61 protein-coding genes, 1 tRNA gene and 9 pseudogenes are annotated in these 81,502 nt (G+C 60.5%); 23 read left to right on the top strand and 48 right to left on the bottom strand.

Going from position 1 to position 81,502, the window contains the following annotated elements; all coding sequences use genetic code 11:
• From E4Q23_RS02930 to E4Q23_RS02895, 7 genes and pseudogenes are all read right to left on the bottom strand, one after another.
• Positions 1 to 1,057: Calx-beta domain-containing protein (locus tag E4Q23_RS02930; protein WP_272873625.1), on the bottom strand; the 1,057-nt coding region annotated here is incomplete at its 3' end.
• Between the two features lie 1,050 nt (positions 1,058 to 2,107).
• Positions 2,108 to 2,575: a putative transposase gene (locus E4Q23_RS25080; RefSeq protein WP_423753300.1), complete on the bottom strand. Its 468-nt coding sequence runs from the start codon at positions 2,573 to 2,575 to the stop codon at positions 2,108 to 2,110.
• A gap of 52 nt (positions 2,576 to 2,627) precedes the next feature.
• A pseudogene (locus E4Q23_RS02925) lies at positions 2,628 to 3,713 on the bottom strand (putative transposase); the annotation flags it as partial.
• A gap of 35 nt (positions 3,714 to 3,748) precedes the next feature.
• Positions 3,749 to 4,333: a helix-turn-helix domain-containing protein gene (locus tag E4Q23_RS02920; RefSeq protein ID WP_169065240.1), complete on the bottom strand. Its 585-nt coding sequence runs from the start codon at positions 4,331 to 4,333 to the stop codon at positions 3,749 to 3,751.
• Positions 4,334 to 4,533: 200 nt separating this feature from the next.
• Positions 4,534 to 4,950: pseudogene (locus E4Q23_RS23505) on the bottom strand (ISAzo13-like element transposase-related protein).
• A 354-nt stretch (positions 4,951 to 5,304) separates the two neighbouring features.
• Positions 5,305 to 5,697, bottom strand: coding sequence for a hypothetical protein (locus E4Q23_RS02905; RefSeq protein ID WP_211203613.1), 393 nt, complete (start codon positions 5,695 to 5,697; stop codon positions 5,305 to 5,307).
• 503 nt (positions 5,698 to 6,200) lie between these two features.
• Complete coding sequence (locus tag E4Q23_RS02895; RefSeq protein ID WP_169065237.1) at positions 6,201 to 6,401, bottom strand: CopG family transcriptional regulator; 201 nt, start codon at positions 6,399 to 6,401, stop codon at positions 6,201 to 6,203.
• Positions 6,402 to 6,724: 323 nt separating this feature from the next.
• On the opposite strand from E4Q23_RS02895, the gene hyfB reads away from it, so the two are divergent.
• From hyfB to E4Q23_RS02835, 12 genes are all read left to right on the top strand, one after another.
• The gene (gene hyfB / locus E4Q23_RS02890) at positions 6,725 to 8,758 is read left to right on the top strand and encodes a hydrogenase 4 subunit B (RefSeq protein ID WP_169065236.1); all 2,034 of its coding nucleotides are present in this window, start codon (positions 6,725 to 6,727) and stop codon (positions 8,756 to 8,758) included.
• Positions 8,755 to 9,702: a respiratory chain complex I subunit 1 family protein gene (locus E4Q23_RS02885; RefSeq protein WP_169065235.1), complete on the top strand. Its 948-nt coding sequence runs from the start codon at positions 8,755 to 8,757 to the stop codon at positions 9,700 to 9,702. The genes hyfB and E4Q23_RS02885 overlap by 4 nt, the downstream gene beginning before the upstream one ends.
• A 1-nt stretch (position 9,703) precedes the next feature.
• A complete protein-coding gene (locus tag E4Q23_RS02880) occupies positions 9,704 to 10,363 on the top strand; it encodes a formate hydrogenlyase (protein WP_169065234.1) in 660 nt (219 codons plus the stop codon).
• 1 nt (position 10,364) lies between these two features.
• On the top strand, positions 10,365 to 11,822 hold the full coding sequence (locus E4Q23_RS02875) for a hydrogenase 4 subunit F (RefSeq protein ID WP_169065233.1): 1,458 nt from the start codon (positions 10,365 to 10,367) through the stop codon (positions 11,820 to 11,822).
• 4 nt (positions 11,823 to 11,826) lie between these two features.
• Positions 11,827 to 13,389, top strand: coding sequence for an NADH-quinone oxidoreductase subunit C (locus tag E4Q23_RS02870; protein WP_169065232.1), 1,563 nt, complete (start codon positions 11,827 to 11,829; stop codon positions 13,387 to 13,389).
• Positions 13,389 to 13,913, top strand: a complete 525-nt coding sequence (locus tag E4Q23_RS02865) for an NADH-quinone oxidoreductase subunit B family protein (protein WP_169065231.1) — start codon at positions 13,389 to 13,391, stop codon at positions 13,911 to 13,913. Before E4Q23_RS02870 ends, E4Q23_RS02865 begins: the two co-directional genes overlap by 1 nt.
• A 238-nt stretch (positions 13,914 to 14,151) precedes the next feature.
• Positions 14,152 to 15,630 carry a complex I subunit 4 family protein gene (locus E4Q23_RS02860; protein WP_423753299.1) on the top strand — a complete coding sequence of 493 codons (1,479 nt, stop codon included), beginning with the start codon at positions 14,152 to 14,154 and terminating at the stop codon, positions 15,628 to 15,630.
• A gap of 11 nt (positions 15,631 to 15,641) precedes the next feature.
• Positions 15,642 to 18,983 carry a DUF2309 domain-containing protein gene (locus E4Q23_RS02855; RefSeq protein ID WP_169065230.1) on the top strand — a complete coding sequence of 1,114 codons (3,342 nt, stop codon included), beginning with the start codon at positions 15,642 to 15,644 and terminating at the stop codon, positions 18,981 to 18,983.
• The gene (locus E4Q23_RS02850) at positions 18,980 to 20,515 is read left to right on the top strand and encodes a proton-conducting transporter membrane subunit (RefSeq protein ID WP_169065229.1); all 1,536 of its coding nucleotides are present in this window, start codon (positions 18,980 to 18,982) and stop codon (positions 20,513 to 20,515) included. Before E4Q23_RS02855 ends, E4Q23_RS02850 begins: the two co-directional genes overlap by 4 nt.
• Positions 20,512 to 22,017 (top strand): complex I subunit 4 family protein, encoded by a 1,506-nt coding sequence (locus E4Q23_RS02845; RefSeq protein WP_169065228.1) that lies wholly within the window; start codon positions 20,512 to 20,514, stop codon positions 22,015 to 22,017. The genes E4Q23_RS02850 and E4Q23_RS02845 overlap by 4 nt, the downstream gene beginning before the upstream one ends.
• The gene (locus E4Q23_RS02840; protein ID WP_169065227.1) at positions 22,010 to 23,509 is read left to right on the top strand and encodes a complex I subunit 4 family protein; all 1,500 of its coding nucleotides are present in this window, start codon (positions 22,010 to 22,012) and stop codon (positions 23,507 to 23,509) included. The genes E4Q23_RS02845 and E4Q23_RS02840 overlap by 8 nt, the downstream gene beginning before the upstream one ends.
• Positions 23,510 to 23,620: 111 nt before the next feature.
• Positions 23,621 to 24,205 (top strand): FMN-binding negative transcriptional regulator, encoded by a 585-nt coding sequence (locus E4Q23_RS02835; RefSeq protein WP_169065226.1) that lies wholly within the window; start codon positions 23,621 to 23,623, stop codon positions 24,203 to 24,205.
• A gap of 4 nt (positions 24,206 to 24,209) precedes the next feature.
• On the opposite strand, the gene E4Q23_RS02830 is transcribed toward E4Q23_RS02835, so the two are convergent.
• From E4Q23_RS02830 to E4Q23_RS02690, 31 genes and pseudogenes are all read right to left on the bottom strand, one after another.
• On the bottom strand, positions 24,210 to 24,512 hold the full coding sequence (locus E4Q23_RS02830) for an AzlD family protein (protein ID WP_169065225.1): 303 nt from the start codon (positions 24,510 to 24,512) through the stop codon (positions 24,210 to 24,212).
• Positions 24,509 to 25,258 carry an AzlC family ABC transporter permease gene (locus E4Q23_RS02825; RefSeq protein ID WP_169065224.1) on the bottom strand — a complete coding sequence of 250 codons (750 nt, stop codon included), beginning with the start codon at positions 25,256 to 25,258 and terminating at the stop codon, positions 24,509 to 24,511. Before E4Q23_RS02825 ends, E4Q23_RS02830 begins: the two co-directional genes overlap by 4 nt.
• Positions 25,259 to 25,284: 26 nt before the next feature.
• Entirely contained in the window at positions 25,285 to 27,384 is a 2,100-nt protein-coding gene (locus E4Q23_RS02820) for an acyltransferase family protein (protein ID WP_169065223.1), read from the bottom strand.
• A gap of 96 nt (positions 27,385 to 27,480) precedes the next feature.
• Positions 27,481 to 27,741: a hypothetical protein gene (locus E4Q23_RS02815; protein ID WP_169065222.1), complete on the bottom strand. Its 261-nt coding sequence runs from the start codon at positions 27,739 to 27,741 to the stop codon at positions 27,481 to 27,483.
• 6 nt (positions 27,742 to 27,747) lie between these two features.
• Positions 27,748 to 29,853, bottom strand: a complete 2,106-nt coding sequence (gene metG, locus E4Q23_RS02810) for a methionine--tRNA ligase (protein WP_169065221.1) — start codon at positions 29,851 to 29,853, stop codon at positions 27,748 to 27,750.
• A gap of 245 nt (positions 29,854 to 30,098) precedes the next feature.
• Positions 30,099 to 32,018, bottom strand: a complete 1,920-nt coding sequence (locus E4Q23_RS02805; protein ID WP_248595204.1) for a polysaccharide biosynthesis protein — start codon at positions 32,016 to 32,018, stop codon at positions 30,099 to 30,101.
• 121 nt (positions 32,019 to 32,139) lie between these two features.
• Positions 32,140 to 32,994: an NAD-dependent epimerase/dehydratase family protein gene (locus E4Q23_RS02800; protein WP_169065220.1), complete on the bottom strand. Its 855-nt coding sequence runs from the start codon at positions 32,992 to 32,994 to the stop codon at positions 32,140 to 32,142.
• The gene (locus E4Q23_RS02795; RefSeq protein ID WP_169065219.1) at positions 32,987 to 33,880 is read right to left on the bottom strand and encodes a glycosyltransferase family 2 protein; all 894 of its coding nucleotides are present in this window, start codon (positions 33,878 to 33,880) and stop codon (positions 32,987 to 32,989) included. The genes E4Q23_RS02800 and E4Q23_RS02795 overlap by 8 nt, the downstream gene beginning before the upstream one ends.
• Positions 33,877 to 34,119: a hypothetical protein gene (locus E4Q23_RS24755; RefSeq protein WP_336511590.1), complete on the bottom strand. Its 243-nt coding sequence runs from the start codon at positions 34,117 to 34,119 to the stop codon at positions 33,877 to 33,879. The genes E4Q23_RS02795 and E4Q23_RS24755 overlap by 4 nt, the downstream gene beginning before the upstream one ends.
• 56 nt (positions 34,120 to 34,175) lie before the next feature.
• Positions 34,176 to 34,836: pseudogene (locus tag E4Q23_RS02790) on the bottom strand (glycosyltransferase family 2 protein).
• 27 nt (positions 34,837 to 34,863) lie between these two features.
• Positions 34,864 to 35,409 (bottom strand): annotated as a pseudogene (locus tag E4Q23_RS02785) (glycosyltransferase family 4 protein); the annotation flags it as partial.
• A 7-nt stretch (positions 35,410 to 35,416) separates the two neighbouring features.
• Positions 35,417 to 35,860 (bottom strand): glycosyltransferase, encoded by a 444-nt coding sequence (locus tag E4Q23_RS25075; RefSeq protein WP_169065217.1) that lies wholly within the window; start codon positions 35,858 to 35,860, stop codon positions 35,417 to 35,419.
• Between the two features lie 188 nt (positions 35,861 to 36,048).
• A pseudogene (locus E4Q23_RS02775) lies at positions 36,049 to 36,780 on the bottom strand (NAD-dependent epimerase/dehydratase family protein); the annotation flags it as partial.
• A gap of 132 nt (positions 36,781 to 36,912) precedes the next feature.
• Positions 36,913 to 37,623, bottom strand: a pseudogene (locus tag E4Q23_RS02770) (sugar phosphate nucleotidyltransferase).
• A gap of 9 nt (positions 37,624 to 37,632) precedes the next feature.
• Positions 37,633 to 38,634: pseudogene (locus tag E4Q23_RS02765) on the bottom strand (NAD-dependent 4,6-dehydratase LegB).
• A gap of 36 nt (positions 38,635 to 38,670) precedes the next feature.
• Complete coding sequence (locus E4Q23_RS02760) at positions 38,671 to 39,954, bottom strand: glycosyltransferase family 4 protein (protein ID WP_211203612.1); 1,284 nt, start codon at positions 39,952 to 39,954, stop codon at positions 38,671 to 38,673.
• Entirely contained in the window at positions 39,845 to 40,288 is a 444-nt protein-coding gene (locus tag E4Q23_RS02755) for a glycosyltransferase family 2 protein (RefSeq protein WP_169065215.1), read from the bottom strand. The genes E4Q23_RS02760 and E4Q23_RS02755 overlap by 110 nt, the downstream gene beginning before the upstream one ends.
• The gene (locus E4Q23_RS25070; RefSeq protein WP_423753297.1) at positions 40,269 to 40,685 is read right to left on the bottom strand and encodes a glycosyltransferase family 2 protein; all 417 of its coding nucleotides are present in this window, start codon (positions 40,683 to 40,685) and stop codon (positions 40,269 to 40,271) included. Before E4Q23_RS25070 ends, E4Q23_RS02755 begins: the two co-directional genes overlap by 20 nt.
• On the bottom strand, positions 40,636 to 41,253 hold the full coding sequence (locus E4Q23_RS02745; RefSeq protein ID WP_169065213.1) for a hypothetical protein: 618 nt from the start codon (positions 41,251 to 41,253) through the stop codon (positions 40,636 to 40,638). The genes E4Q23_RS25070 and E4Q23_RS02745 overlap by 50 nt, the downstream gene beginning before the upstream one ends.
• Positions 41,254 to 41,549: 296 nt before the next feature.
• Positions 41,550 to 41,846 (bottom strand): class I SAM-dependent methyltransferase, encoded by a 297-nt coding sequence (locus E4Q23_RS02740; protein ID WP_211203611.1) that lies wholly within the window; start codon positions 41,844 to 41,846, stop codon positions 41,550 to 41,552.
• Positions 41,843 to 42,124: a hypothetical protein gene (locus tag E4Q23_RS23235; protein ID WP_211203610.1), complete on the bottom strand. Its 282-nt coding sequence runs from the start codon at positions 42,122 to 42,124 to the stop codon at positions 41,843 to 41,845. The genes E4Q23_RS02740 and E4Q23_RS23235 overlap by 4 nt, the downstream gene beginning before the upstream one ends.
• Before the next feature lie 36 nt (positions 42,125 to 42,160).
• Positions 42,161 to 42,523, bottom strand: coding sequence for a Wzt carbohydrate-binding domain-containing protein (locus E4Q23_RS25065; protein ID WP_169065211.1), 363 nt, complete (start codon positions 42,521 to 42,523; stop codon positions 42,161 to 42,163).
• On the bottom strand, positions 42,501 to 43,487 hold the full coding sequence (locus tag E4Q23_RS02730) for an ABC transporter ATP-binding protein (RefSeq protein ID WP_169065210.1): 987 nt from the start codon (positions 43,485 to 43,487) through the stop codon (positions 42,501 to 42,503). The genes E4Q23_RS25065 and E4Q23_RS02730 overlap by 23 nt, the downstream gene beginning before the upstream one ends.
• Positions 43,477 to 44,328, bottom strand: coding sequence for an ABC transporter permease (locus E4Q23_RS02725; RefSeq protein ID WP_169065209.1), 852 nt, complete (start codon positions 44,326 to 44,328; stop codon positions 43,477 to 43,479). Before E4Q23_RS02725 ends, E4Q23_RS02730 begins: the two co-directional genes overlap by 11 nt.
• Positions 44,325 to 44,498 (bottom strand): dTDP-4-dehydrorhamnose 3,5-epimerase family protein, encoded by a 174-nt coding sequence (locus E4Q23_RS02720; RefSeq protein WP_169065208.1) that lies wholly within the window; start codon positions 44,496 to 44,498, stop codon positions 44,325 to 44,327. Before E4Q23_RS02720 ends, E4Q23_RS02725 begins: the two co-directional genes overlap by 4 nt.
• 237 nt (positions 44,499 to 44,735) lie before the next feature.
• A complete protein-coding gene (locus E4Q23_RS02715) occupies positions 44,736 to 45,395 on the bottom strand; it encodes a hypothetical protein (RefSeq protein WP_169065207.1) in 660 nt (219 codons plus the stop codon).
• Positions 45,396 to 45,681: 286 nt separating this feature from the next.
• Complete coding sequence (gene rfbC / locus E4Q23_RS02710; protein ID WP_169065206.1) at positions 45,682 to 46,227, bottom strand: dTDP-4-dehydrorhamnose 3,5-epimerase; 546 nt, start codon at positions 46,225 to 46,227, stop codon at positions 45,682 to 45,684.
• Entirely contained in the window at positions 46,224 to 47,111 is an 888-nt protein-coding gene (rfbA, locus tag E4Q23_RS02705) for a glucose-1-phosphate thymidylyltransferase RfbA (protein ID WP_169065205.1), read from the bottom strand. Before rfbA ends, rfbC begins: the two co-directional genes overlap by 4 nt.
• A gap of 408 nt (positions 47,112 to 47,519) precedes the next feature.
• Entirely contained in the window at positions 47,520 to 48,083 is a 564-nt protein-coding gene (locus E4Q23_RS02700) for a sugar transferase (RefSeq protein WP_169065204.1), read from the bottom strand.
• Between the two features lie 170 nt (positions 48,084 to 48,253).
• Positions 48,254 to 49,030 carry a DUF3750 domain-containing protein gene (locus E4Q23_RS02695; protein ID WP_169065245.1) on the bottom strand — a complete coding sequence of 259 codons (777 nt, stop codon included), beginning with the start codon at positions 49,028 to 49,030 and terminating at the stop codon, positions 48,254 to 48,256.
• 173 nt (positions 49,031 to 49,203) lie between these two features.
• Positions 49,204 to 52,674: an AsmA family protein gene (locus E4Q23_RS02690; RefSeq protein ID WP_211203609.1), complete on the bottom strand. Its 3,471-nt coding sequence runs from the start codon at positions 52,672 to 52,674 to the stop codon at positions 49,204 to 49,206.
• A gap of 405 nt (positions 52,675 to 53,079) precedes the next feature.
• Between E4Q23_RS02690 and E4Q23_RS02685 the strand changes: the two genes are divergently transcribed.
• Complete coding sequence (locus E4Q23_RS02685; protein WP_169065202.1) at positions 53,080 to 53,715, top strand: trimeric intracellular cation channel family protein; 636 nt, start codon at positions 53,080 to 53,082, stop codon at positions 53,713 to 53,715.
• Between the two features lie 40 nt (positions 53,716 to 53,755).
• On the opposite strand, the gene E4Q23_RS02680 is transcribed toward E4Q23_RS02685, so the two are convergent.
• From E4Q23_RS02680 to E4Q23_RS02655, 6 genes and pseudogenes are all read right to left on the bottom strand, one after another.
• A complete protein-coding gene (locus E4Q23_RS02680) occupies positions 53,756 to 54,232 on the bottom strand; it encodes a WbuC family cupin fold metalloprotein (RefSeq protein ID WP_169065201.1) in 477 nt (158 codons plus the stop codon).
• A gap of 8 nt (positions 54,233 to 54,240) precedes the next feature.
• Positions 54,241 to 57,718: pseudogene (gene dnaE, locus E4Q23_RS02675) on the bottom strand (DNA polymerase III subunit alpha).
• A 121-nt stretch (positions 57,719 to 57,839) separates the two neighbouring features.
• On the bottom strand, positions 57,840 to 58,466 hold the full coding sequence (locus E4Q23_RS02670; protein WP_169065200.1) for a ParA family protein: 627 nt from the start codon (positions 58,464 to 58,466) through the stop codon (positions 57,840 to 57,842).
• Positions 58,467 to 58,595: 129 nt separating this feature from the next.
• Entirely contained in the window at positions 58,596 to 59,570 is a 975-nt protein-coding gene (locus E4Q23_RS02665; RefSeq protein ID WP_169065199.1) for a quinone oxidoreductase family protein, read from the bottom strand.
• Between the two features lie 207 nt (positions 59,571 to 59,777).
• Positions 59,778 to 61,973 carry a UvrD-helicase domain-containing protein gene (locus tag E4Q23_RS02660; protein WP_169065198.1) on the bottom strand — a complete coding sequence of 732 codons (2,196 nt, stop codon included), beginning with the start codon at positions 61,971 to 61,973 and terminating at the stop codon, positions 59,778 to 59,780.
• A 101-nt stretch (positions 61,974 to 62,074) separates the two neighbouring features.
• Positions 62,075 to 62,887 (bottom strand): hypothetical protein, encoded by an 813-nt coding sequence (locus tag E4Q23_RS02655; protein ID WP_169065197.1) that lies wholly within the window; start codon positions 62,885 to 62,887, stop codon positions 62,075 to 62,077.
• A 229-nt stretch (positions 62,888 to 63,116) separates the two neighbouring features.
• Between E4Q23_RS02655 and E4Q23_RS02650 the strand changes: the two genes are divergently transcribed.
• From E4Q23_RS02650 to rarD, 4 genes are all read left to right on the top strand, one after another.
• Positions 63,117 to 63,929: a FecR family protein gene (locus tag E4Q23_RS02650; RefSeq protein WP_169065196.1), complete on the top strand. Its 813-nt coding sequence runs from the start codon at positions 63,117 to 63,119 to the stop codon at positions 63,927 to 63,929.
• 88 nt (positions 63,930 to 64,017) lie between these two features.
• Positions 64,018 to 65,796, top strand: coding sequence for a CHASE2 domain-containing protein (locus tag E4Q23_RS02645; protein WP_169065195.1), 1,779 nt, complete (start codon positions 64,018 to 64,020; stop codon positions 65,794 to 65,796).
• A 79-nt stretch (positions 65,797 to 65,875) separates the two neighbouring features.
• A complete protein-coding gene (locus tag E4Q23_RS02640) occupies positions 65,876 to 66,568 on the top strand; it encodes a DUF599 domain-containing protein (protein WP_169065194.1) in 693 nt (230 codons plus the stop codon).
• Positions 66,569 to 66,571: 3 nt separating this feature from the next.
• A complete protein-coding gene (rarD, locus tag E4Q23_RS02635; RefSeq protein WP_169065193.1) occupies positions 66,572 to 67,459 on the top strand; it encodes an EamA family transporter RarD in 888 nt (295 codons plus the stop codon).
• Positions 67,460 to 67,581: 122 nt separating this feature from the next.
• Here rarD and E4Q23_RS24750 read toward each other — a convergent pair whose 3' ends face one another.
• Positions 67,582 to 71,745, bottom strand: coding sequence for an autotransporter domain-containing protein (locus E4Q23_RS24750; protein ID WP_169065192.1), 4,164 nt, complete (start codon positions 71,743 to 71,745; stop codon positions 67,582 to 67,584).
• Positions 71,746 to 72,132: 387 nt separating this feature from the next.
• Here E4Q23_RS24750 and E4Q23_RS02625 point away from each other — a divergent pair, with 387 nt between their 5' ends.
• A complete protein-coding gene (locus E4Q23_RS02625; protein ID WP_248595203.1) occupies positions 72,133 to 72,981 on the top strand; it encodes an alpha/beta fold hydrolase in 849 nt (282 codons plus the stop codon).
• 192 nt (positions 72,982 to 73,173) lie between these two features.
• Here the strand turns inward: E4Q23_RS02625 and ssb are convergent, their stop codons facing one another.
• The gene (gene ssb, locus E4Q23_RS02620) at positions 73,174 to 73,659 is read right to left on the bottom strand and encodes a single-stranded DNA-binding protein (protein ID WP_169065191.1); all 486 of its coding nucleotides are present in this window, start codon (positions 73,657 to 73,659) and stop codon (positions 73,174 to 73,176) included.
• Positions 73,660 to 73,846: 187 nt separating this feature from the next.
• Positions 73,847 to 75,052, bottom strand: coding sequence for an MFS transporter (locus E4Q23_RS02615; protein WP_211203608.1), 1,206 nt, complete (start codon positions 75,050 to 75,052; stop codon positions 73,847 to 73,849).
• 80 nt (positions 75,053 to 75,132) lie between these two features.
• Here E4Q23_RS02615 and uvrA point away from each other — a divergent pair, with 80 nt between their 5' ends.
• The 5 genes and pseudogenes from uvrA to E4Q23_RS23495 all read left to right on the top strand — a co-directional run.
• Positions 75,133 to 78,171 (top strand): excinuclease ABC subunit UvrA, encoded by a 3,039-nt coding sequence (gene uvrA, locus E4Q23_RS02610; RefSeq protein ID WP_169065242.1) that lies wholly within the window; start codon positions 75,133 to 75,135, stop codon positions 78,169 to 78,171.
• Positions 78,172 to 78,221: 50 nt separating this feature from the next.
• Positions 78,222 to 78,506 carry an HU family DNA-binding protein gene (locus E4Q23_RS02605; RefSeq protein ID WP_169065190.1) on the top strand — a complete coding sequence of 95 codons (285 nt, stop codon included), beginning with the start codon at positions 78,222 to 78,224 and terminating at the stop codon, positions 78,504 to 78,506.
• Between the two features lie 158 nt (positions 78,507 to 78,664).
• Positions 78,665 to 79,303 carry a hypothetical protein gene (locus E4Q23_RS02600; RefSeq protein ID WP_169065189.1) on the top strand — a complete coding sequence of 213 codons (639 nt, stop codon included), beginning with the start codon at positions 78,665 to 78,667 and terminating at the stop codon, positions 79,301 to 79,303.
• 115 nt (positions 79,304 to 79,418) lie between these two features.
• A tRNA-Ala gene (locus E4Q23_RS02595) sits at positions 79,419 to 79,494 on the top strand.
• A 752-nt stretch (positions 79,495 to 80,246) separates the two neighbouring features.
• Positions 80,247 to 80,867 (top strand): annotated as a pseudogene (locus tag E4Q23_RS23495) (ATP-binding protein); the annotation flags it as partial.
• 122 nt (positions 80,868 to 80,989) lie between these two features.
• On the opposite strand, the gene E4Q23_RS02585 reads toward E4Q23_RS23495, so the two are convergent.
• Positions 80,990 to 81,502 (bottom strand): transposase (locus E4Q23_RS02585; protein ID WP_169065188.1); only part of this gene is annotated, 513 nt, incomplete at its 5' end.

Raw genomic sequence — 81,502 nt, 5'->3', positions numbered from 1 at the left:
CCACGAAGTCGTTGATCGTCACTACCGGCGTCCCCGGCGCCGCATCGTTGTCGATGATCGTCGCGGTCGCTACAGGACGAGCGAGGGTGGCGTTGCTGCTCGGGTTCGACAGCAACAGGACAAAATTCTCGGTTGGTTCCGGATTGCTGTCGTTGGTGATCGTTGCCCGTACCGTCTTGACCGTTTCGCCCGGGGCAAAGGTCAGATCGCCGGATTGGTTGTGGAAGTCGGTGCCGTAACCGGAAGCGCTTGCTCCCAATAGGGCGTAAGAGACCTTGACCGTGGCGGTGTTCGGCTGGTCGAGGCGGACCAGAAAGTCGGCGTAGGTCTGGCTCTCGCCGACCACGATGTCGTCCACCGAGATATTGGACGTGGCCACCGCCACCGCGTCGTTCTCGGCGATGATCGCCGTACCGACCGGGTCGAGCGTCGTCGCGCCGTTGAGCGCCGACAGCACGAGGTTGAACGCCTCCGACGACTCGGGCGTGCTGTCGTTGAGCAGGCTCACCTGGACCGTCCTGGCCGTCTCGCCCACGGCAAAGCTGAGGCTGCCGCTGGTCGCGACAAAGTCTGAACCGGCGATCGCCGTGCCGTCCTGGGTGGCGTAGTTCATCGAGACGACACCCGTCGACGGCCGGTCGAGGGTGATTACGAAGCTCGCTTCCTTGGCGGCTTCGTCGACCACGAAGTCGTTGATCGTCACTACCGGCGTCCCCGGCGCCGCATCGTTGTCGATGATCGTCACTACTGCGATCGAGTTGCCGATCTGTGCGTTGGCACTCGGGCTAAACAGATTGAGCCGAAAGGTCTCCAACAACTCCGGGGTTGCATTGTCGACGATCGGAATCGAAATGACCTGCTCGAGGACACCAGGATTGAAGGTGAGCACACCTGACACGTTGGTGAAGTCGTTCCCACTCACGGCCGAAAGCCCGGTAAGGTTCCAGTTCACTGTGACCGGATTCAGAAGATCGGCCTCGGAAAGACGAACGGTAAAAACAGCATGGGTATTGGCTTCGCTGACGACTATGTGATCGACCTTAATGACGATGGGCATGATCTTCTCCAAAGTTGCGGTTGATTCGGGCTATTACTGCTTTCTTTTTGAGGCGGCGTGGACGGAAATCAGGGCTTCGCGGGCTGTAGCGTTATTTGGTCGCAGCATCAAGGCTGTCCACAGCGCATAAACCACTACGCCGCAAGCTGCGGGATATTTGCTGCGCACTGCAATTCGTCTTGACGGCACGTCGAGTGCCGTGCGAAGGCTTGCGGATCGCGCCTGCTGCCGAGGCGTCGCAGCAGGTCCCCATTTGCCGGTATGTCCGCTGACCCATCGTCGCCGTGTGTGCAGGGCGGACGGTCTTCGCACCACACCCCAACCGAGGCACTGCCGAGCTTTTGCAACCCGTCCTTGGCAGCGCCTGGCAAGAGGTTTGGCGCTGAAGTCGTGAGTTCCGGCGGATTTCGAAAGGCGCGCTCAAGGGCAGCGGTAGCCGAAACCCGCGCTTGACGCCAGCGGTTGTGTGCTTCACAGCCCCCCCCCAGCAGCACTTCGTAGCGCCACCGACCACGCACCCCGCAGCTCGACCCGGGGCACCCCGGATGTTGCCGTTTACCCAGCGCTTGCGGGCAAAACCGTTGCGAGAAGCCTGAGTACGTGCTAGACGCGCCCATACCCACAAAATAATAGCGGATTTAATTTTTCTTGCCCAGATCTCTCCAAAAAAAATCTTGGAATGGCTTTGATGCTGGGCATTTTTTTCTATCCGCTATAGGTCGAAGGGCAGCCACTCGTAGGGAGATGCCATGGCCTGGCCCGGGCTGCGCCCATGCCGATGCTTCTCAGGGCCGATTCCGGACGTTCGCCCTCGTCGCGATCTGTAGCGCTGTTGATGTTGTGGGGGGGGGCAGCAGGCGGCGAGCATCGGGCCGCTATGTTTCTGGCCCGAACGGGCGCGGTGGCCATCGGCGAGATCGTTGCTCGGGAAGGCGATCCCACTGCTCTGCAAGGCGATCTCTACGAATATTCATACCATTCAAGAGGGTCGGATCAAGATGTCCCACTTGGGTAGGAGTGGGTTTCGTTCCAGACTCAGACAACCTGATCTCACGGATTTTGCGATGTCCCGATTTGCAGGATCAAGCGGAGCTTGGAGCGTGGGAAGAGAGTCGCGGTAGAGTTCAACTCGTCACAGAGTTTTCGGACGGCGCGGTCAGACACGCCATGGGCCATGTGGTGGAGGCGTACGGTCAAGGTGCCAGCCTCAACGTCGGGGAGCAAATCGGCTTCGGTCGTGTAGATCGCGCGTAGCAAGCTGCGAGCCTCGTCCGGGCGCGCGAGAAAGGGTGCCAGGATATTGGCCATGGCCGTTTCCGCGCGATAGGCAATCATCTTGAGCGTGTCGAGCAGTTGCTTGCTGTGGGTGCTCAGCCGGCGAAATTGGTTTTCTTCCGGCAAGTCCTTGATGTCGAGATGAGAGGGGGTCGCTTTGCGTTGTTCCTTCAGGGTCTTCAGTTCGTCCTGCAGATGTTCGATCTCGTCGTGGGCGGCGGCTTTTTTTTGCGACAAAGGCATCGACTTTCACGGGGTCAATCGTCTCGTTGAGGTTGAGCGCGCCGAATTCGGCGAGCCGGCGGCTGAGCTTGCTGGTCAGCGAGCGCACCTGGCCGTCGAGGGTTCTGCGAGCCGGGCTAACGACGCGTGCGGTATCAGGAATTTGTTCGGTCTGATAGTCGGCCAAGCGGTCCAGGGCAAAGTGTTCACGGGCATACTTGAAGAAATTTTCCTGAGACCACCGGGCGAACAGGGTGGCCGCCAAGAGCCCTATGCCGGATTGGTAATCCGTGCTGATCAGGGCGACCTGGCGACCGCTGTCACAGAGCTTGCGTATCTCGCGTACCCACAACACGCCACCGAGAAGCGTGCCCCGTTCGGCGAGTGGCATGCGTACCCGTTCACCGCTGCGCAGCTCGACCGTTCCGTCGACGAACTCCTCGGCGGACCAATCGTCACCGGGGTACTTGCGATAGGAGAGACAGGCAATGCGACGCACCTTCAGGCGTTTGAACAACTCCGGGCTATAGCCTTCGCGATCGAAGACCAGGGTGAAGCGATGGCGCAACGGTTCGGCTGCTAGCACTTCGGCGCTCGGCTGGCCCGGGATATCCCGTTCCAGACGGGGCAGAATCTCGCCCTCGAGGACCTTGATCAGGCCGGGATCGACGGCTTGCGTGACCCGAAAGAAGGGCTGTCCGTCGATCGCGTTGACCCAGTAATCGGCGGTCGCCCGCTGGCACAGCCGCTGCCGCGCGAGGTAGTGGCGCGGCAGCTTGGTCTGCTCGCCGTAATACACCCGCACATGCGCGTCGACGTAAAGGATGCCCGCTTCTGTCGGCGCCGCTTCCATCCAGCGCCGACACAAATCGGCACTCCATTTTTCGGCCTGATCCCCCTGACTCAGGAGCTGAATCTTCTCGCGCAGGGTGCGCACTTCCGGAATCCGATCCAGACCCAGCAGCTTGCCCCATTCGCCAGGCGCACAAGTGCGCAGGGACTCGACCGATTCCAGCCGCGCCAAGGCCATGAAAGCGATCAACATCAACAGACTGTCAATCCCATAGTAGCCCGGTGGCAGGGGAAGCCCCTCCGCTCCTTCGAGCAGTCCAACGGCCAGCAGGGCGGGCAGCGCAAACAGCACGCCGCCACGTGGCACGTCGACGGCCAACTGGAACTGGGGGAGCACCGCATTCAGCCCCCCCCACCGCTCGCCGCCACCCCGGGCTTCGCCCACGTTGGCTGGCCCCAACCCCCCATCGGAGCGGTGCTGTCGAGTGCGCTCCGCTCGCTTTTGGTGCTCGCGACGAGCGCGCAGGTCCCTTTCGCCGCCGCAACATGCAGCCGCCCGGCGCGCACCGCTTTCGACAGGGTGTCGCTTTTGATCCCCAGCTCTGCCGCCACGCTGGGCACCGTCTGTCCGTCGTCCAACAGGGCCTGCGCCTGCTTCAACACCTCGGCCGTCAGCACCGCCGGACCACGACGCCGCGGCGGAACATAGAAACCTTTCGGCCCCTCTTGCCGATAGCGCTTCAACGCCCGCTTGACACTCAACGCGGGCACCCCGAAGGCGCGTGACACGTCCACCACGCGCAAATGACCTTGCGCGATAAACTGCGCCGTAATCATCCGGAACGTCGCCAGATCGTCCTCGGCATGACTGAACACCGGCAGCACCCCGTGGAAATACACGACTTGTCCATCCTGCTTCCCGACAGACAGCAGTTCCTTGACCGGCGTGACAGCATCAGGAAAAATCGGCAACAGGAGTTGGGCCATCCGAATCTCCAGCAAGCTCAGCGTGGCGCCGAGCAAAAAGGCGTACTATCCTCCATTATTGGTATCTTCGCAATATCCGACACGTCGCCCCGCCATCAACCCGAACTGCTCCTCGTTTGGCAAGATAAGCTCATGAACTTCTAAGGATTTAGGATGACGATCGTGCGAACGTCATGGCGCCGAGATCAGGTTGTCTGAGACTAGACTCGACAGATTGCATGGCATGCTTGGCCACGGTGATTCGTTTTTTCATAGACCGTGCGGCTCAGTTCGACGACGGGATGAACGCCTTTCCAGGTCATGCTCTTGGCCCACTCCAACATCGTTTGGGCGTCGGTGAGCTTGGCGCCGTTCCAGTGCTGTTCCAAGATTCCCCAGCAACGCTCCACCGGATTGTATTTGCTGTGATACGGCGGATAGTACAAGAGGCGGATGGACTTGCCGATGTGATCGGCAAACTCGACGATTCACTTGAGAAATTGCGTACGCCGACCATTGCTCTCCGGTCCGTTATCCGCCTTGATTTGGATGTGTGTGACGCGAGCACACTCCCCGGACGCTTGACTCTCCCACCACGCGTAGAGGCTGTCGATGATGAAATCGCTGGTCTTCGCCAAGCTTCCGAAGAACAAATGGAGGGATCCACTGTCTTCGTTGACTGAGTGTGGTCACCCGATTTGATGGCGCGATTTTCACGCTTTTTGATGGTTGTTCGTGGCGTTCTTGCCACTCACCCTTCGGCATCGCACCGAGGCTACCCTCCACTCCGGCAGCATCAAGGCCAAGCCCTTCGGGTGCGTGCTTCGCCCGCAGCCTTGACCCTGCCTGCGTTTCGGGTGCTTTGTCGCCATGCCGAATGGCTCGTTGTGTGCCGCACGCGCACCATGCAACAAGCACAAGTCGTGCCTGGCGACGTATCGTAGCTCACTGATTTCAAGCACAAAAATTTGGTCAAGTTTGACGATGGCAAATCACCCCTTCACATCAACGTACGTGATCAAAAAACAGCCCGTTTGCCATCGAGAATGCTGACCCTGCTCAGGTATCCCCAAGGGGCGCAGTTTGCCGTTCGGCTTGGGAATCCAGACCCGCTTGACCGCTTCCGGTCGGTAGTCTTTCTTCTTCAGCCGTTCCGCCAGTTCCCCAAGCCAGCGTTCTTCTCCATACGCTTCGATGTCTTCAAAACGCACACCGTCCGCCCCGGCTGCTCCCTGGTTGGCTTTGCAGTTTCGGTAGGCATAGTCGAGTACGCCTGGTCGATGGACCTTGTCGTACAGGAGGTAGAACCGGTACCCGTATTCTTCCTTGGCATGCAACGCCATCTGCAGTTTCTGAACGTTTATTGGAGTTTGCAGGTTGCCCAATCTCCTGTCCCTTTCCGCTTCTTGCGTTAGTCTTGAACTGAGGCTCCTTTCCTCCATCGGCGTTACCCGACTTCAACGGTACTACGAGCCTCTCCGCCACCCCACCTCGCCCGGCCTGTCCCTCGCGGGCGTCCGGTTGGTCATGCGCTTGACCACGTGATGGAGCTTCCCGTGTTGCGTCTGCCTTCCTCTTCCACACATGCCGTCACCACTACCCCGGCGGAACCACAGACTGCGTTTCGCTCGCATTCGTCCGTGACAACGGCCTTTCCCGTGTCAGAGCCGGGTCGGCTTCCGCATCGCATTTTCCGAGGCCTGCTCAGTGTTCTATCAAATTACGGCCTGCAGGTTCGCCAAGTTCCTTAAAGAACCCTCTACACCAGAGGCTTCAGCCGCTTCGTTACCTCCACGACTGCTCCAGTTGCTACCGGCCGGAGCGAAAGTTGCCGGGCGGGATTCGCACCCGCTGGAAAACAGCGCCTTGGCACGGCGCACTCATCAGGCTAGACGCTTCCGTCGGACGATGACCGTCCCTTCAGCCACTCAGGAAGTTCCCGGTCGCCGGCGTTTTCAAGAATGTATTGACGGATCAGTTTCCTGACCACCTGGGAAGGCGTCAGATCATGAGCCGCGCAGATCTCTTCGAAGATTTGCTTCTTGAGAGGGTCGACGAGAATGGTCAGGCGTGCCGTACGATTTTCCATATCAGCGCTTTGTATGTGTGTTAAATTACAATTACAATTGTATCAGTAGCGAATATAATTGCTATGCAATTCGCACCGAAGAAACCTGGGCAATTGAAGCGTGCAGCGCCTACCGACGCCGCAAAAGTCTTCGAGCACCTCGTTGCGCGTTTTTCTCAAGCGTTTCCTGGAGAGCTGAACGCCATGTTGTTCGCCATCCGTAGTGGTCGCGATGTGCTGTGTCCCCTGGGATGCGAAGCCATTGCCGCTGGCCCTGGCGCGCACGCGACGACGTGTGCACACGCAAGCAGTGTCAGCGCGGCACGGGGGGGCGCCCATTGCCGATGATCAGCAGCGGCGTCTTCCTTTATCCAAGCACCTGGGTGCATCTGGACTGGGTCCTGCTGGTCGTTGCTGCCTGGCTGCTGATCGGTGCCGCAGGCTTGTTCGCCTTGCACCGCCTGGCCCTGGTGGCGAGAGTCCTGTTTCCTGTCGGCGGGGCATTCGGCCTGCTCTTGTTCGGCGTCGCTCTGAGCGCGATGCTCATCTCGCCGGAAGTCGCCGTGTTGCCGATCGGCCTGCCAGGTCTGCCCTTCCATCTTCGCCTCGACAGCCTGTCAGCATTCTTCCTGATGATCATCGGTGGCGTTTCGGCCGGTGTGTCGGCCTTCGCGGCGGGCTACTTCCGCAAGGGCGAAGGAACGCCGCCCGGCTTGCTGGCGCTCGAATACCACGTCTTTCTGGCGAGCATGGCGCTGGTTGTTCTCGCCGACGATGCCTACTCCTTCATGGTGATGTGGGAGACGATGGCCCTGTCGTCGTTCTTCCTGGTCACCGCCAACCACCGCATCGTCGAGATTCAGCGTGCCGGCTACCTCTACTTGCTAATCGCGCATGTCGGCGCTATCGGCATCCTGTTGTGCTTCGGCATCCTGCAGGCGAACACCGGCGACTACACCTTCGCCAACATGCGCTCGCAGGCCATCCTGCCCGACCGTGCGTCGCTCGCTTTCCTGCTGGCCTTGTTCGGTTTCGGCGCCAAGGCGGGTATCGTACCGCTGCATGTATGGCTTCCCGAGGCTCACCCGGCTGCGCCGTCGCCGGTCTCTGCGCTGATGAGCGGGGTCATGTTGAAGACCGCGATATACGGTTTGCTGCGTGTCATTTTTGACCTGCTGGGTACGCCGATATGGTGGTGGAGCCTGGTGCTGCTGGCGGTTGGTCTGGCGACCGCCCTGTTCGGTGTCGTCTTCGCCGCCGTGCAGATCGATATGAAACGCCTGCTGGCCTATTCGTCGATCGAGAACATTGGTTTGCTGTTCACCGGCATCGGCCTGGCCGTGTTGTTCGCGACCCAGAACATGCCGGTAATGGCGGCACTGGCGTTGACGGCGGTGCTCTACCATGTGGCCAGCCATGCCTTCTTCAAAGGGCTGCTCTTTATCGGCACCGGAGCAGTGCTGCACGCCACCCTTGAGCGCAACCTCGGCAAGCTCGGTGGTCTGATCCGCTATATGCCCTGGGTGGCCTGGGCAATGCTGATCGGTGTTCTGGCCAGCGCCGGCTTGCCGCCCTTTGGGGGCTTTGTCTCGGAGTGGCTGCTGCTACAGAGTTTCCTGTTCTCGCCGGACTTGCCGAGTTCATTCCTCAATATGCTGATTCCCGTGGTCGCCGCCTTGATCGCACTGGTGGCGGCGCTCGCCGGCTATACCATGGTCAAATTTTTCGGCGTCATTTTCCTCGGCCAGCCGCGCGAAGAGAAACTGGCGCAAGCGCACGACGCCGGGCGTTGGGAGCGCATCGGCATGGGTTGGCTGGTCGCCGGCTGCCTGGCGCTCGGGCTGTTTCCGGTCCAGTTCATCACCCTCATCGATCCGGTGACGCAGTTGTTGGTGGGCGCCGGTCTCGCCAGGACCGTCGGCGCCAACAGCTGGCTGCTGGCGCCGGTGGCGATCGAGCGCGCGAGTTACGGACCGGCAATTTTCCTGCTCGGCGTCGCTGCGAGCTTCGCGCTCGCCTTCCTGTTGGTGCGTCTCTTCTATCACGGCCGCCTGCGGCGCTCGCCGCCCTGGGACTGCGGATTCCCCTGGCAAAACGCGCGCATGCAGGATACCGCCGAAGGCTTCGGACAGCCGATTCGACAGATCTTCGAACCTTTCTTTCGCTGGGAGCGCGAGCTGCCGTCCGCTTTCGATGCCGCGCCGCGCTATCGCGTCAGCGTCACCGACCCCTTCTGGCACTGGATCTACCTGCCGCTGGCCGCCGCCGTCGAGCGTCTGGCACAGCTGATCGGTCTCTTGCAACAGGGGCGGATCGCGGTATATCTCCTCTACAGCTTCTTGACCCTGATCACCGTGCTGCTGGTGGTCACGTTATGACCTGGCTCGGCGTTTTCTCGCAATTTCTCGAGATCGTCATGGCGCTGCTGCTGGCACCCCTGCTCAGTGGCTGGGTCAATCAAAACCGCGCCTGGCTACAGAACAAGTCGGGGCCGGGCTTGCTGCAGCCGTACCACATGCTGCACAAGCTGTTCAACAAGGAATCGGTGCTTGCCGAACATGCGTCCCCACTTTTCCGCGGCGCTCCATATATCGTTTTCGGGTGCATGGCGCTGGCCTGTGCGATCGTCCCGACGCTGTCCACCGAACTACCGCTGTCGCCGGCGGCAGACACGATTGCCCTGGTCGGTCTGCTCGGCGTGGCGAGGGTCTTCATATCCCTCGCGGCAATGGATGTCGGTACGTCTTTTGGCACGCTCGGTGCGCGCCGTGAAATGCTGATCGGCTTTCTGGCCGAACCGGCGCTGCTGATGGTCCTCTTCTCGGCGTCGCTGATCTCCAAGTCGACCTCGCTGACCACCATCGTCGAGACACTCGCACATCGCGATCTGGCCATCTATCCGAGTCTGGCTTTCGCGGGCGTCGCCTTCGCCATGGTGTCCCTGGCCGAAAACGCCCGCGTGCCGGTCGACAACCCGGCAACGCACCTCGAACTGACGATGATTCACGAGGCCTTGATCCTGGAGTATTCGGGCCGCCATCTGGCGCTGCTCGAGTGGGCCGCGAGTCTGAAGCTTTTCGCCTATTCGTGCATTGGCCTGGCGCTGTTCTTCCCGTGGGGCGTCGCCGCGGCGCAGGCGCCGCTGGCACTGCTGCTGGCGATGCCGGCGTTGATCCTGAAGCTGGCGATCGGCGGCGTGCTGCTCGCGCTGCTCGAAACGCTCAGTGCCAAGATGCGCATTTTTCGCGTCCCGGAATTTCTCGCCACCGCTTTCCTGCTGGCAGTGATCGGCATGCTGGTGCACATCCTGGTGCGCGCGTGAGATGAGCGATTTCGTCGCCCAGCTGATCAATCTCCTGGCATCAACGCTGCTGATCCTGGCTTTCGCGATGATTTCGCAGCGGCGGATTCTGTCGCTGATCCACCTGTTCACCGCGCAAGGTGCAACATTGGTTGCGGCGACGCTGGTGGTCGGCTACGCGACGGACCAACCGCACCTCTACCTGTCGGCCGGCATCACTCTGGTAGTCAAGGTCATTCTGATTCCCTTGCTGCTGCATCGGGTCATCAATCGCCTCGATGTGCGCTGGGACGTCGAAACGCTGATCAACATACCGACGACGATGATCATCGGCATCGTGCTCGTCATTTTCGCTTTCGACCTGGCGCTGCCGATATCCAGGCTGTCGGCCACCATCGCCCACGGCACGCTCGGCATAGCGCTGGCCTGCGTGTTGCTCTCGTTCCTGATGATGATTACCCGTGCGAAGGCCGTACCGCAGGTGATCGGCTTCCTGTCGATGGAAAACGGCCTCTTCTTCGCCGCCACTTCGGCCACTTACGGCATGCCGATGGTCGTTGAACTCGGCATCGCTCTCGACGTCCTGGTCGGCATTCTGATTCTTGGCGTTTTCATGTTCCAGATTCGCGAGCAATTCGACAGTCTCGACATCAGCCACCTGGAAAAGCTCAAGGAGGACTGACTTGGAAACGCTGTTCTATGTTCTCGGAATCCCGCTGCTTGGCAGCCTGGTTCTGGCGTTTACCGGGCAGCGCGACATCGCGCGCGAAATCAACGTCGCGTTCAGCCTCGGGACTTTCATCGCCACCTGCCTGCTGACCGTCGAGGTCATCTCGGATGGGCCGCTGTTCGCCTGGCAGCACGAGTTCTTCGTTGACCCGCTGAACGTCTTTCTGGTCACCCTGACCAGCTTTGTCGGACTGACCACAGCCATCTTCTCGCGGCCTTACATGCGTATCGAGCACGACCACGGCAAGATGACAGCGCAGCGGCAGCGGCTCTATCACAGCATGTATCAGCTGTTCAGTTTCACGATGTTGCTGGCCCTGACCACCAACAACATGGGAATCCTCTGGGTGGCCATGGAAGCGGCGACGCTGACCACGGTGCTGCTGGTCAGCGTGTACCGGACCGCAGCCAGTCTCGAAGCGGCATGGAAATACTTCATCCTCTGCGGCGTCGGTATCGCCCAGGCCCTGTTCGGCACCGTCCTCCTCTACATGGCCGCTGAAAAGGTGATCGGCACCCAGGTTGGCGCGCTGCTGTGGACCAATCTCGACGCGGTCAAGACACAGCTCGATCCGACCATCATCACCCTCGCTTTCGCTTTCCTGTTCATCGGCTACGGCACCAAGGTCGGACTGGTACCCATGCATAACTGGCTACCCGATGCGCATGCGGAAGGGCCGACGCCGGTTTCCGCCGTGCTCTCGGGCCTGCTGCTGAACGTCGCGGTCTATGCCCTCCTGCGCTGCAAGGTGCTCACCGACGGGGCGCTGGGAAACGCCCTCGCCGGGCAGTTGATGATGGGCTTCGGTCTTCTGTCGGTGGTGGTGGCAGCGTTCTTCCTGTCACGACAAAAGGACGTCAAGCGCATGTTTGCCTACTCTTCGATCGAGCACATGGGACTGATCACCTTCGCCTTCGGCATGGGCGGCGCGATTGCCAACTACGCCGGCTTGCTGCACATGACGGTGCATTCACTGATCAAGTCGGCAATTTTCTTTGCCGTTGGCCATGCCACGCAGAAGGCCGGAACGCAGAACATGGCGGACATCCGCGGTCTCATCAAGGTTAGTCCGCGGCTTGCCTGGGGGATGATGCTCGGCTCGCTGGCCATTCTCGGCATGCCACCTTTCGGCGTTTTCGCCAGCGAGTTTCTGATCCTCACGACGGCCATGCGCGACCACGCGTGGGCGACACCGTTTCTGCTGCTGGCGCTCGGCGTGGCTTTCGCCGCCGTCTTCAGCCGCGTCCAGCCGATGGTCTTCGGCGAAACCTCCCTCAAGAAGACCCTGGGCCACGCGCCCGCGCTGCTGCCGGTTTTCGTGCACCTTGGCCTGGGGCTGATGCTGGGCTTGTACATCCCGCCGTACCTGCACGAATGGTATCGTCAGGCAGCCGCAATGATGGGCGGTTGAGGCGATGCGAATCGCCGGCTTCAACCTCGATTGCGAACGCCTGCCGGCACCTCTGCCGATGTGGCGCGCGACAGTGCGCGCCGAAACCTGGCAGGTAGTTGCGCGGGCAATTTCCGAGACCGGCGGTCGGCTAATTGCTCTCTGGGCGTCCGATCGCACGCAGGGGGCGTCGGGCGGCCTGGCGATCTCGTCGGCCTATGCGCTAAGGGAAGGTCTACTGTGGCTCGATCTGCCGCTCGCCGAGCGGGCTGGCACTTATCCCGACCTGGTGCCACTGTTTCCCTGCGCGGGCCGCATGCAGCGAGCAGCGGCCGATCTGCTCGGCGTCGTAGCCGAAGGCGCGAGCGATCGACGACCATGGCTGAACCACGGTGCCTGGCCAGAGGCTTACCTGCCGCTACGTCGGGAAGCTGCGCAGGAAGCTGCCGCCACGCCGAGAGCAGTGACCGACTATCCATTTGTTCGCGTTGAAGGCGACGGCGTGCATGAGATTCCTGTCGGACCGGTGCATGCGGGGATCATCGAGCCGGGGCACTTCCGTTTTTCGGTCGTTGGCGAGAAGGTAGAGCGCCTGGAGCAACGTCTGGGCTACAAACACAAAGGGGTCGAAAAGCGTTTTACCGAGCTTTCCCCGCTCCAGGCGCATCGACTGGCCGGTCGGATTTCTGGTGATTCGACGGTCGCTTACAGCTGGGCGTACTGCATGGCGCTGGAATCACTGGCCGGCTGCCAGCTTGCCGGGCGCGCCACCTGGCTGCGCGCGCTGCTGCTCGAACGCGAGCGGGTCGCCAACCACCTCGGCGACCTCGGTGCGCTCGGCAACGATGCGGCGTTCGCCTTCGGGCTGGCTCAGTTCTCCAGGCTCAGGGAAGACTGGCTTCGCCTCTCGAATGCGGTTTTTGGTCACCGTCTGATGATGGACTGTATCGTCCCGGGTGGGGTGGCGACAGATGTCGTTCCGGCGACTGCCGCCAGCCTGGTCGGCCAGTGCGACCTGATTGAGCGTGAAGTGCGGGATTTGCATCGAGTGTACGACGAGCATGCCGGCCTGCAGGACCGTTTCCTCACCACCGGTCAGGTGTCGCCGGAACTCGCCACTCGACTGGGGCTCACCGGCCTCGCGGGTCGCGCCAGCGGCCAGGCCGCCGACCTGCGCTGCGATCAGGCCTGGGCGCCGTACGAGCAGTTGCAAGTAAACATCGCGACGCAGCGCAATGGCGACGTAGCCGCTCGCGTCAGCGTGCGCTTCGACGAAGTTCTGGAATCACTGCGGCTGATTCGCGTGCTGCTTGCCCGACTTCCGGACGGCCCGACGCGCGGCGAACTGCGGCTGCCGAGCAAGCGGGCCTTCGGCGCCGGCTGGGTCGAAGGCTGGCGCGGCGAGATCTTCGTCGCTCTCGAATGGGATGGCGAGCAAGGCGCCAACTGCATCCGCCGCTGTCACGTCCACGATCCATCGTGGCAGAACTGGCCGGTGCTGGAACACGCGGTCATGGGGAACATCGTTCCCGATTTTCCGCTGATCAACAAATCCTTCAACCTCAGCTACTCGGGACACGACCTCTGATGTGGCGCATTGTCAAACAGATCGCGAAAAACGGCATCCGCAGTGAAGCGCCACCCGAGTTCAGCAATGACTTGCGCGTGGAAAGTGAGCATATTCAGCACGCACTCCTGGACATTCTCGGCCGGGCGCTGAGCATTCGCCAGGTCGATGCCGGTTCGTGCAACGGCTGTGAGCTGGAAATCAACGCCCTCAACAACCCCTACTACAACATCGAAGGACTCGGCATCAGGTTTGTCGCCAGCCCACGTCACGCCGACATGCTGTTGGTTACCGGACCGGTTTCACGGCACATGGAACTCGCCTTGCGCCGCACCTACGCTGCGACTCCTGCCCCCAAGCTGGTCGTTGCCGTCGGCGATTGTGGTTGTGACGGCGGTATTTTCGGCGACAGCTACGCGAGTTGCGGGCGTGTGGCCAATGTCATTCCGGTCGATCTCGCGGTGCCCGGCTGCCCGCCGCCGCCACTCGAGATCCTGCGCGGGATACTGACCGCGGTGCGACGTTGCCGGAGTTCGCCAGGATAGAGGCGCAGCAGCCCTGCATCGGCAAGCGTCAAGCATCGCGTCGCCGTGGCGGGGGTCTTCGAGCAGTGTTTGGCGTTGGCCACTGAGGCGAGGATTTCGGCTGATCGCCTCACGCGTGGTCGCTGGCGCAGCTTGAAGAACAACTCACACGGCGGAAACCCTCGTCGATGATGGCATAATCACTCCCCGCGAGAAAAACAATTCCGGGGGGAGCTGCCGCGCCACAAGGCGCCGCCACGTGTCCATGCTGAAAGTGCTGTTGCTGCTGCCACTCCTCGGGGCGGGTCTGTTGTTGCTGTTGCCGAGTCGCAGAGTCGACCTCCTGCGCCATGTCGCGAGCATCGTGGCCGCCGCGACGGTGCTTTGCGCCTGCCTGTTGCTGATCGACTTCGACCCGACAATCGGCGACATCCAGTTCTTCGAGACCCGTCCGTGGAACCCGCGCCTTGGCTCGAACCTGGCGCTCGGTGTGGACGGAATTTCGCTGCCGATGCTACTGCTGGCAACGGTCCTGTGTTTCGTCGCGATTTTCACGTCGACCGCCGTGCGCAACGGCGCCAAGCTGTACTTCTCGCTGATCCTGGGCCTCGAGACCTCGATGTTGATGGTCTTTGCCGCACGCGACTGGTCGCTGTTCTACGTCTTCTGGGAACTGACGCTGATCCCGCTGTTCTTCCTCATCGACCGTCTCGGGGGAGCCAATCGTCACCGCGCGGCACTGAACTTCGTGCTGTACACGCTCGGCGGCTCGGTGTTCATGCTGATCGCGCTGCTGCTGCTCTACGACGTCGCCCCCGGGCACAGTTTCGCGATGGACGACATGGCCGCCGGCAGCGCGCAATTGCCGCAGAAAACGCAAATCCTGGTCTTTCTCGGGCTCTTGCTCGGTTTCGGCGTCAAGATGCCGATCGTTCCGCTGCACGGCTGGTTGCCGCTGGCGCACGTCGAGGCACCGAGTCCGATCTCGGTGCTGCTCTCCGGAATCCTGCTCAAGATGGGTGCCTACGGCCTGATCCGCGCGGTATGGACGCTACCGGGAGCGGCGCAGGCGCTGCAGGACTGGCTGGCGCTATTGGCGCTGCTCAGCCTGATCTATGGTGCGGTTCTCGCCTGGCGGCAGACCGATCTGAAAGCGATGATTGCCTACTCCTCGATCTCGCACATGGGCGTCGTGCTGCTCGGTATCGCCGCCCTCAACGAGGCCGGGCTGAACGGTGCGCTGACGCAGATGGTGGCGCACGGACTGGCGGCGGGGCTGCTGTTCATGCTCATCGGCCTGCTTTACGAGCGCACCCATCAGCGCGAGCTCGCGGCCTACGGTTCGCTGAACCGGACCGCACCACGCTTTGCGGTGTTCATTACGCTGACCCTGCTGGCATCGGTCGGCCTGCCGGGCAGTGCCGGCTTCATCGCCGAGCTGCAGGTACTGATCGGCGCCTACGCTCGCTGGGGCGGCTGGCTGGCGGTGCTGTCGATGGGCGTATTGATCTCGGCAGCCTACGCCCTGCGCGCCATTCGCCGGCTGTCGACCGGCCCTGAGCGGCCTTTCGCGGGGGCAGCGGCCGGCGTCGCGACTTTCGCCGACCTCACCCGCAGCGAAACGGTGACCGCCAGCGTGTTAAGCGCGGCCATCGTCGTCATCGGGTTTTACCCGGCACCGCTGCTCGGCTTGATGTCCTCGTCGGTCGCCCGCTTGGCGCAGCAGTTCGGAGGCTGAGTGGGCAACTGATGAATACCCCTCCCATAGCGCCGGAAGCGGCCAGCGCAAACGTGACGTCGACCGACGCCCGGGCACGGATCAGGAGCTGTCTGAGCCACCTCGAACACGTCCTGCCGACACAGGCGCCCTTGCGTGATTTCGTCCATCACAACACCCTGCATGCTTTTCAACATCTGCCCTTTGCCGAAGCTTGCAACGAGGCCGGGCGACTGACCGGCGCCAAGACCTGGCTTGACGAAGACCGCTGTCGCGATCTCTACCGGCAGGGGCGAGTAACGGTGAGCGACCTCGACGCCGCTCTGCGGCAATTGCCGGCTGCGCGCAGCGACGAAAGACTGCTCGCCGTCGGGAGCCGCGAACTGTCCCGTGGGGAAATCCTGCAGGCGACGCTGCGCCATGCGCCGAGCAAGCTGTCAGCAGCGCAGATTCGCTGGCATGGCGAGGAACACGCGGCCTTCGCACGCTGGCAAATCGATCTCGACGCGGCGACGCGGCAAGTGCTGTGGGCAGCCGCCAAGGCTGAAGGATTCGACGAAGCGGCGGCGGTGAGCGATCTCTGGGCCGCCGCCTGTGCTCTGCAGCCAGGGCCCAGCGCAAGGCCACTGGCCAGCGAGGCCGTCGACGAGTGGCCGAAATGGCCGCAGTGGCCGCAGTGGCCGGAAGCGCCGAGTGGACAGCCCGCTCCGCAAGCCGCCAGCGCACTGTGGCAGGAACTGATCACAGGCCTCGGCGAGCACTGGACCCTGGCCACCCTGCTCGCCCACCTCAGCGGCGAAGATCTCCGCGACACGCTGCACGCCAGCCTGATTCGCCATCTCGGCGCACACCTCGACCAGGGCCTTGCCGCGTGGCGAAACGCGGCGCTGAGCCAGGGCTTCTATGCCGCGTGGCGGCAGAGTGCTGCCAGCGACTGGGCCTGGGAGCTTGAAGAATTCGTCGGCGCACGGCAAGAGATTGCGCAATTGCCGGACGACCCGCTGCTGACGATCATTGGCGAGCTACTGGAACTCGGTATTCAGGAAGCGAGCTGGGACGCCTATCTGCAACGGCTGGTGCTCGAGCTACCCGGCTGGGCCGGTATGTGCTGCTGGCGCGAAGCGCACCCGCGCGCCGGCGAGCCGCCGGTCTCGCTGGCCGATTTCCTGGCCGTTCGGTTGGTACTTGAACGGCTTTACGGCGAGCAATTGATTCGCCGCCTCTGGGACTTGCCGCTCAGCCTGGCGGCGCTGGGGGACTATTTCGCCGCCAACGCCGCCGAGTTGCAGGTACGACACGCGTTCGGCAAGCAAGAACTGAGCGAAGACCTGCTTGCGGCGGTGACCCCCTGCCTGGCGTCGCCGGCGAGCGACGCGCCAGCCAAGTGGCGGGAATTTGCGACCCGCCTTTCCTCACTCTCCTCACTCTCCTCACTCTCCTCACTTTCCTCGCTTTCCTCTGCCAGTCTTGCGGAGCCGCGAGACGGCCAGCTTTCCGAAGACGAGCAAACGGCGCTGGCGGCCTGGCCGCTTTTCGTGCTCGCGCAAGAGCTCGGTCTGGGCGGGCGGCAACTGCGCGAGATCGCTTCGGCCGGCGCGCAGGCCCTGCTCGACTGTGCCGCTTCACTGAGCCGCAAGCAGCGTGGGCAGGTCTGGCTGCTGGCCTACGAACACCATTATCGGCAGCAGATCTTCGCTGCGTTGGCTGCCAATCACGGCCGCGCCGCTGCGCTGGCCGGCAAAGCCGAAGCGCAATTCGTGTTCTGCATGGACGACCGCGAGGAAGGTTCGCGCCGCCACCTGGAAGAAGTCAATCCGGCGTTCGAGACTTTCGGTGCCGCCGGTTTCTTTGGCGTACCAATGCTCTGGCAAGGCCTCGACGATGAGGCGCCAAGCGCCTTGTGCCCGATCGTCGTACGACCGACGAACGCCATTCGCGAAGCAGTGCCGAGTGGCCGCGAGGCGGCACAGCAAGCGCATCAGCGGCGCCGCCAGTTGCGCCTTGCCTGGCGCGAGCGCCTGCATCAGGGCAGCCGGCGCGGCTGGCTGCAGGCAGCGCTGCTGACCGCCGCCGCTGCCCCCTTCGCTCTCCTGGCCCTGTTCGCCAGAACCCTCGCGCCGGCGCGCTTCGGCGCGGCGCTCGCGCGCCAGCGCGACAACTTCGACCAGCCTCTGGCGGCAATGCTGCGGCTGACCGCTGAAGACAGCGAAGCCCGTCGCGTCGCCACTGCCGACGAACCTCGCCTGGGCTTCAGCGAGGAAGAACAGCTCGCTCGCGTCGGTGGCTTCCTGCGCAGCATCGGGCTAACCAGAGACTTCGCACCACTGGTGTTGATCGTCGGCCACGGTTCGGACAGTCGTAACAACCCGCATCTGGCGGCCTACGATTGCGGCGCCTGCTCCGGCCGGCACGGCGGCCCGAATGCGCGCGTTTTTGCGGCCCTGGCCAACCGCCCGACGATTCGCGCCAGGCTTGCCGAACAGGGCCTGCAGATTCCGGAGACAACGCTCTTCGTCGCTGCCGAGCACAATACCTGCGACGAAAGCTACCTCTGGTATGACCTCGAAAATCTTCCGGCCAGTCACCAGGAGGCGTTCGCGGCCATACGCCGGGACTGTGCGCAAGCGACCAGTCTGCACGCCGTCGAACGCTGTCGCCGCTTGGCGTCGGCGCCGCGCGCGCCGTCGCCCGCTCAGGCGCGGCAGCATCTCGCCGAGCGCTGCCAGGATATCGCGCAGGCGCGACCCGAACTCGGCCATGCCACCGTTGCCACCGCCTTCATTGGTCGCCGGACGATGAGTCGGCGTGCTTTTTTCGATCGCCGCGTGTTCCTGATTTCCTACGATCCGCTGCCCGACCTCGAAGGCCGCATCCTCGAAGCGACCCTGCTTGCCGCCGGCCCGGTTGGCGCTGGCATCAGCCTCGAGTACTACTTCTCGAGCGTCGATAACGAAGGCTTCGGCTGCGGCAGCAAGGTGATGCACAACCTGGCGGGCTTGTTTGGCGTCATGCAGGGTGCCAGTTCGGACCTGCGCACCGGCCTGCCGCTGCAAATGATCGAGATCCACGAACCGATGCGCCTGCTGGTCGTCGTCGAGCAGACGACGGAACTGCTCAGCGCGATCTACCAGCGGCAGCCGCCGATGCAGGAACTGGTCGGCAACGGCTGGGTCGTGCTGGCCGCCAAGCACCCGGAAACGGGAGCGATTCACCTCTTCGATCCGGCCAGCGGCTGGCAGCCATGGCACGCCGATCCGGCTACGGAAGCGACGGCGAACATCACCGAAGTCGAACGTTCGCTCGACTGCTTCGCCGGTCGACACGAAGCGCTGCCGCCCGCCCTGCTGCGCCAGCCACGGGTAGCGGCAGCATGAGCACACTCACGGAAAGCATGCGCCTGGTGTGGCTGGTACCGCTATTGCCGCTCCTCGCTGCGGCGGCGATCGGGATGCGCATGCTCTTCTGCCGACAGCACGGCGACCGCCATGAGCCGCTGACCGCCGGACTGGCCAGCGGCGCGGCGCTCGGCGCCCTGCTCCTGCTGCTGCTTTTCGACCTGGCGGCACTGCTCAACGGCGTGCCGGAGACGCTGCGCAGCGGCGAATGGCTGGCGATCGGCCTGACGCAGGTTGGCCTGTCATTTGCCCTCGACGCCTACAGCCTGCCGATGGCCACGCTGGTGGCGCTGATCGCCTGGATTGCGCTGCGTTTCTCGGCCACCTATCTGCACCGCGAGCGTGCCTTCCCGCGCTTCTTTCTCGGCATGTGCCTGTTTCTCGCCGGCATGCTGCTGATCGTCCTGGCCGGCAACGCGGTGCTGGCTTTCGTCGGTTGGGAACTGGCGGGGATCAGCTCCTGGCTGCTCATCGCCTACGCCTGGGAGCGACCCGTGGCAAGCGCCAACGCGCTTTTCGTCTTCGTCGCCAACCGCGTCGGCGACGCCGCTTTCCTGCTCGGCATCGGCCTCGCGGTGTGGTCGGTGGGCAGCGTCGAATGGGCCGCGCTGAGCGGCGACGGAACGCTGAGCGTGGTCAGCGCACGCCTGCTGGCCGCCGGCTTCGTGCTCGCGGCGGTGGTCAAATCGGCGCAACTGCCGTTCACGCCGTGGATCGCGCGTGCGCTCGAAGGGCCGACCCCATCGTCGGCGGTGTTCTACGGCTCGCTGATGGTGCACGCCGGTGTTTTCCTGCTCTGTCGTCTGCAGGGACTGCTGCTGCAGGTGCCCGACATGATGCTGCTACTGGTCGTCGTCGGTCTGACCACAGCTTTGTACGGCGGGCTCTGCGCCCTGGTGCAGAGCGACGTCAAGTCGGCACTGATCTTCTCGACAGTGACCCAGGTCGGTCTGATGTTCCTGCTCTGCGGCTTCGGGCTGTTCTGGCTGGCCGCCTGCTACTCGGGCCTGCACGCCGCCTGGCGGGCCTACCAGTTTCTGCTCGCGCCGTCCTACATGCACCTGGTCCGCCGTCCGGCGCGCCCGGTGCCGAACTGGCTGGCCCGGCAGAGTTGGCTGTATAGCGCGGCGCTGCAGCGCTTCTGGATCGAGGCACTGGCGAACAGCCTGCTGACCCGCCCGACGCTGGCGCTGGGCAGGGACGTACGCGCCCTCGACGAACAGGTCATCGACCCCCTTCTGGGCACGCCACGCGCCGATCACGAAGTCGCCAAAAACCATGCCACGGCTACGGACGAACTGATCGGCGGCCACGGCTTCGCCGGTCGCGCCTTGTTCGCCTTTGCCGAATGGCTGCAGCGCATCGAGAACCGTCTGCTGCTGCGTGGCAACGATTCGATGATGAAACCACTGCGCCGTATCGGCCGCTACGCGGATGCCATCGAGTTGCTGCTTGAACAACCGCGCTACCTGATGCTGATGGTGATGGCGACGATGGTGGTAATTTTATGAATGAAGTGCACTGGGCGGCGCTGGCCGGCTACCCGCTGCTGGCGATGCTGCAGTTGCTGCCGCTGCTCGGTGCCCTGGCGCTGTTGATCCTGCGCAAGGCTCGCCTGGCGGTTGCCGTCGGCCGCCTGTTTGCAGTCGCTGAATTGTTCCTGGCGCTCGACCTCTATCGGCGCATCGACGTCTCGAGCAGCGTCATGCAATTTGCCGAACGGCTCGACCTGCTCGCCTATCATGCCGCCGCCGACGGCATCAGCGTGCTTTTCATCCTGCTCACGGCGCTGCTTGGCGTGCTGCTCGCCTTCTACGGCATGGCGCGCCAACAGGTCACCCCGATACACCTGCTCGGCGTGCTGCTGCTCATCGAGGCCTCGCTGATGAGCATGCTGACGACCATGAACCTGCTCTGGTTTGCCGCCGCGTCGGCGCTGCAGCTGGCGTTGATCGGCTATCTGCTCTGGCGCTGGGCTTCGGCCAGCGAAGAGAAGCTGGCACTGTCGCGCTTCCTGCAATATCAGTTCTTCGGCTGCTGCCTGTTCATCGCCGGTGCCGTGGTCCTCGTCTGGAGCCATGCCGACGCCAACCCCCTCGGCGAGCGCTGGAGCTTCGATCTCTTCGACCTGCTGGCAACGCCACAGATCAGCAAATACCAGTCGGCGGCCTTCTATCTGCTGTTTTACGGGCTGGCCATCCGCACACCGCTTTTTCCCCTGCACGGCTGGCTGCCCAATTCGGCCGGCTATGGACTGATCGCCGTCGGTCCGGTGCTCCTGCTCGGCGTCAAGGTCGGCATCTATGGCATGGCGCGCTTCCTGCTGCCCTTGACGGCCGAAGCGGTCGTCATCTGGCAGCCCTACGTCGTCGCCTTCGCCATGGTCGGCGTTTTCTATGCCGCAGTGCTCGCTTTCCGGCAGGCGAACCTGCGCCGACTGATGGCCTTCGCCGTCGTCAGCCACACCAGCCTGATCGTCATCGGTCTATTCACTTTGCATCCGGCCGGCGTACAGGGCGCCTTGCTGCTGGCGGTCAACTTCGGCCTGGCGATCACGGTCATGCTGTTGATGATCGGCTACGTCTACCGCCGCGCCGGGACCACCAATCTCGACCGCCTCGGCGGCCTCTTCGACCGCGTCCCCTTCATCGCCATCGCCTTCCTGATCGGCGGTCTGGCGCTGCTCGGCATGCCGGGAACACCGGGCTTTGATGCCGTGCACCTGGTCCTGGAAGCGTCGATCCAGGCTTTCGGCGCGCTGCCGACGGTCGCCACCGCACTCGGCAACGTCGCCGCCGCCGGTTTCCTGCTGTGGGCTTTTCAGCGCGCCTTTCTGGCGCCGCGGCCGAAAGACCTGCCGGCGCGCAGTATCGCCCGTACCAGCCCCATGGAGTACGCTGTCGGCGGCGCCGCGCTGCTGGTGCTGCTGCTCGCGGGTTTTTACCCGGAACCCTGGCTGCAACTGACCGACAGCGCAACCCAGGCGCTCGCCGCCTATTTCACCCATGATTGAGCTGGCTTCCTTCCCCCTCCTGAGCACCCTTCTGGCGCTGCCGATCGGCGGCGCACTGGCAACGGCGCTACTGCGGCGTGCGCCGTGGGCGCAGTGGATCGCGCTGGGCACGACGCTGCTGACCTTCTTGCTGTCACTGCTGATCGTCGCCGCCTTCGATAGCGCGCAGACGGGCTTCCAGTTGATCGATGCGGCGAACTGGATGGTCGGGCTGAACATCCGCTATGTGCTCGGCGTCGATGGCATTTCGCTGCTCTTCCTGCCGGCCACGGCCCTGCTTTTCTGCGGCGCAGTGATCGCCGGCTGGCGGATTCGCGCCGCGGCTGCGCCACTGTCGCCCGGCCTGTACTTCGCCTTGCTGCTTTTGCTGGAAGCAGCGACGCTCGCTGTCTTCTGCGCACTGGACACGATTCTGTTCTTCTTCTGCTGGGAGTTCACGCTGCTGCCGCTGTATTTCCTGGTCAGTCTGTGGGGCGTCGGCGCCGCCCGGCAAACGGCCGCCGTACGCTACTTCCTGGTCATGCTGGCCAGCGGCGTACCGCTGCTCTTCGGTCTGCTGGCGCTGGCCTTCGGCCACGCCGAGAGTGCCGGCGCGCCAGTTTTCGACCTGCCGACGCTGCTCGCGACGCCCTTGCCCGTCGGCACGCAATACGTGGTCTTCCTGCTGCTGCTCGTCGGCTTTGCCGCCAAAGTACCATTGGTGCCCCTGCACACCTGGCTGCCGTCGCTGGCCATGGGCGCGCCGGCAGCAATCACCGCGCTGATTGTCGGCCTCAAGCTCGGTGCCTACGGGCTGATCCGCCTGGCCATCCCGCTAGCGCCGATCGCCGCCCGCGACCTGCACTGGCTGCTCGCCGGCTGCGGCACTCTGGCCATACTCTACGGCGCCGTGGCGGCGATGGCACACAGCAATCTGCGCGGCATGCTGGCCTATACGAGCCTGTCGCACGTCGGCCTGGTAGTGCTCGCGCTGGCAAGCTTCTCGGCGTCGGCGCTGCAAGGCGCGCTGCTGCAACTGCTCAACTTCAGCGTCGCCGCCGGTGGCGGCTTTCTGGTGCTCGCCTTCCTGCAGCGCCGCAGCGGCTCGACCGACATCGCGCAGTTGGGCGGCGTAATGCGCAGCATGCCCTTGCTATCGGGCTTCTTCCTGCTCTTCGGCCTGGCCGGAATCGGCCTGCCGGGAACCAGCGGCTTCCCCGGAGAACTGTTGATTATCGTCGCCGCCCTGCACAGCCATACCGGCGCCGGACTGGCGGCGCTGTTCGGCACGGTACTCGCTGCCGCCGCCTTCCTGGCGCCTTTCCGGCGCGCCTTCCTCGGGCCGTTGCGCAACGCTGAGATAGCCGCCGGGGAAGACCTGCTGGCGCGTGAAAAGGCCGTCCTGCTGCTGCCCGCGCTGCTGATTCTGGCCGTCGGCGTGTATCCAATGCCGATACTGGAACTACTGCGGCCGACGGCCGAGGCCTGGGTAGCAGCGCTGGCGGGTTTGTGATTGACGAGCGCGGCGGCTACCATGGCCAGGCTGCGGTTTTCGACAAAAGGTCTTATCTGTAGCCGCCCTTGCGTCAGGCGTTCGGCGCGGTTCTTCACTCCAGGAAGAGGCATGTACATACCAAAGCACTTCGACGTCACTGACAGAGACGAAGTCTTGGCATTCATCGAAGCGAACGCTTTCGGGCAACTCGTTTCGTCTGTCGCGGGGCGACCGTTTTCCACGCATATGCCATTTCTCCTCAGTCAGGACATGACCACTTGCAGCGGACATCTGGCAAAGCAGAACCCGCAGCACCGCGAACTTGCCGGTCAACAGGTGCTGATCAGCTTGCAGGGGCCGCACGACTATATCTCGCCGTCCTGGTATGCCGCGCCCGGAGTTCCGACCTGGAATTACCAGGCGGTGCACATCTACGGCCAGTGCCGCGTGTTCAGCGACCACGAGAAGCTGAAAACAGTCGTCGATGCGCTGACGGCAAGATACGAGTCAGGCTTCGAGAAACCATGGTCTCCCGAATACAAGGCGTCGATGCTTGACGGAATCGTCGGTGTCGAAGTAGCGGTGAGCGAGATCCAGTGCAAGTACAAACTGAGCCAGAATCGCTCTCGACAAGACCGGCTGCAGGTGACCGAGCAGCTCGAAAAGCTCGGCTCGACTGACCTGGCTGCGGCAATGCGGCGCAATCAAGCGTAAATAATCAGAAGAAGGCTCTGAGCGCGACCACTGCGGCGACGCCAATGGCCACGACGGCGATCATCGGCAAACGCAGGAAGGCCGCGGCGGCGGTGATCACGGCGGCGATGGTTTCGGCCGGCCCGGTGGCGAGCACGGTTGGCGCAATGACGGCCATCAATACGGCCGGCGGCAGCGCGTCGAGAGCTGCCTTGAGCCGCCCTCTGACGCGGACACCGCGCATCAAATAGAGGCCGCCGATGCGCGTAAGATAAGTGACGGTCGCCATGGCGAAGATGGTCGCAACGGTGAGCAGATCATCGCTCATGCGCTGCCCACGTCTTCAGCCGCTCTGTCGCCAGCGTTTTGCCCGCCCTGAGCATCCTCTTCGTCGCTGTGCAGGATCGCTGCGACGATGACCCCTGCCACGCCACCGATGACGATGTACCAGGCACCCGGGATCGTCAGCTTGGCAATTGCCGCGGCGAGCGCACTCGTGGCGAGAACTGCGCCGGTGCGCGGGCCTTTCCAGAAACCGGCGAGAATGGCGATGAACAGCGCCGAAAAGGCGAAATCGAAGCCATAGACCGCCGGGTCACCGAGCGAACGCCCGGCGATGGCGCCGGCCAGCGAGGAGGAAGTCCATACCAGCCACATCGGCACGGCGACACCAAAGTAATAGGCCGGCCGCAGCGGCTCGACCAGCACCCTGCGCTCGGCGAAGGCCCAGCTTTCGTCTGTCATCAGGAACATCGCAACGAGGCCGCCGGGGCCGGAAAAATTGCCGAGGTGCCGCTGCAGCGAGGCACCCATCAGCAGATGCCGGACATTGACGATGAAAGTGGTGACCACGATCAGCAGCAGCGGCACCGGATCGCGCCACATATCAAGGGCGACAAACTGCGCGGCCCCGGCAAAAACGGTGGCACTGGTCAGCCAGGCCTCGAAGGGCGTGAAGCCTTTGCCAGCCGCCAGCGTTCCCCACAACAGGCCGATCGGCACTGCGGCGGCGAGGACGGGAAGGATGTCGAAGACGCCGCGACGAAAATCGGCGGCTCGCGAAGAGATGGGCATGCGTTCTCCAGAGAGGTCGGGGCGGATCAGTCGCCGCTTGCCGACGGCCCACTAAGAGTTTCACTGGGCGCTGGCGCGGTTGGCGCACCACGCACCCAAGCGAGATCGGCGGCTAGATAGCGTCCGAGATCCGTGGCTGCCGCTTTTGTAAGGTGGTCGGCATCATGGTAGAGGACTTTTCCATCGCGCGAGGCATAACAGGTCTGTGCGTCACAGAAGAAATCCATCAGTTGGATCAAGCGTACGTCACGATGCCGAGCCACGACCTCGGCCAATGCCATCCTCGTATCGTCCAACAGTTCGTCGTTGAGTGCACGCGGCGCATGGCAGTCCGCTTCTCCTCTTAAAGCCAGGCATTGCGGCGCGGAATAGACTAGCTGTGGAGTCGGCGCGATCACCAGGACGCGCAGGCCGATACTCTCAAGCGTACCGAGAGTCCTCTCCAGACTGGTCTGCATTTGGGCACGTAGCTGCGCAAGTCTTTCCGAATCGAGTTCCAGGGCGCCCCTCTGTTGATCGATGGTGGCGAAACTCCGATGACCAAAGTGGAGGGGCCATCGCGCAGAAATAACCACCCCTTCAAGCCCGATTTCCCGCAATGCCAGAATTTCCTGAAGAGCACGCTGATTGAACTCATTGCAGGACTTGAACGGGGTCAACTTCTCGGATTCAGGACCGAACAGCGGCACACACCTGGGCATCGTGAGTTCATACACGGCAACATCCGGAAACGCCGCGGTCAGCATCGGTAAGAAGTGATGCGCGTGCGAATCGCCCCACAAGAGGAGCTTCGGCTGCTGCTTATGCGGGCCGTAAGTGCACTCGTCCAGCGGCAGATCGGCTACTGGCGGACGCTCAGGCTGCGAACATGCTGCCACGAAAGAAGGACGATCAGCGCGCGCGGTCTTGATCCACTGATACGCGTCAGCGGACTGCTGATGATGACGCCACGCCCATAGTCCAGCGGATAGCGAGAGCGTCAGCAGACAAATTGCGCCGCCAGTAAACAAGGTCGCACGGATGCTGCGAAAAGGCCCTCTCCGATACATCCGGGCCGGACGCTCGATCCACACGTAGGTAAGCCAGGCGAGCACCAGGGCGGCTGTTATCGCCAACGCATTTGCGGCCAGACTCCTGGCACCCAGGCTGTAGATTCTATAAAAAGACAACAGTGGCCAGTGCCACAGATACCACGAGTACGACAACAGGCCAATGAACACCAATGGCCGGGAAGCCAACACGCGGCGTACGATGCCATGTTCATTCGCAGTCATGCCGATAATCAGCAAGGCCGTACCGCATACCGGAAAAATGGCCGCCGACCCCGGAAACGGCGTGCCGTCGTTGAACATCACGACGGAGTAGACAATCAGCACCAGGCCGAGCACTGCAAACCCTTCCCCCCACGACCTCAGGCGCGCACACAAGGCACTTCCCGCCAGTCCGACGACGCCACCGATGGCGAACTCCCAAACGCGGGCTGGCAGGAGGTAAAAGGAAAAGCTCTGCTGCTCCGGCGTCATCCCGATGGACACGGCAAGCGATATCAGAGACATCACGCCCAGAGCCCAAACGACACGTGCGCGCATCGTCGATTCTGTGGCCGTTCCTCGGAAAAAGCGGAAAACCAGCAGCATCAGAAGAGGCCAGATCAGGTAATACTGCTCCTCTACTGCCAGCGACCACGTATGCAGCAAGGGCATGGTGAACGACGGCGCGTCGAAATAGCCTCCCGTCGTGGTGAAGAAAAAGAAATTTGACGCGAAAAAAGCCACAGCCATCGCCGAACGAGCCAGGGAACGCTGCTCATCCGATGCTGGAGGCATCACGAAGGCGCCAAGCAACAAGCTCACCGCGACCACGATCAGAGCAGCGGGCAGCAAACGGCGGACGCGCCGCGCATAGAAGGCGCTCAAGCTGAGGCGGCCGGTAGCGGCGGCCTCGTTGAACAGCAGGGCAGTGATCAGAAAGCCTGAAATGACGAAAAAGACGTCAACGCCAACGAAGCCGCCGGGAAAGCCGGGGAAACCTGCGTGATAGAAAACCACGGCAATGATGGCGATGGCCCGTAAGCCATCGATGTCAGGGCGATATCTGCTGGGAGTTTTCTGACTTTGCGGAGTCATTCGAACTGCAATCTCATCGACGGGTAAGGTGACAATTCAAGGCCGAAGACCGCGACATCGCGATTCACTCAGGCCGCATGTTTGCCAGCCGAGACATCAAGACTTGTCAGCGCCGCTTCCCTCCGGCGGTTTGGCCAGCTCACCGAGCATTTGCGCGGTAGCCCAGAGCATCAGGGCGACGCCGGCGACGACGGTCAGCAGCGCGGCCGGCGTACTGGTTGGGAAGTCGGGGATGAACAGCGTCTGGCCTCTGGCCAGCCACATTGCGCCGCTCGCTAGAACGACAATCCCGGCGGCGTCGAGCAGCGCGAAGAAAAGCACGCGCAGGGTGACGCGCGGACGCTGACGACCGGACATCGTGGCCTACTTGACGCGCATGCCGGCTTGCGCACCGGCGTCGGGCGAAAGCAGGAAGATGCCAGGGGGCTGGCCATCCGCATCGGACGCGGCGAGGACCATACCTTCGGAGAGGCCGAACTTCATCTTGCGTGGCGCCAGATTGGCGACCATCACCGTCATACGCCCGACCAGCGCCGACGGCTCGTAAGCGGCCTTGATGCCGGCGAAAACCTGCCGCGTACCGAGCGCGCCGATATCGAGAACGAGGCGAACGAGTTTGTCGGCGCCTTCGACATGCGAGGCCTCGACGATGCGCGCAATACGCAGATCGACGTTGAGGAACTGGTCCATGCCTATGTGCGGTCCTGCTTCTGGCCCGACGGCCGCCTGGGCAACGGCCACAGCGGCGGCTTTCTCCTGCTGCTCGGCATGTTTTTGCGGCGCCGGCTGGGGCGCGGCGGCCAGCGAGTCGCGGTTGGCTTCGACCAGCGCATCGACCTGCTTCTTCTCGACTCGTGTCAGCAGGTGCTGATAGGGATTGATCGCGTGCCCGGCGGCAAGCACGCTGTCGCCGTCGTCCCAGACGAAAGGGGCGACGTTGAGAAAAGCTTCGACCTTGGCAGCAAGCGCGGGCAACACCGGCTTGAGCAGAATGGCGAGCAGACGGAAGAGGTTGAGGGCATTGCTGCACGCTGCCTGCAGTTCATTCTCGCGACCTTCCTGGCGGGCCAGCTCCCACGGCTTGACGCTGTCGACGTACTGATTGGCGGTGTCGGTGAGGGCCATGATTTCACGAATTGCCTTGCTGAATTCGCGCGCCTCGTAATGATCGGCAATCACACTACGGCGACTGCGGATGGCCTCGATGGCGGGCAGTGATTCATCGCACGGGCAGAGCTGACCAGCGAAACGCTTGACGATGAAGCCCGCCGCGCGGCTGGCGATGTTGACGAACTTGCCGACCAGGTCGGAGTTGACGCGCGCGATGAAGTCGTCGAGATTGAGGTCGATGTCTTCCATCGAGCTCGACAGCTTGGCGGCGTAGTAGTAGCGCAGCCACTCCGGGTTGAGGCCCTGCGCCAGATAGCTCTCGGCGGTGATGAAAGTGCCGCGCGACTTCGACATCTTGGCGCCATCGACGGTCAGGAAACCGTGCGCGAAAACCTTGGTCGGCGTCCGGTAGCCGGCATGCTGCAGCTCGGCCGGCCAGAACAAGGCATGGAAGTAGAGGATATCCTTGCCGATGAAGTGATAGAGCTCGGCGGTCGACTCGGGTCCCCAGTAGGCAGCAAAGTCGAGCCCCTCGCGAGCGCAGAGATTCTTGAAAGCGCCCATGTAGCCAATCGGTGCGTCGAGCCAGACGTAGAAATACTTGCCTGGCGCATCGGGAATCTCGAAACCGAAGTACGGCGCCTCGCGCGAGATGTCCCAATCGGTCAGCTTGTTCTCGCCGACCTCGCCCAGCCACTCCTGCAACTTGTTCGCCGCCTCGCTCTGCAAGCGCCCTTCGCCCTGCGTCCAGCGGCGCAGAAAACCCTGACAGCGAGGATCGGAAAGCTTGAAGAAATAGTGCTCCGACGGCCTGAGCTCGGGCTTGGCGCCAGAGACCGCCGAATAGGGGTTTTTCAGCTCGTTCGCCGTGTAGGCTGCCCCGCAGCTTTCGCAGTTGTCACCGTACTGGTCGGGCGCGCCGCACTTCGGGCATTCACCCTTGATGTAGCGATCGGGAAGGAACATCTGCTTGAGCGGATCGTAATACTGCTCGATGACTCGCGTTTCGATCAGATTGGCGGCGCGCAGCCGTGCGTACAGTTCGTTGGCGCAGGAACGCGTCTCTTCGGAATGGGTCGTGTAATAGTTGTCGAAAGCAACGTGGAAGCCCGCGAAGTCGCGCGTGTGCTCGCCATGCACGCGTTCGATCAGCGCCTCCGGCGTGATCCCCTCGCCCTCGGCGCGCAGCATGATCGGCGTGCCATGGGTGTCGTCGGCACAGACGTACCAGCACTCATGGCCGCGCATTTTCTGAAAGCGCACCCAGATGTCGGTCTGAATGTACTCGACCAGATGACCGAGGTGAATTGCGCCGTTGGCATACGGCAGGGCGGAAGTGACGAGGATCTGACGGCTCATTGGGCGGGGGCGCAGGCGGGGCAAAGCGGCATTCTATCAAACGCTCGGCGCTTATTTCGGGAGCGGTGAGATGAACGCTGCTTTATTGCCGCCATTGCCATCCTGGATGGCGTTACTGCGTTCGCCATGACGGCGCCAGCCCAAAGCCCGTCACGGCAAGGAGCGTCGCTGTGTGACAAGCCATCGGTCCGGCCATCTGCAAGGCTGATGGCGTTGGCGATCTGGTTTGGCCGGTGTGGCTAGGGCTAGACTTCGGCGATATTCGCACCACCTTCGCCGCTCTGCTGATCGCCGGCAATGTGCATCACGAGCGCCCGCACGGTAGCCTCGTTACGTGCCTTCAGCGCCGTTCTCAACTGCTCGACGAGGTCGTCCAGCGTTTCCTGGTCGAGCGATGGCTCGTCGGCCTTCATGATCTTGGGATGCGAGGTGCCAACCCCGTTGCTACTGGCAATAAGCAGTTCCTCGTAGAGCTTTTCGCCCGGGCGCAGGCCGGTGAGGATGATCTCGATATCCCCCTCGGGAGTGGCCTCGTCGCAAACCTTGTAGCCGGCGAGGCGGATCATGTTGCGGGCCAGGTCGAGGATGCGTACAGGCTCGCCCATGTCGAGCAGGAAGATCTCGCCGCCACTCGCCAGGCTACCGGTTTGGATCACCAGTTGCACTGCTTCGTGGATGGACATGAAGTAACGGGTAACTTCCGCGTCGGTCACCGTCACCGGACCGCCTTGTGCGATCTGCTCCTTGAACAGCGGGATGACCGACCCGGAGGAACCGAGGACGTTGCCAAAGCGTACGGCGCAGAATCGCTGGCCGGTGGCGCGCGCGGCGGCTTGCCGGGCAAGGCCCTGGACGACCAACTCTGCCCAGCGCTTGCTGGCGCCCATGATGTTGGTCGGGCGCACCGCCTTGTCGGTGGAAATCAGGACGAAGGTTTCGACTCCCGCGTCGAACGCGGCATTGGCCAGGGCCAGGGTGCCGAGAACGTTGTTGCGCGCCCCTTCCAGGACGTTGGCCTCGACCATTGGCACGTGTTTGTACGCCGCGGCGTGGTAGACGGTGGCGATCCTGTGCTTCACCAAAAGACGTGACACCAGAGCGGCGTCACCGACCGAGCCTAGGCAGGGCACCAACTCGCAGCCGAGGACCGATTGCAGAATGCGGTGGATCTGGTACAGCGCGTGCTCGCTGGCGTCGAGCAGGATAAGGCTGCCTGGCTGCAAGGCAGCGATCTGCCGACACAGCTCCGAGCCAATCGACCCCCCGGCACCGCTGACCAGTACCGCCTTGCCGGTAATGCAACGGCCGAGCAGGGTCGGGTCGGCGGCCACCGGGTCGCGACCCAGCAGGTCGCCAATGTCGACCTCGCGGACCATATTCACCAGATGTCGTCCATTGGCGATGTCGGTCAGCGCCGGCAGGATGCGCACACGTACCGCGTAGTGTTCCAGAGAGGCCACCACTTCACGCCGCCTGGCGCTAGAAGCTGACGGCAAGGTGACGATTACGTCATGGATATCGAAACGTTCGAGCAGAGTCGGCAGATGCTCGGGTGGATAGACGCGCAGTCCACCGACATCCTTGCCATGCAAACTCCGGTCGTCGTCGAGAAAGCCCGCGGGAAAAAGGTCGCGCCCTCGTCGCAGAGACTCGGCCAGTTGACGGCCAGCGTTGCCCGCGCCGTAGATCAAAACCTGCTTGCCGGAAAAACGGCTGCGGGTCGGCAACCACAGCAGCCAGCGCGCGCCGAAACGCGAACCGGCCACCAGCGCGAAGCCGAGCAGCCAGTAGAGGAAAGGCACCGCCCTCGGGACGCCTTCCAGGCCGGTCATTTGGGTCATGAAAGCCAGAACGGCCCACAACAGTGCGGCCAGTGACATGCCTTTGAGTATCGACCACAAGGCCTGCTCGCCGAGGTAGCGAATGACCGAACGGTAAAGTCCCATCTTTAGGAAAACCGGCATCGCCAGGAGCGGTGCAACGATCATCAACAGGACCTGCGAACGGTTCGGTACGAACCATTCGCCCAGGCGAATGACATACGCCACCCAGACGGCAAACGCTAACAGTAGCGCATCAGCGACCAGCATCAGAGCCTGCTTGGTCGGCCGCGCCATCAACACCAAGTGCTTGGAGACGCGGTCGGGAACACGTGGGCAAGTCATCGCGGTGAGTTCCCACGCTCCACTGCCGAGCCTCTCGCGGGTGCTATCCGAAGCATGGCCTGGCAAAGGGACAACGGTCCAAAAGTGGCGTTGTCGTGCGAGGCCTGCAAGACGCCGATGCTCATCTCGGAAAGTCCTCGCGCGTCAGCGCAAAGCGTCGCGGCGCGAACGCGAGGTCCCGAACCGCGTCGCTGTGATCAAATACTAGATCGCCATTCATCCGCTCTGCCATCGCCGCCGACCAATGTCGATAGCGTGGCAGGCAGCGCAACAATGCCACTGCGAGAGAGAATGCCCACAGCGGTACGGCGAGCAAGCGTGCCGGCCGGCCAAGCGCCAAAAATACGCGCGCGACCATGTCGCGGTAGCTCAGTGTCTCGCCGCCTGAAATGTTGTAAGCGCGGTTCGCCGCGCGGGGCGCCTGTACGGCCGCGAGACAGGCGCCCGCAACGTCCCCAGCATGTATTGGCTGGCGCAAACCAATGGCCTCGCCCAACAACGGGAAGAACCCAAAACGGCGAATGAAACGCATCATCTCGGCTATGTTCTTATCCTGCCCCAAGCCATAGATCAGCGTCGGGCGAAGAATGACCCATTCAACGCCACGGTGCTCCGCCCAGGCCCGCAGACGAGCCTCCGCTTCAATAAGGCGAGCCGCGACGGCCGCCTCTAGCAAATCGCCAGAGCTAACTTTCGTGAATCGGCTCGTGGAAGAGAGCGCCACGATGCGCCGGGCGCCGCTAGCCTCGAAAAGTGGAAAATAGTCCGGCAACACCCAAATCGGCGCCACGCAGATCCAGCTGACAGCCTGCTCGGCAGCAGCGCACGGCAATAGCAGCCATTTCATCTCGGGAATTTCGTGCTGAGGCTGACGGGAATAGGCAAGGATTTTCCAGTCATCTTCCATCAGGCGCCGCAACAAGCATTGCCCGACCAAACTTCGCGCACCAAGAATAGCGACTTTGCGATCACCCATCACGTCGTCTCAATCGAGCAAGCCCTTGTTTGAAAAGGGTGTAAGTTGCCACTGTAAAGAACCGCAACCACACACCCAGCACCACCAGCCACCACAGCGGCGCCGGGTACTGATCGCGAAAGAACTTCCCGTAATACCGTACCATTCCCTTGTGCTTGTGCCACTCCACGAACAGACGGCGGTGATGACTACAGGCTCCCAAGGCATGGGCTATACGGGCGCCTGGCACGAACCAGATCTGCCAGTTGTGCTGCTGGAAGCGCATGCACCAGTCAAGATCTTCGCAGTGCAGAAAATAGCCTTCATCCCAAAGGCCGACATCCTCCAGTGCCTCGCGCTTCACCAGCATGCATGCGCCAGAAATGGCCTCCACCTCTACAGGTCCATCAGGCAAAGGTTTCTTGTGCAGATGGAAGTCGTAGAAGAGCTTCGGCCAGCGTTCAGCAAGACGATACAAGCCAAACGCTCGAACAAACGCACGCCAGGGCGTAGGCACCGCCCGTCGCCCGCCGCCCTGCTCAGATCCGTCTGAGTTGACCAACAGGCCACCCACCATCCCCACGCGCTCGCCAGACTGCAACGCTTCCAGCAAAATTGCGATTGCGGAGGGCTGGAAATAACAATCAGGATTCAGAAAAAGCAACAACGGGGCAGCAGCAGTCTTCAGTCCAATATTGCAGCCCGCCGCAAACCCCACATTGGCAGGGTTGCGAAGCACACGCAGTCGCCCAGATTCGGGCATACCATTCAGACTGTCATCGGTTGAAGCGTTATCGACCACAATCACTTCAATCCTCTGCGGACAAGCCATCAACGCATCCACGCAGCCGCGCAGCAGGGCGCCGGCATTGTAATTGACAATGATGGCAGAAATCGTGTGGCTCATGCTTTTCTTCTTAACGGTAGAAATCGCTTATCCAGGACGCGCCAGACATCGCCAATTGAAGCAAGCCGTGCTTTTTGAATCTGCTGCCGTTTGCGCCACATTTTCGGAAAGCCCAACAAGGCATCGCGTTTCGCTCGCAGAATCACCCGGCCCTGTCCGCGCAGTACGAACCAGACGATGCTCCCAAGATTCAAGGCCACATGCAAAGGCAACAACAACCAGAACAAGATACCCGGCATATTTTTTTTCGAAGACCCACACTAGGTTTCGATGCCCGTGATACACAGAGAAATCGCTATGCTGCCCGCCTGTCGTACCCGAGCCGACATGATGCGCCACTGATTCCGGAACATAGAGGCTCCGGTAGCCAGCCAAGCGCAAGCGAAAGCCGAGATCGACATCTTCGACGTAACAAAAAAAAATCTTCGTCGAAACCACCCACTTCGAGCAGTGCGCTACGGCGATAGAGAGCTGCCGCTGCACACGGGGAGAATATCTCGCACGCGCATTCGCTCAGAGCCGACACAGGAAACTTGTGCGCAGTGCGCCACAACCGTCCACTGATGTGATAGGCGTCGCCAATCCCATCAAGTAAATTCGAATCGGCGGCATTGAACAACTTGCTGCCGAATGCATCGAATTCACGATTACATTTTGCGCCCGCCAGCAGCTCTTCCAGCCAGCGCGGGTCCGCGAATGCATCGGGGTTGATAAGGGCAACCCATTCCGACGCTTTCGATGCCGCCTCGATGGCCAAATTATTTCCACGCGCAAAACCAGAATTTTCGTCGAGGGCGATTAAACGCACCGAAGAAAAAGCGCCGGACAATATCTAGTGAACCATCAGAGCTTGCGTTGTCGAGTAGAATGATCTCATGCGGCTTGACTGTCTGGGAAATCAATGCAGCCAGACATTTCTCAAGATATTGCTCTCCATTCCAATTGACAACGATCACCGTAACCTTATCTGGCAACAACCTCACCTACTGCGATAGCGTTTCATTTATACAATATTCAATCTGAGCGTTACTAACATTCAAATTGAATTTATTCCTTACAACTTCGTTCGCAGCCTTTGCAATATTCTCCAGCAACCTCTTGTCACAAATAACTCCAGCCAAGCAGCTGGCCAACTTCTCCGCGTCACCGGCCTGAAATAGGAATCCACTTGATCCATCTTCAATCATTTCAGGGATGCCACCCACATTAGATGCAACAACTGGAACTCCCAATGAAAATGCTTCCAGTATCACCGTCGGCAAAGCCTCGTCGAATGAGGGAACCAATAATAGGTCGAGCGTGTCGATGAATTCTACTGAATCGGGAACAGCGCCAATAAATTTTACAAAACCAATTAAAGACGCCTGGTTAACTTGCTCCCTTAATTTTTCAAAGTAAGTATCGTCCCCACTTACACCTGCAATAATTAGCTGAACTCCAACGCCTCTATCTATGAGAATTCGCATTGCTTCTATGGCAACATGCTGCCCTTTGTTTGGATTTATTGTGCCTACAATCCCGAGCAATACCGGCTTCTCACTTTTTTATTTTCTTCTTGCCGCCATTGTTCGTCGGCAGCACGCCGTTGTATATTACCTGCCCAGTTCGTTTAGTTATTGCCAATAGCACTCTATTTACATACTGTGACCCAACAATGATCTTTGCTGAAAAACAACACGCGAGCCTTAATCGCAATCGATGTTTGTGGGCCACATGCTGACCTTCATGCATATGAAGAATTACGGGAATTCTTAAACAACCTGCCAGCACAACCTCGCCAAAGTTGGCTATCGTGTTCGAATAAACCAAATCAGGTCGATCGAGCAATAGCAGCCTTATATATCGAAGGTAGTGAGTGGCTCTTCTATATAACTTTGTGGGAATGGCAATATTGCGCCTACTTTTCTCTGAAACGATTACTTCAACGTCATCTTGCGCGAGAACCTGTGTTAGCGGCCCAGGTCTTGAAAATAAAACCAAGAGTCTGTAATTAGTTTTTTTCTCTAAGATGCCTAACCAGCTTAACTAGAAATACTGGCGCCCCCGTATAAGAGCCTTCATTACTTACAAAGTGTATTTTTTTCATCTTCGCAAATGTGGCTTTGATCTCTAAATTCCAGCACGCCAGAATACGGCAACACATACCGAAAGCATCTGCCCTGAAGCACTCAGTTATTCTGTATCGACGCAACCTTGGAAATGTCAGCATATATCCTCGGCACATCAAATCCTTTCCGCCCTACAGACTCAGAACTCGCCTCAACAATGACATCTCCAGAAATTCCATCTTTGCTCAGCATTTCGATTAAAAGGGAACGCATTGTCTTGGGCAGACCGCTACCTACATTGTAGACCTCTCCAAGAGTTCCGCGCTCTGCGATTGCAATTAACTGAGTGGCAGCGTCCTCTATTCCAATGTAATCTCGCTCACTGCTGAGGTTGCCGAATTCAACCTTGGAAATCTGCTTGTTTTTGTAAGCCTGGATCATGGCCTCTGCTCTTCCATAAAATAGCCTTTGAGACAAACCTGGGACTGCCAAATTAAAAACCCGGGCGATCACAACGTCAATATTTGATGTGCGTGCATAGTATTTCGCCATCTCTGTTTGATAGTTTTTGGTCAAGCCATACACAGAAACAGGCCTGCATGGGAACGTTTCTGCTATCGGGTTGTCCTCGGCAAGAACAGCGCCGTATTCCGCAGCGCTACCAACAACGACGACTCGCGTATCCAACTTCTCCGACAAGATGCTATCGAAGAGATACTTGGCGCCAAGCGTATTTACTTGAAAGTCATTCTCAAACAACCCAGTAAAACTGCCAGCCAGGTGGAATATCAAACTTGGTTTGACTCTTGCTATTAGCTCTGTAACGGAACTAACATCGGTGATATCTCGAGAAAAGTAATCGGCACTCTCAACCTCAGACCTTCCAGTACCAACTACTGCTCCCTTGTATTTTTTTTTTCAGTATCGGCAACAAAACCTTGCCGAATCCACCATTCGCACCTGTCACCAAAATGGTCACGGAAACTATATCCCCAGTTTTTCTGCAAGTTGCTCAAAATTCTGATCGGCGTACTCGTAGTCATCAGCCCTTCCAATATCAAGCCAATAGCCATCGAATGGACTAATTCTAATGTTGCTCTTCTGACGAATACCATCAATCATAAGATTGTCAAATCCGTAGGCGCCCCCCCCTCGGCAACTTCTCTACCACACGCTTCGCGAGACAGTAGATACCCATGCTGACATCGAACATGATTCGTGGTTTCTCTTGAAACTCCTGCAATACCATATCCTGGTCGTACTTCAAAACGCCGAAATCGACTTCAGTTTCCCTCTTATAGACAGAAACCGAGACATCGGCTCTTGCAGCCACATGCGCATCAAAAAAACTTCCTGTAATCCAAATCGCATAGAATATCTCCATTCATAACCAAAAAAATCATCTGGGAGATCATCAATGAGTGTTAATGGGCCAATCGTACTTAGCGGCTCATCCTCTACAGAATAATCAAGCTTCAAACCCCATCGGCTCCCGTCCCCAAAGTACGCCATTATCAAATTGGAGAGATGATTGACCGCCAATGTAACGTGTGAAAACCCAGACTGTTTCAACTGCTGGAGAATCACCTCAAGGATCGAAATCTTACCACCAAGCGGAACCATCGGCTTTGGGATCAGCGTTGTATAAGGGCGAAGCCGTACGCCTTTGCCACCTGCGAGAATTACAGCTCTCATAATTCATCCTTAAATGTTGTAAAGCCAAGCCTTGTAGCGCGATAGATTCTCTGGCTTTCTAAACCAAGATACCGTTTCGTGCAGCCCGGCATATAGATCAAACTGCGGCCTCCACATGGTAAGTGATTTTATTTTTTTTTGCATCGCCAATCAAGCGGAATACTTCCGATTTTTCCGGGCGCAATCTTTCTTCCTCGACTACTAGTTTTGCATTTGGATTAATTTCAGATATAAGGTAATTCGCTACATCACCAACCGTATGTTCAGTTCCAGTTGCAATGTTTACTTCCTCGCCGACAGTTTCCTCTGATTCAGCCAACGCGATGAACCCACTCACAGTGTCAGTTACAAAATTGAAATCTCGCGTCGGCGTAAGGCTCCCAAGTTCTAATTCTGTTTTACCACTTAGCAACTGAGTAATAATTGTTGGGATTACTGCCCGCGCCGATTGCCGTGGGCCATAAGTATTGAAAGGCCGAACAATCACCACGGGCGTTTCAAATGACCTGAAGAAAGACTCCGCAAGCCTGTCGGCGCCAATTTTCGTGGCACTATATGGCGATTGCCCTTGGAACGGATGTTTTTCGTCAATTGGTGCGTACTGGGCTGTCCCATAAACTTCAGATGTTGATGTCACGAGCACTCTGCTTGTCCCCAGCAACTTGGCCGCCTGCAGCACATTCAATGTACCTTTGATATTTGTATCAATATAAGAATCTGGAGAATGATACGAAAACGGAATCGCAATCAAAGCCGCCAGATGAAAGACGACATCACAACCTTCCATAGCCTGCCGGACCCCATTGGGATCTCTTATATCACCCGCAAAAACATCCAACTTTCTTTGTTGCTCAAGTGAAAGTGTGTCTAGCCATCCCCAACTGTTAAAAGAGTTGTAAAAAAACGAATGCTTTTACATCGCAGCCGCGATCCAAAAAGTGCTTCCACCAAGTGGCTCCCAATGAAACCATCAGCGCCGGTAACTAAGACCTTTCTTCCTTTTAAATCCACATTTTTCTCCTGCACCTAACTCAACAATATTAAATCCTACACACCATGAACATTGGCGCTTCGATTCAATTGAATGACGTCACGCAAAGCAGCTTCATATTCACGATACGCCTGAACTGCGTCAAACTTACTTTCAGAAGTGCTTCTCGCAGCTATTTTTAGCTTCCCCAGCAGTGATCTATCCTGTGCCAAACCCCGGACTTTTTCAGCAAATATTTTTGCGTTACCGGCTGGCACCAAGTATCCATTGCGTCCATCTTCAATCAACTCTGACAGTGCTCCAACATTCGATGCTATTACCGGCACACCACAGGCCAAAGCCTCCATCACCACAAATGGGCGCCCATCAAAACGCGAAGGCAAAATCAAAACATCATATAGAGCAAGATACGCCTCAACGTCGTCTACAAGACCCATATAGTCAAATTTTACAGAGGATCGCAACAATTCTATTTGTTCTATTAGCTCATCCGACATAGGGCCTGCGCCGGTCATCACGAAACGTATATTAGGTATGCCATCGCATAATCTTGCGACTTCCAGGAAAACGTCTGGCCCCTTTTCTCTAGAAAGGCGGCCCGAGAACCCAACCACCAAGTCTCTCTCGACAATATCAAGTTTATCAATAAGAAACTGCGGCCTAGGTGTTGGCTGGAAATGAAGCAAATCAATTCCGCTGGACAATCTATTAATTTTATCGGCGGGCCATCCAGCCACATCTAGCAACCAAACAAAAACCTCCTGACTTTCTGCAAAAGCAAAAGAAATAAACCGCTTGTATTCGATGTGCGATTTAACATGCCCTTCGGTGTTAAACAACAAATCAACGACACAAAGACTTTCATTAGCTAACTCAATTTCCGGCAACATCTCGTAGACCAAACGACTTCCTGCATTCACAAGGCAGTCTGGCTTTCGGGATTTTATTAAGTATTTAATGAAATCCTCTCGCTCTTTCTGTTCAAGGAATTTTGTTAACTCATAAACTTCCGGAGTAATCTCCTTGAACCATTCAATGGTGCTGCCAAAGCTGGTGTTTTGCTCCAATGTCGTCACAACAACAATCCGCCAATCATTACTCGCCAAATACCGACACAAGCCACTCAGTAGACGCTCCGCACCACCCACCACTGAGAACGGAATTGCTAGAAGCAGTACCTTCTTGCCAACAGTTACTTGTTCATCGTAACTTACTGCCAGGGCGCTTTCCTCAGGATTGCATCGCAAATACCTGGACTGTTGCAGGGCGGAATTTTGAATTGCTTTTGGCGTAAGCAAACCCCGGTTTCTCTCCAGAATTGCGTTTTTTTTGATCTTCAATGCTCCTAACATCGGCAGCGCTACTGAGCGACCCTCCTGTATGCACACGATAGTTGAACAAATACTCTTTTGAAATATTTCGAATCCGGGCGCCTTTTGTTGCCAACCTTAACCAGAAATCCCAATCTTCAGCGACATGATGTTTTCCGATTCCCACATCGAAATAGCCCCCTGAGGACTCCCAAAGGTGCTTTCGAAAAACAGCGCAGGTAATTACATGATTTCCGTTCTCCATATCGTTCAGATCAGGATATTCCAGTGTATCAATATGCCCTTCTCGAGCACCAACAAAATTTATCGATGTAGATACAATGTCATATAGATAAGTCTCCAAATAGAAAACCGCTTTTTTCGAGATACGTGGGGTCTAAGGTATCATCGGCATCCAAGCAGCAAATATATCGACCTTTGGCTGTTTCTATCCCAAAATTCCGGTTGTCCCCAACAAGATGTTTCCCTTCCCTAAAATTGATTGTTGTTCTTGGGCGCTTTAATACTTTGAGCCTCTCGATGGTGGTGAGATCAGTTGACCCCCCATCGACAACAATTATTTCGACATTCTTAAGTGTTTGCGATAGAACACTGTCTATGGCACCAACGACAAACCTACCGTAGTTGAAACAAGGAATTACTACGCTGACCAAGGGTTGACCCGGACTGAGATGGGTAGGCGCTATTTGTTCAGGCACTTTTTTTTGGATCAATTCTCTTTGTCTTCTCTTTAGTAGCATATTTGATGGACGACCTAAGCGCAGTCACGTCACCTACTGCCAATAATTTCAGGCCTTTTCTGAACCTAATCCAAGTGAGCGCAGGCAGCACTACAGAAACAAGCACTCCTATTTTTGCAGAAACTAACCGTATCTTTGAGGCGAGCATTCGTAAAGGCCAGGCAATTCTCCATGAAGGCGAGTGATAGACAACATATAACTCTTCCTGAGCCGCATCACGCTCTGCTACTACCGCATCACGCTCTGCTACTACCGCATCACGCTCCGCTACTACCGCATCACGCTCCGCTAGTGCCGCATCACGCTCCGCTAGTGCCGCATCACGCCCCGCTACTACCGCATCACGCTCTGCCACTACCGCATCACGCTCCGCTACTGCAGCATTCGAATTATCTAAATGCCAAGTCTTTGCCTCCTCTACCTTTTTCAAATAATCTTCGGAACTCTGCTGCCGCCGAATAGCCCCCCCCCCACAAATCCAAGCACCTAGAAAGAAATGGGGGGAGTTGATCGTATTGAAACAGTTCCGGAACAAATGGGATGTGCTCTGGTTTTGCATCCGCAGCATGTATAACCTTGAGAAGCAGCTGCACTCGTCGCTCATCTTTTGGTAGCTTGGAGGGTTCTTCAAACATTATTCGGTTATACAGCTTTTTTATTCGACAAGCACTTGCGGCACTGGGCGTAACTATTCCGATGAAGGTAGAAGCATAATCGCGTATTATCAACTCACCACCCACCATTGGAATATTTAGCTCCTCACCGAATAAATAGTTAATACTCCTTGTCGTTGGATAGTAAAGATGCTCTAGAGAAGTATTAAACCAAGTGAAATTGCTATTGAACTCCGACACCAAAGGTACTTCAAAAAATTAAGACGCCATCGGGCTTAAGCATTTGCAGCGACACCTCAATCGCTTTTCGAAAATCGGTTACATGCTCAAATACCGCGATAGCAGTTATGGCATCGAAATACCCCGCGTATTTTGGGAATAAATCTCGCTCAAAAAATATCATTTCCAATAATCCTAACCCCCCCCCCACGCGGGCTCGTTCAGCTGAACTTTCGTTAACTTCTATTCCACTTATCTCGTAACCGCCACCCAGTGCCTTCAACAAAAAACCCGTTCGCACACCCGATATCAAGAACACGCCCATCATGTCGAATAATTTTTTACCAGTTCCGCAGCCCACAATACACCATGCTCCGAACTAACATCATAATCAGAGTACCCAGCATCTACGTCAATACCACAATTATCATAATAATTATTATTATTATAAATAATCATCGGGTCAAAAGGGAAGACTTCGAGCGCGCCCATTCCGCACTTTTTGGCATAGCAGGATTTCAATATCATCGCTGCGGCGCGCAAGTGGTGCAAATACATTCCCACCGCATATGTTACAAATTTCTGTTTTCCTATTTTTTGACACATCGACAGTTAGACATACCATATCAAGTAGCTCTCAAGTTATTTTTTTACTGTCACTTTAAGAGTTGTAGGCAAATATGTTCGCCCGTACCCCCATGGTGGCCGATCAGAATTTTCGCCGACAATTGTGAAATTCCCCGCATTTTCACACAGATCGTAGAAGCCACTCCCATATTCATCGACTGCTATGTTCAACAGAATACTGTAGTTGTCTGCACGATACAGAAGCGTTATCTCAAACTCCAGCAGCACGTCGTCTCCCGCCGCTATATTCAATATTTCCTGGCCGCAGGTCCTATTAGTTATGCCGGTAAGATGGTATCCATTTCTATCGCGCAACATGAATCCCGGAAAGCAGCGATCTATATTTGATATTGCGCTAAGCAGTATAGACAAATGCATTTTTTTCGCCAAAGTGAAAAGAATTCGTTACTTTGCCGGAGACATCAACGAGAGACCAGGCTGTTATCACTATTTGCCCACTTCCCCACCGATAACTGGGTTCTATGGGTTGCATGTCAGCTATCCGCGGGGGAGTTTGTTGCTTGCTTCCGTTGGTTGTAACGTCCTCAGGATGCAAGAGTTCGCTATCCTTGTCGAACCCAGCCGCGTCAGTTTCAAGGTAACGATCACAAACCTCCGCAGCGCCCCCTATTGCATATATGGAGCCTTTGCGAAGCATTAAGGCTCTATTACAATTTGCCATCACCGCGCCGACATCATGGGTCACAAGAAGCACCGTCACCCCGTTCGTGATAATTTGCCTAATTTTCAACATGCACTTGTGTTGAAATGCAAAGTCTCCCACTGCAAGAGCTTCATCAACAATTAGGATATCAGGGTCTACATGTATAGCGGTTGCAAACGCCAATCGCACCATCATTCCACTTGAATAGTTCTTGACAGGCTGCTCGATAAAGTCACCAATGTCTGCAAAGGTGACGATTTCCTCAAAACGGTCGCCAACCTCCTCGTTGCTTAAGCCCATCACGGCAGCGTACATGTAGACGTTTTCACGCCCTGTAAATTCGATGTTAAACCCGGATCCCAGTTCCAGAAGCGCGGCTATACGGCCATTTATTTGCACGCTACCGCTTGTCGGTGAAAGCGTGCCGCAGATAATCTGTAGCAAGGTAGACTTGCCTGCGCCATTACGGCCAACAATTCCAACAGTCTCGCCTTTCTTCACTTCAAACGAGACGTCATCGAGTGCTGCAAATTCTCGGAAATATTGCTTTGGAGTTTTCCCGATCAAGAAACTGAACCGAGGAAAAACAAATTGCTTCAAGCGGTCACGCGGCGCGTCGTATATCTGGTAGCGCTTGCTCACATTTGTGACGCGGATAGCAATGTCATTAAAGGACATCAGCAAACCCCTTTCTTGTTTTTTGGAACCAAGCGTAACCTGCCCCTGCCACCACAGTCGCGACCAAGGTGTAAATTGCCAAACCCATCCAATTCGGCAAATGCCCCCAGATCAACACCTCGCGCGCTTGCTCAATGATGAAGGTCAGCGGGTTGAGCATTAGCCAGGGGCGGAGCCCTTCGGGTATTGCGGTAATTGGGTAAAACACGGGAGCGAGAAACATCGTGACGGTAGTAATGATGCCGATGGTTTGCCCGACATCGCGCAGGAATACGCCCAGGGACGCGAGCACCCAAGCGAGGCCTAATGTGAGGATCACAAGCGGCAGAAACACCAGTGGCGTGAAAAGGACGGTCCAGTGCAAGTAGCCATTGAAAATGATAAAGGCCATCAGCAACACGCCCAGGCTAATGAACGTATGAAAAAGCGCGGCACCCATGGCGATAATGGGCAGTGTTTCCAATGGAAATATGACTTTTTTAACGTAGTTGACATTGGAAAGGATCAAGCCGGGAGCGCGGTTGAGCACTTCGGCAAAGAGGCTGTGCACGATCATGCCGACAAATAGCACCACAGCAAACTGAGTTTTACTTTCTTCACCACCAACGCCCCAGCGGGATTTGAAAATCACGGAGAAGACAAAGGTGTACACCGTCAGCATGAACACGGGGTTGAAGAACGACCAGGCTAACCCCATGACCGAACCTTTGTAGCGGCCCACCACTTCGCGCTTGGTCATTTGCACGATGAGCTGACGGTTATGCCAGAGGCTTCTTCCCAGGGCCACCAGGGACGTGGGCTGGGCGGCATGCGGGTTGATGACAGTTGATGTGTGAGTCATGCGAAATGCTCCGCTTCTGCCAATTTGTTGGCTTGCTGGTCTTTTACGGACAAGCTTGGATCATTATGGACGGGCCATTGGAGGTCGATCAATGGATCGTTCCAGGCAATGCGGCGTTCGAACTCTGGCGCCCAGTAGTTGGTGGTTTTTTTAAAGAAACTCTGCAGCAATCGTTCACTCCCCTAACCCACAGCCGGGATGGTAGGAAGCGCGGGAAGCTGCAAGCCTTTGCGAGCGGCAGCGATGACGCAGCCAAGGTAGTGCCAGGCGGAGGCACCGCGACAGCAACATGTCTCGATGAGAGCGAAGGCGCGCGATCCCTCTTCGGAACGAGGCGAAATGACCCAGTGTCGCAATTCCTCAGCGGCATCTCGTCGTGGCTTTCGTCTCGTCGTCATGGTCACCAATTATCCTGCAAAAGCATTGCCTTGGCAGCGTTTCCTAAGAGGAAGTAAACGGTTACCCTTTTCATGCGCGTGATCATAGTCACGCCCAAGCGCCTTTTTCGGCCATACCAAAATTGCGCGTCGATCGAAGCGCGGTCGACCGGCCACAGGGCGCCCTTGTGATAAGTCATGGCCTTCGCGGATTGCTCGTAGGTAGTCGCGCAACAGTGGCGGCGGCGTGCCCCTTGGGATTGCCCGTCCCGCCCGGCGGGGCGTACACCGCCCGTAGTGGGCGCTTTCGCTCTGATACGTCCCATCCATCGGATACACCGGCCGTCCTTGCAGGGCAGGGAATTGCGCCAGACGACCCGGCCGCGCGGCCCGGGCGTCGGTGAGCAACGACGCCATCACCGCCTGCAAGACCGCGCGGCTGCGGCGCGAGGACAGGGCATCCGACCAAGTGGAACGTGCCAGCGCGACGCACTGCGCCGTTCCCGGCTTCCGATGCAGCAGCAACAGCACCTGCTCGCGTAGCGTGCGCATGCCGTTCAGGTGGCGCAGCGCCTCCAAGCCAATAGAATTCGCCATGCTCAACACTCGCGATACTGGATCGGTACGGTGCACCTGCGCCAAGGCACGGACCATCGACGCCAACAGTTCCCCAAAAGCGGTCTGATTCATGAGGCTATCCATGACCGCAGTTAATCGTTCAGCATCCACAAGACACCCCAATAAGCTGTTGTTTATGCGCCATAAATCGCGAGCGCCTTGCTAAACCATTGTCAAGTATTTTTCGCATTATTCTTCAAAAACTCTGCCGCCCAATTATCCGCTCCATAGCGTGCATCGATTCCTCGCCTGCTGCTTGTCTATTAAATGATCCCATTATCTGCGTAGAACACGACTGATGCCGTTTGATGGGTGGAGTGCCTGCTTCGGCTAGCATTGAAGCCGGACACCGTTGCTGTCATGCAAACGCTTCGGCTTCGGAGAGGCGCTTGGCTGCAGCGTCCTTGGCGGCAAGCCTGGGTTCGCCTTCGATGGGCCACTCGATGCCCAGCGCGGGGTCGTTCCACAACAGGCTGCGCTCGTACTCCGGGGCGTAATAGTCTGTGGTCTTGTACAGGAACTCGGCCGTTTCGCTGAGCACGACGAAGCCATGCGCAAATCCTTCCGGCAACCAGAGTAGTTTCTTGTTTTCAGCGCTCAGATGCACGCCGATCCATTGGCCAAAGCTTTTCGAGCTTCTGCGCAGGTCTACCGCAACATCGAAGACTTCGCCCTGCACAACGCGAACCAGTTTCCCCTGCGGGTTCTGAATCTGGTAGTGCAGGCCACGCAGGACGAATTGTGCGGACTTGGAATGGTTGTCCTGAACGAACTCGCGCTTCAGACCGGTGGCTTGCTCGAAGGCACGGGAATTGAAGCTTTCGAAGAAGAACCCTCGCTCATCACCGAAGATCTTGGGCTCGAGGATCACAACATCGGGAATGGCTGTGAGGGTGGCCTTCATCCGAACACGTCTTGCTTGAGCAGGCCGAGCAGGTATTGCCCGTAGCCGTTCTTGGCCAGTGGCTGGGCGAGCGCTTCGAGCTGTTCGCGGCTGATCCACTTCTGGCGCAAGGCAATTTCTTCCGGGCAGGCGACCTTGAGGCCCTGGCGCTTTTCGATGGTGGCAATGAACTGGCCCGCTTCGAGCAGGCTGTCGTGGGTGCCCGTGTCGAGCCAGGCGTAGCCGCGGCCCATGATCTCGACGTTGAGTTTGCCCTGATCGAGGTAGAGGCGGTTGAGGTCGGTGATTTCGAGCTCGCCGCGCGCTGAGGGTTTCAGGTTGCGGGCGAAGTCGACGACCTTGTTGTCGTAGAAGTACAGGCCGGTAACGGCGTAATTGGATCTCGCTTGCTTGGGCTTTTCCTCGAGGTTGAGGACCTTGCCAGCCATGTCGAATTCAGCAACGCCGTAGCGTTCCGGATCATGCACGTGGTACGCGAAGACGGTGGCGCCGTCAGGGCGCAGGTCGGCATTGCCAAGGATCTGATGAAAGTCGTGGCCATAGAAGATATTGTCGCCGAGGACGAGCGCCGAGCTCTCGTTGCCGAGGAAGTCGGCGCCGATGATGAAGGCCTGGGCGAGACCGTCCGGGCTGGGCTGGACGGCGTATTGCAGGTTGATGCCCCACTGGCGACCGTCAGCGAGCAACTGTTGGAAACGCGGCGTATCCTCGGGGGTGGAGATGATCAGGATGTCCCGGATGCCGGCCAGCAGCAGGGTGCTCAGCGGGTAGTAGATCATTGGCTTGTCGTAGACCGGCAGCAACTGCTTGGAGACGGACAGGGTAGCCGGGTGGAGACGGGTGCCGGCGCCGCCGGCGAGGATGATGCCTTTGCGTTGGGTCATGAGGATTTTTCTCCAGGACTTCGGTTGGCATGCGTGCGACGCCGCTTTTCCAGCAGGGCTGTTTCAGGCCGCAAGAGGAAAGAGGGTTGTCGTTTTCGCCTATTCAAGCCAAGCGCGAGTCAGTTCCGGCGCTACCGATACCACGGGACGGTCTTGCCAATGCCGTTAGCGAGAATCACCGTCTTCGGCCCGGCGAAAAGTCGCTATTATCCCATTTTCGTCGCCCTTACGGCCATGACCTGTCCAGACACCCCGGATCATGAAAGTCATGACCGCCCCCTCCCGTCGTCCCCAGGCCCTTCTCGCGCAAGGTGAGAGGGAGAGTCGAGAGTCGAGAGTCGCGTAGGCGACTTTCACATTGACGCTCGCGACACTGCGCACGACCCAGCCGAAATAGACAGCCACCCATCAGTGCGCCACTCCATCGCGCCGCGCAACCTTCACAACGGTCAACCACAAGATAGAGACATCGAAGCCGAGCGACTGACGGCGAAGGTATTCCGCATCCAGCTTCACCTTTTCCGGAATTGGCAACTCATCCCGCCCATTGACCTGCGCCCAGCCGGTCAGTCCCGGCAAAAGCTCGTGCACAGCGCACTTTGTGCGCAAGGCGATCAAGTCCTCCTGATTAAACAACGCAGGACGCGGACCAACGAAACTCATCTCCCCTTTCAGGATGTTCCAGAGTTGAGGCAGTTCATCGAGACTGCTCTTGCGCAGAAACGAGCCGATCGGGGTCAGGTAAGCGTCGGGGTTTTGCAGCAGATGAGTCGCCACTGCAGGCGTTCCGAGTCGCATGCTGCGGAATTTTGGCATGCGGAAAATGCGGTTTCCCTTGCCAACCCGGTCAGACCAATACAGCGCAGGTCCGGTCGAAGTCAGACGCACCAGTATGGCGATCGCCACAAGGGGGAGCGCCAGAACAAGCGCGGCAACAACACTCAGCAAGAAATCGAAGGAACGCTTTGCCATCTGTCAGTCAATATACTTTCATCAGAATTTGTAAGATCGGAACCGGAACAGCAAGCCGTTTTTTCACGCACTTTCCTTGCCTGCCTGCCAAACTGCTCGCCCGGCCACGGGACATTAACCGGCCATGACCAACACCATCGCTGGGCCAAGCCCGGCGTCTCTGCCAGCCGTCAATCGACCTCCGACATCCCCACTCGGCCGACCCCCGGCAGCTTGAGCGCCGGCGGCGAGAGATCGATGCCGAGCGACAAGCCGAGCAGGTTCACCTCGATGCCCTCTTCGGCGGCGATCGTCGCACCGATAAGGCCGACCAGGGAAAACTGCAAACCTCCGCCACTCGGTGCGCTGGCAACGAGGCCGCCCTCCGGCAGGTAGTCCTTGCCGATTGCCGTCGGTGGCAGGTCGAGATGGAGCTCCGGAACGGCTCGGCCCAGGTAGGCAATGAAGGTATTGCTGTTCGGACCGGGCCACAGCCGATATTCGTGATTATGCGGATAGGCACGCGCCGCTGTGTGCAGGCGCGCAATCAGAGCGTCCACCTCGGCACCACCACGGAGCTGGCGAATCAGCGTTGGCTCGCTGCCGTACCAATAGCCGTCAGCTTCTCCTTTGTGGATGCGCACCGCATCCATGCCCCGGCCTATGCCCCAGCCGACCACCTCCAGACGGGTGTAGCGGTCGGCATCGCTTTCCTTGGTGGCGATCCACGTATGCACTCCGAACACGCCGCGCCAACCGAAAGCGCGCGCCGCATAGACCTGGATCAAGGCCTCCGGCGTGTTGCGTGCATCGGGCGCCTGCCCGCTGCTATCGTGCCGGGCGCTACGCCAGTCGCCAGGGCGGCTGTCGTCGCTCAAATGCCGGCTGAGCGCCACGCCCACCGGGACGACCAGCAGCAACAGCACAGCCAAGGCAAGACGTAAGGGCCAAGATGCCGTGATTCTCATCTGCAACAACCTCCTGACCACCAGCATACAGGCCATTGGTACATTCCAGTCGCCTTTGCTTCGCGGCCGCAAAATTCGCGCCCTCGAAGGCGCCGACTCGCTCGCCCGTTCCTGTTCGCCGACTTGCGCAACGCGGTACACATTCTTTTCTGCGGCCAGAACCCGGACACATCCTACGTGCTTCGCGAAAGGCGAAGCTTGCGTGCCTCCTCCTCGATCTTCGCGCAAGCCCCAGGCGAGCTGATCCAGCGATCCCAGAGACTGCCGGCGAGCAGCGACGCTCCGAAGGTGGCAACGGCAACACCTCCTTCAACCGCGGCGTTGGCGACATCGAGATCCAGCGCCGGGGCTTGCAAGGTGCCGCCCAGCTTGATGAAGGGCTTGATCAGGTCGCCGGCACTGAAGCCGACCCCTTGCAGCGGTGCGACTCTGAAGGTGAAGTCGATCTTCTCCGAGCGCAGGTCGATCGTTCCTCGCGACACAACGGAAAGCCGGTCAGTTTGCAGAACCACCGCTGGCGCAGTCTCGACGCGCCCCTTGCGCGCCTCGAGATAAACGCCGGCGCAGCTCAGGGTCGAGTAGGTGTTCTTTTTGGCAAAGGGATTGAGCGTGCTGAACAACTGGGAGGCGAAATCGCCGAAGAGCACGTCCATGTCCAGCGAGCGAAATTGCCCCGGGGAACTGCGCAACCAGAAATAGCCGTCAAGGCCTGCGGCCAAGGCGCTGATGCTGTTCCCACTTGCCGAAAAGTGACTTTCGAGGGTGTGATGCGGGAGCCTGGCTTCATCCTCCTTGGCCATGCCGCGGACAAAGAAAATCACATCACTCGCCTTGAGCTGCCCCTTGACGGCCGGCTGCTTACCCCGAACATCGAGCGTGAAGTTTGCCGTCACTTTGCCCTGCCGCCCCTGACCCTGCAGTTGTTTCACCGCCAGGAGTCCGTCTTGAAGAGTGGCGGCGGCGTGAACATCACGTAGCTGCTGTTGCGTACCTTCCACCTTGGCAAGCGACGCCAGCAGTGTGCCGTCGAAGGTACGCAGCACGTCCAGAGGCAGCGCTTCGTCCGAAAACAATTTGCCGCTCTTGTCGTCCGCCTGCGCTTTCTGGCCCCCTCTCGCCTTATCGACCCCAGTCGTCGCCTGCGCCACAACGCCCTGAGGCTCGCGCAGTAGATCGAGGGCCAAATAGTCGGAGCGCACGTCGAGATCGATACGTGGCCTGGCCGCGGTGCTGATGCGCAAACTTCCCTTGAGGTCACTGTTGCCAAGGGTGGCCTGAAAATCGTCCATGCGCGCGCCATCCTTGCTGCCGGTCATGGTGCCGCTGACCGCGAAGGGCAAATCGACCACGGGCCACGCCGTCAGGCTGCCAAGCGCCGACAATTTCGGCCCCTTCAGCGACAGGCGGAGAGCATCGGCCGACAAAACCGGTTTCAAGACCAGCTTGCCGGCGAGAGCGATAGTGGCCTCCGCGAGTTTGCCATCCAGTCGCTCGATTTGAACACTGGCCGGGTCAGCCCTGCCCTTGGCTTCGACGCGAAAGGCAACCGGCGCGGCGACGTAGCCAGGAGTGGCCGGCAAGGAGGCGCGCAGATCGCTGCCGGCGGCAATCAAATCGAAGCTGATGCGTTCTGGCTCGCGAGGCCAGCCCGTCGACAGCCGCCCGGTCAAAGTGCTATCTGCCAGCGCGAACTGCAGATCCTTCAGCACCACTCCCTGATCGGACATTGCCAAAGTGGTACTCAACGAAAACGCCGCCGCCGGCACACCCTCCAGAATCTCCGGTTTGAGGAGCGCGGCAAGGCTCCCGCCCTTGGCCGTGACCCTGGCGTCCACCCTTGGCGTTTTTTTCCCAAAATCAAGCGAACCATCAAAGCCAAGCACGCTGTTTCCCGCCTGTGCGTCCTTGCTGTTGAACTGCAGCCGAGAACCCTGGAGCCTCAACTTGCCGCCAAGCGCATAGGGGCCAACGGGAAAATAAGCGGCTTTCTCTTCGCCAAGGAGGAATCGCGCCAGGCGATACAGGTCCGTGCCTCTTATCTGCGGTTCCAGTTCAACAAGCGAGTCGGCAGGTCGGAAGTCGATCTGCCCGCTGGCGGACAAATGATTGTCGGCAATGTCCGCAGCAAAGCTGTCGATCCGTAGCTGCTCCGAAAGCAGCGCCAGCTCGCCGTTCAAGCGTGCAGGAAGCGGTCCCTCCGCGGGCAAAGGGATGCCACGCGCCCGTGCCAGTTCGCGCAAGTCCGCAGAGCCGGCACGATAGCTGAAGGTGGAGCCGGCGAGATTCTTGCGGTCGCTCAGCTTGCCGGACACCTCGCCGGCGATATTGCCAAGGGCGAAGTCGCCCTGCAAGTCGTTGCTACCACCGCCCCCCTTGCGCTTCACGCTGGCTTTGACCGTCAGTGGCAATTTCGGCAAGGACGGCAGCGATAGCAGCTTGCCGAAGCTCTGCAAGTTGGCCACCTTGGCGTCAATATCGAGATCGAGGTCGCCGAGTTCCGGCCAGCTGGACGCCGCGCCTGATGCCTTGATCAGCAGGCCTTCGCTGGCGTACGACAGCTGCCTGACGTGCAACTCCTTGCCATTCCGACTGACATCGACCTGCAAGGAGTAGGGTTCGTTTGGCAGACGGGCGACGCCAAGCAGCTTGCCGAAGGCAGCCACACCGGGACCGTCCGAGTGCAACAGCAGGGAGAAATCGTCTAGCGAAGAGAGACTCGTCGTCGTCAACTTGCCATCCAGCTTGAAGGCGCCAAAGTTGCCCTTCAGCGTACCGTCCAGATGCTCTTCGCCAGGCGTAATCCCGGCGTGCAGCTCGATGCTGCCGGTGGTCAGTTCGGGAAGCACGAGGGTACGCAAGACGTCAGCAGCGTCGGCCGCGAAAAGATCAACACTCATGCGCGGCGCTCTCGGATCGCTCAGGCGATCGAGATGGCCGCTCGCTTTCAGGCTGACGTTCGGCCCTTCGAGATTGAAGTCGTAGTTTATCGCCCCCCCGGCGATGAGCTCGTGGAAAGGACCGACGCGACCGTTTACCTTGATCGGGCGCTTGTCGATCACGGCGTCGGTGCTGATCAGCAGCATGTCTTCCGCATCTTGTTGCTGGCTTGCCTGGACAATGTCGACAAGCAACTCGTCAGTCATGCCGGGGTGACGGACGCGGAACTGGACATTGCGCAGTTCGGTTTGACCGAGAACCAGGCGCAGCGGAGCTGAGCGCTCGTCAGATTTGCTCCTGTCGCTGCCCCCCATTGTCCAGTTGAACTGCCCTTCTTCACCCCACTCGAAGAACAGCTTGGCGTCGTCAGCCTGCGCCTTGCTGATCACGATCGGGCCGCGAACAAGACTCCAGAGGTCGATGGAGAGCGACAGATTCCTCGCCGAAAGCATGTCCGGCTGCTTGCTCCATGCCGGATTCAGCCAGCGAATATTGGCAGCACGGACGGTCGTGATGCGACCGAAACTGATCGCCAAATCGCCGTCTACGTGGAAGGGGCGATCGCTCACGGCGCTGACGCCTTTTTCGAGCGCCACGCGCATGCGCTCACCGTCAAGCACAAACCAGCTCGCGGCGCTGATCAGGGCCAGAATCAGCGCCGCCAGTGCGAGCAGGACGTACCTTGCCCAACCACGCTTGGCGTTCAACCTGGTTGTCGTTTGCATGGCAGTGATCGGACAGGCCTCATGTATTGTCGGGGGCACGCTCGAGCGGTGGCTAATCCAGCGATCGACCGGCAGGTGCAGCGTTCGCGGACTTTGAGCGGACTTCGGCGCCTGCCGCTCCGTTAGCGGAGGCCATCCGGCTTGTTCCCGCTCGTTCCCCCTCGTTCCCGATTGTACGAGAGATCCGCTGCACGACTCGCGCCTTCGCTGCCCAGCAGCACGTTCGAGAACCCCGTAAGCGCCGATAATGTCACCATAAAACAGCGGATCGAGACCGACAAGCCCCGCCGCGCGACCCTGCCGGCCGGGAACGGCCGCCGAGCAAGCGCCCTGAACAGCACCAGCACCAGAAAAAAACACGCACCACCTTGCGGAGGGAGATCTGTATTGAATGCGCTCACTTACTGGGTCGGGATGGCGGGCACGGCCGCTTTCGCAGTCACCGCGGTGCTCGCCGTCGCGCCCCGCGGCATCGATTTTTTCGGGGTGACGGTCCTGGGAATCATCACCGCCATCGGCGGCGGCACGATCCGCGACATCATCCTCGGCGTGCCGGTCTTCTGGGCCTCCGATCTCGCCTATATCTGGGTCGCGCTGGCTGCCAGTCTGGCTACCTTTGCTGCCAACTCGCTATTTACGCGCAAAGAGATCTACAGGCTGATGCTCTATCTCGATGGCCTGGGCGCTTCCCTGTTTGCGATCGCGGCGACCGACAAGGTCTGGGCACTGGACTTCGGCCGGCCACTGGCCCCGGTCATCCTGGGGATCATCACCGCGATTGGTGGCGGACTGATTCGCGACGTACTGGCGGGAAGACAAACGCTCTTGATGACGCGCGAGATCTACGCCATACCGATAAGCTTCGGCTGCGCGCTCTACGTGGCGCTACTGGCATTCGCTCCCGAGTATCGATCGCTCGGCGCGGCGACGGCAATCGTGCTTATCTTCGCGCTGCGCGCAGCGGCCATCCACTGGAACCTGACGGTACCGGATCGGCTGGCCAGCAAGCCCAAAGAGGGATGATCCGGGCAAATCGCCTGCAAGTCGCTGGACTGCCGCTTCGCTACGCGAAGCGCTCGCGCAATGAGCGCGCGTAGGCGGCTACTTCCGGCGCCCCTTCGGCGGGCGCCCATGGCGCACGCTCGGCCTCGTCGAGCGGCAGGTAGGGACCGCCCTTGGCTTCGAGCATCACCGTCCCGGGATCGAGCGCCAGAATCGTGTGATACACGCCGTGCGGGATGTCGACGCCGCAGACCGGGCCCGTTGGCGCCAGCACCACCGTCTGCTGCACCTGGCCAAGCTGGTCGAAGAAAACGACGCCCAGGCGGCCGCGCAGAACAATCATCGTTTCGTCCTTGTTGGCGTCGAGATGGCGATGCGGCATCAAGTAGGAGCCGGGCTCGATGGCATTGAGCAAGCGGTGTGCGCGCGCCGCATCGTCGGCATGGAAGTTGCGATTCTTGCGCTGGCGCGGGCTGCGGCAGGCTTCGAGACTGACGCTATCGAGCAGAGCCTGGTCGATTAGCAAGGGGATTTTCATGGCCTCGCTCAGGGGTAGTCAACGCTGACGTTTTCCGTGCTCAGCCAGGCGCGCAAAGAGGTCAGCAGATCGTCCTCGAGGCGCACCCGACTGGCGTCACCGAACGCCAGTTCGCAAGTCGCCTCGCCGTTGTGATACGCCAGCCGTACCGGACAATTGCCCGGAGTGTACGGTGCCAGCAGGCTGCGCAGGCGTTGTGCCGCAGCCCGGGCATTGCCTCCACTGGCCTGGCCGTTGAGCGTCAGGCGCAGATGGCGAGCAAAGCGGCCACGCGCCTCGGCCAGCGTCAGCAGGCGTTCGGCAACGACTTTCAGGCGACCTTCGCCGGCAAAGTCGTCACGTTGCACCTTGCCTTCGACGATCAGCACCTCGTCCTCCCTGATCTTGGCGCGTTCGGCATCGAGCAACTCGCTGAACACCGAGACTTCGAGCGAAGTGCTGCCGTCGTCGAGCTGGATGAAGGCCATCTTGCCGCGCGCCGTGAATTTGCTGCGCACGCCGACCACCAGCCCGGCGAGGAACTGCGGCTCCTTGCGCGCCTCCAGCGCCGCCAGCGGCTTGCGCGCAAAACGCGACACTTCGGCCTGCAGTTCGTGGAAAGGGTGACCGGAAAAGTAGAAGCCGAGGGCGATCTTCTCTTCGTTGAGCCGCTGCCTTTCGCTCCAGCGCGGCACTTCGACGTAGCGCGGGCCGTGCGCTCCACCGTCCTCGTCGCCACCGGCTTCGAGAAGATCGAACAGGCTGACCTGCATGGCGTTGCGCTCGGCCTGCTCGGCGGCTTCGATGGCGATGCCGACCGAGGCCAGCAGACGGGCACGATGATCGTCGAGCGAGTCGAAGGCGCCGGCGCGAATCAGCGCCTCGATGCTGCGCCGGTTGACCATGCGCTTGTCCGAACGCCGACAGAAATCGAAGAGATCCTTGAACGGGCCGGCGGCTGCGCGGGCGTCGAGAATGGTATTCACCGCCTGTTCGCCGGTTCCCTTGACCGCACCGAGGCCATAGCGAATGTGCTGTCGATCGACCGGCGTGAAGCGATACTGCGAAGCGTTGATGTCCGGGCCAAGCATCTGCAGGCCGTTGTTGAGTGCGTCGTCATGGGCAATCTTCACCGAGTCGGTGTTGTCCATGTCCGAGGACAGGGTCGCTGCCATGAAGGCCGCGCAGTGGTGTGCCTTCAGCCAGGCGGTGTGATAGGTGACCACCGCGTAGGCGGCGGTGTGCGACTTGTTGAAGCCGTACTCGGCGAACTTCTCCATCAGGTCGAAGAGCTGCATCACCAGCTTTTCGTCGTAGCCCTTGATTTTCGCCCCGTCACGCATCATGTCGCGATGCTTGGCCATTTCCTCGGCTTTTTTTCTTGCCCATCGCGCGGCGCAGGAGGTCGGCGGAACCCAGCGTATAGCCGCCGATGATCTGCGCGATCTGCATCACCTGTTCCTGATAGACGATGACCCCGTAAGTCGGTTCGAGGCAGGTCTTCAGGTCGTCGATGAAATAGTCGATCTTCTGCTGACCTTTCTTGCGCAGGATGAAGTCGTCGACCATTCCGGAGCCCAGCGGCCCCGGCCGGTACAGCGCGAGCACGGCGATGATGTCCTCGAAGCGGTCGGGCGCCAGCTTGCGCACCAGCTTCTTCATGCCTTCCGATTCCACCTGGAAGATGGCGGTGGTATTGCCGTCCTTGAGAATCTGGTAGGTCTTGGGATCGTCGAAGCTCAGGCTCGCCAGATCCGGGCGCTCGCCGCTCAGCTGCTCGACGTACTTGAGCGCCAGTTCGATGATCGTCAGGTTGCGCAGGCCGAGGAAGTCGAACTTCACCAGGCCGATTTTCTCGACATCGTCCTTGTCGTACTGCGAAACCACCGAGCCGCCGCCGTCGGCCGAATAGATCGGGCAGAAGTCGGTCAGCTTGCCGGGCGCGATGAGCACGCCGCCAGCGTGCATGCCGACGTTGCGCGTAAGATCTTCGAGACGGGCTGCGAGGTCGAAGAGATCCCTGACCTCCTCTTCCTCGTCGATCCGCGCCTGCAACTGAGGTTCGGCAAGCAGCGACTTGGCCAGTGACAGCGGCTTGTTGGTTTCCACCGGGATCAGCTTGGAAAGCTGATCACAGAAAGTGTAGGGCAGGTCGAGCACGCGCCCGACATCGCGAATCACCGCCTTCGAGGACATGGTGCCGAAGGTGACGATCTGCGACACCGCCGCGGCGCCGTACTTTTCGCGCACGTATTCGATCACCCGCCAGCGATTGTCCTGGCAGAAGTCGATGTCGAAGTCGGGCATCGACACCCGCTCGGGGTTGAGGAAGCGCTCGAAGAGCAGCGCGTAGCGCAGGGGATCGAGGTCGGTGATTCCCAAGGCGTAGGCGACCACCGAACCGGCGCCGGAACCACGCCCCGGCCCGACCGGACAGCCATTGTGCCTGGCCCAGTTGATGAAATCGGCAACGATCAGGAAGTAGCCCGGGAAGCCCATCTGCACGACGGTGTCCGTCTCGAGCTGCAGGCGCGCATCGTACGCCGGCCGCTGTGCGGCGCGCTCGGCGCCATCTGGAAAGAGCTGCTGCAAGCGCACTTCGAGGCCGGCGACGGCTTCCTGGCGCAGGAAGTCAGCCAGGGTGACACCCTCCGGAGTCGGAAAATCGGGCAGGTAGCTCTTGCCGAGGGTGATCTGCAGATTGCAGCGCTTGGCGATTTCGACCGCATTCTCGAGCGCTTCGGGAAGGTCGGCAAAAAGCGCGACCATCTCCTCGGAGGACTTGAAATACTGCTCTTCAGTGTACAAGCGCGGACGCCGGGCGTCGCCGAGCATGTAGCCCTCGGCGATACAGACGCGGGCTTCGTGCGCCTTGAAATCGTCGCGTTCGAGAAACTGGATTGGATGCGTGGCCACCAGCGGCAGCTCCAGCTCCGCCGCAAGATCGGCGGTCGCGGTGACCAGGAACTCCTGCTGAGGCTGCCCGTAGCGCTGCACTTCGAGATAGAAAGCGTCCGGGAAGAGCTGCTGCCAACGCCGCGCGCACAGCGCCGCCTGCTCGAACCGGCCCTGCAGCAGCGCTTCACCGACATCGCCGCCAGCAGCGCCCGAAAGCGCGATCAGACCATCGACGCCCACCTCGTGCAGCATGCGCCGGCTGAGCTCGGCACGACCACGCACGCGCGGCGCCAGATAGGCACGCGACAGTAGCTCGCACAGTTGCCGGTAGCCCTGCCCCGAGCGAACCAGTAGCAGCAGTCGATACGGACGATCGGGATCGCTTTCGTTGGCAATGAAGACATCGCTACCGAGCAGCGGCTTGATTCCCTTGCCACGTGCCGCAGAGTAGAACTTGACCAGGCCGAAGACATTCGCCAGATCGGTGAGCGCCAGAGCCGGCATGCCGTAGCTGCCTGCGCGAGCAAGCGCATCACCGAGACGGACGATGCCGTCGGTAACCGAATACTCACTGTGCAGGCGAAGATGGACGAACGGGGTTTCAGGCATCCGGCCATTTTACGCCGACGCTGCACGCAAACGGTCACGACATGGAGGGACACCCCGGATCACGAAAGTCATCACCGACCCCACACGCCCTGCGGGGCTCGCGAACAGCTGCCGCAGGAGCCTAGCCCTGGTTGATCCAGTCGATGATCGGCTGCCACTGCTCGAGGTCCTTGGCCGCACGCGACGCGGAAATATCGAAGATGGTCATGCCGTGCATCGCCGTCTGTACGTAGAGCTGGGTAGTGCGCAGATGCGTCAGCACCGGCAGCTCGAATTTGGCCAGAAAACGCTCCAGCTCGGCAGCCGCACGCGTGCGTGGATCGACGCGCATGCCGACCGCGGCGATGAGGGTCTGCTCCTTGCGTACCGCTTTCTCGGCCAGTAAGGCCTCGAGAAACTGGCGTGTCGCGAGCATATCGAAGAGCGACGGCTGCACCGGAATGAGTACCCGACTGACCTGCTTGACGACGTTATCGAGCGCTTTGCCGTGCAAAGCCGCTGGCGTGTCGAGGACGACGTGCGTCGTGCCCTTCGGCGGCCGGGCAGTTTTCCCCGGTTCGATGTCCCAACAGCTAATCTCCGCCAGCGCGCGCGGGCGCATGCGCAGCCACTCCCGTGACGACTGCTGACGATCGACATCGCCGAGCATCACATGATGGCCGCTGCACGCGAGGTGGCCGGCCAGATTGATCGCCAACGTCGATTTCCCGGAACCCCCTTTTGGATTGGCAATCAGGAAGGATTTCATTCTTTTTTTGTCCTTGTCATTGGTGTGGTTGCAGGCCGGCAAAGCTTCTCACGAAGCCGGTTGACGTGCTCGCGCACTTTGTAACGCAGGTTGGCAAAAGCCAGCGAAAGGCTGCGCGCAGACCCTCCATCACGGCAGCAGGACGGTCGACCCGCTATGCTTGCGTGCGGCCAGATCGTGATGCGCCTGAGCCACGTCGGCAAGCGCATAGCTCTGGTTGACCTCGATCCTGACCTTGCCCGAGCCGACCAACTCGAACAGTTCGGCAGCCAGCTCGGCGAGTTCGGCGCGCTTGGCGATGTAGTGCATCAAGGTCGGCCGCGTCAGGAATAGCGAGCCCTTCTGCGAAAGCAGCAGCGGGTCCAGGGGCGGCACCGGCCCCGAGGCATTGCCCAGACAGACCATCATCCCACGCGTCTGCAGGCTGTCCAGCGAGGCGGCAAAAGTGTCTTTGCCAACCCCGTCATAGACCACCGCCACCCCCTCGCCGCGGGTAATCTCGCGAACCCTTGGCGCGACCTCCTCGCGGCTGTAGTCGATCACGTGATCGCAGCCGTGGGCGGTAGCCAGCGCCGCCTTGGCCGGGTTGGAAACCGTACCGATCACCGTTGCGCCCAGCGCCTTGGCCCACTGGCAGGCGATCAGGCCAACGCCGCCGGCAACGGCGTGGATGAGGACGCTTTCGCCGGCCTGCACGCGATAGGTACGACGCAGCAGATAGGCACTGGTCAGGCCCTGCAGCATCATCGCCGCCGCGGTGCGAAAAGCGATCGCCTCGGGCAGTTTCAGCAGCCGGTCGGCGGGCAGGCAACGCACCTGGCTGTAAGCACCCACGGGACCACCCGCATAGGCGACTCGATCGCCGGCGCGCAGCTCCGTGACGCCCTCACCGACGGTCTCGACCACCCCGGCGCCTTCCAGGCCGAGACCGCTGGGCAGCGGCAGCGGATAGAGTCCGCTGCGATGGTAGATGTCGATGAAGTTGAGCCCGACTGCTTCGTGACGCACCCGCGCCTCGCCAGCCGCTGGTTCGCCCACTGACACTTCTTCCCAGCACATCGTTTCCGGCCCACCGGTCTGATGAATACGAATGGCAAAAGGCATGGCCAGCTCCCTCCTTGGTTAGGCCTGATAGTCTAGTGCGCTGCCCGCTTTTTGAGCAAGCGCAAAAAAGGCCTGTCCAGGCTACTACTTGCCGAGTGAAGCAACAGACGTTCCACAGGCTTATCCACACAAGTGGTGCGTAACTACAAATCCCCCACCGAAACCAGCGCCGCTGTGACGCGCGACCTGTGGACAACCCGCCGCAGCTCAGGCAGGCGTCAGTTTGGCGTACTCGAGCGCCAGCCACTTCACGCCGCCGGCACCGAAATTGACCTGTACGCGCGCCTCCGGCCCCGCCCCTTCGCTGGACACGATAACCCCGACGCCGAAGCGGGCGTGGCGGACGTTCTGACCAATGCGCAGAGCGTTGGCAGCAGCCGGCTGCTGCCAGGCAGCACCAGCGACGGCGGTCGAACGCGGCGGAGCGAGCGGGGCGCTGCTGAGGCCACGGTTGATTTTGCGCAACAGTTCCACCGGCAGTTCTTCAAGAAAGCTCGACGGCAGGCAGTAGCGGGTCTGCCCGTGCAGCATGCGCGTCTGCGCGTGCGTCAGGTAGAGGCGTTTGCGCGCCCGCGTCACCGCCACGTACATCAGCCGGCGCTCCTCTTCGAGGCCTTCGCGCTCCTGCGCCGCATTCTCGTGCGGAAACAGGCCTTGTTCGAGGCCGGTAATGAAGACGATGTCGAATTCGAGACCCTTGGCCGCGTGCACGGTCATCAACTGGATGGCGTCCTGCCCCTCGCCGGCCTGGTGCTCGCCCGCTTCGAGCGAGGCGTGCGCCAGGAAGGAGGCCAGCGGACCGCCATCAGGCACGACTTCGTCACCGTCGACCAGCGGTACGCCATCGTCTTTCAGGAAACTGCTCGCAGCGTTGATCAGTTCGTCGAGGTTTTCGAGCCGATCCTGGCCTTCCTTGTCGGCAAGATAATGCTGGCGCAGGCCGCTGCGCTCGATGAGCTGGTCGATCACTTCCGGCAAAGGCAGATCCCGGGTCTCGGCGCGCAGGCTCTCGATCATGGCGATGAACCTGGCCACCGCACCGCCGGGCTTGCCGGCCAGACTGGCGGCGGCGTTATACAAACTGCAGTTGCTCTGCCGGGCAGCCTCCTGCAGCGCCTCGATGCTGCGACCGCCGATCCCGCGCGTCGGGAAATTGACCACCCGCGCGAAAGCCGTATCGTCGTCGGGATTGGCCAGCAGCCGCAGATAAGCGAGCGCGTGCTTGATCTCCTGGCGATCGAAGAAGCGCAGGCCGCCATGTACCCGATAGGCCAGGCCCTGCTTGAACAGCTGATGCTCGAGCACCCGCGACTGCGCATTCGAGCGATAAAGGAGCGCCATCTGCTGGCGCGAAACCCCGTCGCCGGCCAGTTCGCAAATTTCCTCGACGATGAACGCCGCCTCGGCGATGTCCGAATAGCCCTCGAAAACGCGAATCGGTTCGCCGGCGCCGGCCTCGGTCCACAGGTTCTTGCCGAGACGACCGCGGTTCTGTTTGATCAGGGCATTGGCCGCGTCGAGGATATTGCCGTGCGAGCGATAGTTCTGCTCGAGGCGAATCACCTCCGGCAAATCGAACTCGCGCTGCAGGGCGCGCATATTGCCGATCTCGGCACCGCGAAAAGCGTAGATCGACTGATCGTCGTCGCCGACGGCGAACAGGCAGGCGCCGGCGCTCTCGGACTTGACACTGCCGCGTCCGGCAAGCAGTTTCAGCCAGGCGTACTGGAGGCGGTTGGTGTCCTGGAATTCGTCAACCAGGATGTGCCGGAAACGCGCCTGATAATGCTGACAGAGTGGCTCGTTGCGCTGCAGAAGCTCGTAGGAACGCAGCAGCAGCTCGGAGAAGTCGACCACCCCTTCGCGCTGGCACTGGCCTTCGTACTCGCCATACAGTTCGACGCGCCGACTGGTATAGGCGTCGTAGGCTTCGGCCTGCGCGGCGCGAATCCCCTGCTCCTTGTGCGCGTTGATGAAATGCATCAGCTCGCGTGGCGGATACTTCTCGTCGTCAATGTTGAGGTTCTTGAGCAGGCGCTTGATCGCCGCCAACTGGTCCGCCGAATCGAGAATCTGGAACTGCGCGGTCAAGCCGGCCTCGCGATGGTGCGCGCGCAGGAAGCGGTTGCACAGGCCGTGAAAGGTCCCGATCCACATGCCGCGGGTATTGATCGGTAACAGTGCCGCCAGGCGGGCCTGCATTTCCTTGGCCGCCTTGTTGGTGAAAGTCACCGCCAGGACACCCTGCGGACCAACCTGCCCGGTGGAAATCAGCCAGGCGATGCGCGTGGTCAGCACCCGCGTCTTGCCACTGCCGGCACCGGCCAGGATCAGGGCATGCTGCGGCGGCAGGGTGACCGCGGCAAGCTGCGGCGGATTGAGATGGGCGAGCAAATCGGACATGAATCAGAATCCCCTGGCGAGTAGCCCCCGATTATAGCCGGCAGGCGCAAGCGCATCGGCGCCAAGCCGCGCCACCGGGGCGCAGGGACTCGGCGCGCCGATTAGCTCCGGCGCACCGTGAAAGCAGCACGCGCCAGGCCATAAAGACCGGAGAGAAGGAGGAGTGGGATGACCACGGTCTGCAGCAGAAAGACCACGATCAAGGTAATGATGTGCTCGGTGGCCTGCTCCGCCGCCTGTTGCAGGGCGTCGAAACGCGCTTTCACCTCCAGATCCTGCCCCCACCAGCCCTTGATTCTGTCCAGCAGGCCCTGCTCCCCGGCGGGCAGCGGCTGCGGCGCATCGAGTCTGGCGACTTGCGCCGGTGCGACGCTCATCACCTGCTGGCTGGCGTCATAGTCGGCGACGAGAAACTTCTCGAACAGCAGGTCGCTGCCGATGGTCACTGCGGGCACGGCGAAGCGCAGCATCAGGAGGACGACGAGGGTCCGCGCCAACCATCCCGGCAGCGCCTCTTGCCGGAAGTGAAACCACGCCCAGCAGACAGCTGTGCCGCTCAGCAGCAGGGAGATCAGCCAGTAGCCAGCCATGCTGATGAGCATTTTCTGGACGCCGAAAGCGACGCTGGCGGCGAGCATGACGTTCGAAAACTGCTCGACGAGATCGTTGACCGGATCGAGCACCTGCCCGGGCGAGAGGACGACGCCCATGCCACCGGGTTGCACCGCGATCTCGGTTCCCTGGGCGACCGAAATTGCCGCATTCAGAGCCCTGGCGGTCGCAAAGCTGAGCAGTGCCCGCTGCAGACCGGCGTCGGCCTGCTGCGTGGCGGCCGAGTCCAGCGGCGCCAGCCAGGAGCAGGCGACCAGGCCGGCAACGAGCACCGCGAGAATGACTTGGCGCGCAATCTGCATTTGTCGACTCCTCCTCGGAGCTCTGAGCGTTACTGGGGTTTGCGGGGGGTTTGTTATTGCCGACCGCTGTGAATATACTCCTGCTGTCGTTCCTCGACTCCCCATACGTCCATCGCACTTACTGGCACGCAGGGCGGTCGAACCCACTCAACCCGGCCTGGATTCGTGCGAGCTGCCCGCGACCATGCGCGCAGCCCCAGGGCTAAACCGCGGTAAGGAGGGCGTTCTCATGGCGTCAAGCACACAGAGCAACACTACATCTGGCTGGCTGGCATGGCGACACTTGCTCGAACATGGCCGTGCTGCCCCGCTTCTCGTCCTTCTCTTCCTTCTCTGTTTCGCCGTCAGCGGCTGTGCGTCGATCACGCTCGGTGTCGTGCAGGGGGAGCAACTGGTCGACAGCGCGACGATCGCTGGCGTCGACGTCGTTCGCCAGGGCGCACGCGCACAGCCGAAACATAATATGTCGCTGCAGCCGGGTGACGAGATCCGAACCGATGCGCAGTCGACCGTCGTGCTCACTTTTGCCGAGGGCGCCCGGGTTTACGTGCAGCCCAACACGCACGTCCGCCTGGGTTCGATCTTCGTTTTCATCGGCGAAGTCCTGGTCAAGGCCAGAGGCCTCTTCAAAGTCAAGACCGAGTACGCCACGGCCGCTTCGGAAGGTACCGAATACCTGGTGCGGGTGGACCCCGACGCGCACGTCAGGGTGGTCGTCGCCGAAGACCGCGTCGCGCTGACTTCGAACACCGCGCAGTGGGCCAAGACCTGGCTGGCAGTCGGGCAATCGGCGACGATCGTCGGCCCCGACCTTCTCGAAGTCGGGCGGGCGAGCAGCGGCGAAGTCGAGCAGATTCGCACCCGCATCAGGAATCTCGATGCCTTGGTGCCCAACACCGCCAACCTCGGCACAGCCGCGCTGGCAGCGGGATTGTTCGCTATCGGCGTGGGGGTGATGAGCAGCCGCTCGAACGACGGCCACGACAGCGATCGGAAAGCACCCATGGAGCCGCCACCAACACGCGGCGACAAGTTTCGCTAACTGGCCCCCGCTTTGAGCGGCGGCTGCAAGCGCCGTGCAGAAGCTACTGCCGTTCAGCGACGCACGACCGAAAACAGGCCCAGCCCAATTGGCAAAGACCGCATCCCGGATTTTCATCAGTTATCGCCGCGAAGACAGCATCGCCTACGCCGGACGGCTCTACGATCACCTGAGTGCGCACTTCGGCGCCGAGCAGGTGTTCATGGACATCGGCCAGATCGAAGCTGGCGACGATTTCGTGAACGTGCTCGACCGCGAGATCGACACCTGTGACGTAGTCATCGCCTTGATTGGCCCGCGTTGGCTGGGCGCCAGCAACGAGAACGGCCGGCGTCTCGATCAGCCCGACGATTTTGTCTGCCATGAACTGGCGGCAGCGCTCGCACAGGGCAAGCGCCTGATCCCGGTGCTGGTCGGCGGCGCGACGATGCCCGCCGCCGGGGAGCTACCGGCGACTCTTGCCGAGCTGGCTCGCCGCCAGGCGCACGCTCTTGACGACAAGCGTTTCAAGTTCGAGCTTGATGCCTTGATCCGCAGCATCGAGGGGCGGCAATCCCTGCTCAATCAGTTCGTGCAAGTGATGAATGCCGAACGCCTGCGCAAATGGCGACTCTACGGTGGCGCCGGCGTCGCGCTGCTGATGTTCTTCCTCGGCTGGGTACAGTTGTTCGACGCGCTGGGCATCGATACACGTATCGAAAGCTACACCATGGCACTCGGCGACACGGTCGCCAGCGCGCCGGTCAGCGAGCGCATCGTGATCGTCGGTTTTGACGAGAAGTCCGAAGCGCGCCTCGGCAGGTTCGGACCCGATTGGCGCCGTGAGCACGCGCGAGCGCTCGACAAGCTGGTCGCCGCGGGCGCCAAAGTGATTGTCTTCGACCTCTATTTCGAGAAAGCGAATCCCGCCGACGCCGAGCTGATCGCCGCCATCGGGCGTGCCAGGCAGGGTGGCAGCGAGGTCATCGTCGGCGTCAATCAGCTGCTCGACCAAGGCCCGGCGGTGATTCCCGAACTGCTCAAGGCAGTCAGTGCCTGGGGCCTGCTGTGCGTTGGCGGCCGCCTGGGTTACGCCTCGGTCGCGCCAATCGCCGCCGTCAAGCTCGCCGCTGCGGTAGATAGCGAGCAGCCACCCGTTGAACGCATCGGCGACAAGATCGCCGCCATCGCCAGCCTCGCGGTCGGCGGCAGAACACTGGCCGTAGACGAGCAGCTGCGCGAACTGACGCTGGTCAGCGACACCGGCAGGACGCTCTGGCGCGGACCACTGAAGCCCTTCCAGGCAAGCGTCGAAGCCTCGGGGCAGCTGCGCAACGACTGCCCGCTGCTGAGCAGCGGCGATCGGGTCGCAGACGGCTTGATCCGCCTGGCGCCGATCGAGATCTGGCGGCAGCCACCGCGACGCTACGACTACGAGCAGATCAGCGGGCCCGCAGCGACGATCGCTGCCGGCGAACTGGCCGGAAAAATCGTCCTGATTGGCGATGCTCGTGCCGGCAAGGATCAATTCCGGGTTCGGCGCGGCGTCGGCGCGGAGTTTCGCCACGGCGTCGAGTTGCATGCCGATGTCGTCAACAACCTGCTGCAGGGGGTGCACTTGCGCGGCCTCGACCCCTGGCTGCAAGTCCTGGCGATGGCAGCACTGGCCATCGCTGGCGGCGGGCTGCGCCTGTTCCGGCCAGCCATGCCAGCGCTCTGGCGGCGCCTGCTGCTGGTGGCCTGCCTGCTCTTCTACCTGGCGCTGACGGTGCTGATCTATGTCCAGTTTGGGCTGCTCTTGAACACCGCCTATCATATCGGCGCCTTCCTGCTCAGCTACTGGCTGCTCGGCAAACTCAGCGCAGCCGCAGCCCCCGCTTCGGCCTAGGACCGCACAGTGCTTGCCCAGTGGCTGGCCAGCGCCTGCCGCCGTGTGTGCGCGCAGCATTCTGTGGCAAGATGGCTCGATGCGCGCACTTGCGAACTTATCGACCATCGATTGGCTGGCCCTTTCCGCCTTCCTGCTTTGCTGGGCAGGCTACACCTGGTTTTCCGAGCGTAGTCGCTGGTGTTGCAAGGGCCTGATCGGACACCTGCACAGCTATCGTAAGGACTGGGCCTACCACATGCTCGAACGCGACCTGCGGATGACCGATGCGGCGCTGATCGGCAATCTGATGACCAGCGTTTCCTTCTACGCCAACACCACCATCTACATTATCGCCGGCCTGGTCGCCGCCCTGGGCGCGGCCGACCAGTTGTTGAGCTTCTCCGCCGACCTGACGCTTGGCGGCAGCAGCAGCCGCGAACAGCTCGAAATCAAGCTGATCCTGGTTCTCGCCAGCTTCGTCTACGGCTACTTCAAGTTCACCTGGGCGCTGCGCCAGTTCAATGTCTTGTCGATCCTCATCGGTGCGGCGCCAACAGGCCATCGCGACGAGCCGAAAGTTGACGCTTTCGCACGCCGTGTGGCAGGCGTCCATAACCTCGCCGGAGACGACTTCAATCGCGGCATCCGTGCCTACTACTTTGGCCTGGCAGCGGCCGGCTGGCTGCTCAGCCCGGTGCTCCTCGGCGTCCTTTCGCTGAGTGTCCTGATCGTTCTCTATCGGCGCGACTACCGCTCGGCGACGCTCGACGTCCTGCGCCCGGAACCTTGAGCTGTGAACGCTGACCGCCAGGTGGCCGGCATCGGCTTCGGCCTGCTGGCCTACGGCATGTGGGGCTTCTTTCCGCTCTTCTTCCACCAGTTGTCGCACGTCTCGCCAATGGACGTGCTCAGCAACCGCGCTGCCTGGGCCTTTATCTTCGTCGGCCTGCTGCTCAGCCTGCGCCGCCAGTGGGGCAAAGTGGCCACGGTTTTCAGAACCTGGCAGCACCTGGCGATGCTGGCGCTTGCCGCCCTGCTGATCGGCACCAACTGGCTGGTCTTCCTGTGGGCTGTCGCCAACCAGCAGGTCGTTGCCTCGAGTCTCGGCTATTTCCTGACCCCGCTGGTGAGCGTCCTCCTCGCTCTGCTGGTGCTCAAGGAACGGCTGAACCCGCTGGAGTGGATTTCGGTGGCCCTGGCGCTGATCGCCATCGCCAACGACGTCATCGCTCTCGGCAGCCTGCCCTGGGTATCGCTGGTCCTCGCCGGCACTTTCGGTACCTATGGCCTGGTGCGCAAGAAACTGCCGGTCGACTCGACCTCCGGGTTGTGGCTGGAAACCCTGGCCATGTTGCCCGTGTGCATAATTTACGCACTGTGGCAGGCACAGAGCGGCCATGCCGTATTTACCGGCCACGACCTGCGAACCACCCTGCTGCTGGCTTGCGCGGGTGCGCTCACGGCGCTGCCGCTGATCGCCTTCGCCGCCGCCGCGCAGCGCCTCGACCTGGCCAGTCTCGGAATGCTGATGTATATCAATCCGACGCTGCAGTTCCTGACCGCGGTCTGGATCTTCGGTGAGCCGATGCAGAGTGAGCGACTGTTGAGTTTCGCGCTGATCTGGCTCGGCCTGCTGGTCTTCAGCTGGAGCGCGTGGAAGAAGTACCGGCAAGCGGCATAGGCAGGCGCCCTGGATTTGTGACTGTGCACGACATCGCACTTTCGCGAACCGTCCCTGCCCGCTTTATGCCAGGCCAGCCGGTGGCCGTGCAAGGCAGAGCACGCGGCGCTCACGGACGAAGATCAGAACGGCATCTGGAATCTGACCGAAGCCGTGTTGTTGATGTACGACTCACGCGCTTCGAAATCATAGCGCAGTGCGAGCTCAATCGCCTTGCTGTTGCTGACCACCAAACCGACGCCACCGCGAGCGATCCATGGGGCAAGATCGAGCCCGCGGGTTGTGAATTGCGCGCCCCCACCGGCAAATGCCGAAACGATCGAGGCTTGCCGAGCCATGGTGTCGTAGCCGGCGCCCAGATTGGCAAGCAAAGAGGTTTTCTCGTCGAGAGCGTGCGTGAGTTTGGCGTTAGCGAACAGTACGAATTGTTCAAGGGTTTGCGGCTTGACGATCAAGTCGAGCGGACCTGCGCCGCTTTCGCTATAGCCATCGTCACGGAAGTAGACGTAGTCGGCGCGCGCCGAAGGAGTGACGGTGGTCGCCGACGAGAGAGGGTAATCGCGACTCAGGCCGACGCCGACGTGGGCATTCCAATTGTCGTAATGCGAGCTGGCCGTGCTATTGACGGCAGCGAAGTTGATATGACGACGTCCCTTGGTGTCACCAACGCCGAAGTCTGCCTGGAGGCCAACACGCGTGCGATCGTCCACTTTGTACTGGCCATAACCGATCAGGCGATAGCCATTGACCTTGGCGTCCTGATCAGTCGCCGAACTACTGAGACTGACATCGCTACTGGCGTAGGCAAACGCCACACCCAGGTTGACGTGGTCCGCTACGTCGCCATCGGCACCAAGCAACAGGCCATAGCTATTGGCCTTGTAACCGGGAACATCATCGACATCACCCTGCCGTGCCCAGGAACCGATCGGCTTGATCCAGAATTGACGGTTGGTGAGGAAGTCGTCGCCCGAGGACAATCCGCGCGCGGCTTCATGACGTGCCTGGATGATACGGTCGCTGGCGTTGAGAATGCCGACGACGGCTGTCGGCATTCCTCCGAACATCAGCGGCAAGACATCGGCGACCGCGTCAGACACCGCTGCCTGCAAAGTCAGTGCTTGAAAAAGGCTGCTGATTGGATGCGACGGGTCCTGCACAGTAAGTGAATCCAGGACTCGCGCTGCAGCACCAGCAGCAGGATTACTGTTTCCGCTGACCGCATCGAAGATGCCAGTTTGCGAACTGGCCGCAATCGCAAGGTCAACCGAATTGCCATTCTGCGCGGCACGGAAATCAAAAAGCGCGCTGTTGTCGGTGACCGCAAACGTTGACGCGTTCAGCGTGCCGGCCTTGATCACTGCCGGCAGGACGGTGCCGTTGGTCAAAGCCGGCGAGCCGACGACATCGACAGCGATTCTTGCTGCCGCCGGCAAAGTGGCGGTGCCGGAGACTTCCAGCTTGCCGTACTGTGCATTGCCAGCGACGCCGGTCTGGAAAGTGCCCGCCGGAGTCTGCGTGTAGTTGCCGGTGATCGTTGCCGTCTTTTCCGCGGCAACCGCCAACCTCCCCGCATTGTTGAACGCTGAGGCCGAGGCATTCTGAACGCGAACGCCATGTGCCATGTTGAAGGTGCCGGTATTGGCGATGTTGAAGGTATCGACGTTGAATTGCCCTTCGCTACTGAAAAGGGCACCTCTGGTGACGTTGAAAGCCGCCATCGGCGCGTGGACGTCACCGATCACCCGGGCATTGCTCCCGACGACATCGATGCTGGTCAGCGAACTGTCATTGCTGATCGTCCGGTCGGCAAAAATCGCATACCGGCCACCCGAAATTGTGCCGCTGTTGACGATCGATCCGCTCAGCACGGCGTCGCGCATGAAGTAGATTCCATAATCGCTGCCGCTGACCGTACCGCTATTGGTAATTGACGTTGACGTCCCGGTCAACACATTGATCCCGGAACTGGCCCCCGTAATGCTGCCGGTTGGCGTGACGGTGAGCGTCGGCGAATCGAACGCGACTTCGCAAGGGCCTGTCCTGGCCGTGGACACGCTCCGGCCGCAGTAGTCGGTGTTATTGACGGCGATCAGATTAATTGCATTGCCGGCGACTGCCTCACTACGCCGCGAAGCTGCCTCATCGGCTCCGGAGTCCACGATTTCCGCCGTGAAATCAAGCAGGGCGCTGTTGTCCGTGACCTCGAAAGCTCGTGGAGAGCTTAGCGTACCGGCGGTCACCACATGCGCCAGCGCATCACCAGGACTAATGGCATGCGCCGGGTCGAGGTTCACGGCCAGCGCATTGCTCTCGGTGAAGTCGGCAACGCCGCCAACTTCCAGCGCTGCGTAGCGAGAGACACTGTGAACACCTAACTCAAGAACGCCACCGGTTTGCTGCGTGTAATTGTTGCGGACATAACTCCCAGCAAAGCGTTCGCCTTCGCCTGCAGCTCTGCCAAAATCCAGCGCCGGGATCAGGATGTGCCCGGCGTTGTTGAGTGCTACTGCTTCATCAATCTGCAAATGACCTCGGACGTGGCCACCGGCGAGGTTGTCGATCCGCCCGGCGCCACGACTGACCGCAATCGCCACGGCACGGCTGTCGCCTGTCGCATTCGCTGCGGCCGCAATAAGTCCGGAGTTGGCGAGCGCACCGTCGTCGAACTGCCGAATGTCGACGCCATGCGCCGTGGCGTCGCCCGGGTAAGCGTCATCAGTCGCCGTGGCGGTGGCACTTATCGTGCCACTGTTGATCAGCGTGCCGTTGAGTCGCCAAATGCGAGCGCCATAGGCCATGACGGCGCTCTTGTAGGCGCCACCGCCGCCGGTGGCGGTGGCGTCAATGGTACCGCTGTTGGTCAGCGTGCCGCCGTGCTGAATGGCCTCCACGGACACACCGCTGGCCTCAGGATAATAGGTCGCCGTAGCTGCTGCCTTGATCGCCCCACTGTTGAACAGCGTGGCGCTGGGGAGATTTCTGACAAGCACACCGACGGCCTCGGAATAAGCGGTGGAAGTGGCTGTGGCGCTGATCGTGCCACTGTTGGTCAGCGTCACAGTCGCCGTCGGACCGAAGCTAAACCCGCGGTATTCCTTGTCAACAGACACGCCCGCGGCATAAGCACGGGCGTAAGACTCTGCGCTGCCGGTCGCTGTCGCGGCAGCGGCGATGGTGCCACTATTGGTCAGCAGCCCACTCATCCCCGCCACCTCGCCGTTGTCACTTTCGACGAAAACGCCCCTGGCAAATGCTTCAGGCCACCCGCTACCGGTTGTCGTGGTCGTGGCCGTAGCCTTGATCACGCCTTCGTTGATCAGCCGGCCGTTCAAATCCCCCCCGAGATAGACGCCGTTGGCTTTGGAGAAATGGGCATCAGTCGCTGTGGCGTTGATCGTGCCGGCATTGATCAAGGTGCCGCTCATCGTCGCGGTCTCGCCGTAGTCACCATCGGCCAAGACTCCCTCTGCTCGGGCATAGGAAGAATACTTGGCATCGGCAGTTCTGGCCGTCGCGTCGATTGCCCCACTGTTGGTCAGCGTGCCGCTGAGATCACCCTTGACAGACACTGCAGCAGCGTAGGCATAAGCGGTGGAAGTCGCGCTGCTCGTGATCATGCCACTGTTGGCCAAAGTACCGCTGAGGACATCATCGACGTGCACGCCCGAAGCTTCAGCACCGGAGTATTCGCCGGCAGACGCTCTGGCGACGGCGTTGATTGCGCCACTGTTGGTCAGCGTACCGCGCAGGGCGCCGTCGACGTATATACCGCCGACATCAGCACCCGACACTTCGGCGGCGGCCGCCGTGGCGGTGGCGTTTATCGTGCCACTGTTGGTCAGCGTAGCGAGGAGATTGCCGAAAATGCGCACGCCAAATGCTCTAGCGTCGCCGCTGACCGAAGTCGCTCTTGCACTGATGGTGCCGCTGTTGGTGAGCATTCCCGACAGGTCTAGCCCCAAAGCGATACCTGACGCTTCGGCAGCAGAACCCGTAGCCGCCGCCTCAAGGATACCGCTATTAATCAGCGTGCCTGACATGGCCGGGAGACCGTATATATTCTCCCGAAGCCCGAATGCTTCTGAATAGCCGTCGCTGTCGACGCTTGTTCTGATCGCCCCGGAATTGGTCAAGGTGCCGAGCAACTCGGCCGTGACGACAACACCGGAAGCACCAAAATACTCGTAAGACCCCTCCCCCATCCGCGTACCCGAGGCCTGAATCAAGCCCTGATTGGTCAAACTCCCGGCCAAGGCCAGATCGCCGTCGTACGAGATCGCCACCCCCCGCGCCGGAAACTGCTCCCGGCACAGTGATGGTGAGCCCGGTATCGGCGCAAGGCGATCTTGCGGACACCGCGCTGGAAATGGTTTCAGAGCCGGAGCACTGCGCGTTGGCAGGCGCGATCAGCACGGCATTGGCACAAGCGAGCGCGACGGCACTACTGATAGCCTTGTACTGCCAGCCAGGCAAACCCGGCTCCGTGATGGTAATCATGATCGTTCCCTTGAGTTGAGAGCATCTGGCTGCGAAAGTACGGAGGTGACGATACTCAATAGCAATCGACTAATCAATGGGTCTATCACGGGCTTCCGAGAGTGCGAAACCGGCTTCATGCTGGGGGGCAGCCCGAGACAGAATCACAAACGGGAAACAGCGGAGGATTCGGGATGCTTTTGGCGGTATCGCTGCGTTCAAGCAGCACTCTGTTGCTCTCCGTACTGGTGCTTGCTGCCTGCATCGGACAAGGGCTCGACGATCGCCGTGCTCGGGCGGCGACTCTCGCGGCAGCGAGAAACTGGCAGCTGCTGCGCCTCGACGTTTCCCCTTTACCCCTGATCGCCTATGTCCCGACATCGATTACCGCGGCAGAAACGCTAACGGTTTACATGGAGGGTGACGGGCTGGCCTGGTTGACCCGCAGCCATCCGTCAGACGACCCGACTCCGCGCCGTCCTCTGGCCCTCGAACTGGCGTTACAGCATGCGCCGGGAGTCGCCGCCTACCTCGGGCGCCCGTGTCAGTACCTGGACGCTGACGAAACGGAGGATTGCGCTCCGGCTTACTGGACGAGTCATCGCTTCTCGCCGGAAGTGGTCGAGGCGAGCAACCGGGCAATCAGCGCGCTCAAGGAAGGCTTTGGCGCCACCCAGCTGGTTCTTGTTGGCTACTCCGGCGGAGGCGCTATTGCCGCTTTGGTGGCGGCACGACGCCAGGATGTCGTCCAGCTGGTAACCGTTGCCGGCAATCTCGATCACCACCTGTGGACACGGCATCATGGCGTTCTGCGGCTGGACGGCTCGCTGAACCCAGCCCTTGAATGGGAGCGCCTGCGAAGTGTTCCGCAACTGCATTTTGTCGGCGCTGATGATGCCAATATTCCTGCCTGGATCGCAACCCATTATGCGTCAGCCTTCCCTGCCAGCGAACGGCCCGAGATACGCATAGTGCCTGGCTTCAACCACGTCTGCTGTTGGGCCGAACGCTGGCCGGAACTGTACGAGGGCGCTACTCGTTGATCAGTACTGGCAGGGTCCTGGCAAGAGCACAGGAGCAGGAAAAATCGTCCCTGCGCCATCGCCTTTGGAAGCGCATGGAGATTGGCCGAAGTGGTCGACAGCAACGCTCTGCCGGCCTCCGACGAAAGCTTCTCGGACCGGCGGCGGCGATGCGGAGGGTTGAGTTAAAGAGGGGGTATGGCGCGCGGTGGCTTAGAACGGGATATCGTCGTCCATGTCTTCGAAGCTGGGCTTCTTCTTGGCGGGGGCCGCCGCGCGGGCGCCGCCGGAGTCGCCGGCCGACGATGGCATGCTGCCGCCGTACTCGCTTTCGTCATTCGACGATGATGGCGAACCCATGCCTTCGCGACCGCCAAGCATCTTCATCTCGTTGCCGATGATTTCGGTGGTATAGCGTTCGTTACCATCCTTGTCCTGCCACTTGCGCGTCTTGAGACTGCCCTCGACGTAGACCGACGAGCCTTTCTTCAGATACTGCCCGGCGATCTCCGCGAGACGCCTGAAGAACACGATGCGGTGCCACTCGGTGGCTTCCTTCTTGTCGCCGGTCTGCTTGTCTTTCCACGATTCCGAGGTCGCGATCCGGATGTTGCAGACGGCGTCGCCGTTCGGCAGAAAACGGGTTTCCGGATCGGCACCCAGATTGCCGACGAGAATCACTTTGTTTACCGAAGCCATGTTGCCTCCCTGGATGGTGTGCGAAAAAAAGTAAGCGCGATTATAGGCTTAAGCGCCAGGGCTTAACGGTCATGACAGTCGAGATACCCAGATCATGGAAGTCATGACCGCCCACTCTTCCCCCGGCCCTTCTCCCGCGCGGGAGAAGGGAGGTTCGTGAGTCGCGTGCGCGAGGTTCACGTAGTGCTTAAGCCGTCACCTGCCGGCGACGCAGGGCCGGCAAGGTCATGGTCGTCGACAGCGACAGCCAGATGACGGTGAGCAGGCCGCCACAGGCCCAAACGGCGCCCGGGCCAAGGTACTTGGCCAGCGCGCCGCCGAGTACCCCGCCGACAAACAGGCCCAGGGCCTGGGTGGTGTTGTAGACGCCGAGCGCGGCGCCTTTCGCGTGCGGCGGTGCGATCCGCGAAATCAGCGAAGGCTGCGTCGCTTCGAGAATGTTGAAGGCCACGAAGAACAGCGTCAGCCACAGCGCCAGCCCGTAAATACTCGTCGAGAACAGGCCAAAACCGACCTGAACGATCAGCAGCAGAACCACCGCCGTATTGAAGACCAGCTTCATGCGGCCATATTTTTCGGCGGCGATGATTGCCGGCACCATGATCACGAAGGACACCAGCAGCGCCGGCAGGTAGAGCTTCCAGTGATCGGCAACCGGCAGCTCGCCGATCGAGATCAGCTGTGCCGGCAGCAGGACCCACATCGCGGTGAGCATCAGGTGCAGGGCGAAGACGCCGAAGTTCAGGCGCAGCAGCTGGCGATTGGCGAGCACTTCGACAAAGCTCGGCCAGGTCGGCCGACGCGGCACGGTCGGCGCGGCGGGGACCACCTTGAGGACGACGAAAATCGCCAGCAAGGCCAGGCCACCGGTCAGGCTGAAGATGCCGGACATGCCGATGCTGACGAAAAGCAGCGGCGCGGCGACCATTGAGATGGCAAAGACCATGCCGATCGACGAGCCGATCATGGCCATCACCTTGGTCAGATGCTGTTCGCGCGTGAGGTCGGCAGCCAGCGCGGTGACGGCTGCCGAAATGGCACCGGCGCCCTGCAGCACGCGGCCGGCAATGACGCCGTAGATGTCGCCCGCGGAAGCGGCAACGAAGCTGCCGACGGCAAAGAGAAGCAGTCCGAAGACGATCACCGGCTTGCGCCCGAAACGATCGGAAGCGGCACCGTAGGCGATCTGCAGGAAGGCCTGCGTCAGCCCGTAGGCGCCGAGCGCCATGCCGACGAGCGCCACATCGTGGCCGGACGGCAGGTCCTGGGCGTAGATCGCGAAGACAGGGAGGATCAGGAACAAGCCGAGCATGCGCAAGGCAAAGACAGCCGCCAGGCTGATGCCGGCGCGCTTCTCCTGGCTGCTCATTCGGTCGATAGTTGGGGCGGACATGGGATTTTGGTGCCGGACTGCGGAATTGCGTATATTAGCAGGTTTGCCAAAGCCTCTCGGGCTCGCAGCCAATGGACGAGATCAACGAAATACGCATTCGCGGTGCGCGTACGCACAACCTGAAGAACGTCAATCTCGACCTGCCGCGCAATCGCCTGATCGTGATCACCGGGCTTTCCGGTTCCGGCAAGTCGTCACTGGCTTTCGATACGCTCTACGCCGAAGGGCAGCGCCGCTATGTCGAGTCGCTGTCGGCCTACGCCCGGCAATTCCTGCAACGCATCGAGAAGCCCGACGTCGACCTGATCGAGGGGCTGTCGCCGGCGATTTCGATCGAGCAGAAAGCGACCAGCCACAACCCGCGCTCGACGGTCGGAACGGTCACCGAGATTCACGACTACCTGCGCCTGCTCTTCGCCCGTGTCGGCACACCCTATTGCGCCGAACACCAGCGGGCCCTCGAAGCGCAGACCGTCTCGCAGATGGTCGATCATGTCCTCGCCCTGAGCGAGGACAGCCGGCTGATGATCCTGGCGCCGGTCGTCGCCGACCGCAAGGGCGAGCAGCTCGAACTCTTTGCCGAGTTGCGCGCGCAGGGTTTTGCCCGCCTGCGGGTCGACGGCCAGATTTTCGAGATCGACGCCCTGCCCAAGCTCGCCAAGACGCGCAAGCACAGCGTCGATGTGGTCATCGACCGCCTGAAAGTGCGCGCCGACATCCGCCAGCGCCTGGCCGAATCCTTCGAGACCGCCCTGCGCCACGCCGACGGCCGTGCCATCGCCTACGAAATGGACAGCGAACGCGAGCATTTCTTCTCGGCCCGCTTTGCCTGCCCGGTCTGTTCGTACTCGCTGCCCGAGCTCGAGCCGCGGACGTTCTCCTTCAACAGCCCGATGGGTGCCTGCCAGAAATGCGACGGCCTCGGCGTCATCCAGTTCTTCGACCCGAAGCGCATCGTCGGCCATCCCGAGCTATCGCTGGCCGCCGGGGCGATCCGCGCCTGGGACCGGCGCAACCCCTTCTATTTCCAGATGCTGTCGTCGCTGGCGGCGCACTACGGCTTCGACGTCGAAGTGCCGTTCAGCGAACTGCCTGAGCGCATCCAGCAAGTCATCCTCTACGGTTCCGGGCGCGAACAGTTGCCGTTTTCCTACGTCAACGAGCGTGGCCGGCACAGCATTCGCCAACACACTTTCGAAGGCATCGTCGTCAACCTCGAACGGCGCTACAAGGAAACCGACTCGCAAGCCGTTCGCGAAGAGCTGGCACGCCTGATCAGTAACCAGAGCTGCCCCGCGTGTCACGGCAGCCGCCTGCGCGAAGAGGCGCGCAATGTGCGCGTCGGCAGCCTCGCCAGTGCGCGCACCCTGCACGAGCTCAGCCGCCTGCCGCTTGCCGAAGCGCGCGACTACTTCGTCGCGCTGCAGCTGCCCGGCAACAAGGCCCAGGTCGCCGAGAAAGTGCTCAAGGAAATCGTCAGCCGCCTGCAGTTCCTGATCAACGTCGGCCTCGACTATCTGTCGCTCGACCGTTCGGCGGAAACGCTCTCCGGCGGCGAGGCGCAACGCATTCGCCTGGCCTCGCAGATCGGCTCGGGCCTGACCGGTGTGCTCTATGTCCTCGATGAACCGTCGATCGGTCTGCACCAGCGCGACAACGAGCGCCTGTTGAAGACGCTGCAGCAGCTGCGCGACATCGGCAACACGGTGATTGTTGTCGAGCACGACGAGGAAGCGATCCGCAGCGCCGACTACGTCGTCGACATCGGCCCCGGTGCTGGCGTCCATGGCGGTCACATCGTCGCCGAGGGACCACCGGCAGCGATCATCGCCAACCCGGCGTCGATGACCGGCGACTACCTCGCCGGGCGGCGGCAAATCGGCATGCGCGCCAGGCGCCGGCAACCCGATCGCGCGCGGCTGCTGAGCATCGTCGGCGCACGCGGCAACAACCTGCGCAACGTCAGCGTCGAGCTGCCGGTCGGGCTGTTCACCTGCATCACCGGGGTTTCCGGTTCGGGCAAATCGACGCTGATAAACGATACCCTGTACGCGGCGGCGGCCAGACATCTCTACGGTTCGAACGCCGAACCGGCTGAACACGACGCCATCGTCGGCCTTGATCACTTCGACAAGGTGATCAACGTCGACCAGAGCCCGATCGGGCGCACACCGCGCTCCAATCCGGCCACCTATACCGGCCTGCTGACACCGATTCGCGAGCTGTTTTCAGGGATCCCGGAAGCCCGCTCACGCGGCTACGGCCCCGGCCGTTTCTCGTTCAACGTCAAGGGCGGTCGCTGCGAGGCCTGCCAGGGCGATGGCGTGATCAAGGTCGAGATGCACTTCCTGCCCGATATCTACGTCCCCTGTGACGTTTGCCACGGCAAGCGCTACAACCGCGAGACCCTCGAAATCCAGTACAAGGGCAGCAACATCTACCAAATCCTGCAAATGACCGTCGAAGTGGCGCGCGAGTTTTTCGACGCCGTGCCAATCGTCGCCCGCAAGCTGCAGACGCTGGTCGATGTCGGGCTGAGCTACATCACCCTCGGCCAGTCGGCGACCACCCTCTCCGGCGGCGAAGCACAGCGCGTCAAACTGGCACTCGAACTGTCGAAACGCGACACCGGCAGGACGCTCTACATTCTCGACGAACCGACCACCGGCCTGCACTTCCAGGATATCGAAATGCTGCTCACCGTCCTGCACCGGCTCGTCGATCACGGCAATACGGTGCTGGTCATCGAACACAACCTCGATGTCATCAAGACCGCCGACTGGCTGCTCGACCTCGGCCCCGAAGGCGGCGCCGGCGGCGGTCGCCTACTCGCCGCCGGCCCCCCGGAGCAGATCGCCGAGCTCGCGGAGAGCCACAGCGGCCGTTTTCTGAAGCCGCTGCTCAAGCGTAGCGACCCGGCCGATGCGCCCCCCCCGGTGAGTTGCCGCCACAGGCCAAACAGCCGGCGTCCCGGACAGCTTCACCTGCCGCCGTTGCAGCAGTCGAATGAAGGCGTGCCATGCTCTCGCCAAGCCTTCAGCCCCAAAAATGTGTTTGGCCAGACGGGAATCCATGCCAGAATTGCAGCCTTTGGCGCGCCCTTCCAGGCGCGCCAGTGAAATGCGAGAATGCGCCTGAATGAAGGCTCGTAACCACCAAAGGAGACAATATGAACAAATCCGAAATGATCGATGCTATCGCCGAGCGCACCGAACTCTCCAAAGTCGCCTCCGCGAAAGCCCTTGACGCCGTCATCGACACCATCGTCGAAGCGGTTGCCCGGAGCGAAGCAGTGACGCTGGTTGGTTTTGGCTCCTTCAAGGCCAGCCCGCGCGCTGCGCGCGAGGGCAAGAATCCAAAAACCGGCGCGAAGATCCAGATCGCGGAAACCATCGTCCCCAAGTTCACCGCTGGCGCGACCTTCAAGGCGAAAGTCGCGGGCAAGGCAGAGTAGGACTGGAGAACTTGCCACAGAGGCGTGCTGACCACACTCCCGTGGACCGAATTGGGAATAGCTTGGCGATGCGCAAGCCCTTCCCCCTTCCGCCAATAGTCAATCGCGCCAACGATTTAACTTCTTCACTTATCCCCCTTCAACTATCGGAGTTATCCATGCGCTTTCGTACCAGTCGTACCAGTCGTACCAGTCGTACCATTCGTACCATTCGCAGCCTGGTTGCCACCGCCGCCCTCGCTCTCCTCCCGTTCGCCGTATCCGCTCAACAAGCTCCTGAATCCGCGGTAATGACCGCCTCAGCCCCTGGTGAGTTCGTCGGCATGGTCGAGGCGCAGGTGTCGCTGGCCGTCAAGGCGATCGACAAGGCAACGCGTGCCGTCGTTCTCCAGAACGAGCAAGGCGAAGAGACGGTCATCACGGCCAGCGATGCCGTCAAGAATTTCGACCAGATCAAGGTCGGTGACCGCGTCGTTGCCAGCTATACGCAAACCCTGGTGATGAAACTCAAGAAGGGCGGTGGTGAACTTCGCGTGCGTATCGACAGCAGCAGCCAGCAAAGCGCCAAACCGGGTGACAAGCCCGCCGCCGCCGTCGTGGACGATGTCGCCTTCATCGCTGACGTAGACGCGGTCGACCGCAAGACGCAAATGATTACCCTGCGCGGCGCCAAGAAGACCGTCAAGCTGAAGATCAAGGACCCGGAACAACTCAAGTTGATCAACAAGGGCGACCAGATCGAGGGCGTCTATTCCGAAGCTGTCGCCGTGTCGGTCCTCCCCGCTGCTGCCAAGTAGCCAAAATAAGCCAATCGACTCCCTGCCGGCGACCCTGCGACGACCCAAGGTCCATACAATCGCTGGCAGCAAGATTGACGCTTCAATTCATGCCGCGTAGAATCCGTGCGGCTTCGGGGGCATAGCTCAGCTGGGAGAGCGTCTGGTTCGCAATCAGAAGGTCGGCGGTTCGATCCCGCCTGTCTCCACCAAGACATGAAAGCATCAAAGCCCGGACTGGCTCCGGGCTTTTTTTGTGCCCGCGAAGGCGCCGCTCGGTCAAGGATTCGCGGGCGCAGTGATTTTCTGTGTTCGGTGAATGGCGCCGATTCTGTCCCACTGGCCGCCAGAATTTGGCTCTTTTCTCTGTTCATGCGTTGCCGGATCGGGGCCCGAATCTTCCAAGCACCCGCCTTTCGTTGCGGCTGCCTACATCGCACTTCCCTTCGTCACCGCAATTCGAAACACACTTTCACGGCCGCCTTGCTCCAACCCGATAATCGCCCTGCGCAACCGGAACCCCTTCCACTCATCTGGAAATGCTTTCTCGACGTCCCCTATCTGGCCTGATAAATTGCAGCATTTACTCCTGACTGCGATTTTATGCAACTCACTGAACCTCAGCCTGAGTGAGCCTTGAGCGTCTATTGAATAGATCGCCGCGCATCTGAGAGTGACGCGCGAGGCATTTTTCCAGTGGAGCGAGAGCCTTCCGGCTCATTGGATCGAACGAGTGGGAAAGTTCAAGGTGTCCGCGGTCGACGATTGGGCGCGCGCTACGGGAGCCGACGAGAGGAACAACAGTGAACAACACATCAGCAACTTGCTTGCAGTCGGTCTGCTGTTTTTCAATGAGACGCCGGAGCGATTTTTCCCCGGCGTGCAGATAGATGTGGTCTGGTTTCCCGAAGGTGCAGGCGGTGATCGCTTCGAGGAAAGGATTTTCAAGGGGCCGTTGGCGCGAATGACGCGTGAGGCCTTGAGCTATATCCAGCGCAACTACCTGCGCGAGACGGTCATCAAGCATCCCGAACGGGCCGAGGCCACGCGGGTCTGGAACTTTCCCTACGCCACCAGCGAGGAAGCCGTGGTCAACGCGGTCTATCACCGGTCCGACGAGGAGCGCGAACCCATAGAGGCGCGCATCAGCAATGACGAGTTGGTCGTCGTCAGCTTCCCCGGCCCGGATCGTTCCATCCGCTTGGAGGACCTGCAGGCCGGTCGTGCAGTCAGCCGCCGCTACCGCAACCGGCGGATCGGCGAGTTCCTGAAGGAACTGGATCTGACCGAAGGCCGCTCGACGGGCATGCCAAAAATTCTCAAGGTGATGGCCGCGAATGGCTCGCCGGCACCGCTGTTTGAATCGGATGATGACCGACTTTCGTTTGTGATCCGTTTGCCCGTCCGCCCCCTGGCCCGGCCGGTGCCGCCCGAAGTCACCGATGAAGTCGCCCCCGAAGTCACCCCCGAAGTTGGGCGGGTCGTGGTGGCATTACAGGATGAGTTGTCCCGAGCAGGCCTGCAGCAGGCACTCGCTCTGAAGGACGAAAAGCATTTCCGCAAGGCTTATCTCTTGCCAGCGCTCGATTCCGGCCTAGCAGCTTGTCGGACTACCCGTCGGCAAAGCCGGCGCGTTTCACCATGTGGGACAAAAAGCCGGATTTCCCTGGTTTTCTGGCGTTTCCAAGGGATTTCCCCTCATTCTCCCTACTGTGGACGCAATACGGCCAAGCGCTTCAAATTCCAGGCGAGGCAAACCAGCGTCCACTCGCCGGTGACCTTCTTCAAGCCGCGCAGGGAGAAGCGGCGAAAGCCCATCACCGACTTGATGATCCCGAAGACCGGCTCGATCGTCTGCTTGCGTAAGGCGTAGCGCGCTCGTCCATCCTTGGTCTTCAGCCGATGGGACATCGCCTGTACTGGCGTGGCATTGTCGGGCAAGGGGGCCGGCTCGCTGTGGCGCTCCCGCCAATCCGGATGATGCTCGTCGCGTCCGACGGCGATCAGGGGCTCGATACCGGCCGCCTCACATGCCTTGATGTTCTTCTCGCTGCAGTAACCGCTGTCGGCGATCAGGCATTCCACGGCGCCGAGCACCTCGGCCTGGGCCTTGAGGGTGGCCAGCATCGGCTCGACCTGCTGTTTATCGTTGGGCGCCTGCGTGACCCCGGTGGCGACGATCAGCATCGTCGCCGCATCGGCCGCCGCCTGGGCGTTGTA

The sequence above is a fragment of the Candidatus Accumulibacter phosphatis genome (assembly GCF_012939955.1).
Classification (GTDB): Bacteria; Pseudomonadota; Gammaproteobacteria; order Burkholderiales; family Rhodocyclaceae; genus Accumulibacter; species Accumulibacter delftensis.
Note: the sequence above shows the minus strand (reverse complement) of the source record. Positions and strands in the feature narration are given on the sequence as shown.

Bases quoted from the DNA above. Each gene is read 5' to 3' on its own strand.
- E4Q23_RS02820 (WP_169065223.1), bottom strand. From the start codon at position 27,384: ATGACTCCGCAAAGTCAGAAAACTCCCAGCAGATATCGCCCTGACATC.
- E4Q23_RS25080 (WP_423753300.1), bottom strand. From the start codon at position 2,575: ATGCCTTTGTCGCAAAAAAAAGCCGCCGCCCACGACGAGATCGAACAT.
- hyfB (WP_169065236.1), top strand. From the start codon at position 6,725: ATGATCAGCAGCGGCGTCTTCCTTTATCCAAGCACCTGGGTGCATCTG.
- E4Q23_RS02830 (WP_169065225.1), bottom strand. From the start codon at position 24,512: ATGAGCGATGATCTGCTCACCGTTGCGACCATCTTCGCCATGGCGACC.
- E4Q23_RS02845 (WP_169065228.1), top strand. From the start codon at position 20,512: ATGAATGAAGTGCACTGGGCGGCGCTGGCCGGCTACCCGCTGCTGGCG.
- E4Q23_RS02680 (WP_169065201.1), bottom strand. From the start codon at position 54,232: ATGAAAATCCCCTTGCTAATCGACCAGGCTCTGCTCGATAGCGTCAGT.
- rfbC (WP_169065206.1), bottom strand. From the start codon at position 46,227: ATGAAGGCCACCCTCACAGCCATTCCCGATGTTGTGATCCTCGAGCCC.
- E4Q23_RS02730 (WP_169065210.1), bottom strand. From the start codon at position 43,487: ATGTCCTTTAATGACATTGCTATCCGCGTCACAAATGTGAGCAAGCGC.
- E4Q23_RS02605 (WP_169065190.1), top strand. From the start codon at position 78,222: ATGAACAAATCCGAAATGATCGATGCTATCGCCGAGCGCACCGAACTC.
- E4Q23_RS02870 (WP_169065232.1), top strand. From the start codon at position 11,827: ATGCGAATCGCCGGCTTCAACCTCGATTGCGAACGCCTGCCGGCACCT.
- E4Q23_RS02695 (WP_169065245.1), bottom strand. From the start codon at position 49,030: ATGAGAATCACGGCATCTTGGCCCTTACGTCTTGCCTTGGCTGTGCTG.
- E4Q23_RS02920 (WP_169065240.1), bottom strand. From the start codon at position 4,333: ATGGCCCAACTCCTGTTGCCGATTTTTCCTGATGCTGTCACGCCGGTC.
- E4Q23_RS02885 (WP_169065235.1), top strand. From the start codon at position 8,755: ATGACCTGGCTCGGCGTTTTCTCGCAATTTCTCGAGATCGTCATGGCG.
- E4Q23_RS02895 (WP_169065237.1), bottom strand. From the start codon at position 6,401: ATGGAAAATCGTACGGCACGCCTGACCATTCTCGTCGACCCTCTCAAG.
- rfbA (WP_169065205.1), bottom strand. From the start codon at position 47,111: ATGACCCAACGCAAAGGCATCATCCTCGCCGGCGGCGCCGGCACCCGT.
- E4Q23_RS02700 (WP_169065204.1), bottom strand. From the start codon at position 48,083: ATGGCAAAGCGTTCCTTCGATTTCTTGCTGAGTGTTGTTGCCGCGCTT.
- E4Q23_RS02640 (WP_169065194.1), top strand. From the start codon at position 65,876: ATGCGCGCACTTGCGAACTTATCGACCATCGATTGGCTGGCCCTTTCC.
- E4Q23_RS02815 (WP_169065222.1), bottom strand. From the start codon at position 27,741: ATGTCCGGTCGTCAGCGTCCGCGCGTCACCCTGCGCGTGCTTTTCTTC.
- metG (WP_169065221.1), bottom strand. From the start codon at position 29,853: ATGAGCCGTCAGATCCTCGTCACTTCCGCCCTGCCGTATGCCAACGGC.
- E4Q23_RS02880 (WP_169065234.1), top strand. From the start codon at position 9,704: ATGAGCGATTTCGTCGCCCAGCTGATCAATCTCCTGGCATCAACGCTG.
- E4Q23_RS02715 (WP_169065207.1), bottom strand. From the start codon at position 45,395: ATGAATCAGACCGCTTTTGGGGAACTGTTGGCGTCGATGGTCCGTGCC.
- E4Q23_RS02795 (WP_169065219.1), bottom strand. From the start codon at position 33,880: ATGAGCCACACGATTTCTGCCATCATTGTCAATTACAATGCCGGCGCC.
- E4Q23_RS02825 (WP_169065224.1), bottom strand. From the start codon at position 25,258: ATGCCCATCTCTTCGCGAGCCGCCGATTTTCGTCGCGGCGTCTTCGAC.
- E4Q23_RS02835 (WP_169065226.1), top strand. From the start codon at position 23,621: ATGTACATACCAAAGCACTTCGACGTCACTGACAGAGACGAAGTCTTG.
- E4Q23_RS24755 (WP_336511590.1), bottom strand. From the start codon at position 34,119: ATGCCGGGTATCTTGTTCTGGTTGTTGTTGCCTTTGCATGTGGCCTTG.
- E4Q23_RS02650 (WP_169065196.1), top strand. From the start codon at position 63,117: ATGGCGTCAAGCACACAGAGCAACACTACATCTGGCTGGCTGGCATGG.
- E4Q23_RS02615 (WP_211203608.1), bottom strand. From the start codon at position 75,052: ATGTCCGCCCCAACTATCGACCGAATGAGCAGCCAGGAGAAGCGCGCC.
- E4Q23_RS02725 (WP_169065209.1), bottom strand. From the start codon at position 44,328: ATGACTCACACATCAACTGTCATCAACCCGCATGCCGCCCAGCCCACG.
- E4Q23_RS02655 (WP_169065197.1), bottom strand. From the start codon at position 62,887: ATGCAGATTGCGCGCCAAGTCATTCTCGCGGTGCTCGTTGCCGGCCTG.
- E4Q23_RS25070 (WP_423753297.1), bottom strand. From the start codon at position 40,685: ATGCTACTAAAGAGAAGACAAAGAGAATTGATCCAAAAAAAAGTGCCT.
- E4Q23_RS02850 (WP_169065229.1), top strand. From the start codon at position 18,980: ATGAGCACACTCACGGAAAGCATGCGCCTGGTGTGGCTGGTACCGCTA.
- E4Q23_RS02670 (WP_169065200.1), bottom strand. From the start codon at position 58,466: ATGAAATCCTTCCTGATTGCCAATCCAAAAGGGGGTTCCGGGAAATCG.
- E4Q23_RS02745 (WP_169065213.1), bottom strand. From the start codon at position 41,253: ATGCTGCGGATGCAAAACCAGAGCACATCCCATTTGTTCCGGAACTGT.
- E4Q23_RS02855 (WP_169065230.1), top strand. From the start codon at position 15,642: ATGAATACCCCTCCCATAGCGCCGGAAGCGGCCAGCGCAAACGTGACG.
- E4Q23_RS02740 (WP_211203611.1), bottom strand. From the start codon at position 41,846: ATGATGGGCGTGTTCTTGATATCGGGTGTGCGAACGGGTTTTTTGTTG.
- E4Q23_RS02625 (WP_248595203.1), top strand. From the start codon at position 72,133: ATGCTTTTGGCGGTATCGCTGCGTTCAAGCAGCACTCTGTTGCTCTCC.
- E4Q23_RS02665 (WP_169065199.1), bottom strand. From the start codon at position 59,570: ATGCCTTTTGCCATTCGTATTCATCAGACCGGTGGGCCGGAAACGATG.
- E4Q23_RS02800 (WP_169065220.1), bottom strand. From the start codon at position 32,994: ATGGGTGATCGCAAAGTCGCTATTCTTGGTGCGCGAAGTTTGGTCGGG.
- E4Q23_RS25065 (WP_169065211.1), bottom strand. From the start codon at position 42,523: ATGCATTTGTCTATACTGCTTAGCGCAATATCAAATATAGATCGCTGC.
- E4Q23_RS02660 (WP_169065198.1), bottom strand. From the start codon at position 61,973: ATGTCCGATTTGCTCGCCCATCTCAATCCGCCGCAGCTTGCCGCGGTC.
- E4Q23_RS23235 (WP_211203610.1), bottom strand. From the start codon at position 42,124: ATGTGTCAAAAAATAGGAAAACAGAAATTTGTAACATATGCGGTGGGA.
- E4Q23_RS02840 (WP_169065227.1), top strand. From the start codon at position 22,010: ATGATTGAGCTGGCTTCCTTCCCCCTCCTGAGCACCCTTCTGGCGCTG.
- E4Q23_RS02600 (WP_169065189.1), top strand. From the start codon at position 78,665: ATGCGCTTTCGTACCAGTCGTACCAGTCGTACCAGTCGTACCATTCGT.
- E4Q23_RS02865 (WP_169065231.1), top strand. From the start codon at position 13,389: ATGTGGCGCATTGTCAAACAGATCGCGAAAAACGGCATCCGCAGTGAA.
- ssb (WP_169065191.1), bottom strand. From the start codon at position 73,659: ATGGCTTCGGTAAACAAAGTGATTCTCGTCGGCAATCTGGGTGCCGAT.
- E4Q23_RS02805 (WP_248595204.1), bottom strand. From the start codon at position 32,018: ATGACTTGCCCACGTGTTCCCGACCGCGTCTCCAAGCACTTGGTGTTG.